The 97,699-nt window shown below is 54.5% G+C and carries 94 protein-coding genes, 1 tRNA gene and 1 pseudogene; 48 read left to right on the forward strand and 48 right to left on the reverse strand.

Going from position 1 to position 97,699, the window contains the following annotated elements:
- Window positions 1-321: 321 nt before the first annotated feature.
- From NG99_RS00245 to putP, 8 genes are all read right to left on the reverse strand, one after another.
- The gene (locus NG99_RS00245) at window positions 322-807 is read right to left on the reverse strand and encodes a GNAT family N-acetyltransferase (RefSeq protein ID WP_232298136.1); all 486 of its coding nucleotides are present in this window, start codon (window positions 805-807) and stop codon (window positions 322-324) included.
- 59 nt (window positions 808-866) lie between these two features.
- A complete protein-coding gene (locus NG99_RS00250) occupies window positions 867-1,604 on the reverse strand; it encodes a metallophosphoesterase (RefSeq protein ID WP_034887200.1) in 738 nt (245 codons plus the stop codon).
- 112 nt (window positions 1,605-1,716) lie between these two features.
- On the reverse strand, window positions 1,717-2,505 hold the full coding sequence (gene phoH, locus NG99_RS00255; RefSeq protein ID WP_034887203.1) for a phosphate starvation-inducible protein PhoH: 789 nt from the start codon (window positions 2,503-2,505) through the stop codon (window positions 1,717-1,719).
- A 574-nt stretch (window positions 2,506-3,079) separates the two neighbouring features.
- A complete protein-coding gene (efeB, locus tag NG99_RS00260) occupies window positions 3,080-4,366 on the reverse strand; it encodes an iron uptake transporter deferrochelatase/peroxidase subunit (RefSeq protein ID WP_034887204.1) in 1,287 nt (428 codons plus the stop codon).
- 6 nt (window positions 4,367-4,372) lie between these two features.
- Window positions 4,373-5,497, reverse strand: coding sequence for an iron uptake system protein EfeO (efeO, locus tag NG99_RS00265; RefSeq protein WP_034887206.1), 1,125 nt, complete (start codon window positions 5,495-5,497; stop codon window positions 4,373-4,375).
- A 53-nt stretch (window positions 5,498-5,550) separates the two neighbouring features.
- Window positions 5,551-6,384 carry an iron uptake transporter permease EfeU gene (gene efeU, locus NG99_RS00270; protein WP_034887208.1) on the reverse strand — a complete coding sequence of 278 codons (834 nt, stop codon included), beginning with the start codon at window positions 6,382-6,384 and terminating at the stop codon, window positions 5,551-5,553.
- A 163-nt stretch (window positions 6,385-6,547) separates the two neighbouring features.
- The gene (locus NG99_RS27375; protein WP_052130485.1) at window positions 6,548-7,927 is read right to left on the reverse strand and encodes a 2-carboxy-D-arabinitol-1-phosphatase; all 1,380 of its coding nucleotides are present in this window, start codon (window positions 7,925-7,927) and stop codon (window positions 6,548-6,550) included.
- A gap of 179 nt (window positions 7,928-8,106) precedes the next feature.
- On the reverse strand, window positions 8,107-9,591 hold the full coding sequence (gene putP / locus NG99_RS00280) for a sodium/proline symporter PutP (RefSeq protein WP_034887210.1): 1,485 nt from the start codon (window positions 9,589-9,591) through the stop codon (window positions 8,107-8,109).
- Between the two features lie 421 nt (window positions 9,592-10,012).
- Between putP and putA the strand changes: the two genes are divergently transcribed.
- Complete coding sequence (putA, locus tag NG99_RS00285; RefSeq protein ID WP_034887212.1) at window positions 10,013-13,963, forward strand: trifunctional transcriptional regulator/proline dehydrogenase/L-glutamate gamma-semialdehyde dehydrogenase; 3,951 nt, start codon at window positions 10,013-10,015, stop codon at window positions 13,961-13,963.
- Window positions 13,964-14,009: 46 nt separating this feature from the next.
- On the opposite strand, the gene NG99_RS00290 is transcribed toward putA, so the two are convergent.
- Window positions 14,010-14,750 carry an SDR family oxidoreductase gene (locus NG99_RS00290; RefSeq protein WP_034887214.1) on the reverse strand — a complete coding sequence of 247 codons (741 nt, stop codon included), beginning with the start codon at window positions 14,748-14,750 and terminating at the stop codon, window positions 14,010-14,012.
- 100 nt (window positions 14,751-14,850) lie between these two features.
- Between NG99_RS00290 and NG99_RS00295 the strand changes: the two genes are divergently transcribed.
- The gene (locus NG99_RS00295) at window positions 14,851-15,765 is read left to right on the forward strand and encodes an AraC family transcriptional regulator (RefSeq protein ID WP_034887215.1); all 915 of its coding nucleotides are present in this window, start codon (window positions 14,851-14,853) and stop codon (window positions 15,763-15,765) included.
- A 40-nt stretch (window positions 15,766-15,805) separates the two neighbouring features.
- On the opposite strand, the gene NG99_RS00300 is transcribed toward NG99_RS00295, so the two are convergent.
- The 8 genes from NG99_RS00300 to NG99_RS00335 form a co-directional block, all read right to left on the reverse strand.
- Window positions 15,806-16,885 (reverse strand): acyltransferase family protein, encoded by a 1,080-nt coding sequence (locus NG99_RS00300; protein WP_034887217.1) that lies wholly within the window; start codon window positions 16,883-16,885, stop codon window positions 15,806-15,808.
- Window positions 16,886-17,286: 401 nt separating this feature from the next.
- Window positions 17,287-18,039: an L-cystine ABC transporter ATP-binding protein TcyN gene (gene tcyN / locus NG99_RS00305; protein WP_034887219.1), complete on the reverse strand. Its 753-nt coding sequence runs from the start codon at window positions 18,037-18,039 to the stop codon at window positions 17,287-17,289.
- Window positions 18,036-18,704 (reverse strand): cystine ABC transporter permease, encoded by a 669-nt coding sequence (gene tcyL, locus NG99_RS00310; RefSeq protein ID WP_034887220.1) that lies wholly within the window; start codon window positions 18,702-18,704, stop codon window positions 18,036-18,038. The genes tcyN and tcyL overlap by 4 nt, the downstream gene beginning before the upstream one ends.
- A complete protein-coding gene (tcyJ, locus tag NG99_RS00315; RefSeq protein WP_034887222.1) occupies window positions 18,704-19,507 on the reverse strand; it encodes a cystine ABC transporter substrate-binding protein in 804 nt (267 codons plus the stop codon). Before tcyJ ends, tcyL begins: the two co-directional genes overlap by 1 nt.
- A gap of 93 nt (window positions 19,508-19,600) precedes the next feature.
- Window positions 19,601-20,587 (reverse strand): D-cysteine desulfhydrase, encoded by a 987-nt coding sequence (locus NG99_RS00320; RefSeq protein WP_034887223.1) that lies wholly within the window; start codon window positions 20,585-20,587, stop codon window positions 19,601-19,603.
- A gap of 90 nt (window positions 20,588-20,677) precedes the next feature.
- The gene (gene fliZ / locus NG99_RS00325; RefSeq protein WP_034887225.1) at window positions 20,678-21,181 is read right to left on the reverse strand and encodes a flagella biosynthesis regulatory protein FliZ; all 504 of its coding nucleotides are present in this window, start codon (window positions 21,179-21,181) and stop codon (window positions 20,678-20,680) included.
- Window positions 21,182-21,224: 43 nt separating this feature from the next.
- Entirely contained in the window at window positions 21,225-21,947 is a 723-nt protein-coding gene (locus NG99_RS00330) for an RNA polymerase sigma factor FliA (protein ID WP_034887226.1), read from the reverse strand.
- A 142-nt stretch (window positions 21,948-22,089) separates the two neighbouring features.
- Entirely contained in the window at window positions 22,090-23,058 is a 969-nt protein-coding gene (locus NG99_RS00335) for an HNH endonuclease signature motif containing protein (RefSeq protein ID WP_034887228.1), read from the reverse strand.
- Window positions 23,059-23,308: 250 nt separating this feature from the next.
- On the opposite strand from NG99_RS00335, the gene rfbB reads away from it, so the two are divergent.
- Genes rfbB through rfbC form a run of 4 tightly spaced genes read left to right on the forward strand, consistent with a single transcriptional unit; the run spans window position 23,309 to window position 26,744 of the window.
- The gene (rfbB, locus tag NG99_RS00340) at window positions 23,309-24,391 is read left to right on the forward strand and encodes a dTDP-glucose 4,6-dehydratase (protein WP_034887338.1); all 1,083 of its coding nucleotides are present in this window, start codon (window positions 23,309-23,311) and stop codon (window positions 24,389-24,391) included.
- Window positions 24,388-25,329 (forward strand): dTDP-4-dehydrorhamnose reductase, encoded by a 942-nt coding sequence (gene rfbD / locus NG99_RS00345; protein ID WP_052130486.1) that lies wholly within the window; start codon window positions 24,388-24,390, stop codon window positions 25,327-25,329. The genes rfbB and rfbD overlap by 4 nt, the downstream gene beginning before the upstream one ends.
- On the forward strand, window positions 25,326-26,204 hold the full coding sequence (rfbA, locus tag NG99_RS00350; protein ID WP_034887230.1) for a glucose-1-phosphate thymidylyltransferase RfbA: 879 nt from the start codon (window positions 25,326-25,328) through the stop codon (window positions 26,202-26,204). Before rfbD ends, rfbA begins: the two co-directional genes overlap by 4 nt.
- 3 nt (window positions 26,205-26,207) lie before the next feature.
- Window positions 26,208-26,744 carry a dTDP-4-dehydrorhamnose 3,5-epimerase gene (gene rfbC, locus NG99_RS00355; protein WP_034887231.1) on the forward strand — a complete coding sequence of 179 codons (537 nt, stop codon included), beginning with the start codon at window positions 26,208-26,210 and terminating at the stop codon, window positions 26,742-26,744.
- A 63-nt stretch (window positions 26,745-26,807) separates the two neighbouring features.
- On the opposite strand, the gene NG99_RS00360 is transcribed toward rfbC, so the two are convergent.
- The 8 genes from NG99_RS00360 to NG99_RS00395 form a co-directional block, all read right to left on the reverse strand.
- Window positions 26,808-27,596, reverse strand: a complete 789-nt coding sequence (locus tag NG99_RS00360) for a class I SAM-dependent methyltransferase (RefSeq protein WP_034887233.1) — start codon at window positions 27,594-27,596, stop codon at window positions 26,808-26,810.
- Between the two features lie 10 nt (window positions 27,597-27,606).
- Window positions 27,607-28,440: a hypothetical protein gene (locus tag NG99_RS00365; protein WP_157032514.1), complete on the reverse strand. Its 834-nt coding sequence runs from the start codon at window positions 28,438-28,440 to the stop codon at window positions 27,607-27,609.
- The gene (locus tag NG99_RS27380; protein ID WP_052130487.1) at window positions 28,437-29,153 is read right to left on the reverse strand and encodes a formyltransferase family protein; all 717 of its coding nucleotides are present in this window, start codon (window positions 29,151-29,153) and stop codon (window positions 28,437-28,439) included. The genes NG99_RS00365 and NG99_RS27380 overlap by 4 nt, the downstream gene beginning before the upstream one ends.
- On the reverse strand, window positions 29,140-29,889 hold the full coding sequence (locus NG99_RS00375) for a WbqC family protein (RefSeq protein ID WP_052130488.1): 750 nt from the start codon (window positions 29,887-29,889) through the stop codon (window positions 29,140-29,142). The genes NG99_RS27380 and NG99_RS00375 overlap by 14 nt, the downstream gene beginning before the upstream one ends.
- Entirely contained in the window at window positions 29,879-31,027 is a 1,149-nt protein-coding gene (locus NG99_RS00380; protein ID WP_052130489.1) for a DegT/DnrJ/EryC1/StrS family aminotransferase, read from the reverse strand. Before NG99_RS00380 ends, NG99_RS00375 begins: the two co-directional genes overlap by 11 nt.
- A gap of 13 nt (window positions 31,028-31,040) precedes the next feature.
- The gene (locus NG99_RS00385; RefSeq protein ID WP_052130490.1) at window positions 31,041-34,520 is read right to left on the reverse strand and encodes a glycosyltransferase family 2 protein; all 3,480 of its coding nucleotides are present in this window, start codon (window positions 34,518-34,520) and stop codon (window positions 31,041-31,043) included.
- 130 nt (window positions 34,521-34,650) lie between these two features.
- A complete protein-coding gene (locus NG99_RS00390) occupies window positions 34,651-38,181 on the reverse strand; it encodes a glycosyltransferase (RefSeq protein ID WP_034887237.1) in 3,531 nt (1,176 codons plus the stop codon).
- A 221-nt stretch (window positions 38,182-38,402) separates the two neighbouring features.
- Complete coding sequence (locus NG99_RS00395) at window positions 38,403-39,695, reverse strand: FliC/FljB family flagellin (RefSeq protein ID WP_034887239.1); 1,293 nt, start codon at window positions 39,693-39,695, stop codon at window positions 38,403-38,405.
- A gap of 281 nt (window positions 39,696-39,976) precedes the next feature.
- Between NG99_RS00395 and fliD the strand changes: the two genes are divergently transcribed.
- The 4 genes from fliD to amyA all read left to right on the forward strand — a co-directional run bounded on the left by fliD (window position 39,977) and on the right by amyA (window position 43,793).
- A complete protein-coding gene (gene fliD, locus NG99_RS00400) occupies window positions 39,977-41,392 on the forward strand; it encodes a flagellar filament capping protein FliD (RefSeq protein ID WP_034887241.1) in 1,416 nt (471 codons plus the stop codon).
- Window positions 41,393-41,401: 9 nt separating this feature from the next.
- Window positions 41,402-41,809, forward strand: coding sequence for a flagellar export chaperone FliS (gene fliS, locus NG99_RS00405; protein WP_034887243.1), 408 nt, complete (start codon window positions 41,402-41,404; stop codon window positions 41,807-41,809).
- Window positions 41,810-42,178: a flagella biosynthesis regulatory protein FliT gene (fliT, locus tag NG99_RS00410; RefSeq protein WP_034887245.1), complete on the forward strand. Its 369-nt coding sequence runs from the start codon at window positions 41,810-41,812 to the stop codon at window positions 42,176-42,178.
- 133 nt (window positions 42,179-42,311) lie between these two features.
- Window positions 42,312-43,793 carry an alpha-amylase gene (amyA, locus tag NG99_RS00415; protein WP_034887247.1) on the forward strand — a complete coding sequence of 494 codons (1,482 nt, stop codon included), beginning with the start codon at window positions 42,312-42,314 and terminating at the stop codon, window positions 43,791-43,793.
- A gap of 42 nt (window positions 43,794-43,835) precedes the next feature.
- Here amyA and yedD read toward each other — a convergent pair whose 3' ends face one another.
- Complete coding sequence (gene yedD, locus NG99_RS00420; protein ID WP_034887249.1) at window positions 43,836-44,321, reverse strand: lipoprotein YedD; 486 nt, start codon at window positions 44,319-44,321, stop codon at window positions 43,836-43,838.
- 185 nt (window positions 44,322-44,506) lie between these two features.
- Here yedD and NG99_RS00425 point away from each other — a divergent pair, with 185 nt between their 5' ends.
- Both NG99_RS00425 and NG99_RS00430 read left to right on the forward strand, forming a co-directional pair.
- On the forward strand, window positions 44,507-44,830 hold the full coding sequence (locus NG99_RS00425; protein ID WP_034887251.1) for a DUF6388 family protein: 324 nt from the start codon (window positions 44,507-44,509) through the stop codon (window positions 44,828-44,830).
- A 495-nt stretch (window positions 44,831-45,325) separates the two neighbouring features.
- Complete coding sequence (locus tag NG99_RS00430; protein ID WP_232298137.1) at window positions 45,326-46,654, forward strand: GGDEF domain-containing protein; 1,329 nt, start codon at window positions 45,326-45,328, stop codon at window positions 46,652-46,654.
- 82 nt (window positions 46,655-46,736) lie between these two features.
- Here the strand turns inward: NG99_RS00430 and NG99_RS00435 are convergent, their stop codons facing one another.
- Entirely contained in the window at window positions 46,737-47,003 is a 267-nt protein-coding gene (locus NG99_RS00435) for a hypothetical protein (protein WP_034887255.1), read from the reverse strand.
- 681 nt (window positions 47,004-47,684) lie between these two features.
- On the opposite strand from NG99_RS00435, the gene NG99_RS00440 reads away from it, so the two are divergent.
- Complete coding sequence (locus NG99_RS00440) at window positions 47,685-48,509, forward strand: RNase A-like domain-containing protein (protein WP_034887256.1); 825 nt, start codon at window positions 47,685-47,687, stop codon at window positions 48,507-48,509.
- Window positions 48,510-48,514: 5 nt separating this feature from the next.
- Window positions 48,515-48,790: a contact-dependent growth inhibition system immunity protein gene (locus NG99_RS00445; RefSeq protein WP_034887258.1), complete on the forward strand. Its 276-nt coding sequence runs from the start codon at window positions 48,515-48,517 to the stop codon at window positions 48,788-48,790.
- Between the two features lie 244 nt (window positions 48,791-49,034).
- Here NG99_RS00445 and NG99_RS30305 read toward each other — a convergent pair.
- Together NG99_RS30305 and fliE are read right to left on the reverse strand one after the other, a co-directional pair.
- Window positions 49,035-49,082: pseudogene (locus NG99_RS30305) on the reverse strand (hypothetical protein); the annotation flags it as partial.
- A 109-nt stretch (window positions 49,083-49,191) separates the two neighbouring features.
- A complete protein-coding gene (fliE, locus tag NG99_RS00450) occupies window positions 49,192-49,503 on the reverse strand; it encodes a flagellar hook-basal body complex protein FliE (RefSeq protein WP_034887260.1) in 312 nt (103 codons plus the stop codon).
- Between the two features lie 240 nt (window positions 49,504-49,743).
- On the opposite strand from fliE, the gene fliF reads away from it, so the two are divergent.
- The 15 genes from fliF to NG99_RS00525 all read left to right on the forward strand — a co-directional run bounded on the left by fliF (window position 49,744) and on the right by NG99_RS00525 (window position 63,663).
- On the forward strand, window positions 49,744-51,462 hold the full coding sequence (fliF, locus tag NG99_RS00455; protein WP_034887262.1) for a flagellar basal-body MS-ring/collar protein FliF: 1,719 nt from the start codon (window positions 49,744-49,746) through the stop codon (window positions 51,460-51,462).
- On the forward strand, window positions 51,459-52,451 hold the full coding sequence (gene fliG / locus NG99_RS00460) for a flagellar motor switch protein FliG (RefSeq protein ID WP_034887264.1): 993 nt from the start codon (window positions 51,459-51,461) through the stop codon (window positions 52,449-52,451). Before fliF ends, fliG begins: the two co-directional genes overlap by 4 nt.
- Window positions 52,444-53,133, forward strand: a complete 690-nt coding sequence (gene fliH, locus NG99_RS00465; RefSeq protein WP_034887266.1) for a flagellar assembly protein FliH — start codon at window positions 52,444-52,446, stop codon at window positions 53,131-53,133. The genes fliG and fliH overlap by 8 nt, the downstream gene beginning before the upstream one ends.
- Complete coding sequence (gene fliI / locus NG99_RS00470) at window positions 53,133-54,494, forward strand: flagellar protein export ATPase FliI (protein ID WP_034887268.1); 1,362 nt, start codon at window positions 53,133-53,135, stop codon at window positions 54,492-54,494. Before fliH ends, fliI begins: the two co-directional genes overlap by 1 nt.
- Before the next feature lie 23 nt (window positions 54,495-54,517).
- A complete protein-coding gene (gene fliJ / locus NG99_RS00475) occupies window positions 54,518-54,964 on the forward strand; it encodes a flagellar export protein FliJ (protein ID WP_034887270.1) in 447 nt (148 codons plus the stop codon).
- The gene (locus NG99_RS00480; protein WP_034887272.1) at window positions 54,961-56,229 is read left to right on the forward strand and encodes a flagellar hook-length control protein FliK; all 1,269 of its coding nucleotides are present in this window, start codon (window positions 54,961-54,963) and stop codon (window positions 56,227-56,229) included. The genes fliJ and NG99_RS00480 overlap by 4 nt, the downstream gene beginning before the upstream one ends.
- 150 nt (window positions 56,230-56,379) lie before the next feature.
- A complete protein-coding gene (fliL, locus tag NG99_RS00485; protein WP_034887274.1) occupies window positions 56,380-56,859 on the forward strand; it encodes a flagellar basal body-associated protein FliL in 480 nt (159 codons plus the stop codon).
- 6 nt (window positions 56,860-56,865) lie between these two features.
- A complete protein-coding gene (gene fliM / locus NG99_RS00490) occupies window positions 56,866-57,873 on the forward strand; it encodes a flagellar motor switch protein FliM (protein ID WP_034887276.1) in 1,008 nt (335 codons plus the stop codon).
- Window positions 57,866-58,264, forward strand: a complete 399-nt coding sequence (fliN, locus tag NG99_RS00495) for a flagellar motor switch protein FliN (RefSeq protein WP_034887278.1) — start codon at window positions 57,866-57,868, stop codon at window positions 58,262-58,264. The genes fliM and fliN overlap by 8 nt, the downstream gene beginning before the upstream one ends.
- A complete protein-coding gene (fliO, locus tag NG99_RS00500; RefSeq protein ID WP_034887280.1) occupies window positions 58,265-58,660 on the forward strand; it encodes a flagellar biosynthetic protein FliO in 396 nt (131 codons plus the stop codon).
- On the forward strand, window positions 58,660-59,394 hold the full coding sequence (gene fliP, locus NG99_RS00505) for a flagellar type III secretion system pore protein FliP (protein ID WP_034887282.1): 735 nt from the start codon (window positions 58,660-58,662) through the stop codon (window positions 59,392-59,394). The genes fliO and fliP overlap by 1 nt, the downstream gene beginning before the upstream one ends.
- 57 nt (window positions 59,395-59,451) lie before the next feature.
- Window positions 59,452-59,721 carry a flagellar biosynthesis protein FliQ gene (gene fliQ, locus NG99_RS00510; RefSeq protein WP_034887284.1) on the forward strand — a complete coding sequence of 90 codons (270 nt, stop codon included), beginning with the start codon at window positions 59,452-59,454 and terminating at the stop codon, window positions 59,719-59,721.
- Complete coding sequence (gene fliR / locus NG99_RS00515) at window positions 59,721-60,506, forward strand: flagellar biosynthetic protein FliR (protein ID WP_034887287.1); 786 nt, start codon at window positions 59,721-59,723, stop codon at window positions 60,504-60,506. The genes fliQ and fliR overlap by 1 nt, the downstream gene beginning before the upstream one ends.
- A gap of 651 nt (window positions 60,507-61,157) precedes the next feature.
- Window positions 61,158-61,793 (forward strand): transcriptional regulator RcsA, encoded by a 636-nt coding sequence (rcsA, locus tag NG99_RS00520; RefSeq protein WP_034887289.1) that lies wholly within the window; start codon window positions 61,158-61,160, stop codon window positions 61,791-61,793.
- Between the two features lie 166 nt (window positions 61,794-61,959).
- Entirely contained in the window at window positions 61,960-63,663 is a 1,704-nt protein-coding gene (locus NG99_RS00525) for a methyl-accepting chemotaxis protein (protein ID WP_034887291.1), read from the forward strand.
- An 88-nt stretch (window positions 63,664-63,751) separates the two neighbouring features.
- Here NG99_RS00525 and dsrB read toward each other — a convergent pair whose 3' ends face one another.
- Window positions 63,752-63,946 carry a protein DsrB gene (gene dsrB, locus NG99_RS00530; protein WP_034887293.1) on the reverse strand — a complete coding sequence of 65 codons (195 nt, stop codon included), beginning with the start codon at window positions 63,944-63,946 and terminating at the stop codon, window positions 63,752-63,754.
- Window positions 63,947-64,237: 291 nt separating this feature from the next.
- On the opposite strand from dsrB, the gene yodD reads away from it, so the two are divergent.
- The 3 genes from yodD to NG99_RS00545 all read left to right on the forward strand — a co-directional run bounded on the left by yodD (window position 64,238) and on the right by NG99_RS00545 (window position 66,907).
- Window positions 64,238-64,471: a YodD family peroxide/acid resistance protein gene (gene yodD, locus NG99_RS00535; RefSeq protein ID WP_034887295.1), complete on the forward strand. Its 234-nt coding sequence runs from the start codon at window positions 64,238-64,240 to the stop codon at window positions 64,469-64,471.
- 368 nt (window positions 64,472-64,839) lie between these two features.
- Window positions 64,840-65,643: a mannosyl-3-phosphoglycerate phosphatase-related protein gene (locus NG99_RS00540; protein WP_034887297.1), complete on the forward strand. Its 804-nt coding sequence runs from the start codon at window positions 64,840-64,842 to the stop codon at window positions 65,641-65,643.
- 43 nt (window positions 65,644-65,686) lie between these two features.
- Window positions 65,687-66,907, forward strand: coding sequence for a glycosyltransferase family protein (locus NG99_RS00545; RefSeq protein ID WP_034887298.1), 1,221 nt, complete (start codon window positions 65,687-65,689; stop codon window positions 66,905-66,907).
- On the opposite strand, the gene dgcQ is transcribed toward NG99_RS00545, so the two are convergent.
- The 5 genes from dgcQ to NG99_RS00565 form a co-directional block, all read right to left on the reverse strand.
- Window positions 66,904-68,559: a cellulose biosynthesis regulator diguanylate cyclase DgcQ gene (dgcQ, locus tag NG99_RS00550; RefSeq protein ID WP_034887299.1), complete on the reverse strand. Its 1,656-nt coding sequence runs from the start codon at window positions 68,557-68,559 to the stop codon at window positions 66,904-66,906. The two genes, NG99_RS00545 and dgcQ, sit on opposite strands and share 4 nt — an antisense overlap.
- A 131-nt stretch (window positions 68,560-68,690) precedes the next feature.
- Entirely contained in the window at window positions 68,691-68,870 is a 180-nt protein-coding gene (locus NG99_RS00555) for a YodC family protein (RefSeq protein ID WP_034887300.1), read from the reverse strand.
- A gap of 188 nt (window positions 68,871-69,058) precedes the next feature.
- Window positions 69,059-69,190, reverse strand: coding sequence for a hypothetical protein (locus tag NG99_RS30175; RefSeq protein ID WP_255416512.1), 132 nt, complete (start codon window positions 69,188-69,190; stop codon window positions 69,059-69,061).
- A gap of 38 nt (window positions 69,191-69,228) precedes the next feature.
- Window positions 69,229-70,140: a DUF808 domain-containing protein gene (locus NG99_RS00560; RefSeq protein ID WP_034887301.1), complete on the reverse strand. Its 912-nt coding sequence runs from the start codon at window positions 70,138-70,140 to the stop codon at window positions 69,229-69,231.
- Between the two features lie 11 nt (window positions 70,141-70,151).
- Complete coding sequence (locus tag NG99_RS00565) at window positions 70,152-70,427, reverse strand: hypothetical protein (protein WP_034887302.1); 276 nt, start codon at window positions 70,425-70,427, stop codon at window positions 70,152-70,154.
- Between the two features lie 172 nt (window positions 70,428-70,599).
- Here NG99_RS00565 and yedA point away from each other — a divergent pair, with 172 nt between their 5' ends.
- From yedA to NG99_RS00580, 3 genes are all read left to right on the forward strand, one after another.
- Entirely contained in the window at window positions 70,600-71,517 is a 918-nt protein-coding gene (yedA, locus tag NG99_RS00570; RefSeq protein ID WP_034887348.1) for a drug/metabolite exporter YedA, read from the forward strand.
- Between the two features lie 6 nt (window positions 71,518-71,523).
- Window positions 71,524-72,435: a LysR family transcriptional regulator gene (locus NG99_RS00575; RefSeq protein ID WP_034887303.1), complete on the forward strand. Its 912-nt coding sequence runs from the start codon at window positions 71,524-71,526 to the stop codon at window positions 72,433-72,435.
- Window positions 72,436-72,515: 80 nt separating this feature from the next.
- A complete protein-coding gene (locus NG99_RS00580) occupies window positions 72,516-73,346 on the forward strand; it encodes an oxidoreductase (RefSeq protein WP_034887304.1) in 831 nt (276 codons plus the stop codon).
- 22 nt (window positions 73,347-73,368) lie between these two features.
- Here the strand turns inward: NG99_RS00580 and NG99_RS00585 are convergent, their stop codons facing one another.
- Both NG99_RS00585 and NG99_RS00590 read right to left on the reverse strand, forming a co-directional pair.
- Window positions 73,369-73,842, reverse strand: a complete 474-nt coding sequence (locus tag NG99_RS00585; RefSeq protein WP_034887305.1) for a very short patch repair endonuclease — start codon at window positions 73,840-73,842, stop codon at window positions 73,369-73,371.
- 58 nt (window positions 73,843-73,900) lie between these two features.
- Entirely contained in the window at window positions 73,901-75,310 is a 1,410-nt protein-coding gene (locus tag NG99_RS00590) for a DNA cytosine methyltransferase (RefSeq protein ID WP_034887349.1), read from the reverse strand.
- 174 nt (window positions 75,311-75,484) lie between these two features.
- Here NG99_RS00590 and NG99_RS00595 point away from each other — a divergent pair, with 174 nt between their 5' ends.
- Window positions 75,485-76,138, forward strand: coding sequence for an epoxyqueuosine reductase QueH (locus NG99_RS00595; protein WP_034887307.1), 654 nt, complete (start codon window positions 75,485-75,487; stop codon window positions 76,136-76,138).
- A gap of 134 nt (window positions 76,139-76,272) precedes the next feature.
- Here the strand turns inward: NG99_RS00595 and NG99_RS00600 are convergent, their stop codons facing one another.
- Together NG99_RS00600 and NG99_RS00605 are read right to left on the reverse strand one after the other, a co-directional pair.
- The gene (locus tag NG99_RS00600) at window positions 76,273-76,521 is read right to left on the reverse strand and encodes a hypothetical protein (RefSeq protein WP_034887309.1); all 249 of its coding nucleotides are present in this window, start codon (window positions 76,519-76,521) and stop codon (window positions 76,273-76,275) included.
- A gap of 82 nt (window positions 76,522-76,603) precedes the next feature.
- Window positions 76,604-77,299 (reverse strand): phosphohydrolase, encoded by a 696-nt coding sequence (locus NG99_RS00605; RefSeq protein WP_034887311.1) that lies wholly within the window; start codon window positions 77,297-77,299, stop codon window positions 76,604-76,606.
- A gap of 605 nt (window positions 77,300-77,904) precedes the next feature.
- Here NG99_RS00605 and NG99_RS00610 point away from each other — a divergent pair.
- The 3 genes from NG99_RS00610 to NG99_RS00620 all read left to right on the forward strand — a co-directional run bounded on the left by NG99_RS00610 (window position 77,905) and on the right by NG99_RS00620 (window position 79,707).
- Entirely contained in the window at window positions 77,905-78,552 is a 648-nt protein-coding gene (locus NG99_RS00610) for a hypothetical protein (protein WP_034887312.1), read from the forward strand.
- 186 nt (window positions 78,553-78,738) lie between these two features.
- Window positions 78,739-79,530 (forward strand): DgsA anti-repressor MtfA, encoded by a 792-nt coding sequence (gene mtfA / locus NG99_RS00615; RefSeq protein WP_034887314.1) that lies wholly within the window; start codon window positions 78,739-78,741, stop codon window positions 79,528-79,530.
- Between the two features lie 101 nt (window positions 79,531-79,631).
- Window positions 79,632-79,707, forward strand: a tRNA-Asn gene (locus NG99_RS00620).
- A 177-nt stretch (window positions 79,708-79,884) separates the two neighbouring features.
- Here NG99_RS00620 and NG99_RS00625 read toward each other — a convergent pair.
- Window positions 79,885-80,331, reverse strand: coding sequence for an Rrf2 family transcriptional regulator (locus tag NG99_RS00625; RefSeq protein WP_232298138.1), 447 nt, complete (start codon window positions 80,329-80,331; stop codon window positions 79,885-79,887).
- Between the two features lie 84 nt (window positions 80,332-80,415).
- Here NG99_RS00625 and NG99_RS00630 point away from each other — a divergent pair, with 84 nt between their 5' ends.
- The gene (locus NG99_RS00630) at window positions 80,416-80,790 is read left to right on the forward strand and encodes a hypothetical protein (RefSeq protein ID WP_034887318.1); all 375 of its coding nucleotides are present in this window, start codon (window positions 80,416-80,418) and stop codon (window positions 80,788-80,790) included.
- A gap of 139 nt (window positions 80,791-80,929) precedes the next feature.
- Here NG99_RS00630 and NG99_RS00635 read toward each other — a convergent pair whose 3' ends face one another.
- From NG99_RS00635 to NG99_RS00660, 6 genes are read right to left on the reverse strand one after another with little or no spacing between them, the layout of a single operon-like run.
- Entirely contained in the window at window positions 80,930-81,244 is a 315-nt protein-coding gene (locus NG99_RS00635) for an ASCH domain-containing protein (protein ID WP_034887320.1), read from the reverse strand.
- Window positions 81,245-81,270: 26 nt separating this feature from the next.
- Window positions 81,271-82,914 (reverse strand): rhodanese-like domain-containing protein, encoded by a 1,644-nt coding sequence (locus NG99_RS00640; protein WP_052130491.1) that lies wholly within the window; start codon window positions 82,912-82,914, stop codon window positions 81,271-81,273.
- 24 nt (window positions 82,915-82,938) lie between these two features.
- Entirely contained in the window at window positions 82,939-84,255 is a 1,317-nt protein-coding gene (locus tag NG99_RS00645; protein WP_034887322.1) for an LLM class flavin-dependent oxidoreductase, read from the reverse strand.
- A 47-nt stretch (window positions 84,256-84,302) separates the two neighbouring features.
- Window positions 84,303-85,328: an ABC transporter substrate-binding protein gene (locus NG99_RS00650; protein ID WP_034887324.1), complete on the reverse strand. Its 1,026-nt coding sequence runs from the start codon at window positions 85,326-85,328 to the stop codon at window positions 84,303-84,305.
- 17 nt (window positions 85,329-85,345) lie between these two features.
- Window positions 85,346-86,083, reverse strand: coding sequence for an ABC transporter ATP-binding protein (locus NG99_RS00655; RefSeq protein ID WP_198138711.1), 738 nt, complete (start codon window positions 86,081-86,083; stop codon window positions 85,346-85,348).
- Complete coding sequence (locus NG99_RS00660) at window positions 86,070-86,906, reverse strand: ABC transporter permease (RefSeq protein WP_072017502.1); 837 nt, start codon at window positions 86,904-86,906, stop codon at window positions 86,070-86,072. The genes NG99_RS00655 and NG99_RS00660 overlap by 14 nt, the downstream gene beginning before the upstream one ends.
- A 336-nt stretch (window positions 86,907-87,242) precedes the next feature.
- Between NG99_RS00660 and NG99_RS27820 the strand changes: the two genes are divergently transcribed.
- A complete protein-coding gene (locus NG99_RS27820) occupies window positions 87,243-87,482 on the forward strand; it encodes a hypothetical protein (RefSeq protein ID WP_072017503.1) in 240 nt (79 codons plus the stop codon).
- 115 nt (window positions 87,483-87,597) lie between these two features.
- Here NG99_RS27820 and NG99_RS00665 read toward each other — a convergent pair whose 3' ends face one another.
- Window positions 87,598-88,494 carry a LysR family transcriptional regulator gene (locus tag NG99_RS00665; RefSeq protein ID WP_034887326.1) on the reverse strand — a complete coding sequence of 299 codons (897 nt, stop codon included), beginning with the start codon at window positions 88,492-88,494 and terminating at the stop codon, window positions 87,598-87,600.
- A 103-nt stretch (window positions 88,495-88,597) separates the two neighbouring features.
- On the opposite strand from NG99_RS00665, the gene NG99_RS00670 reads away from it, so the two are divergent.
- Window positions 88,598-88,927, forward strand: a complete 330-nt coding sequence (locus tag NG99_RS00670) for a YciI family protein (protein WP_034887328.1) — start codon at window positions 88,598-88,600, stop codon at window positions 88,925-88,927.
- 63 nt (window positions 88,928-88,990) lie between these two features.
- On the opposite strand, the gene NG99_RS27385 is transcribed toward NG99_RS00670, so the two are convergent.
- Window positions 88,991-89,785, reverse strand: coding sequence for an AraC family transcriptional regulator (locus NG99_RS27385; RefSeq protein WP_052130494.1), 795 nt, complete (start codon window positions 89,783-89,785; stop codon window positions 88,991-88,993).
- Between the two features lie 335 nt (window positions 89,786-90,120).
- Here NG99_RS27385 and NG99_RS00680 point away from each other — a divergent pair, with 335 nt between their 5' ends.
- From NG99_RS00680 to NG99_RS00700, 6 genes are all read left to right on the forward strand, one after another.
- The gene (locus NG99_RS00680) at window positions 90,121-92,337 is read left to right on the forward strand and encodes a TonB-dependent receptor (RefSeq protein ID WP_084110325.1); all 2,217 of its coding nucleotides are present in this window, start codon (window positions 90,121-90,123) and stop codon (window positions 92,335-92,337) included.
- A gap of 90 nt (window positions 92,338-92,427) precedes the next feature.
- The gene (locus NG99_RS00685) at window positions 92,428-93,297 is read left to right on the forward strand and encodes an ABC transporter substrate-binding protein (RefSeq protein ID WP_198138712.1); all 870 of its coding nucleotides are present in this window, start codon (window positions 92,428-92,430) and stop codon (window positions 93,295-93,297) included.
- Complete coding sequence (fhuB, locus tag NG99_RS00690; protein WP_034887332.1) at window positions 93,294-95,285, forward strand: Fe(3+)-hydroxamate ABC transporter permease FhuB; 1,992 nt, start codon at window positions 93,294-93,296, stop codon at window positions 95,283-95,285. Before NG99_RS00685 ends, fhuB begins: the two co-directional genes overlap by 4 nt.
- 2 nt (window positions 95,286-95,287) lie before the next feature.
- Window positions 95,288-96,562, forward strand: coding sequence for a cyclic peptide export ABC transporter (locus NG99_RS00695; protein ID WP_052130496.1), 1,275 nt, complete (start codon window positions 95,288-95,290; stop codon window positions 96,560-96,562).
- Window positions 96,510-96,917, forward strand: a complete 408-nt coding sequence (locus NG99_RS29025; protein ID WP_157032517.1) for an ATP-binding cassette domain-containing protein — start codon at window positions 96,510-96,512, stop codon at window positions 96,915-96,917. The genes NG99_RS00695 and NG99_RS29025 overlap by 53 nt, the downstream gene beginning before the upstream one ends.
- 179 nt (window positions 96,918-97,096) lie before the next feature.
- Complete coding sequence (locus NG99_RS00700) at window positions 97,097-97,696, forward strand: N-acyl homoserine lactonase family protein (protein ID WP_084110340.1); 600 nt, start codon at window positions 97,097-97,099, stop codon at window positions 97,694-97,696.
- Window positions 97,697-97,699 lie beyond the last annotated feature (3 nt).

The raw sequence follows: 97,699 nt of genomic DNA on the forward strand, positions 1-97,699 counted from the left end.
CGGTTGGACAGGTCGGACGCCCTGCGGACGAACTGCCCGAAGGGCGAGCAAAGCGAGTCAATCCCCCCCTCACCGCCATATTTGAAGAGAAAGTCTGAGCTTACGTTCAGACTTTTTTTTGCATATTGCTCCGTAGAGGGTGGGTGAGAAACCCCGACGGGGGTCGACAACCGGCTTCAGACGGTTGGACAGGTCGGACGCCCTGCGGACGAACTGCCCGAAGGGCGAGCAAAGCGAGTCAATCCCCCCCTCACCGCCATATTTGAAGAGAAAGTCTGAGCAACCGTTCAGACTTTTTTTTTGCATAAATTTCAGGTCGGACTATGAAATGGCATTGAGCGATTTACGCATGAAGACACTCAGCGGGTCTTTTGCATAGGGAGGAAACGCCTCGCATGTCTTATAGCCGCATTTAAGGTACAGGCTAATCGCGGGTTCCTGATGAATACCGGTTTCCAAACACAGCAGATGACAGGCGGAATCCACTGCATATTCCTCAAGATAAGCAATGATCTTCTCACCCAGTTTTCTACCCCGATACCCGGGACGAATATAGACTCTCTTGATTTCTCCGATGCCAGCGCCCTGTAAAACAACAGCACCACACCCGATTGCCATCCCCTTGCTGTCACGCATAATAACGCAGCAGATCTGCTCATCCTTTACTGCAGAAAGATCAAGACAATGGTTGCTCTCTGCAGGGTACAGTCCACTTTGAAAAGTATCGAGCTCGCTGACTAATGTCATTAATTCAGCAGAGTCCGTCCCGACTTCCGTAATAGAGAACGTCATTTGTTCATTTAGCATTTATCTGTTACCTCAGAATGCACCGCATCCCACTTTAAACATATTTATCAGGTTATGCGCTAAACCGAAACGTGGTAACTGGTCATCGCGTTATCCACATATCTGTGGATCATCAGCGCCGGCGGATCGTTGACCAACGGAACATTCTCCGTACCAAACCACAGCGGATTTGCCGGACAGATTGAACCGCAGATATAAGCAGGTATCCCTGCAAAGACGCCTGCCACCGGTCGGTGAACGTGTCCAGAGGCTATCGCAGCAGGCTTGCCAGGCAAGCGATTCAGAAGGTCTGCCAGTTCAGTCGCACCTTCACACAGCGTGCTGTCCAGCGTGGGAATACCGGATTCGAAGACATGATGATGCAGAAAGAGAAGCGACGGGTACGCTGGTTTACGCAAAAGCTGTTTTTCCAGCCATTCAAGGTGCCTGACCACGCACCCTGAGGCAGTGCCCTCTACCGTTGAGTCCAGGCCTATCAGGCGCAAATCTCCAGACTCATGAACAAAATGCAAAGACTCATCCGGAGCATCATCTGCCCACGCGTATTCTTTCCATGCCGACCTCATCATGTGGCGGTCATCAGAGTTACCCGGCAGGATCAATGACGGCCATTTTTTTTGGCTGAGACGATCTGAAATCTGCTGATAGCCGTCATACCACTGGTCATCAATAAGATCGCCGCTCAGCACCAGAACATCCGGCTTTATCTGCTCAAGCCATTCAAGAGCCCGGTCAAACCGGAGCAGGTTGTCATTATGGTGGGAAGCGTGAATATCCGATACCTGTGCGATCAGCATTTTTTACCTCTCTCCGCCTTTTTAAAACAGAAAGCCTGAAGACCCCATACAGACTTTTTTTGCATAAAAAAAGCCCGGACTTTCATCCGGGCTCCATTCAGCGCTCGGGCGATTAGCCGTAAGCAAGAAGCGTACGCTGGCAAAGCTGCGAACGGACGCAGTCCTCTTTACCGAAACGCACCACGCTGACCATATCATCATCCTCAAAGCGAGACAGCGCGTCGCTGAGGCCAGAAGTGACGTGTGACGGCAGGTCGCACTGGGTGATATCGCCGTTAACAATCACGGTGACGTTTTCCCCAAGGCGGGTCAGGAACATCTTCATCTGGGCGGCGGTGACGTTTTGTGCCTCATCAAGGATCACCACGGCATTTTCAAACGTACGTCCACGCATATAGGCGAAGGGAGCAATCTCCACTTTGCCGATTTCGGGACGCAGACAGTACTGCATAAAGGAAGAACCGAGACGTTTAACCAGAACGTCATACACTGGCCGGAAGTACGGGGCGAATTTTTCTGAGATATCTCCAGGGAGGAATCCCAGGTCCTCATCCGCCTGTAGCACCGGACGTGTCACAATAATCCTGTCAATATCCTTATTAATCAGGGCCTCAGCCGCTTTCGCCGCGCTGATCCAGGTTTTACCGCAGCCGGCTTCGCCCGTGGCGAAGATCAGCTGTTTGCTTTCTATGGCTTTGAGATAGTGCGCCTGAGCTTCATTTCTGGCTTCAATGGGTGAGTGGTCGCGACTGTCGCGAGCCATGCCAATTGAGTCCAGCCCACCCATCTGCACCAGCGAGGTGACCGATTCTTCTTCACGCTGACGGTGACTGCGTGAATCGCTACGAAGCACACGTTTTGCTTCACGACGAGCTTTGATCACTGCTTTCTGTCTTCCCATAGTGGCACCTTACAGTTGGTTTCATTTCCCGCATCTTAATTATCGACGCGATTACGTGAACGCTTTAGAGGTTTCGGTGGCTTCCTTTTAAGCCTTGTCTGGCCATTGTGTTAGCGCATAGCTTTGCCAAAGCGCAGCCGTGCACCGGTTGGAGAATGTAAAATTAAGGACGGTTGAAAATAAAACAGAAGAGAAATTTGTTGGGGAAGTATCGCCCTCGCATGAAGCAGCGAAACCTTTTTTGTTGTGTACCTGTCCGTTTAAGGACTTTACCATTCGCGATCTCCGTTGTGAACCTGACAACACTTCTGACTACCGCTGTTAATAAGGTGCAACAGATCTCCAGCTGAATGCAACATCTATTTTACGTGATGCGTAACAATTTACCCGCAATAGCGATAAAGTGGATATCGGGAAATAAAATAAACTAACAAATACAGTTTGTTGAGAATTCTTCGATCCTTTATCTGAAACAGATAAAGCGTTTAGCAGCAGGAAAAAAAGCGTACGGCAGGATATTTGATTAAAAAATAACCTCCCCTTCGGGCTGAAGCAGGAGGTTATCGGTAAACTATCAGGCTTCGAGCAAAGACTGGCCGAGATAATGGTGCTCATCGCTGACGCCGGGTAACACGAAGAAATAGCCTCCGCCAATCGGCTTGATATATTCCTCCAGCGCCTCGCCATTTAGTCTTTTTTGCACGCTAAGAAAACCCTTTTCTAAATCATGCTGATAACAAACGAACAGCAGCCCCATTTCCAACTGACCCGCATTCGACACGCCCAGTGAATAGCTGTAGCCACGGCGCAGCATTAAATTACTCTGCGTCTCCGGCGTTCTGGGGTTGGCGAGGCGGATATGCGCATCCAGCGGCGTGACGTTGCCATCCGGATCGTGGATATAGTCAGGCACGTCATGCTCATGCTCCATGCCCAGTGGCGCTCCACTGTGCTTCACGCGACCAAAAATCGTCTGTTGCTCCTGGAGCGGCGTTCGGTCCCAGAACTCAACGTGAAACTGGATAATCCTTGCAGCCTGATAGCTCCCGCCTACGGTCCAGGCGGGTTCGCCCTGCCCTGCGCTCACCCACAGAATCGAATCCATCAGCTTCAGATCGGCGGTATCCGGGTTCGCCGTACCGTCCTTAAAGCCCAGCAGGTTTATCGGCGTCTCTTTACCTTTGCTGCGCGCGGCATGATCGGAAATAAAGCCCTCCCGACGCCAGCGTACGCTGAGCAGATCCGGCGAGTGCTTGATAATATCGCGCAGCGCGTGGATTACCGTGTCGTTAGTGTTAGCGCAGATTTGCAGCAGCAGATCGCCATGGCACAGGCTGGCATCCAGCGCATCGTTAGGAAAACGCGTCATTGCCTGAAGCTTCAACGGCCTGTGGGCCTGTAGCCCGTAGCGATCGTCAAACAGCGAATGGCCGACCGAAACGGTAATGGTCAGGTTATCCGGGTAGATGTCGTCCCCCAAAATACCGGAGTCCATCGGCGGCAGACGAGGATTAGCGACCGGCGGGGCTTTACCGCCTCGGGTCAGGAAAGCGATTCTGTCATTGAGCAGGCGGAACAGACGCTCCAGATCCGTTTTATCGGTTGCCAGCACGTCAAAGGCCACAATCATCATCGCCGCCTGCTGCGGTGTGATAATGCCCGCCTGGTGCGGGCCGTAAAACGGCTGGGCTTCCTGCCGGGCAGAGGGAGATAACACGCCCGGCGAGAAGGATTTCGCATCCGCTGCCGCATGAACCGGGCAGCCGCCACCAACGGCAAGGGCACCGCTAAGGATGCCCATGCCTTTTAATAAACGACGACGCGACGGCTCCGCCGCGTCATCAACAGGTTGCCTTGCCATCTTGGGTTAGTCCAGTCCAAGCGTTCCGCGCAGTTTAGAAAGGTCTTCGGCCAGGGTGGTGATCGGGCCCTTCATTGCGTTACGGTCGGCGTCAGTCAGTTTGTCGTAAGATTCGTAGCCGTCTTTGGTGCGGTACTTAGCCAAAATAGTATCGACTTTCTTAAAGTTAGCGTCGATTTTCGCCAGCAGAGCCGCATCGTCTTTTTGCAGCATCGGACGCAGCAGGTTAACAATTTTCTGCGCGCCGTCAACGTTGGCCTGGAAATCCCACAGATCGGTACGGCTGTAGCGATCTTCCTCACCGGAGATTTTGCTGGAGGCCACTTCTTCAATCAGCCCTGCCGCACCGCCCACCACTTTGCTCGGCGGGAAGGCCAGTTCGTCGATGCGTTTTTGCAGATCGAGCACGTCAGTGTTCAGCTGAGTAGCGAAGCTTTCCATGCCTTTGGTGCTCTTATCGCCCCACAGCGCCTTCTCAATACGGTGGAAGCCGGTGAACTTAGGATCCTCGGCTTTCTTCTCATAGTCATCTTCGCGGGCATCAATGCTGCCGTCCAGGTCGGAGAACAGTTCAGCGATTGGCTCAATACGCTCGTAATGACGGCGGGTTGGCGCATACAGCGCTTTTGCCTTCTCGAGATCGCCCGCTTTCACCGCGTCGGTGAAGGCTTTGGTGCCGACAACCAGATCGGCCACTTCTTTGGTGACGTAAGCTTTGTATTCAGCAATGGGTCCAACCAGCTGCATCACGTCCTGCTTGCCGTCAGAGGCAGTGTTAGTGCCCTTGACGATCAATTTGCCTTTCGGATTGCTCAACAGGCCGCAGGTCAGGTCGTACTCTCCCGCTTCCAGGTTGGCGGTCAGCTTCTGGGTAAAGCCTGGCGCGATGTTTTCACGCTCTTCCACCACCATCACCCCCTTCAGGATTTCCCACTCCAGCCCTTTCTGGCTGTTGTTCTGAATCACGAACTGGGTTTTGCCCGCATTGACGGTCACCGTCATCGGATCGCACTGCTTGTCGTTGACGGTAATTTTCACCTGAGGAATATCAGCCGCCATAGCCGCGGCAGAACCTGTCAGCAAAGTAACGAGTGCGGCACTCAGCGCGTGCCGGCGGAAACGAAGAGTCATAGTAGATCCCTGTAAAAAGTTGACGCGCCTGCAAAACAGGCGCGGACAAAGGCTTAGCGCGTAGTACGCACTGCAGCAGCCTGAGGACGCACTGGCATAAAGAACAGCAGCAGTGCGGGAACTAAATAGATAAACCAGACCGCCACTTCACTGACGCTTGGCGCTTCCTGATAGCCCAGCATCCCTTCGAGCAGCGTACCCACCAGCGTGCTGGTGGAAAGCGTGTTGCTGAGGTCAAAAGCGATCGACTGAAAATGGTTCCACAACCCGGCTTCGTGGAAGGCGCGGATAGCCCCGGCAGCCAGGCCAGCGGCAACAAACAGGATGAACAGGCTGGTCCATTTGAAGAAAGAGGCCAGGTTCAGCCGTACGCCGCCCCAGTAAATCAACATCCCGAGGATTATGGCTGTCGCTAAACCGAGCATAGCGCCAAGCGGTGGCCCGATGCCGACATCCTGCTGAAACGCCGCCAGCAGGAAGAACACGGATTCCAGCCCTTCACGCGCAACCGCCAGGAACACCATCATAATCAGCGCCCAGCCGCTGCTTTTGCCCTTCTGCAACGCGTTATCGACCGCGTCTTCCAGCTGTGCCTTGACGTTGCGGGACACTTTACGCATCCAGAAGACCATATAGGTAAGAATGCAGACGGCAATCACCGCCACGATCCCTTCAAACAGCTCCTGCTCTTTCTGCGGGAACTCGCCGGTGGTTTCGTTGATGAAATAGCCCACGCCCAGGCACAACGCGGCAGCCACGACCACGCCTACCCACATAGCGCCAAACCATTCGCTGCGCTGAGTCCGCTTCAGGTAGCTGGCAATCAGGCTGACGATCAGCGCGGCTTCCAACCCTTCGCGTAACATAATGAGAAACGGGACAAACATGCCAACACCCTCGAGTGTGAAAGAAATTCAATTCGGGTAAAGAAACGTAAATCTAAACGATACCGATTATCATTATCGCAGATAAAAAAACAAGTGGCTGACCGGGTATTTTCACACTTTGCGAGCAGGGACGCGCTGACGCCCCTGTGGGAATGAGGCGGATTTACTCTTCGCCAGAAAAGTTTTTGCTGCCGATCAGGCTAAACCCGTCGTTTTTATAGGCCAGGGTCACTATGCTGGCCCCCTTCTCAGGCGTCAGCGTGACGCCAGCAAGGCGCTTGTTCAGGAAAGCGTTCAGGATCAGCGGATGCGTGAATACGGCAACCCGCCCTTTACTGTATTCATACTGCCAGCCTATATCATTCAGCAGCGCCTCAAGACGAGCGGCCGCCACGTTGCCATCCTCGCCAACATCCTGCGCGATGAATTTAAGTGTGTTATCAGCCGAGAATAACGCGTCCGCCATGGCTGGTTCGGCGGCTTTAAAAGTGGCTTTTTTTTCAGCCTCCCAGCGGCCGAGGAATATTTCATTGGCGCGTTTATCTTCCGTCACCGGCAACCTATGCTCGCCCAGAACCGACTGAGCCGTGGCGAGACTCCTGCCCAGTTCGCTGCGCCAGGCGGCCAGGAAATGACTGTCTTTAAGGCTTTCCGCCATTTGCTGACTGGCTCGCCTGCCTTGCCGGGTTAAATCAGAATCCGTTGTTCCTTCCACTACCCCAATCTGGTTTAGCTGGGTAAGCGGATTGACGATCAGCGTGATTTCCAGCGGCGGCAAAGCTTTTTCTCTGACAAAGCCGCGCTTCAGGTAGTCGGTATTATTAAAATCCAGCAGCCTGAAGCGCCCGTTCTTCAGCTCCAGTACCGATACGCTGGTGTTAGATAACCCGGAAAGCGGCTGGTCAGGACGATATTTTTGCAAATAAAAAGCCATGGAAGAGTGAGCGGCAACCAGCAGATTGCCGCTCTGCCCTTGATGGCGCTCAGCAATCCGCCGTAAAGCCTGTTCAAAGCGCTGGGAAAATGCCGCCATGTTTTCGGCTTTAACCGGGGAGATGAACTCAGGCTGGTCGAAGCGACCAAAATAGAAGGGAAAATCGTTGCCCGAGTGGCCGAATTTACTGGTGAGATCCCCGACACGGCCGCCTTCAGCCTCTCCCCACGAGATATCCTTGAGATCTTCGATCTTAACAACCGGCAGATCTCTTCCACGTAATACCCGGCTTGCCGTTTCGTACGCTCTGCCGAGCGTGCTGCTGTAACCGCCGATAAAATCGATTTCCGCCAGTCCCAGCCCAAGGCTGTTCGCATCATAGCGGCCCTTCGGCGTCAGCTGGGCATTTCCTCCGCCGCCAATCGTCATTTCTTTAATGTTTGACCAGGTCTGACCATGCCTGACCAGATAGAAATGCAGGACGGCATCCTGCCGATCTGCCGGCGGCGCGCTGAGCTGAACGGCTTCTTTTGCCGGGGTGAGAAAGGGAAAACTGAGGCAGAAAGTCAGCGCCAGCAGGCTGAGGGTAGAGAAAGTGATGGGTCTCATTAACAACTCCTTTGTTATGTGGTTTCACCACAGGAGTATAAAAAAGACGGATATCAGAACCTTTTCAGGCGCGTCAGTGGACAGCAGAGCATGGCAGAATTTTCATTATCGCCCCGGACGATATCTCAAACCGCTAAATGGCTGACCGGACGGCAGTCTGTCGCCCGGTCAGCCGTCGTTTAGTTCGCGTTATATTCCCGCTCAGCGGCGCTGAACCGCTGCTGAGCGGCGGCTGAAGGCTCGCGTCCCAGCAGGCTGACCACCACAATCGCCACGCTGGCAAACAGGAAGCCAGGGATGATTTCGTACAGCCCCAGCCAGGCGTACTGTTTCCACACCAGCACCGTTGCCGCCCCGACGATCATCCCCACCAGCGCGCCGTTACGGGTCATGCGCTTCCAGATCAGGGAGAACAGCACTACCGGACCGAAAGCCGCGCCAAAGCCGGCCCAGGCGTAGCTTACCAGACCCAGCACCCGGTTATCCGGGTTAGCGGCCAGGGCAATGGCGATCGCCGCCACCAGCAGCACCATCAGGCGTCCTACCCACACCAGTTCACGCTGCGTCGCCTTCTTGCGCAGGAAGTTTTTATACAAATCTTCGGTCAGGGCGCTGGAGCATACCAGCAGCTGGCAGCTCAGCGTGGACATCACCGCCGCCAGGATGGCGGAGAGCAGAATCCCGGCAATCCACGGGTTGAACAGAATCCGCGCCAGCTCAATAAAGATGCGTTCGCTGTTTTCCGATACCCCGGTCGCCTGCTCAGGATTGTTTTCAAAGTAAGCAATTCCGAAGAAGCCAACGGCAACCGCACCGGCCAGGCAAAGAATCATCCAGATCATGCCAATGCGTCGCGCGCTGCGGATTGAGCGGTGGGAGTCGGCCGCCATAAAACGCGCCAGGATGTGCGGCTGGCCAAAATAGCCCAGCCCCCAGCCCAGCAGCGAGATAACGGCGACAAAGTTGAGATTTTTCAACATATCGATATTTTCGAGGCTTTTCGCCTGAATAACCTGTAGCGAATCGCTCAGGCCGCCGACGGAGAGGATCACTACCACCGGCGTCAGGATCAGCGCGAAGAACATCAGACTTGCCTGCACGGTGTCCGTCCAGCTTACCGCCAGGAACCCGCCGACAAAGGTATAGACAATGGTTGCCGCAGCACCGGCCCACAGGGCGGTTTCATAGCTCATGCCGAAGGTGATTTCGAACAGGCGCGCGCCCGCCACGATGCCGGAAGCGCAATAAATAGTGAAGAACACCAGGATGATCAGCGCGGAGATGACCCGCAGTATTTTGCTGGTATCTTCAAAGCGGCTGGAGAAAAAGTCGGGCAGCGTCAACGCGTTGTCATGATGTTCGGTCTGCACGCGCAGACGCCCGGCAACAATTTTCCAGTTGAGCCAGGCACCAATCGTCAGGCCAATCGCAATCCAGCTTTCTGAAATACCGGAGAGGAAAATGGCCCCCGGCAGCCCCATCAGCAGCCAGCCGCTCATATCAGAAGCTCCCGCCGATAGCGCGGTCACCACGCTTCCCAGACTACGTCCGCCCAGAATATAGTCGTCAAAGTTTTTTGTAGACCGGTATGCAATAAAACCAATCAGCACCATGCCGAGGATATACACGCAAAAAGTCACCATCATTGGTGTGCTTATTGTCATTAAGATTCTCCACTTATTATTGTAAATGCGCCGCCGCCGGGTCTGTCTGGGTAACGCCGCTGGAACGTCGCGGCGACACCTCCCTGGCTCAGCGCGGGGTATCCTGCCGTAAACCGCTCTGGGGCACAAACGGTTTAACACAGTAGTTACACCAATTTCACCCTTCGTCACATCTCAGGCGTTAACAGGTTGCACTTGATCACAGTTTGTTCGGTTGCACCCTGACAAAAAACCTTACAAAGCCAGGAGTTATAAGCCATATCAACTCTGGCCGGATTTTTGCAGCAATATCCGTGCCGCTATTTAATAGCCGGTTTCAAACTCTGCAAACGAGGTCACATTTAACAAGGTTGCACTAAGTTGCAACTTAAGTGATATTGCTTGCCACTCTCGTTATCCCTCTTTTAAGGAGTTTTCAGGCATGGGCACTACCACTATGGGCGTCAAGCTGGATGAAGCTACGCGCGAGCGTATTAAGCTGGCGGCCGGGCAGATTGACCGCACTCCACACTGGCTGATCAAGCAGGCGATTTTTAACTACCTTGAACAGTTGGAAAACGGCCATGCCCTGCCTGAAATGCCCTCTCCGGCGCAGGTGCTGGACAATGAAGAGGCCCCGGCAGAAGAGCCGCGTCAGCCGTTCTTACAGTTTGCCGAGCACATTCTGCCGCAGTCGGTGACCCGCGCGGCAATCACCTCTGCATGGCGTCGCCCGGAGACGGAATCCGTGCCGATGCTGCTTGAACAGGCTCGCCTGCCGGCGGCGCTCGCTCAGCAGACCTATAGCCTGGCTCATCAGTTGGCGGAGAAGCTTCGGCACCAGAAAGGGGCAAGCGGGCGTGCCGGAATGGTGCAGGGCCTGCTGCAGGAGTTCTCCCTCTCCTCTCAGGAAGGCGTGGCGCTGATGTGCCTGGCTGAGGCGCTGCTGCGCATTCCTGATAAGCCGACCCGCGATGCGTTAATTCGCGACAAAATCAGCAACGGTAACTGGCATTCGCACCTTGGCCGCAGCCCTTCCCTGTTCGTTAACGCCGCCACCTGGGGACTGTTGTTTACCGGCCGCCTGGTCTCCACGCATAATGAAGCCAACCTCTCCCGCTCGCTGAACCGCATTATTGGTAAAAGCGGCGAGCCGCTGATCCGCAAGGGTGTGGACATGGCGATGCGCCTGATGGGCGAGCAGTTCGTGACCGGAGAAACCATCGCCGAAGCGCTGGCCAATGCCCGTAAGCTGGAAGAAAAAGGCTTCCGCTACTCTTACGATATGCTCGGCGAAGCCGCGCTGACCGCGCAGGATGCCAAAGCCTATCTGCTCTCTTATCAGCAGGCTATCCAGGCTATTGGTAAAGCGTCAAACGGGCGCGGCATCTATGAAGGCCCCGGCATTTCCATCAAGCTCTCTGCCCTGCATCCCCGCTACAGCCGCTCCCAGTACGAGCGCGTGATGAGCGAGCTGTACCCGATTCTGAAGTCGCTGACGCTGCTGGCCCGCTCTTACGACATCGGCATTAATATTGATGCGGAAGAGGCCGACCGCCTGGAGCTGTCGCTGGATCTGCTGGAGAAACTCTGCTTTGAGCCGGAGCTGGAGGGCTGGAACGGCATTGGCTTTGTGATCCAGGCCTACCAGAAGCGCTGCCCGTTTGTGATTGACGCGCTGATTGATCTGGCCCAGCGCAGCCGTCGCCGCCTGATGATCCGTCTGGTGAAGGGAGCCTACTGGGACAGCGAGATCAAGCGTGCCCAGGTTGATGGCCTGGAGGGTTATCCCGTCTATACCCGCAAGGTCTATACCGATATCTCTTATCTGGCCTGCGCCCGCAAGCTGCTGGCGGTGCCGAACCTGATTTATCCGCAGTTCGCCACCCATAACGCGCACACGCTGGCGGCTATTTATCAGCTGGCTGGCAACAACTATTATCCCGGTCAGTATGAGTTCCAGTGCCTGCACGGAATGGGTGAACCGCTATACGAACAGGTGGTAGGCAAAGTGGCGGACGGCAAGTTGAATCGTCCGTGCCGCATTTATGCGCCGGTCGGCACGCATGAAACCCTGCTGGCCTATCTCGTACGCCGCCTGCTGGAAAATGGCGCTAATACCTCTTTCGTCAACCGTATTGCGGACAACACCCTGGCGATAGAGGATCTGGTGGCCGATCCGGTTGAAGAAGTGGAAAAAATGGCCCGTACCGAAGGCGCAGTCGGTTTACCTCACCCCAAAATTCCCCTGCCGCGCGAGCTGTATGGCGCTAAGCGTCAGAACTCCGCCGGGCTTGATCTTGCCAATGAGCACCGCCTGGCTTCACTCTCCAGCGCGCTGCTGAACAGCGCCATCCAGCCCTGGCAGGCAGGCCCGCTAATTGCGGGAGAGCTGGAAACGGGCGAGTCTCTGCCGGTGATCAACCCGGCGGAGCCAACCGATATTGTCGGCTACGTCCGCCACGCCAGCGAGGCCGAGGTCAGTTCTGCGCTGGACGCCGCCGTCAGCGCGGGCCCAATCTGGTTCGCCACCCCACCGGAAGAGCGCGCAGCCATCCTGGAACGCGCGGCGGTCCTGATGGAAGGCCAGATGCAGCGCCTTTTGGGCGTGCTGGTACGTGAAGCGGGTAAAACATTCAGCAACGCCATTGCCGAAGTGCGAGAGGCTGTCGACTTCCTGCATTATTACGCGGGCCAGGTGCGCGACGATTTTGATAATGAAACGCATCGCCCTCTTGGCCCGCTGGTTTGCATCAGCCCGTGGAACTTCCCGCTGGCTATTTTTACCGGGCAGATTGCCGCCGCGCTTGCCGCTGGCAACAGTGTGCTGGCTAAGCCAGCCGAACAAACGCCGCTGGTGGCGGCCGAAGCCGTGGCGTTACTGCATGAAGCGGGCGTACCGACCGGCGCACTGCAACTGCTTCCCGGACTGGGGGAAACGGTAGGCGCTCAGCTCACCGGCGACCCGCGCGTTCGCGGCGTGCTGTTTACCGGGTCGACCGCCGTCGCCACGTTGTTACAACGTAACCTTGCCGGACGTCTCGATCCGCAGGGCCGTCCGACGCCGCTGATTGCCGAAACCGGCGGCATGAATGCGATGATCGTCGACTCCTCCGCGCTGACCGAACAGGTGGTCATTGATATCGTCGCCTCCGCTTTCGACAGCGCCGGACAGCGATGTTCCGCACTGCGTCTGCTCTGCGTGCAGGAAGACGTGGCCGATCACACGCTAAAAATGCTGCGCGGCGCGATGGCTGAGTGCCGGATGGGCAACCCGGAACGCCTCTCTACCGATATTGGCCCGGTCATTGACGCGGAAGCTAAAGAGAACATCGCGCGCCATATTCAGGCGATGCGCAGCAAGGGGATGGCCGTTTACCAGGCGGCCAACGTCTGCCGGGAAGACAGCAAAGAGTGGCAGAGCGGCACCTTTATTCAGCCGACGCTGATTGAGTTGGGCAGCGTTAGCGACCTTGATAAAGAAGTGTTTGGCCCGGTGCTGCATGTGGTGCGCTATTCACGCAGCGAGCTGCCGCAGCTGATTGAACAGATTAATGCCTCCGGTTATGGTCTGACGCTGGGCGTACACACCCGAATTGATGAGACCATCCATCAGGTAACCAGTCACGCGCACGTCGGTAACCTCTACGTCAACCGTAATATGGTGGGAGCCGTAGTTGGCGTTCAGCCGTTCGGGGGAGAAGGTCTTTCCGGTACGGGACCGAAAGCGGGCGGCCCGCTCTATCTCTATCGCCTGCTCTCACACCGTCCAGACGACGCGCTGCGTATCACGCTGGATCGCCAGGATGGCGACCACCCGGTGGATGCCGCTCTGCGTGCTGGTCTGCTGGCAGCCCATCAGGCGCTGACGTCATGGGCGAAAGAGAAGCCGGAGCTGGCGGCGTGCTGCACCCGCTTCGCTGAACTGAGCCAGGGCGGTACCGTGCGCCTGCTGCCCGGACCAACGGGCGAACGCAACACCTATGCTCTGCTGCCGCGAGCGCGCGTGCTGTGTCTGGCGGATAACGAGGACGATTCGCTGGTTCAGCTGGCGGCGGCAACGGCCGTCGGCAGCCGGGTGACGTGGAGTGATGATGAGCTGCACCGTAGGCTGCTGAAATCGCTGCCTGCTGAGGTACAGCAGCAAATCGACCTCAGCGCTCAGCCGCTTGCTGCTGGGGCAGAATTTGATGCGGTGATCTACCACGGTGACGCCGATCAGCTGCGCGCGGTGTGCGAAACGGTGGCCTCACGCGAGGGAGCGATTGTGTCCGTACAGGGTTTTGCCCGTGGCGAAACGAACCTGCTGCTGGAGCGCCTGCTAATCGAGCGTTCACTCAGCGTAAATACCGCCGCCGCGGGGGGGAATGCCAGCCTGATGACCATTGGCTGATCTTCACTACGGAAAAACAGGGCGAACGGATTCGCCCTGCGTCTGGTTACTGAGCCGCCATTTTAACCGCATCCGCGCCGGCAGGCGTCCGCATCGGCGCATCAGGGTTGTTCACCACCTCCCACACCGCTTCGGCAACTTCCTCAGCCTGAGTCAGCTCGCCGTCGCTGGTCATGCCCGCAAAGCAGCGCTGTACGAACGCTTCGTAAGCCGCCGGAGTGGCCCCGCCCATCAACGCTCTCGCATTATCGCCAAAGCGGGTATCCGGCGCCCTGCCAGGCAGGACAAGGCACGCGCGCACGTTGAACTGTTGCAGCTCCAGCGCCAGCGATGTGGTAAAAGCTTCGACGGCGGCTTTGCTGGCGCTGTAAACCGAGAGCAGAGGCAACGGACGCCAGGTGACCATTGAGGTGACGTTAACGATCGTCCCGGCATTGCGCTCTCTGAATTGGGGAATGACGGCCTGGGTCACGGCGAAGGTGCCGAGCGTGTTGGTTTCGAACAGCTGGCGGGCCGACTCCATAGAGGTTCCCTCTAACGGCGCCAACAGCCCAACGCCAGCATTATTGACCAGCACATCAATCGGGCCAGCGGCGTCCAGACACGCCCGGATACTTTGCGAGCTGGTGACGTCAAGCGGCAATAGCGTCAGATTTGCCGATTTGGGCAGAACAGTCTGGTCGGGATGACGCATCGTGGCAATAACCCGCCAGTCACGCTGTAAAAAAACTCGGGCAATCTCGAGGCCAAAGCCAGATGAACAGCCGGTAATCAGAATGGTTTTCATGGCAAATTCCTTCAGGTGTTGAGCAGAAGAGAAACAATAGGCGCTCGCCGATGGACTTGCTAGAATCATAAGTCCGTTATTTATTCGCAGGAGTCCAGATATGATCGATCCGCTCGCAGAAATGGTTACCCTGCTTCAGCCCGGCGCACCGTTCTCGAAAGTGGTCAACGGCGCGGGACGCTGGCGCGTGCGGCGCAGCGATACCGGGCAGCCCTTTTACTGCCTGCTGCTGGAAGGCACCTGTCGGCTGAGCGTTGATGGCCTGGAGCCGGTGATCCTCCAGCAGGGAGATTTTGTGCTGATCCCGGCCGCCTTTGGTTTCGCCACCTCCAGCCTGGACGCGACGCCAGAGGATGACGTGGTTTCCTCACCGGTAAGGCTAAGCAACGGCGAATACGGCGTGGGCGATCGGCATCAGCCGGTCAATGTGGTCATGCTGGTTGGGCACTGCGTTTTTGGCTCGCCTGATGCCGCGCTGCTGGTTTCACTGCTGCCGCAGCTGGTACTGGTCAGCGGACAAAAACGCCTTTCCACGCTGGTGCAGCTAATCAGCGATGAGTCACGCGCCACACGTCCGGCGCGCGAGGTGATCCTGGAGCGCCTGCTGGAGGTGCTGCTGATTGAAGCGCTTCGCTCTACCTCAGGCACTTCCGCCTCGCCAGGTCTGGTGAGAGGAATTGCCGACGAGCGTCTGGCCGCCGCCCTGCGCAAGATGCACGAGCACCCTACCCGCAACTGGACGGTTGCGCAGCTGGCGAAGGAGGCGTCGCTCTCCCGCTCGACGTTTTTCGAGCGGTTCAGGGAGGCGGTTGGCATAGCGCCGATGGCCTATCTGCTTGCCTGGCGCATGGCGCTGGCTAAAAATCTGTTGAGCAGGCAGCAGGCCATTGCGCAGGTGGCAGAACGGGTTGGCTACAGCTCCGCCAGCGCATTCAGCGTCGCCTTTACGCGCTACGCTGGCGTATCGCCAGGGGCGTGGGTTCGTGAGGAAGGAACGGTGAAAACGGCACCGTAGCGCTACGCTGCCGCTCAGTGATGCACGATCTGGCGCAGAATCAGCCCTGAAGGTTGAGCTTCATACGCAGCAGCTTAGGGTAAATAAACAGATTCTTGCCCACGCCCCGGTTGAGCAGCGTCCAGACCGCTACCGAGCAGCCCGCGCAAACGGCCACCATCGCAATCGGGAAGCCAACGGCCCACAGCAGTGAGAAGGCTTTGCTGGCAAACAGGTGGTGGCTGACGGCAAACAGAATCGCCGACATGCCGAAGAACTCAATAAAGATGCGGTGCAGTACGTAAATTTGCAGCGTATTTTTACCGATCCAGTTTAGCCAGCGCATACTGAACGCGTTATTAAGCGAGCGGCAAGCCGCGATACAGAACAGGATCGCGATAATGCACAGGAACAGACTGTGCGGCAGCCCAATGATCATATGTAAGCCCGCCAGAACGCCGAGCGCTGCCCACGGAAGGACATTGCTTCGATGCCACTCGCTCCAGCGCATCATCGTGCTGCTGTAGAAGGCGCCAAACAGGAAGAAAATAAAATATTGCGACAGGCTCTCGGGTCCCCAGCCGGGTATTATCTTACTAATTGCCGCATAGTTCAGCGCCACCGCGACCAGCATCATCAGCTTTTGTTGCTGGCGGAACAGTTTGGCAAAAACAAAGAACAGGCCCAGCGCATACAGATACCAGGAGGAGCTCATCGCCAGAAACATCAGCTTGATAAATTCCCACGGCGTGGCGGCCCAGGCCGCATTGACGTTATCCGAGAGGTGATCGCCCATAATTTCGCCCGAGACGCCGTTGATCATCAGCCACTGAATCAGTCCCCATAAAAAATAGAGATAGAACAGGTTGGTCACACGGCTGGTGAAGACCTGTTTCCATGGCCGATTAACGATGGCATTGGCCGCCAGCAGACCGGAAACAAAGAAGAACGCGGGCATTCTTAGCGGAGAGAGATAATCATTGAAGGCGACCCATAATCTCGCCGGGACGGCTCCCGCAGTCAAATGCGTGGTCATCTCAGCATAGCCAGGCAGCACCACATGATATAAAACCACCAGCAAAATACAGGCGCCTTTCAGGCTGTTCACCCAGGCAATTTCTTTTCTGTCTGTCGTAGTCACGTTATTACTCCAGCTGTGTTCGTCATATTTTTATAAAAGCGTGGCAGCAAAACTTTCTGTTGCCGTGCATTATTTTATTATTATCCGCTACAGGGAAACGCAATAATTGAAATTCATCAGGGCCATTTATTCCTGAGCCTGACCAGGATCGTCGGTTATTACTGACCGTATTAAAACCGGCAAAAATATTAATGAATTATTTACTTTTACCGCAGAGAAGGCCATGAGGTTACTCCTAATTGGCCGGGTGACGCCGGGTATTATCAGTGTAATAAAAATAGTCAGAAAGGTTTTCTGGCGTTATTGGTAAGCCGTGACGGGAAATAATTAAGATTAACCTTAGCGGTATTCAGTCAGATGTGGTACGGGGAAATATCGCCGGAATAACCGGCGACGGGCTATCAATTATTCAGGAACTTCTCCAGGAATTGGCGGGTACGCGGCTGCTGTGGATGGCTGAATAACGCTTTCGCCTCGCCCTGCTCGACAATTCTCCCCTGATCCATAAATATCGCCCTGTCCGCGACGTCACGGGCAAAACTCATCTCGTGGGTAACGATCACCAGCGTGCGCTTCTCTTCCGCCAGCGCGCGAATGGTGTTCAGCACTTCCCCCACCAGCTCAGGGTCCAGCGCGGAGGTAGGCTCATCAAACAGAATCACCTCGGGGCGCATCGCCAGCGCGCGGGCAATGGCCACTCGCTGCTGCTGTCCGCCGGAAAGCCTGCGGGGATAACTCTCTTCCTTGCCGTGCAGGCCGACTTTTTCCAGCAGCTGACGGGCGCGAGCGATAGCTTCCGTCTTTGGCTCCCGTTTAACGATGGTCGGCCCCTCAATGATATTTTCCAACACCGAGCGGTGAGGAAACAGATTGAAGCTCTGGAAGACGAAGCCCACCTGCTGGCGCAGCTGGCGCACTAACGCCTTCTGCTTGTGCATCCCGAGGGCGGCGTCAATCCTGATATTGCCCACCTGAATCGTACCGCTATCCGGCACTTCCAGCAGATTGATACTGCGCAGCAAGGTGGTTTTGCCGGAGCCGCTGGGGCCAATAATCGCCACCACTTCGCCCGGCTTCACTTCCAGATCGATGCCGTGCAGCACCGTCTGCCCATTAAACTGTTTCACCAGCTTACTGACTTCGATGGCGCTCATTTTGACTCCCGATCCTGACGGTTAACGCGATCTTCCAGTCGGCTTTGCAGTATCGACAGCAGCGTAGCCATTACCCAGTAAATCAGCGAGGCCGCCAGATACATAGTGAAGACTTCCAGCGTGCGCGAGGTGATCAGCTGCGCCTGGCGGAACAGTTCCGGCACCTGGATGGTAGCGGCCAGCGAGGTATCCTTCACCAGACTGATAAAACTGTTGCCCAGCGGCGGCAGCGCCGTGCGGGCAGCCTGCGGCAGAACAACGCGGCGCATCGTCTGCCAGCGCGTCATGCCAATACTCGCCGCCGCTTCCCACTGTCCGCGCTCAATCGCGGCAATCGCCCCACGGAGAGATTCAGACGCGTAGGCGGCGGTATTCAGCGAAAGACCGATCATGGCTGAAGGGACAGGGTCCAGCTCAATACCGAACTGCGGCAGGCCGTAATAAATCATAAACAGCTGCGCAATCAGTGGCGTACCGCGAAAGATCGACACGTAGCCGCGCGAGAGCCAGACCATCGGCCAGAAGTGCGACAGGCGCATCATCGCCAGCAGAAAGCCGAGCAGCAGGCCGAAAAACATGCCCCCGATACTCAGCTGTAGCGTAAAAACCGCCCCTTTCAATAAAAAAGGTGCTGAATCCAGCACCAGTTGAATACTTTCCTGCATTATTTCGTTACGTCCGCGCCAAACCATTTTTCAGACAGTTTAGCCAGCGTGCCGTCTTTCTGCATCTCCGCGATGGCTTTATCAATGGCGTTAAGCAGATCGGTATTGCCTTTACGCAGCGCGACGCCGGACTCCTGACGGGAGAACGCCGGACCCGCGACGGCCAGCGTATCGTCGGTTTTCTTCACCAGATCCAGCGCGGCCAGGCGGTCGACCAGAATCGCATTGATGCGGCCTACGCGCAGATCCTGATATTTGGTTGGGTCATCATCATAGGTACGGATATCCGCGCCTTTGACGTTGGCACGCAGCCACTCTTCATAGTTGGAGCCCAGGCCGACGCCGACTTTCTTGCCGTTCAGATCTTCAGGTTTGGTGATGCTGCCTGCGTTCTCTTTTTTGGTCAGCGCCTGAATGCCGGAAACGGTATAAGGCGTGGAGAAATCATATTTTTTCTTACGCTCGTCGGAGATGGTTACCTGATTGATCACCACGTCGATGCGCTTTGAGTCCAGCGAGGCCAGCATCCCGTCCCACTTGGTCGGCTTCAGGCTGGCCTTGACGCCAAGATGCTGCGCAAGAGCGTCGGCGAAATCGACCTCAAACCCCGCCAGCTTGCCATTTTCATCCTGGAAACTGAACGGCGGATAGGTGCCTTCCAGCCCAACGAGCAGCGACCCGCGCTCTTTTACTTTGTTCAGCAGATTTTCCTGCGCCGCAGAGGCATTCATTGCGACGCCAGCCATTAGCGCCATCGACATTACGCCCATCGCCAGGCGGCGACGTACCAGAGAGAAATTCATAAAGACTCCACTATGTTATTAGATTGCAACCCGTTGAATTTATTTGAGCCGTTGTAATAATGCCAGCAGGCGTAAAGATTTTTTCGATCCAAATCAGACCGAAGGATGATAAGCAAACAGCGCTGGCGCGCCGCCGGTATGCACAAAAGCAATCGGGCCTTCGCGGCGAAAACGCTTTTGCGTAATGCCATCCAGTAATCCAGCCATCGCCTTGCCAGTATAGACCGGGTCGAGGAATATCCCCTCAAGGCGGGCCAGCAGCTTAATCGCTTCCATGCCCTCTTCGTTCGGCATACCGTACTGTGGGCCGAAATAGTCATCCCACAGCGTAATAGCAGCACCAGCGTTCAACGCCAGCGAGGCCGCCAGCTGCTGCTGAATAGTGACCACTTTAGGGCGCTGCTCTTCCGCCCGGCGGGAAACGGTGACGCCGACCAGTTCGGTATCCGGCATCAGCACCTCCAGGCCAACCGCCAGACCAGCATGGGTCCCGGCGCTGCCGGAGGCGACCACCACGGCCGCAAAATCGACCACGCCTTCGCTCTGATGCGCTATTTCCTGCGCACACTCTACGTAGCCCAGCGCGCCCAACGCGTTCGAACCGCCAACGGGAACGACATAAGGGCGGAACCCCTGCGCTTCCAGCCGGGTGGCCTGCTCTTCCAACTGGGCCTGCGGATCGTGCAGCGCATCAACCATCACCACTTCGGCATCCATCAGCTCAAGCAGCAGGCGATTACCGTTGGTCAGGTAGTTTGCGGAATGGGTTGCAATGGGGTTTTCCAGCAGCGCGACGCATTTCAGGCCCAGTCGGGCGGCAACCGCCGCCGTCTGGCGCACATGGTTGGACTGGATCGCACCGGCGGTCAGCAGCACGTCAGCGCCCTGGCGCAGCGCGTCGGCCGCCAGGAATTCCAGCTTTCTCAGCTTATTGCCGCCAAGGGCGATCGGCGTGACGTCATCGCGCTTGATAAAAATATCGCGGCCGAGATAGTCAGAGAGACGCGGCAGGTGCTCAAGCGGCGTAGGAGCGCCCAGTAGCTCAAGCCGGGGAAATGAGGATAAAAGATGTAAGGACAATGCCGCCTCCAAAAAAAGCGCTAACAGTTATCCTTACAGTCTCACAGAAGATTGCAAAAAGGTAACGTAAAAGAGCAGAGTGTTCTCACTCTAATTGCGTTGCCAGCCTAAAAATTGGTCATATTTGCGCAGGGCAATGCGATAGTTATTGTTACCGGCGTCCGGTAAATCATTTTCCAGGCACGCGTGCCAGCTGTTGCCGCGCAGTTTTTCGGCAGGAAAATTGCGCGCCGACAGCATATCGTCAAGGCGTCGCAGGCGAACGACATATTCGCGGATGGTGCTATGACTCATCTCGGTCTGCTCGAACAGATACTGTTTGAACGCCATGATGTCGAAATAATTTGGATGGGTATTGCAGTAAATATCGCTACAAAAGCGGCAAAGCGCCGTCAGCTCATTCTGAAGCTTCAACCAGACCTGATCGTCGATCGGCTGATCCATCCGGGCTATGGCCTCTTTATTTATTATCTGACCGCGAAACACCAGCGCCATGCGATCCAGCACCTTGCCACAGTGTGAACAGTTACTCTGGCTGTGTTTGTAGTCTTTCAAATAGCGGCTTAACGGCCTCATTTTTGTTTTGGATCCCATCTGAGAGTCCCCGGTTGGTGTTGAGAGTGCAAAACTGACTCTGTCAGCGCGCTCCCGTCAGCCGGGCGCGCAGGCGTTTAATCGCCTGACTGTGCAGCTGGCTAACGCGGGATTCGCCCACTTCCAACACTGCTCCAATCTCTTTCAGGTTCAGCTCTTCCTGGTAGTAAAGCGTCAGCACCATTTTTTCGCGTTCGGGTAAGGCCTCGATCGCTTCAATGACGCTTTCGCGCAGATTCCCTTCCATCAGTTGGTGCAGGGGATTGGCCTCTTCATGGCCTTCCGTGACCATCTCCGCGCTGTCCCCGTGTTCTTCACGAAACTCGTCGTAAGAGAACAGCTGGCTGTTGTTGGTATCCAGCAGGATCTGGCGGTACTCCTCGAGGGACACCTCCAGCGAGGCGGCCACTTCCTGCTCGGTCGCGGTGCGTCCCAACGCCTGCTCAACCTTGTGCATGGCGCCAGCCACCTCGCGCGCATTACGGCGCACGCTGCGCGGTGCCCAGTCGCGGCTGCGCAGCTCGTCGAGCATTGCCCCACGAATGCGCTGTACGGCGTAGGTGGTAAAGGCGGTGCCCTGCAACGCGTCGTAGCGCTCCACGGCGTTCAGCAGCCCAATCCCCCCGGCCTGTAATAAGTCATCCAGCTCCACACTGGCCGGCAGTCGAACCTGCAGACGCAATGCCTCATGGCGCACCAGCGGTACGTACCGCTGCCACAGCGAGTTTTTGTCCATCACCCCATCGGCGGTATAGAAGTCATTCACTCTGACGCCCCTGCGTTAGTTAAGTTATCGGCATGATTATCCGTTTCTGTAGGGAGTTTGATTGGAGGAATAACGCTAAAAAAGGCGGGTTATTTCATTTTGTTTAAAAAAGCGGCGCGTTGTGCTGCCGCCAGGCCGTGGGCTATCGTAAAAGCCGGAGTTTTTCCCGAGTCGCGGCGGGAACCTGCTGCCAGAGGGCGCAGATTCTGCCGTCAATCTCCTGATAATAATCGCTTAGTTGTCCATTCTCCGGCGACGCATAGCGAATGTGCACCGTGCCGCTGGCCGCATCAATCCTCAGCAACCGACTGTTGAAGAGCCGCTGTAAATCGCTGCGCAGGAACAGCCCATTATCCGCACTGTTGTCCAGCAGCAATCCCTCTTCATTCTCCTGAAGATCGATGTGGCAAGCTTCTACCCATGGAAACAGGCTGTGCTCCATCAGTTTCGTCCCAGTAATGACACAGGCGCCGTAGCGCGTCTGCACCGCATGGGAAAACGCCGCCTGGCTGACGCGCTGCCAGACCTGAGCCTTCACCTGCCTGCCCACCTGAGTACCGGCCATCACCCCTGCCGGTATGCTTAACAGCGGGCTGGTTAATACCACCAGGAACTGAATACGGCGAGAAACGCTAAAACAGGGATGCGCCAGCGCGTCAAACAGCTGCCAGTAGTGATCCTCGCCCTCTTTACGCATCAGCGACAACCGGTAACCGCGGCTGGAAATCAGCTGCTGCGCCGCTGCCGACGCGGGGTCCAGCATCGCGTAGACGTGGCTCTCTCCCATCACCTTCCAGCGGTTCTCCTGCTTCGCTTCAGCCGTCCTGCGAAAATAGAGGAACGGCTGCTGCTGTTTAAGGTAGTGCTCCAGCCGCCGCAGGTAGTTTTTACGCTCGTTATCATTGGCGATAAACAGCAAGTCCTCCAGCGGGCTGTTGGTTTCTTCATTGGCGAACACCGCCCGGATCACCAGACTGCGCGAGCTGGTCGACGGGCTGAGCAACGCACGCGCCGTCAGCTCCTTCTGTCCGGGATATTTCAGCGCATAGCGCTGCGCTATCTCCTCAAAACTCAGTGTGTCCCCAGGGATTAAATCAGCGTTGAAGCGCATAGACACTCCAGAAAAGGCAAAGGCGCTCTCCGGCTCCCGCTGGAAAACGCAAAAAGGGTTATCTCTTCAGTTATCGGCAGAACGTAAGGATTCTGTAAGGGCCGCTGACGTTATGTCGCCCAATTAGGGCATAAATCACCTTCTGTTTAGCGAATCGGCCTTATGGCTGGCCTCGTACACTGTGATAAAGCCACCTGGTAACGACTTCCCGGCAACGGGGACACGCCACCGCAAGATGAGAGAACTGCCGGTGAAAATTTTAGTGACAGGCGGAGCAGGCTTTATTGGCTCCGCCGTGGTGCGGCACATTATTAACGACACTCAGCACCGCGTGATGAACGTGGATAAGCTGACCTATGCCGGCAATCTGGCGTCGCTCGCCACGGTCAGCGCCAACTCGCGCTATACGTTTGCTCAGGCGGATATTGCAAACAGCGAGGCACTCGCCGCCATTTTTTCCGCTTTCCAGCCGGATGCGGTGATGCACCTGGCGGCGGAAAGCCATGTCGATCGCTCGATCGCTGGCCCGGCAGACTTTATTCACAGCAATATCATCGGCACCTATGCCCTGCTGGAAGTCGCCAGGCGCTACTGGAACAGCCTGGACCCGACGCGAAAGGCAACCTTTCGCTTCCAGCATATTTCCACGGATGAAGTCTACGGCGACCTGCCTCACCCGGATGAAGTCCGTGACGACACCGCGCTGGCGCTGTTCAAAGAGAGCACGGCTTACCGGCCCAGCAGCCCCTATTCCGCGTCAAAAGCCGCCAGCGATCACTTAGTTCGCGCCTGGTTTCGAACCTATGGTTTACCCACGCTGGTCAGCAACTGCTCGAATAACTATGGGCCATACCATTTCCCGGAAAAATTAATCCCCCTGACGATCCTCAATGCGCTGGCGGGAAAACCGCTGCCGGTGTATGGCAACGGCGACCAGATCCGCGACTGGCTGTATGTGGAAGATCATGCCAGGGCGCTTTATGCCGTACTGACCCGAGGCCTTCCGGGAGAAAGCTGGAATATTGGCGGCCATAACGAGATGAGAAATCTTGAGGTGGTGGAAACGCTCTGCGATCTGCTGGACGAACTGGCACCGAAAAGGGACAGCTACCGCCAGCAAATTACCTTTGTCGCCGATCGTCCCGGCCATGACCGCCGCTATGCGATCGACGCAGGAAAAATTCAGCGAGAGTTGGGGTGGACTCCCTCTGAAACTTTTGCCAGCGGCCTACGTAAAACGGTGCGCTGGTATCTCGATAATCAACAGTGGGTTGGCGATATTCAAACCGGCGACTACCGGCAGCAACCGCAACTTGCTGAGCCGCAGCTATGAACATTCTGCTGTTCGGTAAGAACGGCCAACTGGGCAGGGAGTTGCAGCGTTCCCTGGCTCCGCTGGGCGCCCTCACCTGTCTGGCAACCGATTCGACGGACTATTGTGCCGACTTCACCAACCCGAATGGCGTGGTTGCCACCCTCAGGGCGCTGCGGCCGGAGGTGATTGTCAATGCTTCCGCTTATACCGCCGTCGACCAGGCAGAAAGCGAGTCGGAAAAAGCCCATCTGCTCAACGCCATCACCGTGGAAGCCATCGCCAGAGAGGCGCAGCGTTCAGGCGCGTGGCTGGTTCACTACTCAACCGACTATGTTTTTCCCGGCAGCGGCAGCAGGCCGTGGGATGAAGCAGACCAGCCCGCCCCACTCAACGTCTACGGGCAAAGCAAGCTGGCCGGGGAGCAGGCGATACGGCGATATTGCGCGAAGCATCTGATTTTTCGCACCAGCTGGGTCTATGCCAGCAGGGGGAATAATTTTGCCAGAACGATGCTTCAGCTGGCGGCAAATCGCAGCCAACTTTCGGTAATCAACGATCAGTTCGGCGCGCCGACGGGCGCGGATCTGCTGGCTGACTGTAGCGCCCAGGCCGTGCTGAAGGTGATAAATACGCCTGAGGCCGCTGGCTTATATCACCTGACCGCTGCCGGGGTAACCACCTGGTACGACTATGCCTGTCTGCTCTTCGCTGAGGCCCGCGCGGCGGGAATTGAGCTGATGCTGGACAACCTGCTGGCGGTGCCGAGCAGCGCATGGTCTGGAGCCGCCAGACGCCCGCTAAATTCCCGAATGAACAACGCTAAGTTTGAGCAGACCTTTGGCATAACGCTACCGGCATGGCAGCCGGGCGTCAGGCGCATGGTGAGCGAACTTACCGACCAGAAAATCTCCGGCCAGACCGTGAACGCCGCGGGGAATAAGAGTGGAGCAACATGATGAAACGCAAAGGTATTATTCTTGCTGGCGGGTCTGGTACTCGCCTGTATCCGGTCACCATGGCGGTCAGCAAGCAGCTGCTGCCGGTCTATGACAAACCGATGATCTATTACCCGCTCAGTACCCTGATGCTGGCCGGGATCAAAGATATTCTGATCATCAGCACGCCGCAGGATACGCCACGCTTTGAGCAGCTGCTGGGCGACGGCGGCCAGTGGGGACTGAATTTGCAGTATAAAATCCAGCCAAGCCCGGACGGCCTGGCGCAGGCCTTTATTATCGGCGAGGATTTTATTGGTCAGCATCCCTGCGCTCTCGTGCTCGGCGATAATATCTATTATGGTCACGATCTGCCGAAGCAGCTTGAGACCGCCGTGAGCCAGACCAGCGGCGCCACGGTGTTCGCTTACCACGTCAACGATCCTGAACGTTATGGCGTAGTTGAATTCAATCAGGAAGGCATTGCCATCTCTCTTGAAGAAAAGCCCGCCGTAGCCAAAAGTAACTTCGCCGTCACCGGGCTCTATTTTTACGACAATAGCGTGGTCAGCAAGGCAAAAAGCCTGCAACCTTCTGCGCGCGGCGAATTAGAGATTACCGATATTAACCGGCTGTACATGGAGAGCGGGTCGCTCTCTGTCGAAATTATGGGCCGGGGATACGCGTGGCTGGATACCGGCACTCACGCCAGCCTGATTGAAGCCAGCAACTTTATTCAGACCATTGAAGAACGTCAGGGGCTGAAAGTTTCCTGCCCGGAAGAAATTGCCTGGCGCCAGGGGTTTATTAATGCTGAACAGGTGCAAAGCCTGGCGGCGCCGCTGGCGAAAAATGCCTACGGGCAGTATCTCATGAACATGGTTAAAGGATACTGAGCCATGAAGGTGATTCAAACCGCGATCCCTGAGGTGCTGATCTTTGAGCCGGAAGTGTTTGGCGACGAGCGGGGTTTCTTTTACGAGAGCTTCAGCCAGAAGCAATTTGAAGCGTCAGTGGGACGAAAAGTTAACTTCGTGCAGGATAATCACTCAAAATCGTCGAAAGGGGTTTTACGGGGTTTACATTATCAGCTTTCTCCACACGCTCAGGGTAAATTAGTACGCTGTGCCGCCGGTGAAGTGTTTGATGTAGCGGTAGATATCCGGGAGGGCTCGGCCAGCTATGGTCAGTGGGTTGCCGTGACGCTTTCCGCCGGGAACCGCCGCCAGATGTGGATACCAGAGGGTTTCGCCCACGGTTTTCTGGTGCTGAGCGACACGGCTGAGTTTCTTTACAAGACGACCCATTATTATGCCCCGCAGAGCGAACGGGCGATCCTCTATAAAGATCGGACCCTGAATATCAACTGGCCGCTGGCGGAGGATAAATTGCTTCTTTCGCCGAAGGATCTCGCCGCCCGCCCGCTGGCTGGTTAGCTAATGCCGCCTGCCGTCAGCGCTGAAACAGTCAGCTGACGGCATTAAGCTAGCGGCCATGACTCAGTGCGATTGTTTTGATTTAAGAATGAACAGCGGACGATTAAGAAACTCACCCAGAGAATCATCCCGGCTACTGTTTTTCTCGCTCAGCGGCGCGTAGGTAATGCTGGTTTTACTGCCTTCGGCGATACCAATATGCTGGATGTCCCAGTGCTCACTGGTCCCCTTGCGGATGAAATCAATCAGCTCTGCTTTTGTTCCCTGTTCGAACAGGCAAGCATGGCGGTCGCCTTTCCAGTTAAAGCCTATCTGGAAGATAAGCGTATCCACATTGCGGCTGAGTTCATTCAGATGATCAAGCATCAATTTCCTGGCGTTGTCGATACTGAGCTGGGTTGAACCAAAATCATCGCCTAAATGATGCAGTACGTTGAGCAAAATCCCGACGTCATAATGCGCCGTCGACGCGTTAAACTGATAATACTCATTTTTAAAATTAAATTTATCTTCGGCGCCGCGCAGGGCTATAGCCCGACGAATAAACTCTCCGCAGGAGGCTTTGCCTTCATAGCCTGTCACCTTTTCCGCCCCGGCATCGAGAATATCAAACAGAAAATAGCCAATATTGCAGCCAATATCGATCACGCGCTTTGCCGAAAAATCAACGTGGCTTTTGAAAAAATGAAATCTTTCTCGCTCGAAGAAAACATATTTATTCTCCTGCTCGCTCCCTTTCAGCCAGGCGTTAAAATACTCAGGAAGAATATGATAGCCAATATGCTTTTCATTGCTGGCATGTTCAGCCAGCATCTCTTTTAACCTGACGACCTCAGTCGTTGAAATACTCATTGCTCTCTCCTCAACTTTTACCGTTCAGCCAGTGCTGAACGGCAGGAATGGCCTGTCCGTTAAACAGGGTATCAAAGACCTGCTGCGCCTCATGCAGCTGGAAAGTTCCCTCAGCGACATGCTTCCACCACAGTGCATCAACTCGGCTTATCACCAGGTTAATCCGCACGGGGATAGAGCCATAGCCGAGAGCCGCCGCTGCGGCAGCGCGATGATTTCCCGCAGTAATAAGCCAACGCCATTCCTGATTATCATTTACCAGCGCCGTCGCCTTTACATCCCCATCGCTGGAGTCGGCACGCTGATACCCTTTCGTCTCTATTTGCTGAAGAACGTAGAGTATTCGTTCCCCTTCTATACGGATCTTATCGGGGCTGACCGGACCACAAAACAGCCATCCTTCCTCAATACCCGCCTCGCGACCAACCGCACGATTTTCTGCAATCGCGGCGGCCTCATACGCCTGTTGATAAGAAGCCTGCGTCCGCGCTCGCCAGGGAAACACCGCGCCCCACGGTGGCGCGGCAAGCAGCAGCGCGCTGCCGGTGTTTTCCAGCCCCAGCCAGACAGCGGCATTTGCTGGCCCGACGCGGAGGTAATAGTCAGTCAGCGAGGCGACAATAACCTCAATCGTCTCGGGCTGGTACAGACCAAATTCAACCGCTTTACGGGCGGCGATAACAAAAGGCGTCTCTCCGCTTAACGCTAAGCCGGGCTGCGCCCTGCCGTGTTCGAAACGCCCCTCCAACAGAGCCGCCTCGAAAATTTCGCTGTAGCGCAGCGAAAGAGGATGGTTAGAGCCGCTCCTGAGGTCCAGCAAACTGTTCGCCGTGGTCAGCATCATTGATTCCCTCCCGGTTTTATATTCAATTCATCCGACAACCCCGTCGCCGTAAAAAAGTCAGTATCTAAATTTGGCGAGAATATTGCCGGAGAGTAAGCCAGTCCGCTTACCCTCACCCGATCATCTTCAGCGAGGGTTATTCTTCCCTCAGCGATCCATTTAATAAACTGCAAGGTTGAGTAATATTGCGCCAGAAAGATTTTATGCCGGTTCTGCTGTTCAGGTAGCGTTCGGTCGACCGGGATTGCCGCCTGAATAATGCTTTTCCCGCTATCGATACCAGAATCGACCTGGTGCAACGTACAGCCCATAAAAAGCGCGCTCGATGATAACGTCTCGCCGAAACCGTTCATCCCTTTAAAAGCGGGTAATATTGAGGGGTGGCAGTTAAAAAAACGCCCCGGATGCTGTTGCAAAATGGCAGAAGAGAAAAGACGAGTATAAAAACTGATAAAAATGAGATTCTGTTCGCTGCGATAGCGTTCACTCAATTTTAAGGAGAATTCATGACCCGTCTCAGCAGCAAGTAGCACCGATGCAATGCCAAACTTTTCAGCCACCGAGAGAAACCCGCACGCCCGGTCTGAAACCACTTCCCGGGTGCTTTCGCGCACGAAGGAATGAGCAAGAAGTTTATTAAGCACGCCGCCGCCGGTGCTGCCAATCAACACAATACTGTATTTCACCGTCCGGCCCTCGTTAAACTCGTTCATAACTGAACAGCATTTTTTTAATATCGTCAGCGTTATTGTTCATTAACACGTCTATTATCGACAGGCCGGGAATAAACTTTTCCGTTTTCCTCTGACCGTAGGGTAAAATCTGCGGATTGATAAACTCAAGCCTGACGCCAGCAGCGCTAAAATCATCCCGACAATATAAGTCCATTCCCCCCATCGCATTCACATAGTTCTCCGCGTTGAGCTGCTTAGAAATCGCTATCAGCCGCTCAGCTTTACCCATACCCCTGGTTTCAGGAGAGTGAAGGGATGAGCGTAGAAAATGCCTCTCTGTCGCCAACAGGCGATAAAACTCCCTTACTGAAGAGATTGCCACATCCGCAATATTTTGATGCGTTGCGTTTAGCACCGTTTCGATATAGCCCATTGTCGACTCAAAATAAGGGGCATGGGAATAACAGCGCTCGGTCATTTTGATAAAATCAGTTTTGAAGGCGCTAAAATTATGCAGCCGACTCTCGCAGATCAAACTATTCTGACTGGCATTCACCAGCGGCACGGTGAAACGTAGCGCCTGTCCATTACCCAGCAGACGGTTTCTGTTTACCCAGCCTTTCTTGATATAATTGACATCATCATAGAAAACAAAGGTGTCGCAGGCTTCAATAAGATTGAAGTAGCCGATGTAAGGAAAAATATAGGGCTGCATAATCGCCACGGTATGATTCCCCTTCCCTTCAGGGAGCGCCGAAGAAAAGCTATGCAACATTTTCACTGAGAGTACCGGTAATCAATGTTGCAATCGCCAGCTGCTCATCGGCTGTTAAGTCAGGATAGACAGGCAGGCAGAGTATCTGGCTGGATAACCGGTTAGCACTGGGCAGGTGAGCGTCATCAGCACTCGCAAGCCCGCGATACATCGGGAAGCTATTGATTAGCGGGTAAAAATAGCGGCGGGTTAAAATCCCCTTATCCTTAAATAGCTGATACAGCTGGTCGCGACTTACCGGGAAGGCGTCATTTACCAGAATGGGGAAATAGGCGCAGTTCCAGTCGACGCTCTCCGGCACGGTGATTAGCTCAATCCCTTTAATATCCGTGAGCAACTGCCGGTAACGGGCGGCCAGCTGCTTTCTTGCCAGTAAAGCCGCATCAATGTGCTGGAGCTGCAGCAAGCCAAAGGCCGCCTGGAGCTCATTCATTTTGCCATTGATACCGGTGGCAACAATGGTGGTTTCATTAGCGAAACCGAAGTTCTTCAGGTAATCAATGCGCTTTTTCGTTTTGGCATCCGGGCAAATAATTGCCCCACCCTCAATGGTATTGAACACCTTAGTGGCGTGAAAACTCAGAATAGACAGGTCGCCCTGTTGCAGAATAGATTTTCCTGCCACCCTGACGCCAAAGGCATGGGCCGCATCGTAAATGACCTTCAGGCCATAATCGTCCGCAATTTGCTGAATACGCCCAACATTGCAGGGAATCCCATAGCAGTGCACAGGAAGGATTGCGGAAGTACGTGGGGTAATCGCCTGCTCTATTTTTTCCGGGTCAAGATTACAGGTTAAAGGATCGATATCGACAAATACTGGCGTTAAGCCGTTCCACAACAATGAATGTGAGGTGGCGACAAAGGAATAAGGGGTGGTAATGACCTCGCCAGTGATGCGCAAAGCCTGTAAGGCGGTCAATAAAGCCGTGGTGCCATTATTAAACAGGCAGAGATGCTCAACGCCCAGATAGGCAGCCAGCTCCTGCTCAAACTGTTGGTGAAATGGACCACCGTTAGTCAGCTGCCGGTTCTGCCAGATTTGCTCCAGGTAGGGAATAAACTCCTCCAGAGGCGGCAGCAGCGGACGGGTAACGGCTATTGGTGCTGCGGCAGCGTTCGCGCGGGCATTTTTCATCTTAGTTTACCTGTCATTCACAATGGGCCGCGCCTGCCGTTAATTCGGCAAGCAGCCACTCGATGGCGGCCGGTGTCCGGAAATAGTCAGTCTTATCCACTTCTGCCAGCGCGGCGCTGAGCTGTGGCAATGACTGGCCGTTGAATGCCCGCTCACGAAGCGTGCGGATCCACAGTTGCGGAGAGTTGCCTGCCCGCCAGGCCGGAATACGGTTATTCAGCCCCGGATGGTCACTGCACAGCAGCGGAATAGCGCTGGCAGCCAATTCAACCAGCGCCAGATCGCTTTTGCCGTTGCTTTCTTCACCCGGCAGTCTGGGCAACACGGCCAGAGACACGTTCAGCGAGGCCAACTGGGCTGCACGCAGCTCTTGCCTGCCGGCGCGGTACGTGACGGCCACCCATGGCAGCCAGTGGCGCGGGCAGTCACCAAGGATGATCCACGCCACATCGCTGGCCGTCTGTTCGATAACCGTCGCCATAAACTGCCGTTCAGCCTCAGTGAGTAGTCCCGCCTGGCAAAGTACGCGTAGCGGAGTTTCCGCAGGGCTCCGCTCCGTCTGGAACCCGTAACGAGGGTTCAGCATCGAGGGCAGCAGCACGGCGTGACGCTTCCGTTTGCTGAGCCATTTATGCTGGGCGTGGCTGTAAACCAGCCAGCTATCGATCAGGCTGCTATGAGAATAAATGCGGCCGGAGGCAACGTTCATTTGTGCGTCCGGCAGAAGATGCACGGCACAGCGGGTAAACTGTTTTAACAGAAGTAGCTGTTCCGCCAGCTGCGGGCTGATATCACCGGACAGAATCACCGCCTGCGGCTGAAGACGCATCAGCTCAGTAAGCCAGGGCACACTCTGTATGCAGATGAAATTCACGCGCCCCTCTTCTGCCAGTTCGTCAAGGGTGGCGAACAGCTGTAGCGTGCTGGCGTTTGTACGTTCGATAATGCCGACTATCAGCGGAATAACCTGCTGCGGCTGCGGTTGCCAGCTTTCCTGCAGCGTCGATTCCGCGATAAAGGGTAAATTGCGTAGCGCCAGGCGTGCCGGGTAAGCCGGATCGCAGGCTAACTGCGGCAGCCACTTCTGATACAACAGATGCAGCTGTTGACCATCGGGCACTCCGTCGCGATGTTGAATCAATTGCGGATGATCCGTAGCGACAATGCTCCACGGAGTCCAGACCGACAGATAGCCAGCCTGTTTCACTTTTAGTGAAAGGTCGACATCGGCAATCAGCGGCGCGTTAAGTTCAGCAGAAAAACCCCCGACGCGTTCCCAGACGCTGCGGCGAATCATTAAGCACTGCGACGGTAGCGCTGAGCAGGCCCGGTCGCTCTGCAAATATTGCCAGTAGCCGTCACTTTCCCACGGTTCGCCAAAGCCCGTCCGCCCCAGTAACCCTCTGAAACCGGTGATGTAACCCGCCGCCACAATACGCTGGTCAAAATTAATGAATTTTGGCCCGACGCAGCCCACTTCCGGGCGCAAAGCGTGATTCATTAAGGCAGCCAGCCAGCTGTCATGGACAAAAGCGCAGTGCGCGTCGAGCAAAAGGAGATACTCGCCGCTGGCCTCAGCCACGGCATAATTGATTGTTTCGCCAGCTTCAGCAGCATGAGGGTTGCGCAGTACGCGAATTTGCTGTGGATCGATAGCCGCCAGACCATTGAGCCACTGCTGCATGTCCGGACTATTTTGCTGTTGGCTCACCACCAGTAATTCAAAATTCCCCCAGTTCACCTTTTCGAGTAGCTGGGTAATACAGCGCTGCAACAGCGCCGCATCGTTGCCCGACGGCAGGATGATCGACACGCGCGGCATGGAAGAGTGACCATAGATCAAACGATACGGTTTGCCTGGCGTAACGCCAACCCCGCCCTGTTCATACCCCTGACGCAGCAGATATTGCTGTAAAATATGACGCTCTTGTTCCGGCGCTGAAGAGATGCCGTCATTCGCAGGCAGCAAGGCCATAATTTCATCGGCATGAGTGATGGCCCCGGTACCACGGGTCTCCAGCAGCTGTACCAGCATGGCGAACTCAAAGGCTTCAGCCGTCTCCGGGTTAAAACCCCCGACAGAAGCGAACGCGGCTGCCCGGATAAACAAACGCTGACAGTAACGATGAGGGCTGGCAAAAAACAGCGTCTGATCAAACTGGGGTTTAAAGCAGGGAAGCGCACTGCCATCGGCCTGCTGTAGGTACTCATCAGCATAAAGCAGGTGACGGTCAGTATGGCTGTCAAGGCGATGCGCAATCAGTCGCAGGCTATCCGGGAAGTAACGCACCCCGGCCTGAGTACAGTGGACCCAGTCGCACTCTTCGGCCCTTACCCGCTGATTAACCTCCGCCATCCAGCTTTCTGCCGGAATGCAGCTGACCTGAGCACCACGGGGGAAAGTCGCCTGCCCGACAATCAGGATCTGGCTTCCGGGAAGCTGTTCCATCTGCGGCAGCAAGGTTGCCAGCGTGACATGCAGTAACGCCTCGGCGGCATCACCGCCCGTAATCACCACCAGCAGGCGTGGCAGGGTCTTTTTCGCATTCAGCAGAGAAGCGACGTGCTGTTTTCGCGTGCGATGCGACAGCCAGTGCAGCAAGCTGTTTTTTTCTCTTCGGCGCGCCGCGGCCTGCTGGCCTTTTTGCTGAGTCAACGCGATGAACTGGCTGAACTGCTCAGCGGTTTTAGCCCGACGCAGCAGCAGATGCTCGCGAAGTTTCCACAGATTCTGCCGGACCTCCGCCACATCCTCAGGCAGCTCGCTCCAGCTGAAGCCTGCATTGCCGCTATCCTGCATAATTTCCGGGCTGATCGCGTATTTCTCATAGCCGGGCGCGGTGCGGACGATGACCGGGCAACCGCAGAGGATCGCCAGCGCGCAGGTTCCGGAGGATTCATAGCTGTAGAGCGTGCGGGCGCGCTTGAGCACCGTGGCCAGTTCGGCCAGCGATAAGGGATTACGCATACTCAGCACCCGGATGCCGGGCGGCAGCGTGGAAAAATCTATGTTTTTCTCTGGCACCCGGTTGAGGTAAAGCAGGTCGAGATCCTTTTCAGGATGGTCGTCTTTAAACAGTTCGAGATCGTAAAGGCCAATATCCAGCAGTTGAGGGTTGGCCGTTTTTTCGGCGAACTCCCGTCGATACCAGAAAAAAAGGTCGTCAGGCCCGGCATTGATACTGTTACGCTCGATCACGCCCTCACGGTTCAGCATATAGCGCACGCTGAGAGGCGCGTTAAGAGGATTACCGCAAATCACCTCAGGATAAACGGCAATAAAAGGCTGGCCTCCGTCGGTATGCGCCACAAACTGTTCGTAAGGCATGACCGGCGTATTCCACTGCGGATTCACCGTGCATTTTTTCAGCCACGCCTGCTGCCCCGCTTCGTTTAGCATATGGCATAAACGATGGATCACCTGGACGCCGAGCGACGACTCGACATAATCCGGCGACATAAAAATGTAGGGCAGTTGACCAGGGGCGGACATGCGTATTCCTTTTAAATAACGGCTGATTTGACTTTGCCATAGCCTTAAGCGATATCAGGCGCGGAATACCCCGCTTTTTGCCCCTCTTATTTGGCTATTGAACAGCGAGGGGTCGCCCCTCCCACTTGTCTTAGTCCGCACTCCAGGCTCTCACCCACTCTTTAACGTTTTCGCCGGTTAGCATCCAGTCGCGGCGCACCGCGGCCTGAAGCGCCTCACCCATTTTTGCGCTCGCGTCGGGATCGGCAAGGTGCATACGAATCGCGTCACGCCAGTCAATAAAGCGGTTGCTGACGCGCGTGACCGGCAGATCGTCATCGCAATAGCAGGCCACATTGCTACAGATGACCGGAATACCGCATGCCCCGTATTCCAGCAGGCGAAGGTTGCTTTTGCAGGCGTTGAAGATGTTGTCTTCTACCGGCGCCAGCGCGAGATCCAGGTTCAGGGCCGCCATGGTTGCCGGATACAGGCTGATATCCACGCCATAATGAATCTCGTGCACGTAAGGCTGAAGTTTGGGCGGACAAAGCCCCATAAAGACCCATTCAACCTCATGGGTAAACTCTTTCACCACGTCGGCGATCATTTCCAGATCGCCGCGATGGCTGGAGCCGCCCGCCCAGCCGACTCGCGGCTTACGTCCCTGATTACGCCGGCTTTGCAACTGGCCCCAGATGCTGACCGGCAGGCGGTTTTTAACCACCACGATATTCGAATGCATATCGCTCATGGCCTCAGCCAGCGGCGCGGTAGAGACGACAAAACGGTCAAAATAGCTCAGGCTTTTACGCATCTGCCCGGTGGTTTCCTGTTTAAAACTCGACCGGCGATAGTGTTTCATCGGCACATTAAGAATGTAGTCATCCAGCTCAAACACTTTGAACACGTCGTGCAGTTTGCCGGTGCGCTCAATCCAGTTATGGAAAGCCGGCGCATAGCGGCGCTGGATAATCAGGCTGTCCGGCCGGAACTGGCCAATCTCACCGATATTCAGCAGCGTCAAACTCGCTTTCCCTTCGGCCAGGCCTTCACGCTGCATCGCCTCAAACGGTTGCATAATACGGTAATGTCCACACCCGGAAATATCCGCGTTATGCGCCAGGAAAACCGGTAAATTTTCCCGCTGTGCCGGACGCCAGCTCAGCAGGCTGTCGCTGTTCAGATCGAAATGGCGACTGCGGAGCGACAGATTGGCGTTAAAGGCAGGGTCGTTGGCAATCAGCGGCATCCAGCGGCTGAACAGCTTATCTTCTTCAAGCTGTTTCAGTTTGTTTGAGGAGTGCACCGTTTCACCAGGGAATGGGTTCTGACGTGCGGCCGGACGCAGGATACGCGCATACGGCGTCCACACGGTCATATAGCCTTCGTTGCGCGCGCGTAAGCAGAAATCGACGTCGCCATAAAGTTGGTTTTCGCCGGTAAAGCCACCAAGCGCGCTGAACACTTCGCGGCGTACCAGCATAAAATCACCGGAAACCGCACTGTAGTTTTGATCGAGGTGCAGGCGCCCCTGATAGCTCGGCTGATTATCCTCAAGGCCGCGAAAGGCTTCCCCGGCCGCGCCGTTCATGCCCAGAATGTAGCCCGCATGGCGTATCTTATTATCAGAGGTCAGCTGTTTGCCGCCCACCACCGCCACTTCCGGGCGCTGGCCGTGGTTAAGCAGGTTGTCCAGCCATTCGCCGTCGGTCACCGCCAGCTCACAGTGCATAAATACCAGGTACTCCCCCTGCGCCTGCTCAGCTGCCAGATTAGCCATCGCGCCATGCTGATACGGCTCGCTATAGTGCAGTACGCGAATGCGCAGCGGGTCAACGCTCGCCATGCTGGTTAACCAGCCGTCGCGCTCCTGGCTACCCTGGCTGTCCGCCACAATCAGCAGTTCATAATTGAGGTAGCGGGTTTTCTCCAGCAGCGTGGTCACGCAGCCGATCAGCGACGGCAGGTGCCAGTTAGCCAAAACGACAATGGTCACTTTGGGCTGAACAGCGTGCTGATAGCGCAGACGATAGTTGTAGTAGCTGTCGAGCGCAATTTGCGCCTGAGGATAGCCGCGGTTGTTCAGATGGCGTTCAATAATCGCCGCATCTTCAATAATTCCGCGCTTTTGCAGCCGCGCGGTCAGCAGCGGTTCGGCCAGATGACCGGCGACGTTCAGCCCCTGCGATTCAATCATTTTGACGATCAGATCAAATTCTGCCGCCTGCGGATAGCTAAGATCGAAGCCTTCCGCCGCCTGCAGCAGCTCACGGCGAAACAGCCAGTGCTGCGCCATGGTTTTAGGCGAGCTGAGCAGCAAATCGAGATTGAAATCCGGGCGGAAATTGATGCCGCTCGGCTCATCGCCCAGATAAAAGTATTCATCGGCGAAGATCGCCAGCACGCCGTCAGCCTGGGCTAGCGTCGTGGAGAGAGCAATCAGCCCGGCGGACATAAAATAGCTGCCTGCCTCAATAAAAATAAACCAGTGCTCATCACGCTGCGCGATAAGCTGATTGAGCGTAGCCAGACGGCTTTCTTCCGTCGCGGGATAAGCGGCTATCTTTTCCGGGATGCTGTCCATCAGGCCAGTCACCACCGGGATCAACCGCAGGTTGCCCGCGCTCTGATGAATCAGCGAGTCGAGCGTTTGCGTCAGCCCGTCGCGATTCTCCGCCGTCACGTTGATCACCACCGCTACGCGCGTCGGCTCCGATTGTTCTGCCGCCAGTTGCTCAAGACGCTGCTGCTGGAACGGTTGCAGCGTGCGCACGCGGTTCCACCACGCCAGGGTATTAAGATTCAGATAGTGGAACTGGTGGCTGACCAGATTTTTCGCTTCGGTCTTATGCCGATCGTCCAGCGCCGTGACCTGCACCATATTCACCGGACTGCCGCTATCGTTGAACCAGGGAGCGGCTCGCAGCGTATTCAGGATAATGTCGCGGTTCTTTTTGACATGCTCCACGCTATCTCGCTGATGCGGCTGTTTGTAAACTTCCGAGGCGCGAATTGAACAAAGCGCCTGCGGGAACCACAGCACATCACTCTGCCCCAGCAATTTGCTGTAAACCAGCAGGCCTTCAACTTCCAGCAGCTTTTGATCTTCGATAGCAAACAGCGATCCCTGCTCGGGCAGCAGCGCCACAATATCCTCAAGGTAGAATAAGGAAGCGGTCAGCTCTCCCAGCAGGCTGTAGCTTAACCGACTCTGGCAGCGCAGAAGATCGCGGCCGTTGAGGATCGCGTCATAGTCAAGTAAGGGGGAAGTCGCAACAATATCAGGCAGCAACTCGCCATGCGGGTCGATGCGTTTACGCCTTGATGAAGCCACCCGGCACTGCGGATAACGTTGCAGGCCCGCGACCATAGCACTCACGCAATCTTCCGCCAGCAGTTCAGCGTCGGTCACAAATTTCAGGTACTGGCCCTTCGCCTCACGGATGGCCGCCTCATAGATACCTTTATCATCCTTGCCATAGACCAGATGGCGGATCGGATGCGCCGGGTTATCAAGCCGGGTAGCCAGCAGCTCAGGAATATATTTATCGCCACCGCTGTCGGCGATCAGAATTTCGCAGTTGGCATAATCCTGGGCCAGCACGCTATCCAGTGCGGCAATAAACCAGGTAGGAATTTGGGCGGTAAGAATAATACTGACAAGCGCTGGCTGGCTCATAACGGGCAACTCTCCCAGGCCCCCCGCTTGCCCGGACGAACGCCTGGCGCAGGGAGCAATTAATTTTAGTTATGATAGCCAGCCCGCACGGAATCAATCGCTCAAGGAACGGGGCAAATTAAGGCTAAACTGAGCCATAACTCTGTCGTCGCGCCTTCGCCAGAAGCCTAAAAAAAACCCCGCCGAAGCGGGGTTTCTTAAGACGTTTATCCTGAGGATAATTAGCCCTGCAGCAGAGACAGCACCTGCTGTGGAACCTGGTTAGCTTTCGCCAACACGGAGTTACCAGCCTGCTGAATGATCTGAGCTTTAGACAGGTTCGACACTTCCGTGGCGTAATCCGCATCCTGAATTCGCGACTGCGCCTCAGAAAGGTTGGTCGTGGTGTTATTCAGGTTGGTGACCGCAGAGTCCAGACGGTTCTGCACCGCACCCAGGCTTGAACGGAATTTGTCAACCTGCGCAATCGCTTTGTCCAGCAGCGCCAGAGGGTCATTGGTTGAAGAACCGGTGAACACCTTGGTGTTAGCTGAGTCAGAGATATCATCAACATCGGTAGCAACGCCAGAAGTTGGCGTGTTGCCGCCGTTGACGATAGCGCCAGTATCCGCTGTGTAGTTTTTGCCCTGCACGGTAACGAAGCCAACTGCGCCGCCGGTGGAGTCGCTGCCCACTTTAACGAACTGACCAGTCATAGAACCGGAAGTCACGCCATTTTTAGCATCGTCATAGGTAACGTCAGTGGTGTTCAGCTCAACGGTGCCGCCTGAACCAACAGAAACCGCGTAGTTGTCGCTGCCGGAAGAGACAACGTAAGTGGAGGTTGCTGCGCCGCCGGAGGTCAGCACGTTGTGCAGAGACAGGCCGCTGACATCCACGCCCAGCTTGGTTGCCACATCGCTCAGGTCAACTTTAGAAACGGTTGCACCAGAGTCAGATGCGTCACCAACGGTGGTAACAGTGTCGCTCAGTTTCAGCGCGTTGCCGTCTACAGAGAAGCCTTTCAGGCCCAGAGTAGTAGAATCGATTTTCTGCAGGTCGATAGTGATGCTTTCGCCATCATTAGCGCCAACCTGGATTTTCATCTGACCATCTTTAGCCAGTACATTCACGCCGTTGAACTGAGTCTGACCGGATACGCGGTCAATTTCGTCCAGACGGGATTTGATTTCGTCCTGGATGGAAGACAGGTCGGAATCAGAGTTGGTGCCGTTCTGTGCCTGTACGGTCAGTTCACGAACGCGCTGTAAGTTGTTGTTGATTTCTGACAGTGCGCCTTCAGTAGTCTGCGCAGCAGAGATACCGTCGTTAGCGTTACGCGCCGCCTGAGTCAGGCCGTTGATGTTAGAGGTGAAGCGGTTAGCAATAGCCTGACCAGCCGCATCATCTTTTGCGCTGTTGATGCGCAGACCAGAAGACAGACGCTCAATAGAAGTAGAGAGAGCAGACTGGTTTTTGTTGATGTTGTTCTGAGTGATCAGCGAGAGGCTGTTAGTATTGATGACTTGTGCCATGATAACGTTTCCTATTAAAATCGAATCTGTTAAAGGTGGTTGGGCTTGTTTGCCGCCCGGCTTCATCGCCGTCAAACTTGTTATCGTCAGCCCTTAAGCAACCTTTAACGTTTTTTTAGACCCGCTGAAAAATTTCTCACCCTGTTTCTACTCGTCGAAATACCCCTCTCTATTACCGCTATTCCCGTCATTACCCCTGAACAAAAAATCGTAAACTTTCCTCATCAGTGGCCGATAACCACGGTATTCATTCTCCGTGTTGACTCTATAAAGGAAACATTATGGCCAGTATTTCTACCTTGGGGATCGGCTCAGGCCTTGATTTAGCCTCTATTCTGGATAGCCTGCAAACCTCAGAGAAAGCGGCATTAACGCCGATCTCTACGCAGCAGTCCTCCTATACGGCAAAGCTTAGCGCCTACGGCACGCTGAAAAGCGCGCTGACTACCTTTCAGACGGCAAACACCACGCTGAATAACGCCGACCTGTTTAGTGCGACAAAAACCACCAGCAGCTCTACGGCATTTAGCGCCACTACCGCCGCAGGCGCGGTGGCGGGGAAATACAGCATTAGCGTGACTCAGCTGGCGGCAGCGCAAACGCTGACTTCAGCGGTGCAGACCAGCAATACAACCGCGCTGGCAACCGCTGCCAGCACTATTACGATTCAGAATGCCAAAGGGGATGCCGCGGTTAACGTCTCTATTCCGGCGGCCAGCTCTTCGCTGACCGGTATTCGCGACGCGATCAATAAGGCTGACGCCGGCGTCACCGCCAGCATTATTAAAACCGGTGACGGCAGCTATCGTCTCTCCCTGACCTCGGCGGAGACGGGCACTGACAACGCGGTGACGCTCAGCGTCAGCGGCGACAGCACGCTGCAAAGTATGCTGAACTATGACGGCACATCAGGCAGCAATATGACGCAGAGCGTGGAGGCGAAAAATGCTGAGCTGACGGTAAACAATGTTGCTATCGAAAACAGCAGCAACACCATCAGCGATGCGCTGGAAGGGATTACGCTGAACCTGAGCGACGTGACCACCGGCAACCAGACGCTGACCATTACCAGCGATACTTCGAAAGCATCCAGCGCCATCTCAGCCTGGGTTAATGCCTACAACACCTTGCAGGATAATTTTGCCAGCCTGACTAAATACACCGCTGTGGATGTCGGCACGACCACGCAAGACTCCAGCAACGGCGCTCTGCTTGGCGACAGCACCCTGCGCACCATTCAGTCTCAGTTGAAAACAATGCTGACCAATGCGCAAAGCTCCTCCACCTATAAATCACTGGCTCAGATTGGCGTCACTTCCGACCCCACCACCGGCGAGCTGGAGCTGGATGACGACAAGCTGACCACCGCCCTGACCGACGATGCCGACGGCGTAAAAGAGATGATCATTGGTGATGGCAAAACAACCGGTATCGCAACCACCATTGCCACCAACATGACCAGTTGGCTATCCAGCACCGGTATCCTGCAGGCGGCAACCGACGGCGTCAGTAAAACTCTGAATAACCTGACCGATCAATACAACACGGCCAGCACGCGCATCGATAACACCATCGCACGTTACAAAACCCAGTTCACCGCGCTGGACGTACTGATAAGCAAGCTGAACAGCACCAGTAGCTATCTGACGTCTCAGTTCAGCACCACAAGCAGCTCGACAAGCAGTTCATCGTCATAAGGAGACAAAATGTATAGCGCAAGCGGCACTAAAGCCTATGCAAAAATCGGGGTGGAAAGCGCAGTGATGAGCGCCACCCCGGATCAACTGGTTACGCTACTGTTCGACGGGGCACTCAGTGCCCTGGTTCGCAGCCGGTTGTTTTTGCTGGATGGCAACATTGCGGGTAAAGGAGAGTCGCTCTCCAAGGCCATCAACATTATTGAGAACGGACTGAAGCTGGGTCTCGAAGAGAACCGGGGCGATGAGCTGGCTGATAATCTGGCCGGGTTATACCGCTATATGGTCCACCGCCTGCTGCAGGCCAACCTGCATAATGATGCGGAAGCGATTCTGGAAGTCGAAACGTTGCTGCGCAACATCGCCGACGCCTGGAAAGAAGTTTCTGGAACTAACGCCCTTCAGGACGCCGTTTAAATGAATATTGCTCCGCAACTGCTCACGATTTACCAACAGTTATTGGTCCTCAGCCAGTCAATGTTGCGCCTGGCAAGCGAGGAAAAATGGGATGAACTGATTGAAATGGAAGTCGATTACGTTAGTGCGGTTGAAGTTCTGGCACAGAGCACCAGGGTTGCGCCCATGTCGGCCCAGACACAGGATCAGCTACGGCCTGTTCTGCGCCATATTCTTGATAACGAAGCCGAAGTGAAAAGCCTGTTACAATCGCGAATGGCTGAACTCTCTTCACTGATTGGTCAGGCAACCCGGCAGCAGTCCGTTAATAAAGCCTATAGCGGAGTGTCCGGCGTGGTGCTGTTCCCACAGGAATCACCCGGCGTATAAAAAGCCCTCTTACATGAATCCAACACACACCAGCCGGCGGGCAGAAGGTTAAAATATTTTTAGCTTCTGACCCGCTCTTTTCCCCAGCCTGCTCCATACTTCAGATCCCAGCCTGATCAACCGGAGCAAGGACATGCCTAATCTCACCCTGTTGCAATTCTTCCACTGGTATTATCCCGACGGCAGTAAATTATGGCCGGAAGCTAGCGAACGAGCGGAAAAACTGGCTGAAATCGGCATCACCGACGTCTGGCTGCCCCCGGCTTATAAAGGGGAATCCGGCGGCTATTCGGTGGGCTATGACAGCTACGATCTGTTCGATTTGGGCGAATTCGATCAAAAAGGCTCCCGCGCCACTAAATACGGGGACAAGGAGCAGTTGAAAGCGGCGGTTGAGGCGCTTCGCGCCAAAGAGGTTGGCGTGATCATGGATGTGGTGCTTAACCACAAAATGGGCGCTGATGAGAAAGAGCTGGTGCAGGTGAACCGAACCAATCCAGATAACCGCGACGAGATCGACCCTGAAGTCTTTCAGGCTGAAGCCTGGACAAAGTTCACCTTCCCGGTCCGGGCAGGTCAGTATTCCAAATTTATCTGGGATTATAAATGCTTCAGCGGCGTCGACTATATCGAAAATCCCGATGAGAGCGGCGTATTTAAAATCGTCAATGACTATACCGGCGAGGGCTGGAACGATCAGGTAGACGATGAGCTGGGCAACTTTGATTATCTGATGGGCGCTAACATTGATTTTCGCAACCACGCGGTGACCGAAGAGCTAAAGTACTGGGCGCGCTGGATGATGCAGCAGGTTCCCTGCACCGGATTTCGTCTTGACGCGGTCAAGCATATCCCCGCCTGGTTCTATAAAGAGTGGATTGATCACGTTCAGGAAGTGGCGGAAAAGCCGATGTTTATCGTCGCTGAATACTGGTCGCATGAGGTGGATAAATTGCAGCAGTATATCCATCAGGTCGAAGGCAAAACCATGCTGTTTGATGCCCCGCTGCAGATGAAATTCCACAACGCCTCGCGCGAGGGAGCCGCTTACGATCTCAGCCAGATATTCAGCGATACGCTGGTCGAACACGACCAGTGGCACGCGGTGACCATCGTGGCCAATCACGACACTCAGCCGCTGCAATCCCTTGAAGCGCCGGTAGAGCCGTGGTTTAAACCGCTGGCCTATGCGCTGATCCTGCTGCGTGAACAGGGCGTGCCGGTGGTGTTTTATCCCGATCTTTTTGGCGCCAGCTATGAGGACGAAGGGGGCGACGGGGAAACTTACCGCATTGAGATGCCGGTAATCCCTGAGCTGGAAGCGCTGATCCGCGCGCGTCAGCTTTATGCTCACGGCGTGCAGACCGAATGGTTCGATCATCCAAACTGCGTGGCGTTCTCCCGCAGTGGGACCGAAGAGCGCCCAGGCTGCGTGGTGATCCTGTCAAACGGTGAGCCGGGTGAGAAGACGCTGCCAATGGGTGAAGCCATGGCGGGTAAAAGCTGGCGGGATTATCTGGGCCATCAGACCGATAATGTGACTGCGGATGAGCAGGGACAGGCCGTTTTTCGCTGCAACGCGGGCAGCGTAAGCGTCTGGGTGGTGGCTGATTAAACCGCAGGCTGCCTGACCGTCCAGCCAGGCAGCCCGTTAACCTTACGACTTGGCGTTTTTGAACGAGGCTTTGTGGTGATTCTTGCTGCTCGTTCCGCTGGCCTTCGGTTTATCCTCTGGAGTTGCTGCAGCATCCTCGTGAGCCAGCGCCTGCTGGCATTCAACCGTGGGCTGCTGCACCTTTTGCAGCGTCAGCTTATCGTAATGCAGCTCGGTGCCCTCAAGCTCCAGCGGCATAACGCGAACCTCATTATTAACATTGACCCAGTCGCCGCTAAACTGCGTCACTTTGCCTGGCTTGGCGATCACCCGCTGCCACTGGCGGCAGTCCAGCGTGTCGCCTTCTGGCGTAATAATCAGGCTGGCAATCGCTTCCTTACTGACCAGACCTTTCTGCGGCCCCATGGTCTGCCAGTTTCCCACCAGATTTTCCGGCGGCGGCGTTTTTATCGCGCTCTGGTAATTAGGTATATCCGCGCAGCCCGCCAGCGTAATAGCGGCGAAGGTCGTTATCATCCACTTTTTCATTTTCAGTTCCTGAATCTGCAGTCAGGCGCTACGTTATAATTTCTCCCTAATTACCGCAAGCGGCATCCCGGTTCTTTCCTGTTCCTTGCGCAATTATTCAGCATATAGCGACGCTCCGGTCTCCGGCATTTCACCCCAGCTCCTGGCGGTGTAAACTAGCACCATGACTGACTGCCGGATTTGTTATGAAAAGCATTGAACAGTACTACGCGCTGGCCCGCGATCTTTTTCTTGAGGCCCACCCAGAGATTAAGGCGGGGATTGCCCAACTGACGGAGCAAGATGCGGCCACGGTTGGCATGACCCTGCCCCAGTTGCAAAACATGCAGGCCGATCGGGCTTACGCCGCCTTCACCCGCGAGAAAAAGCTGGACGGTATGCTGTTCGCTATCCAGCTGGCCGAGCCGGATAAAGAAGTGGCGGCAGAGGCCATCGAAGCGTACCTGCGCCAGCATGCGGCGGCGCTGGGTTTGAGCTGGGAAGCGTTTTGCATTAAGAACGAGCTGTAACCTGCTCATTTTCTGGCCTGCTGCCAGGCCAGATATTTTACTCTCTGCTTTCAAAACCCGTTATTCCCTCTGACCGTTATAAAGCTAAGAATGCTCCCAAATCGAAAACGGCAGCAGATTATCGTTCGAAAAAGCAAACTGATTACGATATATATGCTTGCGATTGGCGTTTAGCCGCCGGCAATGTTGTGAGCGCCAGTAAACTTTGGTAGTGATTGAATTTAAACGGCCTTCGCTATATTCTGAGTCGCCCCGGCCATCTTAAGAAAATCCTTAACACATTGCTTTACTGCTCATGACAATGCCGTACGCACTTTATTGTTAAAAATCGGTGTAGTAATCATGTTGTCAGCACGCAGTCGGACATGACACGGCAGTTACCGCGCGATATCTCACGCCGGGCGTCGGTAAGAACCTTGAGCCATCTAAATGCAACTAAATAAATATAAGTTTGACCAGGTCATATTATTATTTTTTCTCGCATTATGTTTAGCGATGCTGGGTCTGCTTTGCCGTAGCTATCAAGCTCTTTCTCTTTTCTGGCCCTGTAATTCGCTGCTTCTGGGGTTACTCATTCGCTTCCCCCGCTTTGATACCCTTTCCAGCCTGCCAGCTATTTATCTCGGCATGGTGACCGCTGATGTTCTTTATGGCACGCCGTTTATCGTTTCGCTGGGCTTGGATGCTGCCAATATCGCTTTTATTATCACCGGCAGGGCCATACTGCTTTCTCCTTATTTAACGCGCACCTATCCCCGCAGGCTTCAGGCGCTGATACGGGTATTTCCGGCTTCGGTTCTCGCAGCGGCAGTTTGCGCGGTGATAGGGTCTTACACCGGACAGCGCTATTTTCATGACAATTTAGTGCAGGGCTGGATCTCGTGGTTCTGCGAACAGGTTTCGACGTCTATCCTGATGCTGCCGCTGGTGATTACCTTCCCGCGCAGGGATGAACTGGAGCAGATGGTTGCCGACGTGCGGGAAAGCAACCTGATGCCGCTGATTTCGCTGCTGGTCTCTACCCTCTTCGGCATCTATGTCGGCGGCGGCGGCAGCCTGATTTTCCCGCTGCCCGCGCTGATGTGGTGTGCCGTCAGCTATCCCCTATTCCTGACCTGCGTGCTGACGATGTTAACCGGGATCACCGAGATCTCGCTGGTTGCCAGCGACGTCCTCAACATTCAGGGGTCGGATGACTTCTTCCGCATTGATAGCCTGGCTTCAGCCCGGCTTGGCGTGGGGGCTATGACCATCAGCCCGCTGATTGTGGCGTTGAGTACCACGGCGAATAAAAAGCTGGTAGCGAGGATCACCAAACGTGCGGACTATGATTTTCTGACCGGCGCATTAACCCGCAGCGGTCTGTCATCGCAGCTTGACGCGCTGGCTTCGCGCAGAAATAAACAGAACGGGTTTTACGGCGCGGCTTTTGTGATTGATATCGATCGGTTTAAAAATATCAACGATACCTACGGCCACGCGGCTGGCGATCATGTGCTGGCGCAGACCGTTGAGTGTATTCGCCAGTCGCTACAGCAAACGGCCATTATCAGCCGCATGGGCGGAGAGGAGTTCCTGGTGCTGATTGAAGGCATTTCACAGCCAAGAGCCTGGCTGCTGGCCGACCGGCTGCGAAAAAGCATTGAACGCAATAGCATCATCCTCAATGGCCAGGATCTGAGCATCACGGTCAGTATTGGTATCAGCACGTTAAATATTACTGACGCAGGCAGCCTGGATGAGTCGATTAAACATGCTGATGAGCAGCTTTATATTGCCAAAAGCAGCGGCAGGAATCGCGTCAGTCCCGAGTTTGTGCTGTAGCCCACAGGCCTGGTGCAAAAAGCCTTTAAGCAGAAATAAAACAACCCGCCGTAGCGGGTTGTCTCTTTTCAGCGGTCAGGGATCAGGCTTCGTTTTCGATACGGTTAGCTTCGATTTCCATATCCTGAATGGTTTTATCCAGCTCATCCAGTAAACCTCCCTGCTTAGTCAGCAAATCATTTACCCTGTCGGCAAATTCGGTGTTCTTGTACTCGCCCTGATCGAAAGCCAGCCAGTGGGCTGAGAGGGTTTCCACGTTGGACTGTGCATAGTGGCGCATTTCTTTTAACTGAGAAGTCACATCGCGTACGTGGTCGGTCGGAGATTTGCGTTCTTCATTATCACTCATGCAGTTATCCTTCTTGGTAAAAAAACACTCATCTATTCTGACCGCAGGCCTGAGCAGAGGTTCATTAACATTTTTTTAACCAAAGCAGATCGCACCTTCACTCATGAAGAAAGCCCATCCTGGCGCTTCGGTAGCCTGGCTTTTGCTGGCTATCCCGTAGCCAGATCCGATGAAGCCGCAGAGAAAGAAGAGCAGGATAAAAAGAAGAAGGACAGTTAATTAAGCTCGCCAACCGGATGGTTTTTTATTATACCAACCAATTAAGAATGAAGCTGGGATATTATTTTCTATAATATAACACCGTGTGAAATAAACCGCTTTGGCGTTTGGAAACTTCAGCAACGGAATAACTGCACTCCGTGATTTGACGAACGTCTTCTTCTTTAAAATAAGCGTAAATCATGGTATGCCCATGCACTCCTCCTATGCTCAACTATAGGGCAGGATCGTCTACGGGTAGGGTCAGTCCAGTGAGCCGAATGAAGTTTTTTAGTCGAATATTACAGAAAGAAAAAACCACCGGGCGGCGAGATTGGGAATAATCCAGTGGCGCATGCATATAGATATCCGGGTATTGAGCGGTTTTATGCCAATCTCGGACAAAAGTACGATATTTATTTTTGCCCGATTGTCCACAATTGGTTAATATGGATTAAGCATAGTTTCTAATCAGGGAGAAATATGGATATGGATATGCGCATCGTTATGTCACCGGTTCAACTTGCCGCAGTACTTTCTGACAAAACAGTAACGGAATCGGATACGTTAACCAACCGGTTAACAGGAGGACTGGAGCTCATTATAGGAAGTCTGGAAATGGCTGGCGCCACCGCTCTTTGCATGGCCCCAGAACCTACAGGTCTTACCAAAGTCGGCTGTGTTGTCATTGGCGCACACAGTATGGACAGTATCAACTCTGCCGCTAACAGGATGCTCTCAGGAACTAATACGCGCTCAGCAACTTACCGGGCTGCTGCTGCACTTGCTAAACAGTTTGGTGCCGATGATGAAACTGCCTGGAAAATTGGTCTGACGGTCGACATCGCCGTTCCTGTAGGATTTGCATTAGCGGCCAGTGCTTCGCGCGTGGCGGCAGTCCGCATGGGCCGTATTAAGCTCATTAAGAATGAGTCAGTTACCGGACTCAAGCCCGGTGGGCATACCCTTGAAAGGCATATTGGCAAGACAGAGGCCGAGCTTCGACAGCGACTTAGTCATCGTCCTACAATGACAGACAGCAGCACGTTTTATAAAGTAAGCGTGGCAGAAGACGCCCTCTCTCGCGCATTGAAATTTAACGCCCAATATATAAAAAATTGGGCCAGCACTGGCAGAACGGGATCAAGGCTGGAGATTGATTTTTTTGCAGGCAATGAAATAGGTTTTGGATTAAAGACAGCCTCAGGGCCGGTCATTAAATCCTGTAAACTGAGGGTGGTGCTCGTTTTGCAGACCTTCCAGGGGAAACCTTACTATGTGCTAACCGCCTTTCCCAAACTGGATTAAATAAAATGATTTATTCGTACCTTGACCACCTGATGGGGGCATATCTCAACCAGGACTATGACCTCTCCGGTGAGACGATTACTGATGTTGTTCAGTGCTACATTGACAGCGAAGGCCCTGAGATGTCATCAGGGCTGGCTACAGACTGCCATAAATTTCTTGAAGAAACGGATATTGAAGGAAAGTTCAGAGAACTTTACTCATCTGACTTCGATCCTTCCCTTTGGGGTATAACAGCGAAAGAATTTCTCGTCAACACCAGACAGTTGGCTCATAACTAAGCGCGGCTGTTTATTACTAAATATTTGTATTAGCTCAGACCTGATCTGACAGTTACCGGTTATTTATCCAGGTGTCTGTCAGATTACGTCCGGCTTAAATTTTTCTCAGCCCAAATGTGTTTTCCACTAAGCAATGTTTCAATTGGCATCCGGCCACAGCACATTTTCCCCTGATGGATTCGCTCATTATAATGCCTCTGATGTAATCTGCGTTGATATGACGAAACAGTCTCCACGAATCAGGTTTTAGGATTAAACGGCTCATTCCGTACAATGATAAAACGATATCCATACTGCTGTTTGCTAATAGCAACCTTTAGGATGCGTCTGGTAAATACTATGGTCCGTTATCCTGGTTCTCCCTATCCACCCGTTCGGTCAGTAATACATTAAGTTAAATATTACATCTGCATATTCATCATATCCGTATAGGCACTGACCAGCTTATTCCGCACCTGAATCCCCATCTGCATCGAAACGGAAGATTTCTGCATATCAACCATCACATCGTTCAGGTTGATGCCTGGCTTACCTAACTCGAAATCCTGTGCCTGAGTACGGGCTTCATTCTGCGTATCGCTGATTTTGTTCAGCGCCGCTTTTAGCGCACCGGCAAAATCGGCCTGACTGGAGGACTCGGTACTCTTACCGCTGGCCTGAATTGCTGCGGTTTGCAGCTGCTGCACCACACTCTCAATACCCTGAATCGCCATGTTTTTGCCCCGATCGGTTAACGGTTGATTTTTAACTGTGTGAAAACTTAACACAGTGTCAATAAGACAAAGCCGCTAAATGAGAGCAAAAATCATGGCTTATCCGGCCATCGAATTTCCCATTTAAGAAAATAATGGCAGCTATCAGACGTGAAATTTTACGGTCAAGCCGCTCAGGGAGTCAGTCTTGTTACGACACTACACGAAACAGTCCGCTCAACTGTCACGCAGGAAAGAGTCATGAATGCCACTGTCACGCAGGATCAACCGGCGAAGCGAGGGTTGAACGACCTGTTTGTTCGCCTGCGCGCTAATCCTCGCATCCCAATCATCATTGCGGCGGCGGCGGTAATCGCCATTGTTATGGCGATGGTCCTGTGGGCTAAACAGCCTGAATACCGCGTGCTGTACAACAATCTCAGTGATGAAGATGGCGGCGCAATCATTACTCAACTGACTCAGATGAACATCCCCTATCAGTTTGATGATAAGGGTGGCGCATTAATGGTGCCGGCTGAGAAAGTGCATGAGCTGCGCCTGCGTCTGGCCCAGCAGGGACTGCCGAAAGGCGGCGCCGTAGGTTTTGAGCTGCTGGACCAGGAAAAGTTTGGTATCAGTCAGTTCAGCGAACAGGTGAACTACCAGCGTGCGCTGGAGGGTGAGCTGGCCCGGACTATCGAAACGCTCGGCCCGGTTAAAAACGTTCGCGTACACCTCGCCATGCCGAAACCGTCGCTGTTTGTTCGCGAACAGAAATCCCCCACCGCTTCGGTGACCTTAACCCTCCAGCCCGGCCGGGCTCTGGATCAAGGGCAAATTAGCGCTATCGTGCACATGGTCTCCAGCAGCGTCGCTGGCCTGCCGCCGGGCAATGTGACCGTGGTTGATCAGGCAGGCCACCTGCTGACGCAGTCCGACAACGCCGGTCGTGACCTGAACGACGCGCAGCTGAAATACGCTACCGACGTGGAAAATCGCTACCAGCAGCGCATTGAAGCCATCCTTAATCCTATTGTTGGCAATGGCAACGTCCATGCCCAGGTGACCGCGCAGATCGACTTTAATGCGCGCGAGCAGACCGATGAGAAATATCAGCCCAACAGTGACCCCGCGAACCAGGCCGTTCGCTCACGCCAGACCAGCGACAGCGAACAAAATGGCGGCCAGTACCCTGGCGGCGTGCCTGGCGCGCTCTCTAACCAGCCCGCTCCGGCCAACAACGCGCCAATCGTTACGCCCGGCAACAATCAGAATGGGCAGAACGCAAACGCCGCGACTAATCCGGCTGCGAATCAGGCAGGCAGCAGCACCACGGCTAAAGCGACGCCGACCAGCAGCCGTAATGACAACACCACGAACTATGAAGTAGACCGCACCATCCTGCACACCAAAATGAACGTGGGTGAAGTTCAGCGCCTCTCCGTGGCGGTGGTCGTGAACTATAAGACCGATGCAGCAGGCAAACCCATTGCCCTGTCGGATGCCCAGATCAAGCAGATTGAGAACCTGACGCGTGAAGCGATGGGCTACTCCGACCGGCGCGGCGACAGTCTGAACGTGGTCAACTCACCGTTTACCGAAGTAGCCGACGACAGTGGCGACCTGCCGTTCTGGAAGACGCAGTCCTTTATCGACCAGATGATCGAGCTTGGCCGCTGGCTGCTGGTGTTGATTGTGGCCTGGGTTCTCTATCGCAAACTGGTTCGTCCACAGCTGCGCCGCAAGGCTGAGCAAGAGAAAGCGGCCGTTGAGGCGGCGGCGCTGGCCAGACAGGCGCGTGAAGAATCGGGTGAGGATGCTGTTACCGTCAGCCTTTCCAGAGATGAATTGGATCAGGAACGTAAGTCTCAGCACCGCATGAGTGCTGAGGTAATGAGCCAGCGTATTCGCGAGATGTCAGAAAATGACCCGCGCGTGGTGGCTCTGGTTATTCGCCAGTGGATGAAGGACGAGCTATGAGTCTCACCGGTACCGAAAAAAGCGCCATCCTGATGATGACGATTGGCGAAGACCGCGCGGCCGAGGTGTTCAAGCACCTCGATTCCCGCGAGGTTCAGCACCTTAGCTCCGCCATTTCTAATATGCGTCAGGTATCCCATAAGCAGCTGACCGACGTGCTGCGTGAATTTGAGATCGATGCCGAACAGTTTGCTGCGCTGAGCGTTAACTCCAACGATTACCTGCGCACGGTGCTGGTAAAAGCGCTGGGCGAAGAGAAGGCCGCTACCCTGCTGGAGGACATTCTCGAGACCAGAGAAACCACCACCGGCATGGATACCCTCAACTTTATGGAGCCGCAGGCTGCTGCCGACCTGATCCGCGACGAGCATCCGCAGATTATCGCCACCATTCTGGTACACCTCAAGCGTGCCCAGGCTGCCGACATTGTTGCCCAGTTCGACGAACGTCTGCGTCACGACGTGATGCTGCGTATCGCCACCTTCGGCGGCGTGCAGCCTGCCGCGCTGGCGGAGCTGACCGAGGTTCTGAACGGCCTGTTGGATGGACAAAACCTCAAGCGGGCGAAGATGGGCGGCGTGAGAACCGCAGCGGAGATCATCAACCTGATGAAAACCCAGCAGGAAGAAGCGGTTATCGAGGCGGTTCGCGAGTTCGACGGCGAACTGGCGCAAAAAATTATCGACGAAATGTTCCTGTTCGAAAACCTGGTGGAAGTCGACGACCGCAGTATCCAGCGCCTGCTACAGGAAGTGGAGTCCGAGTCGCTGCTGATTGCCCTGAAAGGATCCGAACAGCCGCTGCGCGAGAAGTTCCTGCGCAATATGTCCCAGCGTGCGGCCGATATTCTGCGAGACGACCTCGCCAACCGTGGTCCGATGCGTATGTCTGCCGTAGAGAGCGAGCAGAAAGCGATTCTGCTGATTGTGCGTCGCCTGGCGGAAAGCGGCGAGATGATGATTGGCGGCGGCGAGGAACAGTATGTCTGATCACTCCTCCCTGCCCTGGCAGCGCTGGCAGCCTGACGATCTGACCCAGTTGAACAAGCCGCTGGTCGAGCAGCCGGTGGAGCCAGAGCTGCCTGAAGAGTCGTTTAACCAGCAGCAGATTGAGCTGGAGCAGTTGCAAAACCAGCTGCGTAATGAGGCCCAGGGGTTGGGTTACGCCGAAGGTCAACAGAAGGGGTTTGCCGAAGGGCAAAAAGCCGGTTATGACGCCGGTTTTCAGCAGGGCCTGGCGGAGGCTCAGCAGCAGCAGGCGCCGCTTCAGGCGCGGATGCAGCAGCTGGTGTCAGAGTTTCACCACACGCTGGAAGCGCTGGACAGCGTGATTGCCGCCCGCCTGATGCAGCTGGCGCTGGAAGCCGCCCGTTCGGTGATTGGTCAGGCGCCGCACGTCGACGGCACCGCCCTGCTCCGGCAGATTCAGGGCATGATCCAGCAGGAGCCGATGTTTAGCGGTAAGCCGACGCTGCGGGTGCATCCTGACGATTTGCAGCGCGTTGAGCAAACGCTGGGCGCCACGCTGAGCCTGCACGGCTGGAGACTGATGGCCGACAGTACGATCCATCCTGGCGGCTGCAAAGTTAGCGCTGAAGATGGCGATCTGGATGCCAGCATCGCCACGCGCTGGCACGAACTCTGCCGCCTTGCGGCACCTGGAGAGCTGTAATGACCACTCGTCTTTCACGCTGGCTTGGCGCTCTGGACACCTTCGAGCAGCGCCTCTCCCATCTGCCGGAAGTTCGTCGCTACGGACGGCTGACCCGCGCTACTGGCCTGGTGCTGGAAGCCACGGGTTTGCAGCTGCCGCTGGGTGCGACCTGCGTGATTGAACGCTCCGACGGCAACAGCATCGCCGAAGTTGAAAGCGAAGTGGTGGGCTTTAACGGTCAGAAGCTGTTTCTTATGCCGCTGGAAGAAGTGGAAGGCATTTTGCCCGGCGCTCGCGTCTACGCCCGCGTAGCCGGTGACAGGCAGCACAGCGGCAAACAGCTGATGCTGGGGCCGGAGCTATTAGGCCGCGTGCTTGACGGCAGCGGCCGTCCGCTCGACGGGCTGCCAGCGCCGGAAACAGGTTATCGCGCGCCGTTAATCACGCCGCCGTTTAACCCGTTACAGCGCACGCCGATTTCCGACGTACTGGATACCGGCGTTCGCGCCATCAACGCCCTGCTGACGGTTGGCCGTGGTCAGCGTATGGGCCTGTTTGCCGGTTCCGGCGTCGGTAAAAGCGTGCTGCTCGGCATGATGGCCCGCTACACCAAAGCTGATGTCATTGTGGTTGGCCTGATTGGTGAACGCGGCCGCGAGGTAAAAGACTTTATTGAAAACATCCTCGGAACTGAAGGGCGCGCCCGCGCGGTGGTGATTGCCGCGCCTGCGGACGTTTCTCCCCTGCTGCGTATGCAGGGCGCTTCTTACGCTACGCGCATTGCGGAAGATTTTCGCGATCGGGGGCAGCATGTGCTGCTGATTATGGATTCGCTAACCCGTTACGCCATGGCCCAGCGTGAAATCGCGCTGGCGATCGGTGAGCCGCCAGCGACCAAAGGTTATCCCCCTTCCGTGTTCGCCAAACTCCCGGCGCTGGTGGAACGGGCGGGCAACGGCATCGACGGCGGCGGCTCAATTACCGCTTTCTATACCGTCCTGACGGAGGGTGACGATCAGCAGGACCCGATCGCTGACTCCGCCCGGGCGATTCTGGACGGGCATATTGTGCTGTCGCGCCGCCTGGCCGAGGCCGGACACTATCCGGCCATTGATATCGAAGCATCAATCAGCCGCGTTATGGCGCACCTGATTGATGACACGCACTATGCGCGGGTGCGTCAGTTTAAGCAGCTGTTGTCGAGCTATCAGCGCAATCGCGATCTGGTTAGCGTTGGTGCCTATGCAGCAGGCAGCGACCCGACGCTGGATAAAGCCATCAAGCTTTACCCTGAGCTGGAGGCGTTCCTGCAACAGGGCATGTTTGAGCGCAGCGCCTGGGACGATGCCTGCCTGCACCTACAGGCAATCTTTGGCTAACGGGCAACGCTGGCGGAGGAAGTATGGCAAAACAAGCATCACCGATTGAAACCCTGTGCGACCTGGCGCAGAAAGATCTTGAAAAGGCGGCTATCCAGTTGGGTGACGTCAGGCGCGCGCAGAAGCAGGCCGATGAACAGTTAGCTATGTTGCTGAATTACCAGGACGAATACCGCAAGACGCTCAATAACACCATGGCGGAAGGGATCGCCAGCACCCGCTGGTACAACTATCACCAGTTTATTGAGACGCTCGAAAAAGCGATTGAACAGCACCGCCAGCAGCTGAACCACTGGAACGGCCGTCTGGAAAGCGCCCTGGGCTTCTGGCGCGACAAACAGCAGCGGCTCCATGCCTATGAAACCTTACAGGCACGCGCGCTAGCCAACGAATTATTACAGGAAAACCGTCTCGATCAGAAACGGATGGATGAATTTGCCCAACGGGCATCATTGAGGAAAGGCGAATGATCACTTTGCCACTTGCGACCAACGGGACCACCCAAAGCAGCTCAGGCCATAGCGCCACCGCCTCAGCCACTACCGATGTGGCTAACGACACCACAGCAGCAGAAGAGTCTGCCGCAAGCGCGAAGACGTCTGAAGGTTTCATCACCCTGTTAGGCAATAAGCTGCTTTCGCTGACGCAGCAGAGCGACACCGGTCAGGCCACTGCGGCTTCAACCGATACCGCCGATGCGGCACAGTCGCCCAAAGCGAAGCTGAATGCCCTGCTGGCCGCGCTGGATAAGCCTGAAACGCTGAATGACCTGTTGCAGCCAGCAACAGGCGGCAAAGCGCTGAAAACTGACGAAGCCAGCGACGATCAAACGCAGTCCGTTGCCCCTTCGCTTAACGAAAGCGATGCGCAAGCGCTCCAGGCCCTGTTCGCCATGCTGCCGCCCGCGGTCGCACAGCAGCCCGCAGCCGCTGAGGCTAAAGGTGCCGACACGCTGACTGCTGAACGGGAGACGAAAGGCGCGATACAGTCCACGCTCTCATCACTGGCGGCCGCCGACGGCAGCACCAGTGACGGCAAGGAGAAAGCCAGCGTCAGGACGGATAACGTCGCTGCCGCCAGCGCCACTCAGAAAGCCCCCGCTGAGACTGCCTTGCTAAACAACGCCTTCCAGCAGGCTATTAACGCTACTGGCAAAGAGGCTGATAAAGAAAATTCAAGTTCTGCCCCTGCCGCGACGATAACCAATAATGTTCTCAGCGCCGCCTCTGCGCTCTCCACGCCTGCCACTGCGTACACCGTTACGCCACCGGCAGGCGGGCAGCTAAGCGCTCAGCTTGGCAGCCAGGATTGGCAACAGGCGTTAGGTCAACAGATCCTGATGTTCAGCAAAAACGGCCAGCAAACCGCTGAGCTGCATCTGCATCCTCAGGATCTGGGCAGCATTCAGATCAGTCTGAAGCTGGATAACGACCAGGCGCAGCTGAATATGGTGTCGGGCCATAGCCAGGTTCGCGCAGCGTTGGAAGCCGCCCTTCCGCAGCTGCGCACCGCCCTGGCGGAAAACGGCATCAGTCTCGGCCAGAGTAACGTGAGCAGCGATGCCTTCCAGCAGGGTCAGAGCTTCAGCGGCCAGCAGGAGCAGCAGCGCAATAATCAAAGTGGCAACGCATTTAGTCTTGCAGCAGAAAATGATAGTGATGTAACCCCAATCGCCGTTCCTGCCGCGCTGCAGGCGCGCGCTGCCGGTTCCAGCGCTGTTGATATTTTCGCCTGACGGTGACAAACGCATAAGCTAGTGGCAAAACCCGCGTCTTTTCTACCTATTGGTTAGCGTAAGACGCGGGATAATCTGCCCATAACACCGTGGGATAGTGGATTAAGTGGTACCGCACCTCGAAAATAATCACAGGAAGTTATAGCTCATATGACTGATAAAAAAGCCAAAAGCGGCAAACGTAAGCTCCTGATACCCGTGCTACTGATTGTGGCGCTGGTTGCTTGCAGCGTGGCGGGCTATGCGGTCTGGCGCATGATGAAGACCCCAGCGGATGCCGCTCAGGCCGCCAGGCCTGAAGTGCCTGCCGCACCGGTCTTTTATGCGCTGGACACCTTCACGGTTAATCTAATCAACCCGGATAACGACCCCGACCGCGTGCTGTACGTTGGCTTTACGCTGCGGCTGCCTGACGAAGACACCCGCCGCCGTATCAATGATTACCTGCCGGAAGTCCGCAGCCGCCTGCTGCTGCTGCTCTCCCGTCAGGATGCCTCCGCGCTGAGCAACGATCGGGGCAAGCAGGATCTGATGAAACAGATCAAAGACGTGCTGGCCCCTCCGTTGGTGCAGGGTCAACCTCAGCAGGTGGTGAGCGATGTGCTGTTCACTGCCTTTATCCTGAGGTAGAAAACCATGGGCGACAGCATTCTCTCACAAGCGGAAATTGACGCGCTGCTCAACGGCGACAGCGACAGCGCGGCAGTAGAAACCACCAGTACCCAAAGCGACAGTGACATACGTCCCTATGATCCCAATACCCAGCGGCGCATGGTTCGCGAACGTTTGCAGGCGCTGGAGATCATCAACGAACGTTTCGCCCGCTCTTACCGCATGGCGCTGTTTAACCTGCTGCGCCGCAGCCCGGACATCACGGTAGGCGCGATTAAAATTCAGCCCTACCATGAATTTGCCCGCAATCTGCCGGTACCGACCAACCTGAACCTGATTCACCTGAAGCCGCTGCGCGGAACCGCGCTGGTGGTGTTCTCACCCAGCCTGGTGTTTATTGCGGTAGATAACCTGTTTGGCGGCGACGGTCGTTTTCCGACCAAGGTGGAAGGCCGTGAGTTTACCGCCACCGAGCAGCGGGTGATCCGCCGGATGCTGAAGCTGGCGCTGGAAGGATACAGCGAGGCGTGGAAGCCGATTTATCCGCTGGACGTCGAGTATGTGCGCTCGGAAATGCAGGTCAAGTTCACCAACATTACCACCTCGCCCAACGACATCGTGATTACCACGCCGTTCCAGGTGGAGATTGGTAACCTGGTGGGTGAATTCACGATTTGCATCCCGTTCAGCATGATTGAGCCACTGCGCGAAACGCTGGTGAACCCGCCGCTGGAAAACTCCCGTCAGGAAGACCAGAGCTGGCGCGATACGCTGGTGAAACAGGTCCAGCACTCGGAGCTGGAGCTGATTGCGAACTTTGGCGAAATGTCGCTGCGCATCTCGCGTCTGCTGGCGCTAAAGCCCGGCGACGTCTTACCGATTGAAAAACCGGACCGCATTATCGCCCATGTCGACGGCGTGCCGGTATTAACCAGCCAGTACGGCACCCTCAACGGGCAGTATGCGCTGCGAGTGGAACATCTGATTAACCCGATTTTGAATTCGATGAACGAGGAACAGCCCGATGAGTGACACCAAGAAGCCGTCCGAAGACGACATCTCCGCGGACGACCTGTGGGCTGACGCGCTGAACGAACAGTCCAGCGCCTCAGCCGAAGGGGTGTTCAAATCGCTGGAGAGCAATGACATTAGCGGGTCACTCCAGGATATCGACCTGATTATGGATATTCCGGTCAAGCTGACCGTCGAGCTGGGCCGCACCAAAATGACGATAAAAGAGTTGCTGCGCCTGACGCAGGGCTCAGTAGTCGCGCTCGAAGGTCTGGCGGGCGAGCCGCTGGATATCCTGATCAACGGCTATCTGATTGCGCAGGGTGAAGTGGTGGTGGTGGCCGATAAATACGGCGTGCGCATTACCGATATCATCACCCCGTCCGAACGTATGCGTCGCCTGAGTCGCTAAATGAAGACCGGCTCAGTGCAGCAACCGCCAATGGGTCAGCCAGCCGTCTCCGGCGGATCGATGCTGACCCAGGTGAGCAGCGTATTAGCGGTGATTATTCTGCTGATCCTGGCCTGCGGCTGGCTAGCCAGGCGGTTCGGCTTTGCTCCCAGGCGCAGCGTCCGCGGCCAGAATGATCTGAAGGTCAGCAATAGCTGCCAGCTAGGCCAGCGTGAACGCGTAGTGATTATCGACGTGGAAGACGCCCGGCTGGTGCTGGGCGTGACCGCTCAGCAGATCACCCATTTACATACCCTGCCGCCCAGGCCACCGCAGGACAATTCGGAACCTCCGGCTGCGACGGCAGACTTCCGTCAGGTGCTGCAATCATTAATCAAACGCCCCGGTAAGCCATAATGAAACGCTTTCTTCCCCTGCTGGCGCTGTTTTTACTGATGGCGCCCGACGTGCACGCTCAGCTTCCGGGCCTGATGAGCCACCCAACCGCAAACGGCGGCCAGAGCTGGTCGCTGCCGGTGCAGACGCTGGTCTTTATTACTTCGCTGACCTTTCTGCCCGCCATTCTGCTGATGATGACCAGCTTCACCCGCATCATTATCGTTTTTGGCCTGCTGCGTAACGCTCTGGGCACGCCGTCCGCGCCGCCGAACCAGGTGCTACTCGGCCTGGCGCTGTTCCTGACCTTTTTCATTATGGGTCCGGTGTTTGACAAAATTTATCAGGATGCGTACCTGCCGTTCAGCCAGGACAAAATCAGTATGCAGGAGGCGCTCGATAAAGGTGCGCAACCGCTACGCGAATTTATGCTGCGCCAGACGCGTGAAGCCGACCTCGCGCTGTTCGCCCGACTCTCTAACTCGCCGCCGCTACAGGGACCTGAAGCGGTGCCCATGCGTATTTTATTACCGGCATACGTTACCAGCGAACTGAAAACCGCCTTTCAGATTGGCTTTACCGTCTTTATTCCTTTTCTGATTATCGACCTGGTGGTAGCCACCGTACTGATGGCGCTGGGCATGATGATGGTGCCACCCGCCACCATTTCACTGCCCTTTAAGCTGATGCTGTTTGTACTGGTCGACGGCTGGTCGCTGCTGGTGAGTTCGCTGGCGCAGAGTTTTTATTCCTGAGCATGGCGGGATCAGTGAGTTCGCCTCAGGCTTCCCTTTTCTTCCTCTGGAGTCACTATGACACCTGAATCAGTTATGGTTATCGGACACGATGCAATGCAGCTTGCTCTGGCCGTCGCCGCTCCGATGCTGTTGGCGGCGCTGGTTAGCGGCTTGTTTATCAGCCTGCTCCAGGCCGCCACCCAGATCAATGAGCAAACGCTCTCATTTATCCCGAAAATTCTCGCGGTAGTGGCGACGATGGTGGTGGCCGGTCCGTGGATGCTGAACCTGATACTCGACTATATGCGTACCCTGTTCAGCAACCTGCCTAACATGATCGGTTAATGATTAACCTCGACAGCAGTCAGCTGGTGTTCTGGATCAGCCAACTCTTCTGGCCACTGGCTCGCGTGCTGGCGCTGATCATGACCGCGCCGCTGCTGAGCGAGAAAGCGATTAGCAGAAAGGTGAAAGTTGGCCTTGGGCTAATGATCACCTATGTCCTGCTGCCTTCTCTGCCGCCAACTAACGTCACGCTGTTTTCGGTGGGTGGCTTCTGGCTACTGATTCAGCAGATTTTGATCGGCATGGCGATAGGTTTTACCATGCAGTTTGCTTTTGCTGCGGTCAGAACGGCCGGGGAAGTCATTGGTTTACAGATGGGCTTGTCGTTTGCCACCTTCTTTGATCCGGCAAGCCGTCTCAATATGCCGGTACTCGCCCGCTTTCTCGATATGCTGACAATGCTGCTTTTTCTCTCCTTCAACGGGCATCTGTGGCTGATTTCGATGGTTGCAGACAGTTTCCATACGCTGCCAATCGGCGGAGACCCGATAAATGGCAATGCGTTTCTCGCGCTAACCAAGGCGGCCAGTCTAATTTTCCTTAATGGTCTGCGATTAGCGCTACCGTTGATCACTCTGCTGCTCACCCTAAATTTGGCCCTGGGTTTGTTAAACCGCGTTTCACCACAGCTCTCCGTTTATGCCATCGGATTTCCCATCACCTTATCTATAGGGATCGTCTTCATCAGCCTGATGATGCCTCTCCTCGCCCCTTTCTGTGAGCATTTGTTCAGCGAAGTGTTTGATTTGCTCGCCAGCGTGCTCAGCGAAATGCCTGGTCAATAAATTTAAGTATACCCCGCACAGAAAGCCACCATGCTTAAGGATTGGAAATGTGTCCGTGCATTTTTCGAACCAAATTTACCAGAATTTTATTAAGGAAAATCTGATAAACGCGTTTAGCCAATGAAAATTATTCTTATTAAATCCCAGTTAGCGTATTTTGATTTCCTGAATGGACAAAATGTTGCAGCAAGGTTAATGCAGCCACATGACACAACCATTTGTTTTTAATAGAAAAATAATTATTTCCGGTTTGTCTTGTATCAAAACATGTTTTAAGGCATTGTCAGCGCTTCATAAAGCGTTACACATTTGCATAACGAATGTTTTTAGGAATCGTCCTATCAGATTTTTCTGCGTTTTGCGAGATAGTGGCGTAGATCACATAAACTAACGTTTTATGCGGTACTAAAACAATTTGCCAGCTGCTTACGCTGAATGATAGCTCTCAGCGGGGAAAGCCTGGCTGTCATATCGACCTAACTCAAATCTACCTTCGGGCATGGACAGATCTGATCGGAGCGCTTTGCTCTCAGATTTTATGCCGGGTATATAACAAGATCGTTATTAAGAACTCTTTGCTCTCGTACTACACAACAAACGCGTAATTCATCGTTGATTTAAACGGATAACTATTTGGTGAGGGTCGCTACAATGCCAACGATTATAATGGATTCATGCAGCTATACACGGCTTGGGCTTACAGATTATTTGTCAGTGAAGGGGGTTAAAAAGAAGAACATTACTTCTGTCACCGACATTGATCAATTACAAGCTAAATGCCAGCAGTATCAGCCAGGCGTGGTTTTTATTAACGAAGATTGTTTTATTCACGAAGCAGATGCCAGTCAGCGCATAAGAACCATTATTATGCAAAACCCTGACACTCAGTTCTTTATCTTTATGGCCATCTCCAACATCCATTTTGAGGAATACCTCTACGTTCGTAAGAACTTGATTATTACATCAAAATCGATCAAACCGGCCACTTTAGATAACTTACTGCTTTCCTATTTTCAAAAGAAACTTAATGTCTCACCCCGGTATTCGGCAGGTTTTGATGTTCATCCACTGACGCTGAGCCAAACAGAATCAAACATGCTCAAGATGTGGATGTCTGGGCACGATACGATTCAGATATCGGATAAGATGCAAATTAAGGCCAAAACGGTTTCCTCTCATAAAGGAAATATCAAAAGAAAAATTAAAACACACAACAAGCAGGTTATTTATCATGTTGTTCGATTAACAGATAATGTCACCAGCGGCATCTATGTTAACGTGAGATAATTTTTCTTCCGAAACTGAATCGCCGGCGTAAGCCGGCTTTTTTTCTTTTGCGAAATTTGTTAACCAGCTCTCATTTCCCCCCTAAGCCTTTGCCGTCAGCTGCCGATGTTCTGTAGACAGACCGAAGCTCCCGCTTCGCTTATTTCCCTACAGAGAGCAAAAGGACATGAAATCATCACACCTTAATGCCGAACAAAATGGGATCAGTTTCTGGCAGCATTTGCGACTGGTTCCCCTCTTCTCCGCGATCCTTGGCGGCATCCTGCTGTTGTTCGCCCTTTGTATCGCGATGGCGAGCTACTTTCTTATCCAGAGCAACCAGTCGCTGCAGGATGTTACGGAAGAAATTCAGGTCCGCATGGCTATCTCCAACAGCTCAAACCATTTACGCACCGCGCGCCTGAACGTGATCCACGCGGGCGCTTCCGCGCGCATCGGCGAAATGGACGCCTTCAACGATAATCTCAAACAGACTGAGAAGCGGATTCAGCAGGCGTCCGACAGCTTTACCGCCTATCTTAACCGTCGGGTTAAAACCCCTGCTGACCAGGCTCTTGATGCCGAACTGAAGACCCGGTTCGATGCCTATGTGGCTCAGGGGCTGTCACCGATGGTGAAAAGCGCCAAAGATGGCAGTTTTGAGGGTGTGATTGCCCAGGAAACGGATTACACCCGCAAGCTGGACGATGCCTACAACGCCGTTTTATTAAAAGCTATCGCCATCCGCACCCAGCGCGCCGATATGATTAATCAGGAAGCGGCGGCGCAAACCCGGCTTGGCTTTATTATGATGGCCTGCGCCTTTGCGGCAGCCCTGCTGCTGACGCTGACAACCTTTATCTTCCTGCGTCGGGTGGTGATCACGCCGCTGCGCCAGGCCGTCGACAGGATTGAGCATATCTCCCGTGGCGATTTGACCGCCCCACTGCAAAGTTGGGGACGCAGCGAAATCGGCACGCTGGGCAGCAATCTGCAAATCATGCAGCAGTCGCTGGTTAAAACGGTTGGGGTGGTACGGGAAGGTGCCGTGGCTATCTATCAAGGCGCCAGTGAGATCTCTGCCGGTAATACCGATCTCTCCTCGCGGACCGAACAGCAGGCCGCCGCGCTGGAAGAGACGGCAGCCAGCATGGAGCAACTGACCGCCACGGTGAAACAGAATGCGGAAAATGCCCATCACGCCAGCCAGCTCGCCGCCGATGCCTCCGGCAAAGCCCGCCAGGGCGGTGACATTGTCTCCGGCGTGATTGGCACCATGAATAATATCTCCACCAGCTCGAAGAAAATTGCTGAAATCACCACGGTGATCAACAGCATTGCTTTCCAGACCAATATCCTCGCGCTGAACGCAGCGGTAGAGGCAGCCAGGGCGGGTGAACAGGGGCGCGGCTTTGCGGTGGTCGCCAGTGAAGTCCGCAGCCTGGCGCAGCGCAGCGCCGGAGCGGCGAAAGAGATTGAAGGATTGATTGCAGAATCGGTTGACCTGATCGGTAAGGGGTCTTCGCAAGTAGGAAACGCGGGGGAGACCATGACCGACATCGTCGATGCGGTACGCCGCGTGACGGATATCATGGCCGAAATTGCCGCAGCCTCCGATGAGCAAAGCCGGGGCATTCAGCAGGTCAGCCTGGCCGTAACCGAGATGGATAACGTTACCCAGCAGAACGCCGCGCTGGTGGAAGAAGCTTCCGCCGCGGCATCTTCTCTGGAGGAGCAGGCTTCACGCCTGACGCAGGCCGTCGCCGCCTTCCACCTGAGCGACGGTGCGCGGGACCACCCCACTCAGCCGTCCCTGACCAGCCGGCCAAAGGCGCTGCCGGTGCCCGGCCGCCCGGTGTTGGCCAGCAGCGAGAATTGGGAAACATTCTGAGGTGATAAAAAAACGGGTGGAATTTCTTCCGCCCGTTTTCAGGATTTGCACGAATTTATCCAGCTGGATCGCTCCGCCCGGATTGCGGTCACGCTTCAGGATGGGGTTCGACAAAGATGCCATCGTCGTGGCCTTTCTCGTTAAAAAACCAGACCCCCATCGGGTAATCTTCCAGTGACACCAGAAACATCGTCCCCTCGCTGAAAGTTTCCACGGCCAGCACTTTTCCCGGGCGGCGCGGCCCGCCGTCCGTTTTGACCGTCACCCGATCGTTCACTTTCATGGCATTCCCCTCTTATTCAATGCGCTAAGTTTAACTGAAATCGCCCTTTTTAGCAGGGGAGTTGGCGCCGGCTTTTTTTCACTTTCTTAACGTTTCACGATGAGACTTCTGACAGGGAAGACGCATACACTCTCCTCACTGCACCAACCCCAAAGGTGCAGTCAACCTAAAAAGTAACAAGGATTTTTGCCCGCGCAGCGCGGGCTTTTTTTTTACCTGCCGATCTCCTTCCCGCCCATTTTCCTCATGCCATCTATACTTAGTGCAAACGATCATCTGAGGATATCCGTTATGACTACGGCAAAAGAGTACAGTGAGAACGTTCAGCGTGAGGTTAATATCGACGTTGAAGCTTTACTGGAAGCGATTCACTCGCGCTCAGGCGGCGAGGTGAAAGAGTTTATGGACGCTGAGCATGCGCATACGGTCAAAGTAGATGGCCGGGAGTACCACTCCTACACCGAGCTGGCCGATGCTTTTGAACTTGATATCCGGGATTTCTCCGTGACGGAAGTTAACCGCTAAAAAAAATCCCGGCTAATTAGCCGGGAATGAAAAATTCATACAATGAAATTCGTTACACAGGAAATTCTCTGACATCAATAGAATAGCCGATTCAGGCCTTAAGACAACTCCGAAGATCCCGGCAAGGTTGTACAAGGCTTTATTTTTTGTACAAGGAAAAACTCATTTTACCGAGCGCGGACGCGCCCTGAGACGGTGTTCTTATTTTTCCGTCAGGTGCTCAACGCCAGCCTGCTTTTTAAGACTATTCCTGGTAAAAAGCGCCCTTCTGCCGCGACTTTCCCGGCAAATCATCATTCAGAGTGAACAGAGCGGGTTATACTTGATAATCCTGCATTTTTTTGGGTGCTGAACGAGGAGGAAGGGTAATGCCTGGGCTAAACGATCCGCTGATGATTGTGACAGATTTAGATGGCTCCCTACTCGACCATCATACCTATGATTGGGAACCGGCCCGGACCTGGCTTGAGCGCCTGTCTGAGCGGAAGATCCCGGTGGTGATCTGCTCAAGTAAAACCGCTGCCGAGATCCTGCCGCTACAGCGTCAGCTGGGCCTGAGCGGCGCGCCCTATATCGCCGAGAATGGCGCCATTGTCCAGTGGAGTGGATCGCATGAGGCGGCTCTCCTCCCGAGGAGTAAAAGCTACAGCGACATTTGCCAGACCCTGCAGAAACTCCGTGAGCGCTACCGGTTTAAATTCACCGGTTTCGCGGACGTTTCCGAAAAGGAAGTCGCCGAGTGGACCGGGTTGACGCCGCATGACGCCGCGCTGGCGAAAATGCGGGAAGGCTCGGAAAGCCTGATCTGGCGCGATACGGCCGAACAGTTCATCGCCTTTGAGCAGGCGCTGAGCGCTGAACAGCTTAGCCTTGTTCAGGGCGGGCGGTTCTGGAGCGTGATGAATCAGGGAGCGGGCAAAGGAGCGGCGCTGGCGTTTTTATTGCAGCATTTTCGCCACCCGCTTGGGCACCGTTGGGTCACGATTGGCCTGGGAGATGGTCCAAATGATGCCCCAATGCTGGATGAAGTTGATTTTGCCGTCATTATTAAAGGCTACAGTAAAACACCGGTCACGCTTCAGCGTGCAGATACGCAACACTTCTTTCGCAGTGCGCGCTTCGGTCCTGAAGGCTGGAGTGAGGGTCTGACGCACTTTATCCACCAGGATTAATTTTGAGCCTGCTCTTATTGGGCAGCGGCCAGAGGGGAATGCAATGAGTGATTTTTTCCAGAACGGCGTGATTACCAACTTCCATAACCTCACCGGCCTGCCGGTTGAAGAGCTTGAGAAGGATCTGGTGCGTTTTGCTGAAAAGCGCCGGATGGCACTGATTCTGCCGTCGCTGTTTTCCGAGCTGGAGGGGCCTGCACTGAGTCATATTGTCGATGAGCTGGCTAAAGTCCCCTATCTTGAGGAAATTGTTATCGGGCTGGACCGGGCCGATCGCGAGCAGTTTCTCTATGCGCGAGAGTTTTTCTCCCGTCTGCCGCAGCGCCATCGCATTTTGTGGAACGATGGTCCGCGACTTAAGGCGCTGGATGCCGAACTGGATAAGGAAGGACTCTCCCCTACTCAGCCCGGCAAAGGACGCAACGTCTGGTTCTGCACCGGCTACACGCTCGCCTCCGACAAGTCCTCCTGCGTGGCGCTACACGATTGCGATATCGTCACCTATGAGCGTGGAATGCTTGCCCGTCTGCTTTACCCCCTGGCTAACCCCGCCTTTCAGTACGAGTTCTGCAAAGGCTTTTATGCCCGAGTGGCCGATAACAAATTGAATGGTCGCGTAGGCCGTTTGCTGGTCGGTCCGCTGTTGCGCTCGCTGCAAAAGGTGTACGGACACTCCGAGTATCTTGATTATCTCACCAGCTTTCGCTATCCGCTGTCTGGCGAATTTGCTATGCGCACCCACGTACTCAACGGCATTAAGATCCCGGGTGACTGGGGACTGGAAATTGGCGTGCTGTCTGAAATCTACCGTAACTACACCACGCGGCAAAGTTGCCAGGTCGAAATTGCCGACAATTACGATCATAAACATCAGCCGCTGTCCGAAGAGGATGGCACCGGCGGGCTGCGCAGGATGAGTAATGACATTGTGCAGTCGCTGCTGCGAAAAATGGCCACGATGGGCGTCAATATCACCAGCGATTCCTTCCGCGTGCTGAAAGCGACCTACTACCGCAATGCGCTGGATATGATGGAAGTGTACAGCCATGAAGCGGCGATGAACGGCCTGAAGTTCGACCAGCACGCTGAAGAGGCGGCGGTTGAGATGTTCACCCAGTCGATTCTGGATGCGGGGCAGTCGTTTATTGAACGTCCGAACGAAAAGCCTTTTATTCCGAGCTGGAGCCGCGTGCAGTCTGCTTTCCCTGACATCCTGCGGCGGATCTATGAAGCGGTTGAAGAGGATAACGCCGGCAACGTTTAGCCTTCGGCGCAGACACGATTGCGGCCTGTGGTTTTCGCCAGATAAAGCCTGCCGTCGGCGACCGATTGCAGGCTTTCAAACGGGTATTTCCCCTGCTCGTCGCTGGAAGACACGCCAAGAGAGACGGTGACGGTAAGCTGCTGGTTGCCGTCCGTCAGCACATGCTGGCTGGCAAGCTTGCGTCTGACCCGCTCCGCCACGTTCACCGCCTCCTTCAGGCCGGTGTCCGGTAAAACAATGCAAAACTCTTCGCCACCGATCCGCCCCACCACATCCTGAGAACGAATAGCCGACTGGATAGCCCTTGCAGCCTGCGTTAATACCCGGTCGCCGGTCTGATGACCATAGAGATCGTTCACCGATTTGAAACGGTCCAGATCGAGTTGGATCACCGAGAAAGGACGCTGGCTGGTCTGAGCCTGTTTGGCAAGATGTTCCGCACGGTCAAAGAAGGCCCCGCGGCTCAGAAGCCTGGTGAGGTTGTCGTAGTTAGCCCGCCAGCTCAGCGAGTTTTGCAGCGTCAGCATACGGCTAATCAGGCGAATAATAAGCTGGTGAGAAAACACCAGCGCCACGCTGAACATCAGCCATATCAGCGCCAGCACGACTGAGGCGCGCCCGGCATCGCCGCGCGCGCCCTCACGTAAAGTCTGTATATTGACCATTACCGATCCGAAATGCTGATTTTGGGTCCAGGTAACGAATCTCGTGCCCAAACGCAGCGTACCCTGCTGCCCTCCGGCAACCTCCGCAGCCAGCTTCTTCTCCTCTTCTGCGCTCAATTCCCGTGCTGGATCAGACGTCTCGTCAGTCATCGCTATCCGCTGCATGTGGCCATTGTAAAACAGCACATTGCCAGTCATACCTTTAGGTCGGGCCTGAAGCAGAAAGGACCTGATCCGCTCAACCCTGAAATCCATCGCCAGCACGCCGTACCAGTGGCCGTTATCATCCACGGGCAGGCTGACGGTGATCACTTTTTCATCATTAAACAGGCTTTGATAGAGATCGCTCCACGCCAACTTTCGCTGGGGGTTATAACTGGGCGACATCCCGGTAAAATAGGGGCGAGCAATCATTTTTGAATAGCTTTCAAACGCATGTGCATCGTTTAATGGCGGCGTTGAGCTCAGGTAAAAACCGGCGCGTGAAAGGTACCAAAGCCGGGAATGATAATTTCTGGAAGAATCCTGCAACTGGAGAATAGCGCTCATATCCATTGTCGCGCTCAGCTCATCCTCCAGCCGAAGCTGGTCGCCGCGTCCGAGCAAAGGATGCGTTTGTAGCCAGGCGTCAGAGACGCCGCTAATCGGCATACTCCGCTGCGCAGAATGCGAGAGACGCCACACCGGCTGGTGGCGGACCCGCTGAAACTGAGCGATCTCTTGCAGGGCATAGTTGCTGAGCACCGGCTGTTCTAACGAATGCTGGAGCATATTTCGGTAGAAATGGAGTTCATCAATGCTTCGCTGTCCCTGTCGCTCGACGCTGTTAGACAGGGTATTCAACCGGTCGCGCTGATCAACCTCATAGGCATCTTTAAGGATTAACGCCTCTCGCCAGGTCAGAGCCGTCAGAATCAGAAAAACAACAAAGAAACAGCCATTCACCACCTTTTTAGGGGCAGTGGAACGCAGTCGGGATAAAATCACGCAGTCTGACTTCCTGAGGAGTAAAAAGGGGGGAACAACCAAGTGTAGAGGACGGCAACTGGCCGTGCCAGGAGGTGGATCAACTTTGCGAGGAAAAGCAGGACGAAACCGGCTTCGTCCTGTTTCGGATGCTAGCCAGCAAGCTGGCTTTGCCCGGCAAGCAGCGGAGCAAGCTCCTCTTCCCTGAACGCCTCGCGCCTTACGCTGTAGCCATCATACCAACGACACTCAACCATACCGCTGGCGTAGCCTGTCACCACCATCGCCGGACCACCATTTTTAAGCTGGACTTCATCACTGACCATGATCATGACTCACCTCACAAGTTGGGTTAGCGGACCTTATACCGGAACTTCAGGTATAGCAGGCGGGCCAGATTTATTCTGTTAATTAGTGGTAAAACTTATGTTAAATCACGTTAACTCATTCAAATTCAGGCAAATAAAAAGCGAGCAACCGGAATGACTCGCTTTAAAAGACCGCTGCTGGCGCGCTGGCGTCAGATTTTGCAGCCTTCACAATCCGCTTCATCGCTCAGATCGGTTGGCACTTCACTGGCCTTTTTTTCCGCATTGGCTTCGGCCTGCTCCAGCTCAGCATCAATATCAAATTCAAAAATGTCGTCTTTCATCATTGCTCCCGTTTACTTAGCTTGCTAATAAGCTGCCTTTATACTGATTGCCCCCGCATTCTGGCAATCAAATTTACGACTAACAGCACAATCGACCCCACGATCAGTCCCAGCACCAGGTTAGCCAGATTGCTGAGCAGCGAAGCGATTAACCCGGAGAAATCTGCCGTAAGATGCTCAATGAAATGGTGGATAACCGGAACGCCGTGCGCAATGATGCCGCCGCCCACCAGGAACATCGCGAGGGTGCCTACCACGGTGAGGATTTTCATCAACCAGGGAGCAAGCGCCAGCAAGGCACCACCGGTTCCCCGCGCAACGGCTGACGTTTTCTGCTGTAGCCACAGGCCCAGATCGTCAATTTTCACAATGCAGGCTACGATGCCATATACGCCCACCGTGACCAGAATAGCGATGCCGGCGAGGATCACCACTTGGTTCATCAACGGCGCTTCAGAGACAATGCCCAGGGTAATGGCCACAATCTCCGCCGAGAGAATAAAGTCAGTGCGGATGGCGCCCTTAACCTTCTTCTTCTCAAACTCGGCCGCGTTTTGCTGAGAAAGCTTTTTGATCCGCTGCTCTCTTGCCTCTGGGCTCTGTTCAGCCTTGTCTTTATGCAGGCTGTGCAGGACTTTCTCGAAGCCTTCATAGCAAAGATAAGCGCCGCCGACCATCAGCAGCGGCGTAATCGCCCACGGCGCCCAGGCGCTGATCACCAGCGCCAGCGGCACGAGGATCAGCTTATTGAGGAATGAGCCTTTCGCCACGCCCCACACCACCGGCAGTTCGCGATTAGCCTTAACGCCGCTAACCTGCTGAGCGTTTAACGACAGGTCGTCACCCAGCACCCCAGCGGTTTTCTTTGCCGCCACCTTACCCATTACCGAAATATCGTCCAGCAGCGTGGCAATATCATCCAACAGCGTCAGTAAGCTCGTTCCTGCCAAAATTCCGTTCCTTATTGTTGTTCATCATGCTGGCAACAGGGGCAAACCGCTATTTCAGTGACCGCCATATCAGCAATACCGTCACAGTCCCACTCAACCCGTACCGTTTGCCCTTCCGCCTGGTCATGATGTAAATATTTACTCACCGGGCTTTCGGTCATGCCGGTAATCTCTTCGGTGGCGACCAGCCGCTCGCCAACAAAAATACGGGCGGTCGCTGCGGTGTTCACCATGCGCTCGCCGCTAATTTTATACAGCCGTCTTACCGTGAGTTTGATACTGGCCATGGATTACCCTGTCGGGAGATGTTAAAGAGTGTGATCTAACCAATTATGAACGAGGGATGCAACTTGTGTGACCAGAATCGTCTTTCTGTGAAAAGAAAAGCCGCTGCTCATCTGGTTGAAACTTTTTTTTAGCGTTAAGTTAACCACCCCATAACAGGATGTGAGAGTGATTATGTTGCGCCGTGCCCCTGCCCTGCTGCCGCTGCTGGCAGCGTTGTTTGCTCTGTATTTTATCTGGGGATCGACCTATTTTGTGATAAAAATTGGCGTGGCCAGCTGGCCGCCGATGATGCTGGCCGGGCTGCGTTTCCTGCTGGCGGGTAGCGTATTAATGGCCTTCCTGCTGCTGCGCGGCGAGAGACTGCCGGGCTGGCGTTCAGCCCTGAATGCCGCCCTGGTGGGCATTATGCTGCTCGCTATCGGCAACGGCGCGGTCACGGTAGCCGAGCACCAGAATGTGCCTTCCGGCATTGCCGCCGTGATGGTAGCTACCGTGCCGCTGTTCGCCATGTGCTTCAGCAGGCTGTTTGGTCTCCAGACTCGCTGGATTGAGTGGCTGGGCATTGCCGTCGGGCTGGTTGGCATCGTGCTACTCAACAGCGGCGGCCATCTTGGCGGCAATCCCTGGGGGGCGCTGATGATCCTCCTCGGCTCGCTCAGTTGGGCGTTCGGTTCGGTGTGGGGATCGCGCATTAATCTGCCGCACGGCATGATGGCCGGGGCGATTGAGATGTTGACGGCGGGAGCCGTGCTGCTGATAGCCAGCACGCTGAGCGGTGAACACCTTGCCACCCGCCCTGATTTATCGGGGCTGCTGTCGCTTGGTTACCTGAGCCTGTTTGGATCGGTAATTGCGATTAACGCCTATATGTACCTGATCCGTAACGTTACCCCGGCCATTGCCACCAGCTATGCTTATGTCAATCCTGTGGTTGCCGTGCTGCTGGGGATTGGCTTCGGCGGGGAAAGCCTGACGCTAAGGGAGTGGCTGGCGCTGGGAATTATCATCCTGGCGGTTATCCTGGTCACGCTGGGTAAATACCTGTTCCCGGCCAGGCCAACCGTAAAATCCTGTACGCTGGGAGAATAGCCGCCGATGCGAGGGAGTGATTACAGTGAACTGAAGGCGTTTATGACCATTGTGGAACAGGGCAGCTTTACCCGTGCCTCTGTGCAGCTTGGCATCAAACCCTCCACGCTGAGCCAGCTATTGCGTCAGCTGGAAAAACGTCTTGGCGTCCGGCTGCTGAACCGCACTACCCGCAGCCTGTCGCTGACCGAACCTGGCGCCGCGCTGCTGGCGAAGCTCAAGCCTGCCATGCTGGCGATGGAAGAAGCCGTCAGCGAAGCGACTTCACTGAGCGGCAAAGTCGCCGGAATGCTGCGCGTGCATACCTCGCGCATTGCGGCAGAACTCTATCTTCAACCTTTTCTGGCGGACTTCCACCGCCGCTGGCCTGAAATCGTGCTGGAGCTGACCATTGACGACAGTGCCGTGGATATCGTCAGCCGCGGCTATGATATCGGCATCCGTCTGGGCGAGATGCTGGCGAATGATATGATCGCTCATCCATTAGGGGGCGAGCTGCGCGAGGTAGCCTTTGCCTCGCCGGATTATCTTGACCGCCATGGCCGACCGCAGACATTGGCCGATCTCCAGCATCATCACTGTATTAACTGGCGATACCCAGCCAGCCAGCGGCTGTACAACTGGGAAATGTGGCAGGATGGCCGCTGGGTTGCCGTTGCCGTGAAGGGGCCGCTGATCGTTTCCGACCGGCGGATGGGCCTGAACGCGGCGCTACAGGGGATGGGCATTGGCTTCTGGCTGTACGATCGGGTCGCGGAATACGTTGCGCGCGGAGAGCTGGAGCTGTTGCTTGAAACGTTCAGCCATCCGTTCGACGGTTTTTATCTTTACTATCCGCAGCAGAGCGTCGCGTCGCCAACCATTAAAGCCTTCAGCGAGTTTTTTCGCGCGGCAAACTCTACCCTAAAACCCACATAGTCCATGCGCAATCTGGCAGATTATCAACACAGTCAACTCTGTCACACTGCTCTCCGTCATCACTTCAACGGAGAAAGAACATGTCCTCAGCAAAAACCTGGTTGATCACCGGCGTCTCTCGTGGCCTCGGCGAAGCGCTGGCTAAAGCCGTGCTGGCACAGGGGGATACCGTCATTGGCACCACTCGCGATAAGGCTCCCGACTTTGCCCGCGACAACGCGAATTTCCACTGGCTGGCCCTCGACGTAACCGATGCGGCGGCAATTAAACCGACCGTGGATCGGGCCTTTGCCCTGAAGGGTAAAATCGACGTGCTGGTCAATAACGCTGGCTACGGCCTGCTTGGTTCAGTGGAAGAAGCTACGGATGAGCAGGTTGCGCATTTGTTTGACGTCAACTTTCACGGCACCCGGCGGGTCACGCAGGCTGCTCTCCCGCATCTTCGCCAGCAGCGCAGCGGTCATATCATCAATATCACTTCTATTGCGGGCATCGCCCCTAACCCAGGCTCAGGGATGTATTCGGCGGCAAAATTTGCCGTTGAGGGCATGTCGCAAGGGCTGGCGCAGGAACTGGCTCCGCTGGGCATTTACCTCACGCTGGTTGAACCAGGGGCCTTTCGCACCGATTTTCTCTCCGATCACTCCCTGCGCAGAAGCCCCCCGGCGATTGCCGACTATGCCGATACCGCAGGGGCTGTAGTAGCGAAACTGGATGATATTGCGGGCAAACAGTTGGGCGATCCGGAACGGGCAGCAGAGGCGATGATAGCGATCGTCCAGGCCGCCACGCCTCCTCTGCATCTTCTGCTGGGCAGCGATGCACTGAGAAGAACCGAGCAGATGCAGGCCGCCTTTAAGCAGGATATTGAGCAGTGGCGGGAAGTGACGCTGAGCACAGACTACCGCTAGCATTTAAGAGAGGCTGGAACGGCTACTCCACGAGTTGCCGGAGACCCTGAGAATCGATTTCTCCATTGCCGCTTCCGGCACAAACCCACTCTTCCAGACGGCTGGTCAGCGCTTTTTCCTCCAGCCGCGTTTTCCCTCGCAGCGCGCATTCCCAGACGATCAGCACCTTCCAGCCTGCCGCCGTGAGTTCGGCAATATAACGTCTGTCGCGCGCAACGTTGCTGTCAATCTTCCCCATCCAGAAAGCCGTGCGGGTAGCGGGCACCTTGAACAGATGGCAATGATGTTTGTGCCAGAAGCAGCCGTGAACAAAAATAATCGTCTTATAGCGATCGACCACGAAATCAGGCCGTCCCGGCAGCATTTTATCCTGGACGCGATAGCTCAGCCCCAGACCGGTCAGCAGTTCGGCCAGCCTGGTTTCAATAGCCGTGTCGCGCGTGCGGATTGCGCGCATATTTTTACTGCGGACTTCAGAGGAGTGAACATCAGCCATCGTTATCATCCTTATGCTGTGGCTAACAGAGATCGCCTGGCTGGAGGCTATAACCGCGCTAGCGCTGCTTAACCGCCTGCTCGATCCACGGTTGTAAAAGCTTTGCCACCGCAGCAAAGGCTGGCACCACCACCGAGTTGCCAAACTGACGGTAAGCCTGGGTATCAGAAACCGGAATGCGGAAGCCGTAGCCCTGCGGCTCCTCAAAGCCCATCAGCCTGGCGCACTCTCTTGGCGTCAGGCGACGTGGGCGGCGCTGCTGGTTCTCCGGGCAGTCGAAATCGACCTCCCCTTTTTGCTTATCCCAGCCGCGGTCGATCAGGATCTCCGAGCCATCTTTGTAATAGCGCGCGGAGAGCGTACGCACAACCCCTTTTTCCTGTTGGGGATCAACCAGGCCATAGCCGAAGCCATTGCCCCTCGCCTGATGCTTTTTGGCATAGTTATACAGATACTTCCATAGCGTTGGCGTCAGGATGTATTTCGCCTCGACCTGCGGTTCCATCAGGGCCTTCAGCGGCGTCCGCCGTTTGGGATACAGGCTGGAAATTGCCTTCAGGGTAAACTCAGGCAGTTGCAGATCCCGGCGGAAGCCAACCAGCACAATGCGTTCGCGATGCTGCGGCAGGAAATATTTACCGTCGACAATTTTCGGGTCTGCCGTGCCGCTGGCGTTGGCATCCGCCACGTCGTAGCCCAGCTCGTCCAGCGTATCCATGATAATACGGAAGGTTTTTCCCTTGTCATGACTCTTCAGATTTTTGACGTTTTCCAGCACAAAGATGGCCGGTTTTTTGGCGGCGATAATCCTCGCCACGTCAAAGAACAGCGTACCCTGAGCCTCGCACTCGAAGCCGTGAGCGCGGCCCAACGCATTTTTCTTCGAGACGCCAGCCAGCGAGAACGGTTGGCAGGGAAATCCGGCCAGCAGCACGTCATGGTCAGGGATCTGCCGATCAATATGTTGATAAGCCTGCTGCTCACTGACGGCCGGATTGCCGCTCAGGGTGACGTCGCGAATATCCTGATTAAAGCGGTGCCCAACCGGATCGCAGTACCAGTTAGCTTTATAGGTTTTGAGCGAAAATTTGTTCCACTCGCTGGTGAACACGCACTGGCCGCCAATCGCCTCAAAGCCGCTGCGAATGCCGCCAATACCGGCAAACAGATCGATAAAGCGAAAAGCGTAATGAGGATGATGAGCGGGTGGCGAAGGCAGCAGATTCAGCAGCGCCTGATGCTCAGCCTCGCTTAATGGCGTGCCGGCACTTTCTTCAGCCAGCCAGCGGCTCAGCCCGTTACGCGTCCAGGGATGCCGGCTGGCGGCGTGCAGCGTAGCCAGCACCGTTTTCTGGTCATAAATCTCCAGCACCCGCTGCATCAGCTCGCCGTCCTGACTGAATTTGTGCTGTGCCTGCTGGCCCGCATGGGCTGCTGGCGGCGTCGCCACGCTATCAAACTCGCTCATAATCATCCAACATCAATAAGTAAACGCTGCCAGTTTATCACTTCGCTGTCACTGCGCCAGGAGGAAAGCGGACTTCAGCTGATTTTCTGCTTCAGCAGGGGCGGCTGGCGTGACAACCGCCTGATGTAGCCCTACACTAGGGACGTTTTTAAGAAATTACTGGAGTCAGCCGCGATGAGCACCCCGTCACGCCCCCCTCTCAGCCTGCCTAATGGCGCGCAAAAACTGCTGCTGCACTCATGCTGCGCCCCCTGTTCTGGCGAAGTCATGGAGGCCATTCAGGCCGCAGGGATTGAGTACACCATCTTCTTCTACAATCCCAATATCCACCCGCAAAAAGAGTATCTGCTGCGCAAAGAGGAAAATATTCGCTTTGCCGAGCAGCACGGCATCCCGTTTATTGATGCCGATTACGATACCGATAACTGGTTCGAGCGGGCAAAAGGCATGGAATGGGAGCCGGAACGGGGCGTGCGCTGCACCATGTGTTTCGATATGCGCTTTGAACGCACCGCGCTCTACGCCCATGAGCACGGCTTCCCGGTGATTTCCAGCTCGCTGGGCATCTCTCGCTGGAAAAATATGGAGCAGATCAACGATTGCGGCGCGCGGGCGGCGGCCCCTTATCCTGATATGGTCTACTGGGATTATAACTGGCGGAAAAAAGGCGGCGCGGCGCGCATGATTGAGATCAGCAAGCGCGAGCGTTTCTATCAGCAGGAGTACTGCGGCTGCGTCTATTCCCTGCGCGATACCAATCTGCACAGAAAAAGTCAGGGACGACAGCTGATCAAACTAGGTGTTCTCTACTATGGCGATGAAGATTAATCGGTGACGTAACGATCGGCAGGCCAGCGACAACGCTGACGCCTGGCAAATCCGGGTTGCCCACGCGCGGCGTGCGCCAGTTGAGGTTATTACGAGAGGTGCCCTCGCCTAAAACGAGGGCAAACAGAAGCGGTTTATTTCTTCTTTTTCGTTTTTTTCAGTAAGGCGCGCAGCTGTTTGACTTCGCTTTCGGTCAGCTGTGTGCCAGTCTCTTCTGCCGTTCCCTGATTGTCCACGGCAATCGCCTCGATCGCGACTAAGCTCGCCTGCAAACGCTGGCAAACTTCCTGGCTTAGTGAAACCTGATTTTCAAGCGCCAGCGATTTAAGGGTTTCCTTTAAGGTGGGATCGATCTTAATCGTAAGGCTTACGTTGTCGGTCATACCTGATTCTCCTGAGAAATGTCCCAGACAACGTAGCCTATCTGCTGCGCTTTAACTATATGTTCATAAAAATTTAATATTGCTATGAAACGGGGTTAAATTCCCGCAGCACCTCTTCATCCAGCGCGCAGAAGTCCCCTTTCAGCTCGGCGCACAATTTGGCCATATAGGTCACCAGAAAACGGGCGTTATGCTCGGCCAGACGTCTGCCTTCCGCAGTTTGCATAGTATCGGGCAGCCTGAGCAGCTTTTTCTGGAAATGGTCCAGCGCCCATTCGGTATCATTGAGCTGACGTTCACGGCCAAGAGGGTCCGCGCTGTCGAACAGGGAACGGCCCAGCGCGCCAGAAACATAAAACACGCGCGCCAGCCCGATCGCCCCCAATGATTCCAGCCGATCGGCATCCTGCACAATTTTAGCTTCCAGCGTTTCCGCCGTGACGCCCGCGCTAAAGCTGTGGGCATGCACCGCATGTGCCACTGCCTCGACCTTCTCTTTGGGAAAGTCAGGAAACACCTCAAGCAGCACGCGTCGCGTTTCAACGGCCGCCTGCGCCGACGCCAGATGCCGTTCGGGGTGGTTTTTGGGCAGGTTAACAATATCGTGGAAATAGCACCCGGCCAGTACGACAAGCTCATCGGCTTCTGTCTCTTTCATTATGCGCTGGGACGTCTGCCACACGCGCCGAAGATGGGCCACGTCATGGGCTTTATCATCCTGAGGCCAGCTTTCATGCAGCCAGTTTTCAAACCGCATTTGCCAGTTAATAAGCGTCATAGACTTCTCCTTATTGTTTGGACTTGTCGAGATGTCAGTGGAAGAAGGCCCGTCCACTGGGGTGATCCCCGGCTGAACCATTTGGTCAAAAATGAGATCCACATCATGTTTATAACGCTAACTTTAACGGATTCACACCATTTTTCGCCTTTTCAGCCTTTTGCCACTGGAAAATATATTGATTAATTTTCAGGCAAATGGTTAAACGGAGATAATGAACGCTACGAAATTAACTGTCGGTACTTTTGCTAAGATTGAGATAGAATTACTCCAGTCTGGCAATCTTTCCTTGCAGGGCTTTATTGGCGGTCAGGCTCATTCACTTTCAGACCTGCTACTGTAAGAGATTGTAAAGGCGACATATGTCAAATTTGTTACCCCGTTATTATTCAGGCTGTTTTTGAGGGTTAATATCGGGAAGATAGCCACCGCCCGTTTGCAGCGTTACTGGCCCTAACCTGGCACTATTTTTAACAAGCACGGCTAATGTTTAGCGAAAATTTGGTTCTGGTATTTTTCTTCCAGATTAATGTTCAGATTAATCTGCGTTGTTTTTAGCGTTGCAGCGATTGGCGGTTCCACACGTAAGTCACAGAGGTCGAACCATGAAAGAACGCCCGATTTTATTTAGCGATCAACGGGTGCGCGCGCTGCTCTCAGGCCAACAGAGCCAAACTCGGCGCATTATGAAATCACAACTCTTTGGTCCCGGACAGGATAACCACGAGGGGTGCTATGGTATTGATGTGCTTAATAATCACCTGCAGGGCAGCCGGGTAATGGAGATGGAAAACATCAGTTACCATTGCCCCTACGGCCAGCCAGGAGACAGGCTATGGGTACGAGAAACCTGGCGCGGCCCGGTGATTGAGCCTGAAGAGATGGCAGACTATCAGCGCTCACCGGCCCAGTTTAAGACCCCGCGCTATTGTCAGTACCACGCGGACATCAGCCAGCCGTCTAACGCCGAGCAGTTTGGCTGGCAGGCCGGTATCCATATGCCGCGCTGGGCAAGCCGCATCAATTTAGAGGTTACCGGCATTCGCGTTGAGAAAATTCAGGATATCAGTGACGACGACGTTATCGCCGAAGGCGTACAGACGGACTCGCACTTCCTGAATAACTTTTTCACTATGCACAGCGAGCCCGTCTCCTCCAAAGATGCTTACCGTAAGCAGTGGGCTTTGCAGTATGGCGGCACCAGTTGGGAAGTGAACCCCTGGGTGTGGGTGATCGAGTTCAAACGGGTCTGATGCAAAGGGCAACTATTTGCCCTTCGTCACAGACGTGTTGAGTATTAACTGATTGAATATGCGCATTAAAGCCAGCGCACTCTCCCCCTTTTGTTTTTTCCTCTTGCGCACTGTTGCTAAAGCAGCAGTTGCGCAAGTCTGTGCGCTACGGCATGGTAAAGATCGCTTCAGCAAACTGGGTGCATCATGATCAAATGGCCGTGGAAAACCGATGAGGATGCGCAGGATGTCCTGCCCTGGCAACAGGCGATGGCGATTCCGCTGCTCGGCGCGCTGACGGAGGCGGAGCGGCAGTCGATTATCAAACTCGCCAAACGCTTTCTCCAGCAAAAACGCCTGGTGCCGCTACAGGACTTTCAGCTTGATGAGCTCAAAAGCACTCGCCTGGCGCTCCTTTTCTGCCTGCCGGTGCTGAACCTGGGTTATGACTGGCTGGATGGTTTCCACGAAGTGCTGATCTACCCTTCTCCCTTTCTGGTTGATGATGAGTGGCAGGATGAGTTTGGTCTGGTACACCATGAACGCATGATTCACTCGGGACAGAGCTGGCAGCAGGGACCGATTGTCCTTAACTGGCTGGACGTGCAGGACTCCTTCGATCTCTCCGGCTATAACTTAATCATTCATGAGGTTGCCCATAAGCTCGATAGCCGGGGCAGCGGCCATGCTAACGGCGTGCCCTCCATCTCCCTGCGCGATGTGGCAGGCTGGGAGCATGACTTACAGGCCGCGATGCAAAACATTCAGGATGAGATTGACACCGTAGGTGAAAATGCCGCCAGCATCGATGCCTACGCCGCCAGCGACGGAGCAGAATGCTTTGCGGTGCTGTCAGAATACTTTTTTACCGCGCCAGAGATCGTGCTGGAGCGTTTTCCCTCGCTATACCGCCGCTTCACGCTGTTTTATCGCCAGGACCCTGCTCGCCGTTATGCGCAGGAACAGTGCAGGCTGGATAATCAGGGAACTGTTCACTAATACATCGGGTTGAGTTAAACGTAGCCAATTGAAAGCTGACGTGTTTTTTGCAGTTGACAGCCCCTGACGACGCCGCTACTATGCGCTCCATCGAAACCGATTCCTCTGTAGTTCAGTCGGTAGAACGGCGGACTGTTAATCCGTATGTCACTGGTTCGAGTCCAGTCAGAGGAGCCAAATTTAGAGAAGCCCGCTCAGGGAAAACCGAGCGGGCTTTTTGCTTTGCTGGTAAATGCCCTGCCGGTGTCAGAATACCTTTAGAGGCTAGTGCAATTGAGTGTTCCGGGATGCTGGTTCAGGGAACACCGGCCTTTGCAGCACGAATCCGTAGTGGGAACCTTGCGGCAGTTAAATTTAAGAATGTTTAAATACTTCCGGCACCAGCTTATCCAGTGTTATCTCAGAAAACCGATTGGTAATCATGCACCTGGCTTCTTCAAGAGTGTCAAAAATTTCGTTGTTGACCGCATCCTCAATCGGGCATTTCTCATGTTCAGTCGCCCAGCCTATGGAAAAAAGCTCAGTACTGCCAATAGCATGGAAAACCTGAAGCAGGGTAATCGAACTGAGGCTTTTTTGAAGCGTCCAGCCACCGCCGTGGCCTTTCTCTGAGTGGATAATACCCGCCTGCTTAAGTCCCTGAAAAAGACGGCGAACCACTACCGCATTTGTGTTTATCATTAAAGCGATATCTTCAGAAGTAACGGGATCGCGAATTTTATCCATATGAATCAAAACATGTAATGCCCGGGATAGCCGATGATCTTTTCTCATTTTTGTTCCTGTTTGCTGCTCGGTCACTTATGAAACTTTTGTAGTTGCGAAAGCTGCACGATCTCATGTACCTTATATTATTACATGAAATCCATACAGAGAGTACTCCCTATGTCCTTCGACACCGTTTTAGAACCGTTCTGGATTTGCCTGGTTATCGCTTTGACGTCCAGCTGCATCTCAATCACCGTAACGCAACAGGAGATGTTCCGTCCATGGCGTGAGTGGGTGGTCAAGAGAAATGCCATGATCGGATATTTGTTCAGTTGCTTTTATTGTTTCAGCCACTGGGTGGTTTTTGCGGGGATAGCCATCTACAAACCGGTTCTTGTTCATTCCGGATTTTGGTTAGTGGATCTGGCTGTTACTGCCTTCTTTACCATCGGTTTAACGGCCATGTTCAGCGGCATTATCCTGAAAGTAATGAGAAATGCCATCGCCAAAGCGATTGAAGAAAACGACATGAAGAACAAACTGGGGTTATAAAATAATGACGATGTCCGGCCCGTTGGTACGCACTCAACGGCCAGTGACTGGCCGTTGAGGTAAGGCCGCCAGACTGGCGGCCTTTTTCGCGTTTAACCCGATCAATCAGCCGTAGTTGCCATAACATCGCTTCCAGATGCTACTCTTGCAGTGGATGATGGTGGATTACGTCCACCTCTGAATCGAGTCGGATGTCTGGATAGTGCTTTCGCATCCCGTCCAGCAAAACCTTATCAGGCCACTCTTCTGACATGTCGAGATAAAGTGCCACGGAAAAAAGCGGCATCGTTTTTACCTCCGTAACCCGCACAACCAAAGTGTCGGAGGCATTCTCTGCGTTAACATAGCGCATCAGGCCGGGCAAAATTTTGCGCTCACGCCAGCGAATAGTGTGCCGCTTTCTGCCGGAACGCACTTCCGGAAGCAGGCGGGGGACAATGTCAAGGCTCTGCAAAAGTGACTCTCCTGTAGAATCGACTTTTATTTTAACCAGTCCCCTTCTGGCGTCGCAACCGGCCCCAGCGCAAAATTAACGCCGCCGTCCCTTTCGATTTGTTCTACCAGGCCTGTTTCCCAGCTTAAATACGCCTGAAACGCGGCCAGACGCTCATCGCCCTGCTGATGATAAGCCGAGCGCCAGACATCATCGGTGGCGCTCCATAGCCGGGCAGCGCCCGTTTCAAGAGCAAATCCCTGACGTACCCACTCATCCGTGCCGCCATTAAGGACAAAAATCTCCCGCTGAGTTACCGTCGCGAGATCTCTGGCGGCATAAGACGCCAGATGACCATCGGGGGATGTCAGCACAATCGGCCCCGTGGCCGGAAGCGCATTAATCCCGCCGTTCAGCCTTGCGCGGACCGCAAACCAGGCGCCAGGCAAATGCCCCAGCTCATATAAAGGACTGCTGGCCAAATCAATGACTGTGGCGGATGGCAATGACTGCAACTCAGCGGGCTGGATTGACTTAATGTCATCGAAATCATCAGGATCAGCAGCAAATCCAGTTTCCGTAGCTTCTTCAGCAGAGACGCGAAGATAAAAGACTTCCGCCCATTGTAACTGACTGAGCCAGGATGCCGCCGTCGCTGCACGTATTCCATGGTGATCATCAACCAGCACCACTCGGGCGTTCTGAATGCCCACGAACCTGTCCACGCCCTGCACCAGCTCTCCTCCCGCCGCCCAGCGGGCGCCGGGCAAATGACCCGCCACGTATTCATCCCGGGTACGCACGTCAAGGAGGTAAAGAGCGCGTGAATGGCTCTCGCGCTGATAGCGAGCCAATCTCTGCTGGTCAATTTCCTGAAGCTGATATTTCGCCACTAAAGAGGCTGAAAGTTTCAGCGCTTCGTCTAAAGCGGGTGAGCTGCCCGGTGGGACGGGGGCGACATTGTCAACGTCATGCTGTAATTCATAGCCGGCAGCCAGCCAGTCCATCGTGCCATTTTCCAGTGCCCAGACAGGGTTTTTCAACCCGGCATTGATCAGCGTTTGCGCGCCAATAATTGAACGCGTTCTGCCCGCGCAGTTGACCACTACTGGCCTATCAGCGGAGGTTAACAAGCCCGGGACACGATAAACTAACTCCGCATTCGGACAGGCCACGCCACCCGGCAGACTGAAATCCTGAAATTCCTTGAGCGTGCGCCCGTCAACAATAAGAATGTTTTCGCCAGCATTAATTCGTTGATTCAGTTCCTGAGCGCTCAGATGAGGCGTGGCGTAATGGGCTTCGACATATTCGCCAAAACCTTTGCTTAATGCGCTGGTGCCGGTAAAAAGTTCACCGCCATCGGCTTGCCATTGCCTGGCGCCCCCCTGCAACAGACTGAGCTGGCTGTAACCCAGAGCTGAGAGAGTCCAGCCAGCACGATGCGCGTATTCACCGCCGGTTTCATCCACAATAACCAGTCGAACATTCTTTCTTGGCAACAGCTCTTCGGCCCGGATTTCAAGATGACTTAATGGCAGGGAAACACTTTTCAGCAGATAGCCGTCGCGGGAGATAACGCCCTGCTCCCTGACATCAATTACCGCGATTTCTTCATCATCAGTTAACCAGTTACGCAGTGCCGCCGACTGTAAATAATTAATATCCGGGTTTATCGGTTGAGTTGACATATTTCATACCTGTTGATAGCAAGATTATTCGTGTCGGTGGTCAGCTGGAATGTCCAGCCCCAGGTTGCCGCGCAGGGTCGAATGGCTATATTCGCGCCGGAACAGGCCGCGACGCTGAAGCTCGGGAATCAGATGTTCCACAATAGACTCAAGGCCCTGCGGGAAAAAATCCGTATTAAGGTTGAACCCGTCTGCGCCGCGCTGCGTGAACCACTCTTCGATAGAATCGGCGACCTGTTCTGGCGTTCCGACAATCACCCGGTGCCCGCCTGGATTCCGCTTGAGAATTTCCCTTACCGTGAGCTTTTCGCGGCGGGCCAGGTCCAGCAGCGCGCTGAGGAAACCTACGCTTCTGAACGGGGAATCAGACAGGTTAAGCTTATCCCACGGCAGCGGCTCATCCAGAACCAGCGCCTCAACTGGCAAGCCCAGCGCTTTCGACAGCGCCCCAAGCTCCTGCCTGAACCCAGCCGTTTCATCCAGCCATTCTTTGCGTTGAATGGCTTCGGCTTCCGTGCTGCCTAATACAGGAAACAGACCTGGCAGAATAATTATTTTGTCCGGGTTCCGGCCATATGCCGCCGCTTTTGACTTCACCTCGCGGTAAAAGTCCTGGGCTGCGGCTAAGGTATGGTGAACGCAAAAAACCGCATCAGCATAGCGGGCGGCCGTTTCGATCCCCGGAACGGAACCGCCTGCCTGCAACAGGACAGGCTGACCCTGTGGGGATGGCGGAACATTTAAAGCGCCCTGAATCTGAAAATATTCACCGCTGAATTCAAACGGGTGAATACGCGTGGTATCGACAAATTTTCCGCTGCTCTGGTCTGCGATCACGGCATCAGCTTGCCATGAACCCCAGAGCCCCCGGACAACCTCTATCGACTCTCTGGCTTTCGCATACCGCTCATTATGATCGGGCAGCTTATCCGGCCCGAAAAGCCTGGCGACATGTTCATTGCGCGTCGTCACCACGTTCCACGCCGCGCGACCGCCGGAGACATAGTCAAGAGAGGCGATGCGTCTCGCAATATTGTAGGGGTCGTTAAAACTGGAGGAAACGGTCGCGACCAGCCCGATGTGCTTAGTCACCCGGGCAATAGCGGTCAGCGGGATCAGTGGGTCCAGAGCCTGCCAGGGGCGCGATACCCCCGGCTGACCATAATCAAACTCGTCAGAGAAAAAAACGGCGTCCAGCTTCCCTTGTTCGGCCAGCCGCCCGATATTTTCATAATAATCAAGCTTAAGAAAACCCAGAGGATCGTCGGCCACCCGCCATGAGGCTGGATGTCTGCCGCTGTTGTTAACATTGATATTTAGATGAAGCAAACGAGTACTCATGCCACTCTCCTGAATAACTCATCATGCGAAATGATTACTGGCAGTCGTTATTCTCCGCCTGCCTCATTGACCTTTACCGGCGTCGTTTTCTGTACCTGGTTATAGCGATCGTCAAAACCGATTCGGACATCTACCTTTCGTTTGATCGCCCCGCCCTGATACAAAACATCTGCGACATTTTGTTCGGCTTTAAAAAGCTCGGCATCAAAAGGCCTGAATGCGCCACCACGAACCTCGTATTCATAGGCGGCTCGTTCTGGCGTTAGCTTGAGCGTCGAGATAAGGGTCTCGATGACTTCTTTCTTATGGCTTTGGTGCCAGGCCCAATAGTGAGAAAGATCGCCGAAGAACTCTTTTAACGCGGCATCTTTAGCGGGATCGTTGAGTACCGCAGCCCGAGCGGTCCAGACGCCGAGGCCGGGGATACCGGTATCCCTGTCAGTCCACAAAATCTTTGCAGAACCGTTATTCACCGACTGCAAAATAGGGCCAAGGCTACCTGAATAGACATCCGTCTGGCCCGAGTTAAATGCGGCGGCAGCGGAAGATCCATCATTAAAGCGGGTTGGCTTGATGTCTTTCTCAGATAAATTCGCTTTGACCAGTGAAATCAAGTATTGCGCATGATTATAACCGCCATAATTATAGGCCCACGTATGACCCGCTAATTCCGACGGCGTGTTGATATTGGCCGCTGTACGTATCGCGGTGACCAAAGGCGGATTTGTGCGACTGTAGTCACTTCGCCAGCCGGCGACAATTTTTAACGGCGCATCTTCTACTGTCCAGGGCGTTCTTGCATTCGCCTGCTCAATAGTTAATGAAGTATCGCCCATATGACCAACATCAATAGCGCCACCATATAATGCCGACAAATTGGCTGCCGGGCCGGTTAAAATAATCCAGTTAACCTTAAATGAGGCGTCATTCAAAACGCCTGACTTTTTTATCAGTGCAGGAAACCCGGCATCCTGATAGGCAATATTTAAATTTGTCGTTTCCTGCGCAGGAGCATATCCGCTAAAACCAAAAGAAAGAAACAGCGTGACCAGTATTGGGTTAATAAATTTCATGTTAATTCCCTGTTTTTTCATGCATGAGCGAGATATTCAAGTACTCGCCGTTTTAAATCATTAAACTCAGGAGAAGTAGTATCACGGTGACGGGGAATTTCTACGTTAATATCGCCCTTTATACTTCCGCCGCCCAACACCACAATGCGGTCGGATAAAAGAATCGCTTCCTCAATATCGTGAGTCACCAGCAGTACGCCGGGCCTTCTGTCCAGCCACAGATCGATAACCAGTTTATGAATACGCTTGCGGGTAAAAGCATCCAGTGCGCTGAAAGGCTCATCCAACAATAATAAGTCGGGTGAGCGGTATAGCGCCCTTGCAATACCGACACGCTGGGCCTCCCCACCAGAAAGGCTGAAAGGCCAGCGGTCGGCCTTGTCGGCCAGACCCACTTCACTAAGCGCGGCTATTGCTCTGGCCCTGCTATCTTTGGCGCGATCGTCCTGCAACACGACATTCTTCCAGATTTTTTGTGCCGCTATCAGGCGAGGGTCCTGGAAAACGATGGAGGTATTTTTGGCAACCTGCACCGTGCCGCTGGTGGGATGCTCGAGGCCAGCCAGGATACGCAGCAGCGTCGTTTTCCCGGTCCCAGAGGGACCCACCAGCGAAACAAACTCGCCGGACTGAACGGAAAAATCAATCTCATTCAGAACATTAATTTTTTTATCATAGGTTTTAAGGAGATGGCCTACGTTCGCCACCGTATGTTTAATTAAAGGTGTGTTAACGTTTTCCTCAGGCATTATCATGAACTCTCCATGAAAGAACGTTCCTTTCAATAAAGCGCATTATCATATCGACAATGATGCCCAATACGGCATAGACCAGCACGCCAGAAATCAGGATATCAGTTCGCTGGAACTGCGTTGCATTATTCAATATGTAGCCTAATCCTGCGTTAGAGTTAATCTGCTCTGCCGCTACCAGTCCTAATAATGCGGCCCCCGCAGCATAACGCCAGCCAACCAGGATAGAGGGCATGGCCACAGGAAAAACTATCAGCCGGATTTGATCATATTTACTCATTGAAAATGCATTCCCCAATTCAAGAAGCTTACTATCAATCCCCCGGATGCCGTGATAGGTATTCAGGTAGACGGGAAAAATGGAGGCACCAATAATAAGCGCGACTTTTGAAGTTTCGCCTATACCAAACCACACCACGAAAAGCGGCACCATGGCGATAAACGGGATGGTACGAATCATCTGCATTGGCGCATCATAAAGCCGTTCAGCACTGGTAAAGAGTCCAGCAAGAATCCCCAGTATCAGACCAGAACCGCCACCGATAAGCAGCCCCAGTCCAGCACGCCGTAATGATACGGGCAATGCCGTCTGCCAATCCCCAGATTTCCACAGCTCAATATAAGCATCAAAAATGGTTGTTGGGGCCGGGAATACATTTTCGTCCAGCCAACCGGCAGAGGCATAAAGCTGCCAAAACAGGATCAAAACAAATGGAACAACGATTCGCAGTGCCCATTTTCGGGCAAACAAAATAAAACGATGCTTTGCCGGTACGGTCAAATCGCTTTTATCATCAGGCGCTTGTTCAAGTTGCGAAATAGACATAAGGCCATCGACTCCATGCGGGAAAATACAATATGCATGGTTACGCATATTTATATACAGAAGGGTCATACAATGTCATACCAGCAGGAACACACAAATATCATTTTGTTGTTTATAAATCTCAAAACCAGCATTGTTATATTCAACATAATGACATTACCAATCAATCAGTAATATTTATGTTTACCTGTTATTTTCACTACTTAATGGGCTATTTTAAAATATTCCGCTGACCGTCATTCATTTTTCGCTACGGACGGAGTAGTATTAGCAAACATCACGCGTTACGCTGATGGCCGCGCCTGTTGGCAACCTTTTGTTTGCGAGGACTGCTCGATGAAATATCCACTCTCTCTGCTGGTTCTGACACTTTGCGCAGCGAAAGCGCAGGCTTTCACCTCCAGAATCCCGTCGGAACAAACGGGCAAAACGGAAGCGGCGACCCAGGCCAGCATTGCCTTCGCGTCATTTCACGCTATAGGCGTGAAAACGCTACGGCCAGGCCTTTGTGATGCCGTTTCGGTTAATGGCTGTAATTGCCCCTTTTGCACGCAGTTACGTAGCCTGGGCCGATAACTCACCAATGATGTTCATGCTGACGCTGTATGATCCACAGCGCGGTGGCTTTCCTGCGACGAATAATCAACAGCAGCGCGATCGCGGAAAAGTTCCTCAACATAAATTAAGTAGTTCACAGTCGGAAGTATTCGCACAGCTCGTCAATAAAAATACGGTAGCGTGTCTCTTTCATGCGTGAAGGCATATACAGCAAATGCATCGGCTGTTCAGGAAACCGATAATCCGCCAGCAATGTCACCAGTTTCCCCTGTCCGAGCGGCTGAGCAAGCGCTTTCTCATAGCCAATAATGACCCCGGCACCTCTTAAAGCGGCCTGTAGTAGCGCTCCCCAATCGTTAATAATCAGCCGTGAATTCACCTCAACGTCACTGACTTTACTCTCGCTGATAAATTGCCAGCGATGAGAGAAGCCGGCCTGCCATGGAGCAAACCCCAGGCACTGATGATTTTTCAGATCGTCAGGGTGCTGTGGCCAGCCGTGTTCCGTCAGATAGCCCGGCGCAGCACAGGCGATAAGGCGGTACGCGGCTAATGATCTTGCGGCCAGACGCAGGTTTTTATCCAGCTCACCGATACGAACCACCGCGTCGAAACCCTCCTCTAACGGGTTAATCACGCTATCTGAAAGCGTGAGTTCAATATTCATTTGCGGATAGCGTTGCAGAAATTGGGTGAGGAAGGCGACCAGCGCATAACGCCCAAAGGTCACAGGAGCGTTCAGCCGCAGCGTGCCAGCCGGCGCTTCTGCCGTGCCATTGGCTTCATTGTCTGCATCCTCTATGGCCTGCAAAATGGTCAGACAGCGTCTGAAATATTGGCTGCCCGTTGCGGTGAGGTTTTGCCTGCGCGTTGTCCTGCTGAGCAGGCGCGTTGCCAGCTGTGTTTCCAGAGAAGTGATATGCCGGGCTACCATCTGCGGCGACATCTCCAGTTTTTCCGCAGCGGCAACAAACGATCCCATCTGCACAGCGGCAACAAACACCCGCATGCCGGTAAATTTGTCGAGCATTAACAACTCCTGGTTGTTTCAGAAGGTATTTACAGTCAATTTTAAATACTCCCGCAGTTTATTACACTCTCTTTTCGTCCTGTTGCTGAGTGAGATGCCAGAAATGAGTCTTTATATTGTCAGAATGGATCATCCCGATGGACCGGAGTGGAATACCTTTGTCCGGGAACATGTGCTTTATCTGAAGGAGTTGATTAAACAGGGGAAACTGATCGCCTCCGGGCCGCTGAAAAACACGCCTCTGCGGGCAGGTTTTCTGCTGTTCAGCGCCAATTCGCTTGATGAAGTCACCACCATGGTGAATGAAGATCCTTTCGCCCGTGAAAATTTGATCGCGCAGCTGGATATTCAGGAGTGGGATCCGTTATTTGGTCAACTCACGACATTATCAAGTCGTAAAACAGCTCATGAGTTACAGGATCTAATTGACTAAATTACGGCGACGGATTTAGCGGCCTTATCTGTGGGAGATATCAGTTCGGTTAGGGATATCCCCCTAACTGAACCATTCCACTTTCATGTATCGTTGTACCGTCTGGCCCAGCGTCTTTCTGAACATGGCATTAAAGCTACTGCCATTGAAATAACCCAATCTTCTGGCGGCTTCTTCAAGAGAATGTCCCTGCTCAATTAAGCTGACGGACTTCATCAGCAGCAGTTGATGGCGCCACTGGCTGAATGTCAGGCCGGTATCATGACGAAACAGCCGGGAAAGCGTGCGCGTGGAGGCCCCGACTACCGAGCCCAGCCCCTCAAGACTCGCCTCAGCGCCCTCTTCCTCCAGAAGCCGCTGTGCCACCTGTTTCAGGCGGCGTTCTCTTGGCAGTGGCAAAAAGGGAACATTCGCCACGGCTGCGCGGCTCAGTTCGAACTTCAGTAAATGCTCCATAAGATAGTGAATTTCATCGCCCCCCTGCTGTTCAATCAATCTTTGCAACAGTGAGTGCGTCAGCGTAGAGATATCCAACGCGATAAAATCAGTCACCTTTCCCCGGTCAGAGCAGTAAAAATTACAGGTTTTCACTTGCCCCTGTGCATGTGTGCGATGAGGACGTCCGGCAGGTATCCACAATGCCCGCCCCTGCGGCAGCGTCCATATCCCGTCAGAAGTATGGATCTGTAATGCTCCCTGACTGCTATAGGTCAGCTGCGCCTGGGTATGAGCATGCCACTCTTCGAATTCCAGATTGTTATAGCGGTACGACGCAAACAGCGATTTCTTAGCCTGATGCTGATAGGCGCTAAGGTTGAATGGTTCAATAAACTGTGGCTGGCGTTCATTTGCGCCCATAGCGGCCCTTGTTCTGCTAAGTACGATGTCGACAGGTTGAAAAACCTGAATTCAGTGAATACCTCTGCGGCACGACAACTTTTGTTCATTTCGCTGGGTAATCACCAAACACCCATAGAACAAGACAGTCGTTCACTTCTCTTTTAAAGAAAAATGATTATCATTCTCCTCTTCGCAGCGCAAGCTGGCTTTTACCCTGATACCAAAAATAAGATGCCGAATAGCCGGTGTCCGTGGGCTGCTCGCTCCCGATAACTAAATATATTTCTTACATATTTTTCAATTATGGCAAGCAATTGAGCATCACTAAAATAATTTAAGGGGCCGGGCTTAAAATGGGTAAGACCTTAGTAACAACGTCAGGTGTTGGTGTAAATCAGGGAAAATACACGCAGAAAAACAAAGGAAATACTTTCCGCAAGCTCAGGCTAATACCAGCAGGAATGATCGCTTTTCTGGCTCCGCAGGTTTGGTCTGCACCCCCTGCTGATGCCACCACGCTGACCGTCACTGCGAATAAGCCCGTAGATAAAAACGTTCTTCCGGAAGAGTATCCGGGTGGTCAGGTCGCGTCAGGCTCCCGCGTGGGTATGCTGGGTAATCGCGATATAATGAACACCCCTTATTCTACGGTCAGCTATACCTCAAAACAGATCGCCAATACCCCCGCGACTACGGTAATGGAGCTGCTGGCAGACCTGAATGCCTCGGCCAGAACCGAATGGACTACGCTGGGCAGTTCAGCCAGCCAGATTAATATCCGAGGTTTTAATATCCAGTCGCAGGATGTGGGATTTAACGGGTTATACGGCGTATTACCTACTTCAAATATTTACCCCGATTTTGCCGAGCGCGTGGAATTATTAACCGGACCCTCGGCGTTTCTTAACGGTATGCCGCCCGGCGGCTCGGTAGGCGGCGCCGTTAATATCGTGCCAAAACGCGCCACCGATACGCCCATTACCCGCGTCACCACCACCTGGTCGAGTAAAACTCAGGCCGGTGCGAAGATTGATGTTGGCCGTCGTTTTGGCGATGACAATGAGTTCGGTATGCGCTTTAACGGCGTGCTTTCGGGCGGCAATACGGCCGTGGATAACAGCAAAAGGCACCTCGGCCTGGCTAGTCTGGGGCTGGATTATCGTGGCGATCGCTTGCGTTTATCATTGGATGCGGGTTATCAGGACACGCTGATCCGGGGCGTTGCGCCTTATCTGTATGTGCCGGATGGGCAGGCCATTCCTGAAGCGCCAAAAGCCAGCAACAACCAGAGTCCCTCGTGGAGTCGCTTTGGCAATCACGACACCTTTGGCGTGCTGCACGGTGAATACGACCTGAACGATAACGTCACCGTACACGCTTCAGTGGGTGGGCAAGTAAACCACCAGAGCGATATTGAGATCGGTACGCCCATGCTGCTTAACAGCCATGGCGACACCGAATCCACACCGTGGAATTCACCGGCAAAAACGAAAACCGCGTCGGGTGAAGTGGGTGCCGACATCAAGGCCACTACTGGCGTAATCGATCATCGGTTTAGCCTGAGTGCGACTATGCTGACCACCAGCTTCTGGGGCTATGGCGCGGCGTCCGGCAATACGGTGAATTCCAACATCTACCAACCGCAATACATTGATGAGCCGGATTTTGCCACGCCGTCACTGCCAAAAGTCAGCACCGTTAAGCTCTCCAGCGTGGCATTAGGCGATACGCTGTCCATGCTCGACGATCGCCTGCAATTCACCGTCGGCGGTCGCCTGCAAAAGGTTCAGGAGGATGATTACGACTCCGACACCGGGGACGTCAGTTCAGCCTATAGTCAGAACGCGCTTAGCCCCTCGCTGGCCGTGCTGGTAAAACCGTGGCGGAACATTTCACTGTATGCCAACTACATTCAGGGGCTGCAACAGGGCACGATAGTCGACCGCAGCTACGCCAATGCCGGGCAAGTTTTCGCCCCGTTTAAATCAAAGCAATATGAAGCTGGTATAAAGGCCGACTGGGGCTATTTCGGCACCACCCTTAGCGTTTATCAGATCACCCACCCGAGCACCGTCACCGATACCGCCAGCAATACGCTGAACGTCGATGGTGAACAGCGCAACCGTGGTGTGGAATTGCAAACCTTTGGCGAACCGATAGAAGGTTTGCGGCTGCTGGGCGGAGCCAGCTATATCGATCCGGTTCTGACCAAAACGCAGGATGGCAGCAACAACGGGAAGATGGCCGCCACCACGCCAAACTGGCAGGGCAACGCCGGGGCAGAATGGGATATCCCTTACGTGCCGGGCCTGACGCTAACTGGCCGCGTCGTCTATACCAGTTGGCAATACCTCGACGTCGACTCGCCGCGCCGCAAAATACCCTCATGGACACGGATGGACGCCGGGCTACGTTACCTGCTGACCGGCGTAATGCAAAAACCCATAACCTTACGCATGGACGTCGTGAATCTGGCAAACCGCGGTTACTGGTCAGGCGGCTGCTGTAACTCCTACGTGACGGAAGCCGAACCACGCACCGCGACGCTGTCAGCCGCCTTTGATTTTTAATCTTTGTTAGTGGGTCAGTTCCGCCTGCTGACGGAGCTGACCAAACGGATAACGTAATAATTGATGCTCAACCGACGACGCTTTATCAAAATGACGGGGTCACTCCTGCTGACCGTAGCACCGGTCGGGTCAGGCATGGCCCGCACGGGCTATCCGCAGCGGATCGCTACACCCGATCGTGGCGGCACCCAGACTTTACTGGCGCTCGACATGGTGCCCGTAGTCAGCGTGGAGGCTTCCTTCTATAACGCAATGGGAAGCACGCCGTCCTTACCTGCCAATATCCCCGATGCTGGCGATCCGTCAGAGCCGAATCTGGAGCTGCTACGTTATTATCAGGTTGAGCTAATCGTCACCGTAACCATTTCACCCGTGGTGCAAGAGCAGCTGCGGCGCGTTGCCCCGGTTTTCGCTCTGGATATTTACCGTGGCTATGGCGACACATGGCAGCACTCCTGTGACGAAACCGAACGTCTGGCGATCGCGCTCGGCAGAGCAAGCGCAGCGCATCACTATATCCGCCAGCTGGCGCAGAAAATTGCCCTGACCCGCGATCGGTTGGCACACATTCCGCTGCGAAAATTTATTCTGCTGGGACTGTCAACCGACGGTCGGCATATAACGGTCTATGGCCGCAAAAGTATCATGTCCGCCGCGATGGAACAGATGGGGTTTAGCGATGCGTGGCGGGGTGAAACCAACAATTACGGCTTCACCAACTGCGGTATTGAAACGCTGGCAACCTATACCGACGCCAGCCTGCTGGTGATTGATTATGGCGAAAGTATGCAGGCCGCAATAGCCGTATTGAATCAAAGCCCGCTGTGGCAGGCGATGCCGGTGGTCCAACAGCGTCGGGTATTCCGTATTGGGCGAATTGAAGTGTTTGGCGGCTTACCGCTGGCGGACGAATTCACCGACAGGTTTGCCGATGCGCTGCTCAGGCCGGTGCGCCTGTGACCTCGTCGCACTCATCTCCTGACGTCCGCCATCCTCTGCTGCTTATCGGCGGGCTGATGCTGTTAGGGCTGCTATTGACCCTCGCCCTGTGGATGAAAACGCTGCCCCTGTCGCAGCTTCCTGCGGCCATTTTTACCCCCGATAGCCATGTCATGGGGCAGTTGCTGTTTCATTACGCCACGTTGCCGCGCCTGTTTGTGGCTCTGCTGGCGGGAGCCGGTTTTTCCCTTGCCGGGCTATTGTTCCAACAGACGTTGCGTAACCCAATGGCCGATCCCACGACCTTCGGGGTCTCTGCCGGCGCGCAGCTGATGCTGACACTGGCAACCGTATGGGCCCCCTGGCTGCTGCGGGCAGGTCAGGAAACCGTGGCATTAATCGGCGGTCTGCTGGCTGTGATCCCGATTATTTTGTCTGCCTTTCGTCCCTCCTCCACGCCACAGAAGCTGACGCTGTCAGGGCTGATGCTAACGCTCTATGCCGGCTGCGTCGCAAATGTCATCGCTCTGTTTGGCGGGAATGATCTGCAGGATGTTTTTATCTGGGGCAGCGGCTCGCTGAATCAGAACAGCTGGCAGGTCGTCTTTTTTCTGCTGCCGCGCGTCGCTATCGCTCTGTTGCTGTCACTGCTGATGCTGAGAGTAATGAATACTTTTTCCGTCAATGAGACCTCGGCCAAAAGCCTTGGCGTCTCGGTTAATCGCGTGCGCACGATAAGTTTGCTGCTCGGATCGGCCCTTTGTGCTTCGGTAGTCAGCGTCACCGGGGTCATCGGTTTTGTCGGCATGGCCGCCCCGACCCTGACCCGATTAGCAGGCGCCCGGCGCTTCAGTCAGCAACTGTTGTGGACACCGATAATGGGCGCGGCGCTTCTGCTGTTTACCGATCAGCTCTCTCAGTGGTCAGCGTATTATGGCGCGGAGGTCTCTACCGGCACGCTGACCGCGCTAATGGGCGCCCCGCTGCTACTGTGGCTGATCCCCAGGCTGAAAAAACATACCCTGCCGCTGCTAGCGACTACGGTAAACGCTGGCACAGCCCGCAGGCGCTCCGCGTGTCTGTTTATCCCTGCCAGCCTGTTGTTATTGATCCTGTTTATTTTGTCGGTGATCTATGGTCGGCTGCCCACCCGTTGGGCCTTTACCGACGGGCAAACTTTACTGTCGCTACTCCCTTTGCGCGCGCCACGCTCGCTCGCCGCGCTGGCAGCTGGGGGGATGCTCGGTGCGGCGGGCGTATTGATCCAACGCCTGACCGCTAACCCGATGAGCAGCCCTGAACTTCTTGGTATCTCTTCCGGTGCGACGCTGGGGGTAATGCTGGCGATGTTATTGTTATCCTCAACCTCCACGGGCGTGCTGATGGTCGGCGCCGTCGCCGGTTCTGCGCTGGCGTTAATCGGGATGCTGCTCACCGCCAGAAAATCGGCCTTCAGCGCGGAAAAAATCCTGCTGGCTGGTATCGCCCTTTCCACCATCATCAGCGCGATGACCTCATTGATGATGACCAGCATCACTCCCCAGGTACAGGTCTTACAGGACTGGCTGGCCGGTTCAACCTATCGCATTCTGCCCACGCAGGCCGTAACGCTCGCCGTCATCGCCATGGTGTTGATCGCCGCCTCGTTCCTGACCCATCGCTGGTTGCTGATGTTATCTCTGAGCGATGAGGTTTCCCGCGCCACCGGCATCAATATCTACCTCGCCCGAAGCGTCATTATTCTGCTGATTGCTCTGCTGACCGCGGCGGCAACCTTACTGATTGGTCCGCTCAGCTTCGTTGGCCTGATGGCGCCGCATATGGCGCGCATGTCGGGACTGCATCGCCCGGCCTTACAACTGGGTGGCGCAGTGCTGATCGGCGCAGCCATTCTGCTGCTGGCCGACTGGGCGGGCAGAAATATCCTCTATCCACAGCAGTTGCCTGCTGGACTCCTGGCCACTTTTATTGGTGGCCCCTACTACCTTTTACTGATGAGAAAACAGTGAACATGAGCGCCTCCGGCAAACCTGTCACCCTGACTCGTGAAACTCTGCATATTCTGCGCCCTTTCTGGCTGATCATGCTGCTGGCAACAGTGACCGGGATCGTCAGTGGTTTTGCCACCACCCAACTGCTGGCCGAAATTAACCAGGCACTACATGCCGGTCAGTTTCCCACGTCGTTCTGGTTGAGTTTCGCCGCACTGCTGCTGGTTGGGATTGTGGGTTCTTCGCTCGCGGGAACCATTAACAGTTTTACGGGCCAGAAGATGATTGCCCACATGCGCAAAGAGTTGTCAGCCCGTATTCTGCAAGCGCCGATTGACGCTATTGAGGCCTTCCGGCCACATAAAATTCTCGCCTCGCTGAATAATGATGTCGATACGCTAAGCGCGTTTACCTTTAACCTGGCAGGCTACACCATCAATTTTGCCATCGCCGTGGCCGGTATTGGCTACCTGTTCTATCTCTCAACGTGGATTTTTTCCGTTGCTTTTCTCTTTCTGCTTGGCGGAATGCTTCTTACCGGGTTTTCGCGACGCGTCTGGATACGCGACTATGAAGGCGTTCGCCAGGCGCAGGACGGGCTACAGAAGCACTATCGGGCCATTATCGAAGGGGCCAAAGAGTTGCGGCTACACCGGTTACGGCGCAGCAAGGTGTTCCACCGTGGCCTGAGCGAAGAAGTGGATCGCATTGCGCGCCTGAAATCCCATGCGATGACCTGGATGTGGCTGACTGAAGGCGTTGCTTCCGCGCTGTTTTTTATCGCTGTTGGTCTGATGCTGGCGGGAAAAGAGGCCATCGACAGCAGCCAGACCACCATTGGCGCCAGCATAATTATTCTGCTGTATATCAAATCCCCATTTGAGCAGTTAGCCGGAGCGCTGGCGGTGGCCGATCAGGCGCGTATTGCCCTGCGGCATCTGACTGAGCTGGCAACCTCCTTCCGTCATGCCGAGCCTGATATTTTATTGATCCCGCCAACGACGCCCCTCGCTTGCAGCATCACTTCGCTTGAGTTACGCAATGTGGCTTACCACTACGCGACAGAAAATGGTTTTAGCCTCGGGCCGGTGAGTTTTACGCTGCGCCCAGGGGAGATCACTTTTATCGTCGGTGAAAATGGCTCGGGCAAAACCACGATAATTAAGCTGCTGCTGGGGCTTTACGAGCCGCAACAGGGAGAAATTCTGCTAAACGGCGCGCCTGTGGCACCCGGTGATAAAGATGACTATCGCCAGCTGTTCAGTACGGTATTTGCCGACTATTTTTTTTTTTGACGATATTATCCGCGAGAATATTACCCCAACGGACATAGCCAGTTACCTTGAGAAGCTGAAGCTAACCGGCAAAGTGACGGTTGAGGATAATCACTTCACCACGACGGATTTGTCTACCGGACAGCGCAAGCGGCTGGCGCTGCTGCACGCCTGGCTGGATGACCGGCCAGTCATTATTTTTGATGAATGGGCGGCAGATCAGGACCCGACTTTTCGCCATCTGTTTTACAGCGAATTTCTGCCAGAGCTAAAAGCGCGCGGGAAAGTGGTTGTGGTGATCTCTCATGACGATCGCTATTTTTCCCTGGCAGATCGCGTTATCCACCTTCAGCATGGCACGGTGGTGGCAGATTGAGGAGTGTTGGAGCGGCTGAAGGCAAGAAGCGGACATAATCCTTCGAGACAGAGACCACCTGGAAGCGATTAAAGTATTTAGATCTATTCAGCATGTCGGGATGGTCACCGAAAAATCCCCCTTATTGGTCTTAATCTTCTACTTTTAAAAATATAATTGAAAAAGTATGAGGAAATAACATGCGTCTTTACATGCTTTACCTGGGTACTATGCAGCCGGGGAATATACCCGTACCAGGGTATTTGATTCAAACAGACGAAGGAATAAATATCCTTGTTGACACTGGCTGGCCTCGATCCTTTGTCGATGCGCCGGTAAATCCGCCTGGCCTCACCGTTGAAATCTTGCCCGAGGACACAGTCACTGCCCGTCTCGACGCTATCGGTTTGCGTCCTGCCGATATCAGTTACCTCATCTGCACTCATCTTGATGAAGACCATTCAGGTAACCACGATTTATTTAGCAATGCGGAACTCATCATTCAGAAACAACATTACGAACTAGCCAGAAGCGGGCACCCTCGCTTCAAAGCAAATCGGAAGTCATGGGACCATCCCTCTCTCCGGTATCGTCTGATTGAAGGGGATTATGAGCTTTTACCGGGAGTCATACTGCTTGAAACCAGTGGACATGTTCCTGGTCACCAGTCTCTTTTAGTGCGACTTTCTGAAACAGGAAACGTTCTGCTTGCCGCTGATGCGGTTATGCATCATTCAATGGCAGATGCGGCTACACGCCAAATGTACATCACTGATATGGATGATGTAGTGGTTGAATAATCA

The organism is Erwinia typographi (assembly GCF_000773975.1).
GTDB classification, from domain to species: Bacteria; Pseudomonadota; Gammaproteobacteria; order Enterobacterales; family Enterobacteriaceae; genus Erwinia; species Erwinia typographi.

What these genes read in the sequence shown, in the direction of transcription:
- NG99_RS00245 (WP_232298136.1), bottom strand. Translation starts at nt 807, where the DNA reads ATGCTAAATGAACAAATGACGTTCTCTATTACGGAAGTCGGGACGGAC.
- NG99_RS00250 (WP_034887200.1), bottom strand. Translation starts at nt 1,604, where the DNA reads ATGCTGATCGCACAGGTATCGGATATTCACGCTTCCCACCATAATGAC.
- phoH (WP_034887203.1), bottom strand. Translation starts at nt 2,505, where the DNA reads ATGGGAAGACAGAAAGCAGTGATCAAAGCTCGTCGTGAAGCAAAACGT.
- efeB (WP_034887204.1), bottom strand. Translation starts at nt 4,366, where the DNA reads ATGGCAAGGCAACCTGTTGATGACGCGGCGGAGCCGTCGCGTCGTCGT.
- efeO (WP_034887206.1), bottom strand. Translation starts at nt 5,497, where the DNA reads ATGACTCTTCGTTTCCGCCGGCACGCGCTGAGTGCCGCACTCGTTACT.
- efeU (WP_034887208.1), bottom strand. Translation starts at nt 6,384, where the DNA reads ATGTTTGTCCCGTTTCTCATTATGTTACGCGAAGGGTTGGAAGCCGCG.
- NG99_RS27375 (WP_052130485.1), bottom strand. Translation starts at nt 7,927, where the DNA reads ATGAGACCCATCACTTTCTCTACCCTCAGCCTGCTGGCGCTGACTTTC.
- putP (WP_034887210.1), bottom strand. Translation starts at nt 9,591, where the DNA reads ATGACAATAAGCACACCAATGATGGTGACTTTTTGCGTGTATATCCTC.
- putA (WP_034887212.1), top strand. Translation starts at nt 10,013, where the DNA reads ATGGGCACTACCACTATGGGCGTCAAGCTGGATGAAGCTACGCGCGAG.
- NG99_RS00290 (WP_034887214.1), bottom strand. Translation starts at nt 14,750, where the DNA reads ATGAAAACCATTCTGATTACCGGCTGTTCATCTGGCTTTGGCCTCGAG.
- NG99_RS00295 (WP_034887215.1), top strand. Translation starts at nt 14,851, where the DNA reads ATGATCGATCCGCTCGCAGAAATGGTTACCCTGCTTCAGCCCGGCGCA.
- tcyN (WP_034887219.1), bottom strand. Translation starts at nt 18,039, where the DNA reads ATGAGCGCCATCGAAGTCAGTAAGCTGGTGAAACAGTTTAATGGGCAG.
- tcyL (WP_034887220.1), bottom strand. Translation starts at nt 18,704, where the DNA reads ATGCAGGAAAGTATTCAACTGGTGCTGGATTCAGCACCTTTTTTATTG.
- tcyJ (WP_034887222.1), bottom strand. Translation starts at nt 19,507, where the DNA reads ATGAATTTCTCTCTGGTACGTCGCCGCCTGGCGATGGGCGTAATGTCG.
- fliZ (WP_034887225.1), bottom strand. Translation starts at nt 21,181, where the DNA reads ATGGGATCCAAAACAAAAATGAGGCCGTTAAGCCGCTATTTGAAAGAC.
- NG99_RS00335 (WP_034887228.1), bottom strand. Translation starts at nt 23,058, where the DNA reads ATGCGCTTCAACGCTGATTTAATCCCTGGGGACACACTGAGTTTTGAG.
- rfbD (WP_052130486.1), top strand. Translation starts at nt 24,388, where the DNA reads ATGAACATTCTGCTGTTCGGTAAGAACGGCCAACTGGGCAGGGAGTTG.
- rfbA (WP_034887230.1), top strand. Translation starts at nt 25,326, where the DNA reads ATGATGAAACGCAAAGGTATTATTCTTGCTGGCGGGTCTGGTACTCGC.
- rfbC (WP_034887231.1), top strand. Translation starts at nt 26,208, where the DNA reads ATGAAGGTGATTCAAACCGCGATCCCTGAGGTGCTGATCTTTGAGCCG.
- NG99_RS00360 (WP_034887233.1), bottom strand. Translation starts at nt 27,596, where the DNA reads ATGAGTATTTCAACGACTGAGGTCGTCAGGTTAAAAGAGATGCTGGCT.
- NG99_RS00365 (WP_157032514.1), bottom strand. Translation starts at nt 28,440, where the DNA reads ATGATGCTGACCACGGCGAACAGTTTGCTGGACCTCAGGAGCGGCTCT.
- NG99_RS27380 (WP_052130487.1), bottom strand. Translation starts at nt 29,153, where the DNA reads ATGAACGAGTTTAACGAGGGCCGGACGGTGAAATACAGTATTGTGTTG.
- NG99_RS00375 (WP_052130488.1), bottom strand. Translation starts at nt 29,889, where the DNA reads ATGTTGCATAGCTTTTCTTCGGCGCTCCCTGAAGGGAAGGGGAATCAT.
- NG99_RS00380 (WP_052130489.1), bottom strand. Translation starts at nt 31,027, where the DNA reads ATGAAAAATGCCCGCGCGAACGCTGCCGCAGCACCAATAGCCGTTACC.
- NG99_RS00385 (WP_052130490.1), bottom strand. Translation starts at nt 34,520, where the DNA reads ATGTCCGCCCCTGGTCAACTGCCCTACATTTTTATGTCGCCGGATTAT.
- NG99_RS00390 (WP_034887237.1), bottom strand. Translation starts at nt 38,181, where the DNA reads ATGAGCCAGCCAGCGCTTGTCAGTATTATTCTTACCGCCCAAATTCCT.
- NG99_RS00395 (WP_034887239.1), bottom strand. Translation starts at nt 39,695, where the DNA reads ATGGCACAAGTCATCAATACTAACAGCCTCTCGCTGATCACTCAGAAC.
- fliD (WP_034887241.1), top strand. Translation starts at nt 39,977, where the DNA reads ATGGCCAGTATTTCTACCTTGGGGATCGGCTCAGGCCTTGATTTAGCC.
- fliS (WP_034887243.1), top strand. Translation starts at nt 41,402, where the DNA reads ATGTATAGCGCAAGCGGCACTAAAGCCTATGCAAAAATCGGGGTGGAA.
- fliT (WP_034887245.1), top strand. Translation starts at nt 41,810, where the DNA reads ATGAATATTGCTCCGCAACTGCTCACGATTTACCAACAGTTATTGGTC.
- amyA (WP_034887247.1), top strand. Translation starts at nt 42,312, where the DNA reads ATGCCTAATCTCACCCTGTTGCAATTCTTCCACTGGTATTATCCCGAC.
- yedD (WP_034887249.1), bottom strand. Translation starts at nt 44,321, where the DNA reads ATGAAAAAGTGGATGATAACGACCTTCGCCGCTATTACGCTGGCGGGC.
- NG99_RS00425 (WP_034887251.1), top strand. Translation starts at nt 44,507, where the DNA reads ATGAAAAGCATTGAACAGTACTACGCGCTGGCCCGCGATCTTTTTCTT.
- NG99_RS00430 (WP_232298137.1), top strand. Translation starts at nt 45,326, where the DNA reads ATGCTGGGTCTGCTTTGCCGTAGCTATCAAGCTCTTTCTCTTTTCTGG.
- NG99_RS00435 (WP_034887255.1), bottom strand. Translation starts at nt 47,003, where the DNA reads ATGAGTGATAATGAAGAACGCAAATCTCCGACCGACCACGTACGCGAT.
- NG99_RS00440 (WP_034887256.1), top strand. Translation starts at nt 47,685, where the DNA reads ATGGATATGGATATGCGCATCGTTATGTCACCGGTTCAACTTGCCGCA.
- NG99_RS00445 (WP_034887258.1), top strand. Translation starts at nt 48,515, where the DNA reads ATGATTTATTCGTACCTTGACCACCTGATGGGGGCATATCTCAACCAG.
- fliE (WP_034887260.1), bottom strand. Translation starts at nt 49,503, where the DNA reads ATGGCGATTCAGGGTATTGAGAGTGTGGTGCAGCAGCTGCAAACCGCA.
- fliF (WP_034887262.1), top strand. Translation starts at nt 49,744, where the DNA reads ATGAATGCCACTGTCACGCAGGATCAACCGGCGAAGCGAGGGTTGAAC.
- fliG (WP_034887264.1), top strand. Translation starts at nt 51,459, where the DNA reads ATGAGTCTCACCGGTACCGAAAAAAGCGCCATCCTGATGATGACGATT.
- fliH (WP_034887266.1), top strand. Translation starts at nt 52,444, where the DNA reads ATGTCTGATCACTCCTCCCTGCCCTGGCAGCGCTGGCAGCCTGACGAT.
- fliI (WP_034887268.1), top strand. Translation starts at nt 53,133, where the DNA reads ATGACCACTCGTCTTTCACGCTGGCTTGGCGCTCTGGACACCTTCGAG.
- fliJ (WP_034887270.1), top strand. Translation starts at nt 54,518, where the DNA reads ATGGCAAAACAAGCATCACCGATTGAAACCCTGTGCGACCTGGCGCAG.
- NG99_RS00480 (WP_034887272.1), top strand. Translation starts at nt 54,961, where the DNA reads ATGATCACTTTGCCACTTGCGACCAACGGGACCACCCAAAGCAGCTCA.
- fliL (WP_034887274.1), top strand. Translation starts at nt 56,380, where the DNA reads ATGACTGATAAAAAAGCCAAAAGCGGCAAACGTAAGCTCCTGATACCC.
- fliM (WP_034887276.1), top strand. Translation starts at nt 56,866, where the DNA reads ATGGGCGACAGCATTCTCTCACAAGCGGAAATTGACGCGCTGCTCAAC.
- fliN (WP_034887278.1), top strand. Translation starts at nt 57,866, where the DNA reads ATGAGTGACACCAAGAAGCCGTCCGAAGACGACATCTCCGCGGACGAC.
- fliO (WP_034887280.1), top strand. Translation starts at nt 58,265, where the DNA reads ATGAAGACCGGCTCAGTGCAGCAACCGCCAATGGGTCAGCCAGCCGTC.
- fliP (WP_034887282.1), top strand. Translation starts at nt 58,660, where the DNA reads ATGAAACGCTTTCTTCCCCTGCTGGCGCTGTTTTTACTGATGGCGCCC.
- fliQ (WP_034887284.1), top strand. Translation starts at nt 59,452, where the DNA reads ATGACACCTGAATCAGTTATGGTTATCGGACACGATGCAATGCAGCTT.
- fliR (WP_034887287.1), top strand. Translation starts at nt 59,721, where the DNA reads ATGATTAACCTCGACAGCAGTCAGCTGGTGTTCTGGATCAGCCAACTC.
- rcsA (WP_034887289.1), top strand. Translation starts at nt 61,158, where the DNA reads ATGCCAACGATTATAATGGATTCATGCAGCTATACACGGCTTGGGCTT.
- NG99_RS00525 (WP_034887291.1), top strand. Translation starts at nt 61,960, where the DNA reads ATGAAATCATCACACCTTAATGCCGAACAAAATGGGATCAGTTTCTGG.
- dsrB (WP_034887293.1), bottom strand. Translation starts at nt 63,946, where the DNA reads ATGAAAGTGAACGATCGGGTGACGGTCAAAACGGACGGCGGGCCGCGC.
- yodD (WP_034887295.1), top strand. Translation starts at nt 64,238, where the DNA reads ATGACTACGGCAAAAGAGTACAGTGAGAACGTTCAGCGTGAGGTTAAT.
- NG99_RS00540 (WP_034887297.1), top strand. Translation starts at nt 64,840, where the DNA reads ATGCCTGGGCTAAACGATCCGCTGATGATTGTGACAGATTTAGATGGC.
- NG99_RS00545 (WP_034887298.1), top strand. Translation starts at nt 65,687, where the DNA reads ATGAGTGATTTTTTCCAGAACGGCGTGATTACCAACTTCCATAACCTC.
- NG99_RS00555 (WP_034887300.1), bottom strand. Translation starts at nt 68,870, where the DNA reads ATGATCATGGTCAGTGATGAAGTCCAGCTTAAAAATGGTGGTCCGGCG.
- NG99_RS30175 (WP_255416512.1), bottom strand. Translation starts at nt 69,190, where the DNA reads ATGAAAGACGACATTTTTGAATTTGATATTGATGCTGAGCTGGAGCAG.
- NG99_RS00565 (WP_034887302.1), bottom strand. Translation starts at nt 70,427, where the DNA reads ATGGCCAGTATCAAACTCACGGTAAGACGGCTGTATAAAATTAGCGGC.
- yedA (WP_034887348.1), top strand. Translation starts at nt 70,600, where the DNA reads ATGTTGCGCCGTGCCCCTGCCCTGCTGCCGCTGCTGGCAGCGTTGTTT.
- NG99_RS00575 (WP_034887303.1), top strand. Translation starts at nt 71,524, where the DNA reads ATGCGAGGGAGTGATTACAGTGAACTGAAGGCGTTTATGACCATTGTG.
- NG99_RS00580 (WP_034887304.1), top strand. Translation starts at nt 72,516, where the DNA reads ATGTCCTCAGCAAAAACCTGGTTGATCACCGGCGTCTCTCGTGGCCTC.
- NG99_RS00585 (WP_034887305.1), bottom strand. Translation starts at nt 73,842, where the DNA reads ATGGCTGATGTTCACTCCTCTGAAGTCCGCAGTAAAAATATGCGCGCA.
- NG99_RS00590 (WP_034887349.1), bottom strand. Translation starts at nt 75,310, where the DNA reads ATGAGCGAGTTTGATAGCGTGGCGACGCCGCCAGCAGCCCATGCGGGC.
- NG99_RS00595 (WP_034887307.1), top strand. Translation starts at nt 75,485, where the DNA reads ATGAGCACCCCGTCACGCCCCCCTCTCAGCCTGCCTAATGGCGCGCAA.
- NG99_RS00600 (WP_034887309.1), bottom strand. Translation starts at nt 76,521, where the DNA reads ATGACCGACAACGTAAGCCTTACGATTAAGATCGATCCCACCTTAAAG.
- NG99_RS00605 (WP_034887311.1), bottom strand. Translation starts at nt 77,299, where the DNA reads ATGACGCTTATTAACTGGCAAATGCGGTTTGAAAACTGGCTGCATGAA.
- NG99_RS00610 (WP_034887312.1), top strand. Translation starts at nt 77,905, where the DNA reads ATGAAAGAACGCCCGATTTTATTTAGCGATCAACGGGTGCGCGCGCTG.
- mtfA (WP_034887314.1), top strand. Translation starts at nt 78,739, where the DNA reads ATGATCAAATGGCCGTGGAAAACCGATGAGGATGCGCAGGATGTCCTG.
- NG99_RS00630 (WP_034887318.1), top strand. Translation starts at nt 80,416, where the DNA reads ATGTCCTTCGACACCGTTTTAGAACCGTTCTGGATTTGCCTGGTTATC.
- NG99_RS00640 (WP_052130491.1), bottom strand. Translation starts at nt 82,914, where the DNA reads ATGTCAACTCAACCGATAAACCCGGATATTAATTATTTACAGTCGGCG.
- NG99_RS00645 (WP_034887322.1), bottom strand. Translation starts at nt 84,255, where the DNA reads ATGAGTACTCGTTTGCTTCATCTAAATATCAATGTTAACAACAGCGGC.
- NG99_RS00650 (WP_034887324.1), bottom strand. Translation starts at nt 85,328, where the DNA reads ATGAAATTTATTAACCCAATACTGGTCACGCTGTTTCTTTCTTTTGGT.
- NG99_RS00655 (WP_198138711.1), bottom strand. Translation starts at nt 86,083, where the DNA reads ATGATAATGCCTGAGGAAAACGTTAACACACCTTTAATTAAACATACG.
- NG99_RS00660 (WP_072017502.1), bottom strand. Translation starts at nt 86,906, where the DNA reads ATGTCTATTTCGCAACTTGAACAAGCGCCTGATGATAAAAGCGATTTG.
- NG99_RS27820 (WP_072017503.1), top strand. Translation starts at nt 87,243, where the DNA reads ATGAAATATCCACTCTCTCTGCTGGTTCTGACACTTTGCGCAGCGAAA.
- NG99_RS00665 (WP_034887326.1), bottom strand. Translation starts at nt 88,494, where the DNA reads ATGCTCGACAAATTTACCGGCATGCGGGTGTTTGTTGCCGCTGTGCAG.
- NG99_RS00670 (WP_034887328.1), top strand. Translation starts at nt 88,598, where the DNA reads ATGAGTCTTTATATTGTCAGAATGGATCATCCCGATGGACCGGAGTGG.
- NG99_RS27385 (WP_052130494.1), bottom strand. Translation starts at nt 89,785, where the DNA reads ATGGGCGCAAATGAACGCCAGCCACAGTTTATTGAACCATTCAACCTT.
- NG99_RS00680 (WP_084110325.1), top strand. Translation starts at nt 90,121, where the DNA reads ATGGGTAAGACCTTAGTAACAACGTCAGGTGTTGGTGTAAATCAGGGA.
- NG99_RS00685 (WP_198138712.1), top strand. Translation starts at nt 92,428, where the DNA reads ATGACGGGGTCACTCCTGCTGACCGTAGCACCGGTCGGGTCAGGCATG.
- NG99_RS00695 (WP_052130496.1), top strand. Translation starts at nt 95,288, where the DNA reads ATGAGCGCCTCCGGCAAACCTGTCACCCTGACTCGTGAAACTCTGCAT.
- NG99_RS29025 (WP_157032517.1), top strand. Translation starts at nt 96,510, where the DNA reads ATGACTATCGCCAGCTGTTCAGTACGGTATTTGCCGACTATTTTTTTT.
- NG99_RS00700 (WP_084110340.1), top strand. Translation starts at nt 97,097, where the DNA reads ATGCGTCTTTACATGCTTTACCTGGGTACTATGCAGCCGGGGAATATA.